The organism is Aureimonas endophytica, from assembly GCF_014642635.1.
Lineage (GTDB): Bacteria > Pseudomonadota > Alphaproteobacteria > Rhizobiales > Rhizobiaceae > Plantimonas > Plantimonas endophytica.
On record NZ_BMIQ01000003.1, the window covers coordinates 292,778 to 406,232 of the forward strand.

General features: G+C 68.3%; 102 protein-coding genes and 1 pseudogene (2 of these 103 cut by a window edge). 62 read left to right on the plus strand and 41 right to left on the minus strand.

The features are described from left to right. The 3 genes in view from IEY14_RS11530 to IEY14_RS11540 are tightly spaced (at most 15 nt apart) and all read left to right on the plus strand, a layout consistent with a single transcriptional unit that may run on beyond the window. A protein-coding gene (locus tag IEY14_RS11530) for a glycosyltransferase (RefSeq protein WP_188908550.1) crosses the window boundary here: on the plus strand, positions 1-628 show its 3' portion. The gene continues 2,597 nt to the left of window position 1, outside the view; only the last 628 of its 3,225 coding nucleotides appear in the window; its start codon lies beyond the left edge, outside the window; it ends in the stop codon at positions 626-628. Next, positions 628-2,883 (plus strand): glycosyltransferase, encoded by a 2,256-nt coding sequence (locus tag IEY14_RS11535; RefSeq protein WP_188908552.1) that lies wholly within the window; start codon positions 628-630, stop codon positions 2,881-2,883. The genes IEY14_RS11530 and IEY14_RS11535 overlap by 1 nt, the downstream gene beginning before the upstream one ends. Positions 2,884-2,898: 15 nt before the next feature. Next, complete coding sequence (locus IEY14_RS11540; protein WP_188908554.1) at positions 2,899-3,774, plus strand: glycoside hydrolase family 26 protein; 876 nt, start codon at positions 2,899-2,901, stop codon at positions 3,772-3,774. A 121-nt stretch (positions 3,775-3,895) separates the two neighbouring features. Here the strand turns inward: IEY14_RS11540 and IEY14_RS11545 are convergent, their stop codons facing one another. Both IEY14_RS11545 and IEY14_RS11550 read right to left on the minus strand, forming a co-directional pair. Continuing rightward, positions 3,896-4,459 carry a cytochrome b gene (locus IEY14_RS11545; protein ID WP_188908556.1) on the minus strand — a complete coding sequence of 188 codons (564 nt, stop codon included), beginning with the start codon at positions 4,457-4,459 and terminating at the stop codon, positions 3,896-3,898. Then, positions 4,456-5,508, minus strand: a complete 1,053-nt coding sequence (locus IEY14_RS11550; RefSeq protein WP_188908558.1) for a catalase family peroxidase — start codon at positions 5,506-5,508, stop codon at positions 4,456-4,458. The genes IEY14_RS11545 and IEY14_RS11550 overlap by 4 nt, the downstream gene beginning before the upstream one ends. Positions 5,509-5,855: 347 nt before the next feature. On the opposite strand from IEY14_RS11550, the gene IEY14_RS11555 reads away from it, so the two are divergent. Together IEY14_RS11555 and IEY14_RS11560 are read left to right on the plus strand one after the other, a co-directional pair. Beyond that, positions 5,856-6,662, plus strand: coding sequence for a bestrophin-like domain (locus IEY14_RS11555; protein ID WP_188908560.1), 807 nt, complete (start codon positions 5,856-5,858; stop codon positions 6,660-6,662). Between the two features lie 139 nt (positions 6,663-6,801). Further along, complete coding sequence (locus tag IEY14_RS11560; protein ID WP_188908562.1) at positions 6,802-7,236, plus strand: pyridoxamine 5'-phosphate oxidase family protein; 435 nt, start codon at positions 6,802-6,804, stop codon at positions 7,234-7,236. Positions 7,237-7,393: 157 nt separating this feature from the next. On the opposite strand, the gene IEY14_RS11565 is transcribed toward IEY14_RS11560, so the two are convergent. Beyond that, positions 7,394-8,134 carry an SDR family NAD(P)-dependent oxidoreductase gene (locus IEY14_RS11565; RefSeq protein ID WP_188908564.1) on the minus strand — a complete coding sequence of 247 codons (741 nt, stop codon included), beginning with the start codon at positions 8,132-8,134 and terminating at the stop codon, positions 7,394-7,396. 81 nt (positions 8,135-8,215) lie between these two features. On the opposite strand from IEY14_RS11565, the gene IEY14_RS11570 reads away from it, so the two are divergent. Next, positions 8,216-8,884 carry a TetR/AcrR family transcriptional regulator gene (locus IEY14_RS11570; protein WP_188908566.1) on the plus strand — a complete coding sequence of 223 codons (669 nt, stop codon included), beginning with the start codon at positions 8,216-8,218 and terminating at the stop codon, positions 8,882-8,884. A gap of 166 nt (positions 8,885-9,050) precedes the next feature. Here IEY14_RS11570 and repC read toward each other — a convergent pair whose 3' ends face one another. The 6 genes and pseudogenes from repC to IEY14_RS11600 all read right to left on the minus strand — a co-directional run bounded on the left by repC (position 9,051) and on the right by IEY14_RS11600 (position 15,859). Further along, positions 9,051-10,301: a plasmid replication protein RepC gene (gene repC / locus IEY14_RS11575; RefSeq protein WP_188908568.1), complete on the minus strand. Its 1,251-nt coding sequence runs from the start codon at positions 10,299-10,301 to the stop codon at positions 9,051-9,053. Positions 10,302-10,500: 199 nt separating this feature from the next. Next, entirely contained in the window at positions 10,501-11,517 is a 1,017-nt protein-coding gene (gene repB, locus IEY14_RS11580; protein ID WP_188908570.1) for a plasmid partitioning protein RepB, read from the minus strand. Positions 11,518-11,519: 2 nt separating this feature from the next. Continuing rightward, a pseudogene (gene repA, locus IEY14_RS11585) lies at positions 11,520-12,645 on the minus strand (plasmid partitioning protein RepA). 341 nt (positions 12,646-12,986) lie between these two features. Beyond that, positions 12,987-13,781 carry an SDR family NAD(P)-dependent oxidoreductase gene (locus IEY14_RS11590; protein WP_188908572.1) on the minus strand — a complete coding sequence of 265 codons (795 nt, stop codon included), beginning with the start codon at positions 13,779-13,781 and terminating at the stop codon, positions 12,987-12,989. Between the two features lie 793 nt (positions 13,782-14,574). After that, complete coding sequence (locus IEY14_RS11595) at positions 14,575-15,237, minus strand: SLAC1 family transporter (RefSeq protein WP_308422023.1); 663 nt, start codon at positions 15,235-15,237, stop codon at positions 14,575-14,577. A 208-nt stretch (positions 15,238-15,445) separates the two neighbouring features. Beyond that, positions 15,446-15,859, minus strand: coding sequence for a DUF983 domain-containing protein (locus tag IEY14_RS11600; protein WP_244639447.1), 414 nt, complete (start codon positions 15,857-15,859; stop codon positions 15,446-15,448). A 147-nt stretch (positions 15,860-16,006) separates the two neighbouring features. Between IEY14_RS11600 and IEY14_RS11605 the strand changes: the two genes are divergently transcribed. Continuing rightward, entirely contained in the window at positions 16,007-17,359 is a 1,353-nt protein-coding gene (locus IEY14_RS11605) for an aminotransferase-like domain-containing protein (protein WP_244639448.1), read from the plus strand. 54 nt (positions 17,360-17,413) lie between these two features. On the opposite strand, the gene IEY14_RS11610 is transcribed toward IEY14_RS11605, so the two are convergent. Together IEY14_RS11610 and IEY14_RS11615 are read right to left on the minus strand one after the other, a co-directional pair. Next, entirely contained in the window at positions 17,414-18,319 is a 906-nt protein-coding gene (locus IEY14_RS11610; protein ID WP_188908578.1) for a sigma-70 family RNA polymerase sigma factor, read from the minus strand. 107 nt (positions 18,320-18,426) lie between these two features. Next, on the minus strand, positions 18,427-19,176 hold the full coding sequence (locus IEY14_RS11615) for an SDR family oxidoreductase (protein WP_188908580.1): 750 nt from the start codon (positions 19,174-19,176) through the stop codon (positions 18,427-18,429). 285 nt (positions 19,177-19,461) lie between these two features. Here IEY14_RS11615 and IEY14_RS11620 point away from each other — a divergent pair, with 285 nt between their 5' ends. Further along, a complete protein-coding gene (locus tag IEY14_RS11620; RefSeq protein WP_188908581.1) occupies positions 19,462-20,952 on the plus strand; it encodes an MDR family MFS transporter in 1,491 nt (496 codons plus the stop codon). A gap of 46 nt (positions 20,953-20,998) precedes the next feature. Here the strand turns inward: IEY14_RS11620 and IEY14_RS11625 are convergent, their stop codons facing one another. Both IEY14_RS11625 and IEY14_RS11630 read right to left on the minus strand, forming a co-directional pair. Further along, positions 20,999-22,009, minus strand: a complete 1,011-nt coding sequence (locus IEY14_RS11625; protein WP_244639449.1) for a substrate-binding domain-containing protein — start codon at positions 22,007-22,009, stop codon at positions 20,999-21,001. A gap of 88 nt (positions 22,010-22,097) precedes the next feature. Continuing rightward, positions 22,098-23,447, minus strand: a complete 1,350-nt coding sequence (locus tag IEY14_RS11630; RefSeq protein WP_188908585.1) for an ROK family protein — start codon at positions 23,445-23,447, stop codon at positions 22,098-22,100. A gap of 153 nt (positions 23,448-23,600) precedes the next feature. Between IEY14_RS11630 and IEY14_RS11635 the strand changes: the two genes are divergently transcribed. The 7 genes from IEY14_RS11635 (at position 23,601) to IEY14_RS11665 (ending at position 31,489) form a co-directional block, all read left to right on the plus strand. After that, positions 23,601-24,434, plus strand: coding sequence for a sugar phosphate isomerase/epimerase family protein (locus IEY14_RS11635; protein WP_188908587.1), 834 nt, complete (start codon positions 23,601-23,603; stop codon positions 24,432-24,434). Positions 24,435-24,482: 48 nt separating this feature from the next. Continuing rightward, complete coding sequence (locus IEY14_RS11640) at positions 24,483-25,604, plus strand: substrate-binding domain-containing protein (RefSeq protein ID WP_188908589.1); 1,122 nt, start codon at positions 24,483-24,485, stop codon at positions 25,602-25,604. 77 nt (positions 25,605-25,681) lie between these two features. Then, complete coding sequence (locus IEY14_RS26145; RefSeq protein ID WP_188908591.1) at positions 25,682-27,253, plus strand: sugar ABC transporter ATP-binding protein; 1,572 nt, start codon at positions 25,682-25,684, stop codon at positions 27,251-27,253. Then, a complete protein-coding gene (locus IEY14_RS11650) occupies positions 27,250-28,218 on the plus strand; it encodes an ABC transporter permease (protein ID WP_188908593.1) in 969 nt (322 codons plus the stop codon). Before IEY14_RS26145 ends, IEY14_RS11650 begins: the two co-directional genes overlap by 4 nt. A 79-nt stretch (positions 28,219-28,297) precedes the next feature. Then, the gene (locus tag IEY14_RS11655) at positions 28,298-28,957 is read left to right on the plus strand and encodes a gluconate 2-dehydrogenase subunit 3 family protein (protein ID WP_188908595.1); all 660 of its coding nucleotides are present in this window, start codon (positions 28,298-28,300) and stop codon (positions 28,955-28,957) included. Next, complete coding sequence (locus IEY14_RS11660) at positions 28,947-30,590, plus strand: GMC family oxidoreductase (RefSeq protein ID WP_188908597.1); 1,644 nt, start codon at positions 28,947-28,949, stop codon at positions 30,588-30,590. The genes IEY14_RS11655 and IEY14_RS11660 overlap by 11 nt, the downstream gene beginning before the upstream one ends. 152 nt (positions 30,591-30,742) lie before the next feature. Beyond that, the gene (locus tag IEY14_RS11665; RefSeq protein ID WP_210318367.1) at positions 30,743-31,489 is read left to right on the plus strand and encodes an alpha/beta fold hydrolase; all 747 of its coding nucleotides are present in this window, start codon (positions 30,743-30,745) and stop codon (positions 31,487-31,489) included. Here the strand turns inward: IEY14_RS11665 and IEY14_RS11670 are convergent. The 6 genes from IEY14_RS11670 to IEY14_RS11695 all read right to left on the minus strand — a co-directional run bounded on the left by IEY14_RS11670 (position 31,486) and on the right by IEY14_RS11695 (position 36,469). Then, on the minus strand, positions 31,486-32,199 hold the full coding sequence (locus IEY14_RS11670; protein WP_244639450.1) for a GntR family transcriptional regulator: 714 nt from the start codon (positions 32,197-32,199) through the stop codon (positions 31,486-31,488). The two genes, IEY14_RS11665 and IEY14_RS11670, sit on opposite strands and share 4 nt — an antisense overlap. A 101-nt stretch (positions 32,200-32,300) precedes the next feature. Next, positions 32,301-33,077 (minus strand): class II aldolase/adducin family protein, encoded by a 777-nt coding sequence (locus tag IEY14_RS11675; RefSeq protein ID WP_188908604.1) that lies wholly within the window; start codon positions 33,075-33,077, stop codon positions 32,301-32,303. A gap of 5 nt (positions 33,078-33,082) precedes the next feature. Further along, a complete protein-coding gene (locus IEY14_RS11680; RefSeq protein ID WP_244639451.1) occupies positions 33,083-33,853 on the minus strand; it encodes an ABC transporter permease in 771 nt (256 codons plus the stop codon). Continuing rightward, the gene (locus IEY14_RS11685) at positions 33,838-34,587 is read right to left on the minus strand and encodes an ABC transporter permease (RefSeq protein ID WP_188908606.1); all 750 of its coding nucleotides are present in this window, start codon (positions 34,585-34,587) and stop codon (positions 33,838-33,840) included. Before IEY14_RS11685 ends, IEY14_RS11680 begins: the two co-directional genes overlap by 16 nt. Continuing rightward, entirely contained in the window at positions 34,584-35,447 is an 864-nt protein-coding gene (locus IEY14_RS11690) for an ABC transporter ATP-binding protein (RefSeq protein WP_188908609.1), read from the minus strand. The genes IEY14_RS11685 and IEY14_RS11690 overlap by 4 nt, the downstream gene beginning before the upstream one ends. A gap of 8 nt (positions 35,448-35,455) precedes the next feature. After that, entirely contained in the window at positions 35,456-36,469 is a 1,014-nt protein-coding gene (locus IEY14_RS11695) for an ABC transporter substrate-binding protein (RefSeq protein WP_188908610.1), read from the minus strand. A gap of 262 nt (positions 36,470-36,731) precedes the next feature. On the opposite strand from IEY14_RS11695, the gene IEY14_RS11700 reads away from it, so the two are divergent. The 6 genes from IEY14_RS11700 to IEY14_RS11725 all read left to right on the plus strand — a co-directional run bounded on the left by IEY14_RS11700 (position 36,732) and on the right by IEY14_RS11725 (position 42,534). After that, complete coding sequence (locus tag IEY14_RS11700) at positions 36,732-38,132, plus strand: amidase (RefSeq protein ID WP_188908612.1); 1,401 nt, start codon at positions 36,732-36,734, stop codon at positions 38,130-38,132. A gap of 32 nt (positions 38,133-38,164) precedes the next feature. After that, positions 38,165-39,121, plus strand: a complete 957-nt coding sequence (locus tag IEY14_RS11705; RefSeq protein WP_188908614.1) for a cupin domain-containing protein — start codon at positions 38,165-38,167, stop codon at positions 39,119-39,121. Continuing rightward, complete coding sequence (locus IEY14_RS11710) at positions 39,121-40,452, plus strand: LLM class flavin-dependent oxidoreductase (protein WP_188908616.1); 1,332 nt, start codon at positions 39,121-39,123, stop codon at positions 40,450-40,452. Before IEY14_RS11705 ends, IEY14_RS11710 begins: the two co-directional genes overlap by 1 nt. 62 nt (positions 40,453-40,514) lie before the next feature. Continuing rightward, positions 40,515-41,300 carry an SDR family oxidoreductase gene (locus IEY14_RS11715; protein ID WP_188908618.1) on the plus strand — a complete coding sequence of 262 codons (786 nt, stop codon included), beginning with the start codon at positions 40,515-40,517 and terminating at the stop codon, positions 41,298-41,300. Between the two features lie 8 nt (positions 41,301-41,308). Beyond that, on the plus strand, positions 41,309-42,013 hold the full coding sequence (locus IEY14_RS11720; RefSeq protein ID WP_188908620.1) for a maleate cis-trans isomerase family protein: 705 nt from the start codon (positions 41,309-41,311) through the stop codon (positions 42,011-42,013). Beyond that, positions 42,010-42,534, plus strand: a complete 525-nt coding sequence (locus IEY14_RS11725; protein WP_188908621.1) for a flavin reductase — start codon at positions 42,010-42,012, stop codon at positions 42,532-42,534. The genes IEY14_RS11720 and IEY14_RS11725 overlap by 4 nt, the downstream gene beginning before the upstream one ends. Positions 42,535-42,582: 48 nt before the next feature. On the opposite strand, the gene IEY14_RS11730 is transcribed toward IEY14_RS11725, so the two are convergent. The 3 genes from IEY14_RS11730 to IEY14_RS11740 are packed head-to-tail and all read right to left on the minus strand — an operon-like array spanning position 42,583 to position 44,829. Continuing rightward, positions 42,583-43,938, minus strand: a complete 1,356-nt coding sequence (locus IEY14_RS11730) for a sensor histidine kinase (protein ID WP_188908622.1) — start codon at positions 43,936-43,938, stop codon at positions 42,583-42,585. Continuing rightward, the gene (locus IEY14_RS11735) at positions 43,935-44,600 is read right to left on the minus strand and encodes a response regulator transcription factor (protein WP_188908623.1); all 666 of its coding nucleotides are present in this window, start codon (positions 44,598-44,600) and stop codon (positions 43,935-43,937) included. The genes IEY14_RS11730 and IEY14_RS11735 overlap by 4 nt, the downstream gene beginning before the upstream one ends. A gap of 1 nt (position 44,601) precedes the next feature. Continuing rightward, positions 44,602-44,829: a PepSY domain-containing protein gene (locus IEY14_RS11740; protein ID WP_188908624.1), complete on the minus strand. Its 228-nt coding sequence runs from the start codon at positions 44,827-44,829 to the stop codon at positions 44,602-44,604. A 409-nt stretch (positions 44,830-45,238) separates the two neighbouring features. On the opposite strand from IEY14_RS11740, the gene IEY14_RS11745 reads away from it, so the two are divergent. From IEY14_RS11745 to IEY14_RS11805, 13 genes are all read left to right on the plus strand, one after another. Next, positions 45,239-45,883, plus strand: a complete 645-nt coding sequence (locus IEY14_RS11745) for a hypothetical protein (RefSeq protein ID WP_188908625.1) — start codon at positions 45,239-45,241, stop codon at positions 45,881-45,883. A gap of 69 nt (positions 45,884-45,952) precedes the next feature. Beyond that, complete coding sequence (locus IEY14_RS11750; RefSeq protein ID WP_188908626.1) at positions 45,953-46,126, plus strand: hypothetical protein; 174 nt, start codon at positions 45,953-45,955, stop codon at positions 46,124-46,126. 194 nt (positions 46,127-46,320) lie between these two features. Then, complete coding sequence (locus IEY14_RS11755) at positions 46,321-47,295, plus strand: ABC transporter permease (protein WP_373288974.1); 975 nt, start codon at positions 46,321-46,323, stop codon at positions 47,293-47,295. Positions 47,296-47,346: 51 nt separating this feature from the next. Further along, positions 47,347-48,372, plus strand: coding sequence for a sugar ABC transporter substrate-binding protein (locus IEY14_RS11760; RefSeq protein ID WP_244639452.1), 1,026 nt, complete (start codon positions 47,347-47,349; stop codon positions 48,370-48,372). Positions 48,373-48,461: 89 nt separating this feature from the next. Then, the gene (locus tag IEY14_RS11765) at positions 48,462-50,585 is read left to right on the plus strand and encodes an ABC transporter permease (protein WP_188908630.1); all 2,124 of its coding nucleotides are present in this window, start codon (positions 48,462-48,464) and stop codon (positions 50,583-50,585) included. Continuing rightward, positions 50,582-51,667, plus strand: coding sequence for an SMP-30/gluconolactonase/LRE family protein (locus IEY14_RS11770; RefSeq protein WP_188908632.1), 1,086 nt, complete (start codon positions 50,582-50,584; stop codon positions 51,665-51,667). Before IEY14_RS11765 ends, IEY14_RS11770 begins: the two co-directional genes overlap by 4 nt. Beyond that, positions 51,664-53,178 carry a sugar ABC transporter ATP-binding protein gene (locus IEY14_RS11775; protein WP_188908634.1) on the plus strand — a complete coding sequence of 505 codons (1,515 nt, stop codon included), beginning with the start codon at positions 51,664-51,666 and terminating at the stop codon, positions 53,176-53,178. Before IEY14_RS11770 ends, IEY14_RS11775 begins: the two co-directional genes overlap by 4 nt. 21 nt (positions 53,179-53,199) lie before the next feature. Then, positions 53,200-53,607, plus strand: coding sequence for a carboxymuconolactone decarboxylase family protein (locus IEY14_RS11780; RefSeq protein ID WP_188908636.1), 408 nt, complete (start codon positions 53,200-53,202; stop codon positions 53,605-53,607). An 87-nt stretch (positions 53,608-53,694) separates the two neighbouring features. Further along, on the plus strand, positions 53,695-54,636 hold the full coding sequence (locus IEY14_RS11785; protein ID WP_188908638.1) for a MurR/RpiR family transcriptional regulator: 942 nt from the start codon (positions 53,695-53,697) through the stop codon (positions 54,634-54,636). Further along, positions 54,626-55,279 (plus strand): cysteine hydrolase family protein, encoded by a 654-nt coding sequence (locus tag IEY14_RS11790; RefSeq protein WP_188908640.1) that lies wholly within the window; start codon positions 54,626-54,628, stop codon positions 55,277-55,279. Before IEY14_RS11785 ends, IEY14_RS11790 begins: the two co-directional genes overlap by 11 nt. After that, positions 55,276-56,598, plus strand: a complete 1,323-nt coding sequence (locus IEY14_RS11795; RefSeq protein ID WP_188908642.1) for a type I glutamate--ammonia ligase — start codon at positions 55,276-55,278, stop codon at positions 56,596-56,598. The genes IEY14_RS11790 and IEY14_RS11795 overlap by 4 nt, the downstream gene beginning before the upstream one ends. Next, positions 56,598-57,380 (plus strand): N-formylglutamate amidohydrolase, encoded by a 783-nt coding sequence (locus tag IEY14_RS11800; protein ID WP_188908644.1) that lies wholly within the window; start codon positions 56,598-56,600, stop codon positions 57,378-57,380. The genes IEY14_RS11795 and IEY14_RS11800 overlap by 1 nt, the downstream gene beginning before the upstream one ends. Then, positions 57,367-58,692, plus strand: a complete 1,326-nt coding sequence (locus IEY14_RS11805; RefSeq protein WP_188908645.1) for a M20 family metallopeptidase — start codon at positions 57,367-57,369, stop codon at positions 58,690-58,692. The genes IEY14_RS11800 and IEY14_RS11805 overlap by 14 nt, the downstream gene beginning before the upstream one ends. Here IEY14_RS11805 and IEY14_RS11810 read toward each other — a convergent pair. From IEY14_RS11810 to IEY14_RS11830, 5 genes are read right to left on the minus strand one after another with little or no spacing between them, the layout of a single operon-like run. Next, positions 58,685-59,713 (minus strand): branched-chain amino acid ABC transporter permease, encoded by a 1,029-nt coding sequence (locus tag IEY14_RS11810; RefSeq protein WP_188908647.1) that lies wholly within the window; start codon positions 59,711-59,713, stop codon positions 58,685-58,687. The two genes, IEY14_RS11805 and IEY14_RS11810, sit on opposite strands and share 8 nt — an antisense overlap. Then, positions 59,710-60,585: a branched-chain amino acid ABC transporter permease gene (locus IEY14_RS11815; RefSeq protein ID WP_188908650.1), complete on the minus strand. Its 876-nt coding sequence runs from the start codon at positions 60,583-60,585 to the stop codon at positions 59,710-59,712. Before IEY14_RS11815 ends, IEY14_RS11810 begins: the two co-directional genes overlap by 4 nt. An 8-nt stretch (positions 60,586-60,593) precedes the next feature. After that, entirely contained in the window at positions 60,594-61,310 is a 717-nt protein-coding gene (locus IEY14_RS11820) for an ABC transporter ATP-binding protein (protein ID WP_188908653.1), read from the minus strand. Continuing rightward, a complete protein-coding gene (locus IEY14_RS11825) occupies positions 61,307-62,044 on the minus strand; it encodes an ABC transporter ATP-binding protein (protein WP_188908655.1) in 738 nt (245 codons plus the stop codon). The genes IEY14_RS11820 and IEY14_RS11825 overlap by 4 nt, the downstream gene beginning before the upstream one ends. A gap of 4 nt (positions 62,045-62,048) precedes the next feature. Next, positions 62,049-63,278, minus strand: a complete 1,230-nt coding sequence (locus IEY14_RS11830; protein WP_188908656.1) for an ABC transporter substrate-binding protein — start codon at positions 63,276-63,278, stop codon at positions 62,049-62,051. Positions 63,279-63,422: 144 nt separating this feature from the next. Here IEY14_RS11830 and IEY14_RS11835 point away from each other — a divergent pair, with 144 nt between their 5' ends. Then, positions 63,423-64,238, plus strand: coding sequence for an alpha/beta fold hydrolase (locus IEY14_RS11835; RefSeq protein WP_188908658.1), 816 nt, complete (start codon positions 63,423-63,425; stop codon positions 64,236-64,238). Between the two features lie 35 nt (positions 64,239-64,273). On the opposite strand, the gene IEY14_RS11840 is transcribed toward IEY14_RS11835, so the two are convergent. The 6 genes from IEY14_RS11840 to IEY14_RS11865 form a co-directional block, all read right to left on the minus strand. Beyond that, complete coding sequence (locus tag IEY14_RS11840; RefSeq protein ID WP_188908661.1) at positions 64,274-64,549, minus strand: TOBE domain-containing protein; 276 nt, start codon at positions 64,547-64,549, stop codon at positions 64,274-64,276. A gap of 394 nt (positions 64,550-64,943) precedes the next feature. Then, the gene (locus IEY14_RS11845; RefSeq protein WP_188908663.1) at positions 64,944-67,634 is read right to left on the minus strand and encodes a carbohydrate-binding protein; all 2,691 of its coding nucleotides are present in this window, start codon (positions 67,632-67,634) and stop codon (positions 64,944-64,946) included. Further along, the gene (locus tag IEY14_RS11850; RefSeq protein WP_188908665.1) at positions 67,631-69,865 is read right to left on the minus strand and encodes an MGH1-like glycoside hydrolase domain-containing protein; all 2,235 of its coding nucleotides are present in this window, start codon (positions 69,863-69,865) and stop codon (positions 67,631-67,633) included. The genes IEY14_RS11845 and IEY14_RS11850 overlap by 4 nt, the downstream gene beginning before the upstream one ends. Before the next feature lie 27 nt (positions 69,866-69,892). Next, the gene (locus IEY14_RS11855) at positions 69,893-73,411 is read right to left on the minus strand and encodes a molybdopterin cofactor-binding domain-containing protein (RefSeq protein WP_188908667.1); all 3,519 of its coding nucleotides are present in this window, start codon (positions 73,409-73,411) and stop codon (positions 69,893-69,895) included. Next, positions 73,408-73,896 carry a (2Fe-2S)-binding protein gene (locus IEY14_RS11860; protein WP_188908669.1) on the minus strand — a complete coding sequence of 163 codons (489 nt, stop codon included), beginning with the start codon at positions 73,894-73,896 and terminating at the stop codon, positions 73,408-73,410. The genes IEY14_RS11855 and IEY14_RS11860 overlap by 4 nt, the downstream gene beginning before the upstream one ends. 30 nt (positions 73,897-73,926) lie before the next feature. After that, positions 73,927-74,397 carry a MarR family winged helix-turn-helix transcriptional regulator gene (locus IEY14_RS11865; protein ID WP_188908671.1) on the minus strand — a complete coding sequence of 157 codons (471 nt, stop codon included), beginning with the start codon at positions 74,395-74,397 and terminating at the stop codon, positions 73,927-73,929. 385 nt (positions 74,398-74,782) lie between these two features. On the opposite strand from IEY14_RS11865, the gene IEY14_RS11870 reads away from it, so the two are divergent. The 11 genes from IEY14_RS11870 (at position 74,783) to IEY14_RS11920 (ending at position 83,972) form a co-directional block, all read left to right on the plus strand. Then, positions 74,783-75,934, plus strand: a complete 1,152-nt coding sequence (locus IEY14_RS11870; protein ID WP_188908673.1) for an FAD-dependent monooxygenase — start codon at positions 74,783-74,785, stop codon at positions 75,932-75,934. After that, positions 75,931-76,746: an alpha/beta fold hydrolase gene (locus IEY14_RS11875; RefSeq protein ID WP_188908675.1), complete on the plus strand. Its 816-nt coding sequence runs from the start codon at positions 75,931-75,933 to the stop codon at positions 76,744-76,746. The genes IEY14_RS11870 and IEY14_RS11875 overlap by 4 nt, the downstream gene beginning before the upstream one ends. 3 nt (positions 76,747-76,749) lie before the next feature. Further along, the gene (locus IEY14_RS11880; RefSeq protein ID WP_280515040.1) at positions 76,750-77,505 is read left to right on the plus strand and encodes a maleate cis-trans isomerase family protein; all 756 of its coding nucleotides are present in this window, start codon (positions 76,750-76,752) and stop codon (positions 77,503-77,505) included. A gap of 11 nt (positions 77,506-77,516) precedes the next feature. Beyond that, positions 77,517-78,167, plus strand: coding sequence for an N-carbamoylsarcosine amidohydrolase (locus IEY14_RS11885; protein ID WP_188908677.1), 651 nt, complete (start codon positions 77,517-77,519; stop codon positions 78,165-78,167). Positions 78,168-78,216: 49 nt separating this feature from the next. Further along, positions 78,217-79,245 (plus strand): 2,5-dihydroxypyridine 5,6-dioxygenase, encoded by a 1,029-nt coding sequence (gene ndpE, locus IEY14_RS11890; protein WP_188908679.1) that lies wholly within the window; start codon positions 78,217-78,219, stop codon positions 79,243-79,245. Between the two features lie 176 nt (positions 79,246-79,421). Continuing rightward, positions 79,422-80,462 (plus strand): ABC transporter substrate-binding protein, encoded by a 1,041-nt coding sequence (locus IEY14_RS11895; RefSeq protein WP_188909239.1) that lies wholly within the window; start codon positions 79,422-79,424, stop codon positions 80,460-80,462. Next, entirely contained in the window at positions 80,452-81,378 is a 927-nt protein-coding gene (locus IEY14_RS11900) for an ABC transporter permease (RefSeq protein WP_373288969.1), read from the plus strand. The genes IEY14_RS11895 and IEY14_RS11900 overlap by 11 nt, the downstream gene beginning before the upstream one ends. A gap of 12 nt (positions 81,379-81,390) precedes the next feature. Beyond that, positions 81,391-82,170, plus strand: a complete 780-nt coding sequence (locus tag IEY14_RS11905; protein ID WP_188908682.1) for an ABC transporter permease — start codon at positions 81,391-81,393, stop codon at positions 82,168-82,170. After that, positions 82,157-83,224, plus strand: a complete 1,068-nt coding sequence (locus IEY14_RS11910; RefSeq protein WP_188908684.1) for an ABC transporter ATP-binding protein — start codon at positions 82,157-82,159, stop codon at positions 83,222-83,224. Before IEY14_RS11905 ends, IEY14_RS11910 begins: the two co-directional genes overlap by 14 nt. Positions 83,225-83,238: 14 nt before the next feature. Next, positions 83,239-83,829: a cysteine hydrolase family protein gene (locus tag IEY14_RS11915; protein WP_188908686.1), complete on the plus strand. Its 591-nt coding sequence runs from the start codon at positions 83,239-83,241 to the stop codon at positions 83,827-83,829. Continuing rightward, on the plus strand, positions 83,826-83,972 hold the full coding sequence (locus IEY14_RS11920) for a hypothetical protein (RefSeq protein ID WP_188908689.1): 147 nt from the start codon (positions 83,826-83,828) through the stop codon (positions 83,970-83,972). The genes IEY14_RS11915 and IEY14_RS11920 overlap by 4 nt, the downstream gene beginning before the upstream one ends. A 120-nt stretch (positions 83,973-84,092) precedes the next feature. On the opposite strand, the gene IEY14_RS11925 is transcribed toward IEY14_RS11920, so the two are convergent. Then, positions 84,093-85,034, minus strand: a complete 942-nt coding sequence (locus IEY14_RS11925; RefSeq protein WP_188908691.1) for a threonine ammonia-lyase — start codon at positions 85,032-85,034, stop codon at positions 84,093-84,095. Positions 85,035-85,134: 100 nt separating this feature from the next. Between IEY14_RS11925 and IEY14_RS11930 the strand changes: the two genes are divergently transcribed. Next, complete coding sequence (locus tag IEY14_RS11930; RefSeq protein WP_188908693.1) at positions 85,135-85,596, plus strand: NADAR family protein; 462 nt, start codon at positions 85,135-85,137, stop codon at positions 85,594-85,596. Here IEY14_RS11930 and IEY14_RS11935 read toward each other — a convergent pair. Together IEY14_RS11935 and IEY14_RS11940 are read right to left on the minus strand one after the other, a co-directional pair. After that, positions 85,575-86,435: an amidohydrolase family protein gene (locus tag IEY14_RS11935; RefSeq protein ID WP_188908695.1), complete on the minus strand. Its 861-nt coding sequence runs from the start codon at positions 86,433-86,435 to the stop codon at positions 85,575-85,577. The genes IEY14_RS11930 and IEY14_RS11935 overlap by 22 nt on opposite strands. A 13-nt stretch (positions 86,436-86,448) precedes the next feature. Next, positions 86,449-87,474, minus strand: a complete 1,026-nt coding sequence (locus IEY14_RS11940; RefSeq protein WP_188908697.1) for a LacI family DNA-binding transcriptional regulator — start codon at positions 87,472-87,474, stop codon at positions 86,449-86,451. A gap of 339 nt (positions 87,475-87,813) precedes the next feature. Between IEY14_RS11940 and IEY14_RS11945 the strand changes: the two genes are divergently transcribed. The 4 genes from IEY14_RS11945 to IEY14_RS11960 all read left to right on the plus strand — a co-directional run bounded on the left by IEY14_RS11945 (position 87,814) and on the right by IEY14_RS11960 (position 91,536). Then, positions 87,814-88,605: an ATP-binding cassette domain-containing protein gene (locus tag IEY14_RS11945; protein WP_210318371.1), complete on the plus strand. Its 792-nt coding sequence runs from the start codon at positions 87,814-87,816 to the stop codon at positions 88,603-88,605. Further along, a complete protein-coding gene (locus IEY14_RS11950; RefSeq protein ID WP_188908701.1) occupies positions 88,606-89,646 on the plus strand; it encodes an ABC transporter permease in 1,041 nt (346 codons plus the stop codon). Between the two features lie 62 nt (positions 89,647-89,708). Then, the gene (locus IEY14_RS11955) at positions 89,709-90,677 is read left to right on the plus strand and encodes an ABC transporter substrate-binding protein (RefSeq protein ID WP_188908702.1); all 969 of its coding nucleotides are present in this window, start codon (positions 89,709-89,711) and stop codon (positions 90,675-90,677) included. Between the two features lie 85 nt (positions 90,678-90,762). Beyond that, positions 90,763-91,536 carry an SDR family NAD(P)-dependent oxidoreductase gene (locus IEY14_RS11960; protein ID WP_188908703.1) on the plus strand — a complete coding sequence of 258 codons (774 nt, stop codon included), beginning with the start codon at positions 90,763-90,765 and terminating at the stop codon, positions 91,534-91,536. A 437-nt stretch (positions 91,537-91,973) separates the two neighbouring features. Here IEY14_RS11960 and IEY14_RS11965 read toward each other — a convergent pair whose 3' ends face one another. The 3 genes from IEY14_RS11965 to hutH all read right to left on the minus strand — a co-directional run bounded on the left by IEY14_RS11965 (position 91,974) and on the right by hutH (position 99,749). Next, a complete protein-coding gene (locus IEY14_RS11965; RefSeq protein ID WP_188908704.1) occupies positions 91,974-93,920 on the minus strand; it encodes a CHASE2 domain-containing protein in 1,947 nt (648 codons plus the stop codon). Between the two features lie 11 nt (positions 93,921-93,931). Next, a complete protein-coding gene (locus IEY14_RS11970) occupies positions 93,932-97,690 on the minus strand; it encodes a FecR domain-containing protein (RefSeq protein ID WP_188908705.1) in 3,759 nt (1,252 codons plus the stop codon). Positions 97,691-98,213: 523 nt separating this feature from the next. Further along, complete coding sequence (gene hutH / locus IEY14_RS11975; protein WP_373288970.1) at positions 98,214-99,749, minus strand: histidine ammonia-lyase; 1,536 nt, start codon at positions 99,747-99,749, stop codon at positions 98,214-98,216. 274 nt (positions 99,750-100,023) lie between these two features. Between hutH and hutC (IEY14_RS11980) the strand changes: the two genes are divergently transcribed. Beyond that, positions 100,024-100,755, plus strand: coding sequence for a histidine utilization transcriptional repressor HutC (hutC, locus tag IEY14_RS11980; protein ID WP_244639470.1), 732 nt, complete (start codon positions 100,024-100,026; stop codon positions 100,753-100,755). A gap of 22 nt (positions 100,756-100,777) precedes the next feature. Here hutC (IEY14_RS11980) and IEY14_RS11985 read toward each other — a convergent pair whose 3' ends face one another. Next, on the minus strand, positions 100,778-101,887 hold the full coding sequence (locus IEY14_RS11985) for a histidinol-phosphate transaminase (protein WP_188908707.1): 1,110 nt from the start codon (positions 101,885-101,887) through the stop codon (positions 100,778-100,780). Between the two features lie 195 nt (positions 101,888-102,082). Here IEY14_RS11985 and IEY14_RS11990 point away from each other — a divergent pair, with 195 nt between their 5' ends. The 9 genes from IEY14_RS11990 (at position 102,083) to IEY14_RS12030 (ending at position 112,527) form a co-directional block, all read left to right on the plus strand. Then, positions 102,083-102,850, plus strand: coding sequence for an SDR family NAD(P)-dependent oxidoreductase (locus tag IEY14_RS11990; protein ID WP_188908708.1), 768 nt, complete (start codon positions 102,083-102,085; stop codon positions 102,848-102,850). Between the two features lie 375 nt (positions 102,851-103,225). Next, positions 103,226-104,359, plus strand: coding sequence for an ABC transporter ATP-binding protein (locus IEY14_RS11995; RefSeq protein WP_188908710.1), 1,134 nt, complete (start codon positions 103,226-103,228; stop codon positions 104,357-104,359). Positions 104,360-104,433: 74 nt separating this feature from the next. Next, the gene (locus tag IEY14_RS12000; RefSeq protein ID WP_188908712.1) at positions 104,434-105,549 is read left to right on the plus strand and encodes an ABC transporter substrate-binding protein; all 1,116 of its coding nucleotides are present in this window, start codon (positions 104,434-104,436) and stop codon (positions 105,547-105,549) included. Positions 105,550-105,767: 218 nt separating this feature from the next. Next, a complete protein-coding gene (locus IEY14_RS12005) occupies positions 105,768-106,712 on the plus strand; it encodes an ABC transporter permease (protein ID WP_188908714.1) in 945 nt (314 codons plus the stop codon). Next, positions 106,709-107,509 (plus strand): ABC transporter permease, encoded by an 801-nt coding sequence (locus tag IEY14_RS12010; protein ID WP_188908716.1) that lies wholly within the window; start codon positions 106,709-106,711, stop codon positions 107,507-107,509. Before IEY14_RS12005 ends, IEY14_RS12010 begins: the two co-directional genes overlap by 4 nt. A gap of 60 nt (positions 107,510-107,569) precedes the next feature. After that, positions 107,570-108,898, plus strand: a complete 1,329-nt coding sequence (hisD, locus tag IEY14_RS12015; RefSeq protein WP_188908718.1) for a histidinol dehydrogenase — start codon at positions 107,570-107,572, stop codon at positions 108,896-108,898. A 3-nt stretch (positions 108,899-108,901) separates the two neighbouring features. Next, a complete protein-coding gene (locus tag IEY14_RS12020) occupies positions 108,902-109,915 on the plus strand; it encodes a zinc-dependent alcohol dehydrogenase (protein ID WP_188908720.1) in 1,014 nt (337 codons plus the stop codon). A gap of 121 nt (positions 109,916-110,036) precedes the next feature. Beyond that, the gene (locus tag IEY14_RS12025; RefSeq protein ID WP_244639454.1) at positions 110,037-111,377 is read left to right on the plus strand and encodes a hypothetical protein; all 1,341 of its coding nucleotides are present in this window, start codon (positions 110,037-110,039) and stop codon (positions 111,375-111,377) included. Position 111,378: 1 nt separating this feature from the next. Further along, positions 111,379-112,527, plus strand: a complete 1,149-nt coding sequence (locus IEY14_RS12030; protein ID WP_188908721.1) for an alpha-hydroxy acid oxidase — start codon at positions 111,379-111,381, stop codon at positions 112,525-112,527. 24 nt (positions 112,528-112,551) lie between these two features. On the opposite strand, the gene hutC (IEY14_RS12035) is transcribed toward IEY14_RS12030, so the two are convergent. Next, entirely contained in the window at positions 112,552-113,283 is a 732-nt protein-coding gene (hutC, locus tag IEY14_RS12035) for a histidine utilization transcriptional repressor HutC (RefSeq protein WP_244639471.1), read from the minus strand. Positions 113,284-113,416: 133 nt separating this feature from the next. Here hutC (IEY14_RS12035) and hutF point away from each other — a divergent pair, with 133 nt between their 5' ends. Beyond that, a protein-coding gene (gene hutF, locus IEY14_RS12040) for a formimidoylglutamate deiminase (RefSeq protein WP_188908725.1) crosses the window boundary here: on the plus strand, positions 113,417-113,455 show its 5' end (the start). 1,341 nt of this gene lie beyond the right edge of the window; the window shows 39 of its 1,380 coding nt (coding positions 1-39); it begins with the start codon at positions 113,417-113,419; its stop codon lies off the right edge, out of view.

Here is a 113,455-nt window from a genome sequence, read left to right on the forward strand (position 1 = left end):
CGGCCCCCGTGTCGAACGGCTGGGACAGAGCGTCGCCGGGCGACCGGTCCTCGTGATCGGCGGCGGTGTCGTCGGTCTCCTGACCGCCCTCTTCGCGGCGAAGGCCGGCGCGTCCGAGATCGTCGTCGCCGATCCCTCGTCCTTCCGTCGCGGGCGTATCGAGGCGCTGGGCTTCACCGCGATGGACGAAGACCAGGCCTGGAACCATGCCAAGGCGACCTGGCACCATGGCGGCGGCGATCGGGGCGCGGACTTCGTGTTCCAGACGCGGGCCGACGCCCGAAGCCTCCATGCGGCGCTTCGCGCGCTGCGCCCGCAGGGCACGGTGATCGACCTCGCCTTCTACCAGGGCGGCGCGGATGCCGTGCGCCTCGGTGAGGAGTTCCACCATAACGGCCTCGCGATCCGCTGCGCGCAGATCGGCCGCGTGCCGCGGGGTTTGGGCTTCGAGTGGAACCGCCGCCGGCTGGCGGCCGAGACGATCGAGCTTCTCGCCGCGCGCGGGCCCGACATCATCGACCACATGATCACGCATGTCGTCGATTTCGAGGAAGCCCCCGCCTTCCTCCGCCATCTCGTGGAAGAGCGGCCGGACTTCCTCCAGGTCGTGTTCAAGGTCCGCGACTGATGCGGGACGGTGCCGATAGCGGCGGGGAGCCGGTCCGCATTCTCTTCGTCTTCGCCTGGCTCGTGGTGGGCGGCGAGGAAACCGAGGTGCGGCTGCTCGCCCGGCACCTCGATCCGCGCCGTTACCGCATCGATGTCGTCGCCTGCTTTCGCAAGGAGGGAATGCCGGAGCAGACGCACCAGCAGCTCGAAGCCATGGGCGTCCATGTCGATCGCACGCCCTATACGCTCTCCTTCGAGGACACGGTCAGCTATCTCGCGGGCAAGCTCGCGGCCTACGATCTCGTCGTCTCCTGCCAGAACGTCGCCGACATCTATCCCGCGCTGGAGCGGCTGCGGCTGCGGCCGCCTTTGATCGAACATGGCGGGCTCGTGTCGGAAGCGCTCGGCGGTCCCAAGCACTTCACCAGCCGCTATGTCGGCGTCTGCCGCTCGATCCGCGACGCGGCAGCCTCGCGCATGCCGGGGCGCGAGCACCATGCGGTGGAAATCCCTTCCACGGTGGATCTCGGCGCTTTCGACCCCGCCGCGCGGGCGCCGATGCGTCTGGCGCTGGGCGTCTCGCCGGACACGCCGGTCATCGGCTGGGTCGGTCGGCTGGATCCGAAGAAGCGCGTCGAGGATTTCCTCGACGCCGCCGCCATCGTTCTGAGGACACGCCCCGATGCGCGCTTCCTGGTGATCGGCGGCCCCGACGCCTTTCTGCCGGACTATGCGACGGCGTTGCACAAGCGCGCGGTCTCGCTCGGTCTCGCCAATGCCGTCCGCTTCCTCGGCGACCGCGCCGATATTCCCGAACTCCTCTCGGCGCTCGACATCTTCGTCTGGCTGTCGCGCGGGGAAGGAATGCCGCATGTGGTCGCGGAAGCCGGCGCCGCGCGCCTGGCCGTGATCGCCACCGCCGACAACGGCACGACCGAGCAGATCGAGGATGGAGTCAGCGGCCTCTTCGTGCCGCACGAAAGCCCGTCTTCCGTCGCGCGGGCGATGCTCACGCTGATCGACGATCCCGCACGGCGCGCGAGCCTCGGCGCCGCGCTGCGGGCCAAGGTCGAGCGGGACTATGCGGTTCCGGTGGTCATCGCGCAATGGCAGGCGCTGATCGACGAGGTGCTGGCCGAGAGCGCGCCGCCGGTGCATGTTCCGGGTCTTTTCCGCTCCTTCTTTCAAGGGGGCTTCGAGTCGTCATCCCACCGGCGCGCGCATGATCGCCAGCGCATCGACATGATCGCGGCGAGCTACCACGACCGCTTCGCGCGGGAGGATTACGCGGAACTCGCCCATCATGGCATCCGCACCGTGCGCGACGGCTTGCGCTGGCACCTTATCGAGCCCGAGCCCGGCCGCTACGACTGGTCGAGCCTGAAGGCGCAGCTCGAAGCCGCCGAAGCGACGGGAACACAGGTCGTCTGGGACATCCTCCATTACGGCTGGCCCGACGATCTCGACATCTGGCGCCCCGAATTCGTCGAGCGCTTCACGCGCTTCGCGGTCGAAGCCGCCCGGGTCATCGCTGCGAAAACCAACGGCGCGCCCTTCTACGCGCCGGTCAACGAAATCTCCTTCTTCGCCTGGGGCGGCGGGGATGCCGGCTATCTCAACCCCTTCGCCCATGGCCGGGGGCACGAATTGAAGGTGCAGCTCTCGCGCGCCGCGATTTCGGCGATGGAGGCGATCTGGCGGGTCGATCCGCGTGCCCGCTTCGTGCATGCCGATCCGGTCATCAACGTCATCACCGATCCCTCCCGCCCGCACGACGCCGCCCATGCCGAAGGGCACCGGCAGGCGCAGTTCCAGGCCTGGGACATGATCGCGGGCCGCGCCTGGCCCCAGATCGGGGGGCGCGAGGCGCTGCTCGACATCGTCGGGGTCAATTACTACTTCAACAACCAGTGGATCCACGGCGGCCCGCCGATCGACATCGGCCACCCGCTCTACAAGCCCTTCCGCACGCTCCTCACCGAAACCTATGCACGCTACGGCCGCCCGATCTTCATCGCCGAAACCGGCATCGAAAGCGACAGGCGGGCGGAGTGGCTGGCTTATGTCGGCGCCGAGACGCGCGCCGCCATGCGCCAGGGCGTGCCCGTCGAGGGCCTCTGTCTCTATCCCGTTCTCGACCATCCCGGCTGGGACGACGGGCGCTACTGCCCCAACGGTCTCCTGCGCTTCTCCGAGGAGCCGCGCGAGCGGGTCGCCGATCCGCGCCTTGCGGCGGAGCTGAAGCGCCAGCGGGCGCTGATGCAGGGTGCCTGACTAGGGGCGCTCGGGATGTTCCGCTCCTTTCTGCAGGCCGGCTTCGAGTGCGGACGTCTGGAATGGCAGGGAAACTTCTGCCTTCTGACCGGCACCGGCCATCTGCCGGATGCGAAGATGCGGGCGCATTACGACATCGCGCTGGCGCACGGCATCCGAACCGTGCGCGACGGCCTGCCCCCATGGCTGCCGATCGAGCCTCGCCTTCGGGTCGCGCGGGAAAAGGAGATGGAGGTCATCTGGGACCTCAACCATTATTGGCGCCATTCCGATCCGGAAGGCTATGCGAACCGAGTGGCCGAGGCCGTCCTCGCGGTGGCGCCGGACGAAGACTTCTGGTGCTGCTTCAACGAAACGAGCTTCCACCCGCGCATGGTGCCGGGCGAAAGCACCGCCTTCGTGGTCGATCAGGCGCGTGCCATCTTCGCGATTCTGAAGCGCCGGCTTCACCGGCTGCGGCTCATCACCTCGGAGCCGGCGCACCGCCCGCACGAGATCGGCGCTCATGCCTTGGCGGACTTGGCCGACGTCGTCGGTATCAACGTCTACCCCCACAACCTGAAGCGCAGCATCGCGCGTTCGCTGCGCGACGCGGCGAAGCGCTACGGGAAGCCCGTGATGATCGCGGAGACCGGCCTGCACAAAGGCCATCACCGTCGATGGAAGGACATCGACGACAAGGGGGACTGGCTTCGACACGTGACGAGCGAAGTGGAGCGCTCGCGCGTCCGCGTCGTCGGCCTTTGCCTCTATCCGATCGTGAACTCGCCCGCCTGGAACGCGCCATATCGCCATCGCTGGGACCATGGCCTCATCCGCGAAGACCTGACCGTCGATCCGAGCTTGTCCGCGGCCATTCGGCAAGCGACGCCGATCGCGGCGACGCGATAGGCGCTTGCCCGAGGCGCTGGCCACGATATCGACGGGCGCACCGGCTGGAGCCTGAACCCGATCCCGGGCGGCTCCGTCGGCGAATGCGCGGCAGCCGCTTCGATCGATGCTTCCGGTCGGTTCAGTCGGCCGTTGCCGCGCGCCGGGGTGGCGAACCGCCGGCCATGGCCTGGAACACGCCGTCGCGCCGGACCAGCGCGTGGAACAGCGCCGCCGCGATATGGGCGAGGATCAGCGCGAAGAATGCGAAGGCGAGCGCGCGGTGGGCGTTCCAGAGCAGGCTATGCAGCGCGGGACTCGGCGGCAGGATGGCGGGCAGGTGGTAGCCGCCGAACAGCTCGATCGGAAAGCTGGCGGCCGACAGCATGCCCCAGCCGAGAAGTGGCATGGCGATCATGCAGGCATAGAGGAGGACGTGGCTCAGCTTCGCGGCGAGCTTCATCGGCTCCGGCAGATCGCGCGGCAGCTCCGGCGCGCCGGCCTTGAACCGCAAACCCAGGCGAAGCACCGCGAGAACGAGGATCGCGATGCCGAGCGGCTTATGGAGGGAGACCAAGGTCAAGTACCTCTCCGTCACCGTCGAGACCATACCGACGCCGATGAACAGCATGGCGAGGATCGCGGCGGCCATCAGCCAGTGCAGGAGGCGTTGCATCGGCGTGAAACGCGTGCGGGCGATGCTCATTTCGCAGCCTCCGTGGGATGGCGCGGATAGTCGGCGGCTTCGGCGGTGCGTCGGTTGTAGGAGACCGAATAGGCGGCCGAGCGTGCGGCCGGAAACGGATCGTCCGAGGTCCGCATCCCTGCCGGCAACACGGTCGGGTCGAAATTGAGGTCGCGGCACGGCCCGTCCGGCTCGGCGATGATGCGGTCGACGACGAGCGTGCCTGCCGCGACGGCGCGGCGACCGTCCGGCCACGCCTTGCTCGGATCGGCGGTCACATCGCCCGGCTCGGCCACGGTGACCTCCAATGTCCAGCGCTGCGGCTCGCTGGCGACGCGGGTCGTGATCTCCTGTGCGAGAAAGTCAGGCCCCTTGGCTTTCAGGTCTTCGGCCGAGACGGGCGCCGGCTGGGCCGCCGGCACGAGCGACCAGCGCACGGCATGATCGGCGCCCGATGCGTCCGTGAAGACGAAGCTGTTGATGCCGTTGTAGCGCTCCTCGGCATAGCTCGCCGTGAAGGGGGCGTCCTTCGCCCAGGCGCCGAAGGCGGCGATTTCGGGATGGGCGGCGGCGAAGGTCTTCATCGCGTCGGGATCATCCTTCTTCGCCGACGCCATCTGCAGATCGTAAAAGGCCTGCGGCGTCGCCACGGGAAAGAACGGCACATCGATCATGGCGCTGCGCCATTCCTGCCCGTCTGGCGTCCTGATGGCCAAACCGATGCCGCGCACCCGAACCGTGGCATCCACGACCGTCGGGTCGGGCGTGCCGAGATTGAACCGGCCGATGGCGGGATAGCGGCCCGACGCGAAGACCTGCGCCTTCGAGAGCGCCGTGCCGGCGCCGTTCGCCTCGAACGTCCCGGTGAAGCAGACGCCCTTCGCATGATTGCGCCGATGGCCGGGCGCGGGGCCGCCCGGCGGCGCGAGAGCATCCACCAGCTTGGCGGGCGTCAGTCGCCCCGGCGAAAGCCAGCCCGCGGTATAGGCGAAGGCCGCCGCCCCGCTGCCGACCACCGCCGCGATGAGAACCAATGATCCGAGGGTGGAGCGTGTCACGGGCAGCGGCATGGAGCGATCCTCAATCGGCCGAAATGCGATCGTCGGGAAGCATCCTAGCTAGGGCTCCGCCGCTCGACGGCCACGGGACGCCGCTGCGTCAGATTCCGAAGCGGTCGATGAGATGATCTTCCGAGGAATGCTTTGCGCTCGCCCGACACGGCAAGAAAGTCTTCCCCCCATGACCCCTTGCGTTTCTTATGCTTGAAGCAGACAAGTAATGCGAGCGGCTTGGACGGCGTCAGGCGCTCGAGGGCGCCGGCTTCGGCGCCGTCTTCTTTTCCAGCCCTCGCGCCTCTCGCATCCTTGCCAGGTGGAGAGCGACGAGATCGTTGACCGATGGCCACGGGAGAGCGCGGATGTCGGACTTCGTGATTTCGCTGGCGATCGGCATCGTCTTCACGACGGTATCGATCGCATTGGTGCTCGGGGTCTATTTCGCGTCCCGAGCGGCCTTCGGGTCGCCGCAGGAGGGTGACCGCACGCACGAAGCGGCCATCAACGTGGCGACGGGAATCGCGGCCTTGCACGGGTTGATCCTTGCCCTCGTCTATGCCCAGGAGCTCGACGACTACAAAGGCATTCGCAGCGACCTCAGCAAGGAAGCCATCGCGATCTCGGACGTCTTCAACGACATGCGGCGCTATGGGGGTTCGGATGTCGCCGCCGTGCAGCAGGGACTGGCGGACTACATCGCCACGGTGGTCGATGGCGAATGGGCCTCGCTCGGTCGCGGCGAAGGATTGTCGACGCGAGGCTGGCTGCAGTGGAACGGCGTCTACGAACGGATTCTCGATCTCGAACCGATTACCGAGCGGCAGCGCTTTCTGGCGGAGCGGATGCGCGAGCGGATCGCGGTCGTGGCCGAGTTGCGCCAGACCCGCGAAGCGACCGCGACCGGTCGCTTCAGCAGCCTGTTCTGGGGTCCGGCCATTATCGGGCTCGTGCTTCTCTCGGTACCGCTCTACGTCTACCGGCCGAACCGAACGTACCTCATGCTGTTCGCCCTGTTCGGCGCCTATTCCGGCGTGATCCTGTTCTTCATCTACGGCTTCGCCAATCCCTTCTCGAACCCCGGCAAGCTTGAGCCGAAGCCGTTCCTGCATCTCCTCGAAGGCGATATCGGCAAGAGCCTTGCACCCCCGAACCCTGTCGGCAGCGACTGACGCTCGATATGGCGAAGGGCCGCCTCGGATCGGGGCGGCGGGAACTGAAGGTCCGTGATCGCACTTCGGCGAGAGCTGGCTCGGACGTTCGACAAGGGTCGGCCTCTTGAAGCCCCATATCCGAAGGGAGACCCTATTGATGGCCGATCTGACGCTGCACGATCTGTCCAAGCGCATGCAGGGCATCGATTTCGCGATGTTCTCGACCAAGACCGAGGGCGGCGAGATCGCCAGTCGGCCGATGAGCAACAACGGCGATGTCGAATATGACGGCGACTCCTGGTTCTTCACCTACGAATCCTATCGTACCGTTTCCGATATCGAGCGCGATCCGAAGGTCTCCCTGTCGATGACCGGGTCGAAAGGCCTTCTCGGCAGACCGCCCTTGTTTCTGTCGATCGAAGGCCATGCCGAACTGATCCGGGACAAGGGCCAGTTCGAAGCGCATTGGACGAAGGAGCTCGACTACTGGTTCGAGAATGGCGTCGACACGCCCGGCATCGTCTTGATCAAGGTGCATGCCAAGCGCATCCACTACTGGGATGGCCGGGACGAAGGCGAGATCGTGGTCTGAGATCCGGCAAGCGCCGAACCTCTCTCGCCTTTCGCGTTCGGCACAATTCGGGCCGGACCATCGCGGCGACGCCGTCAGGTCGACGGGAGCCGCGAGGCTCGCAGTCGCCGGATCGGGCCGCCGCGACATGCGAGCGAAGTCCTTCGACTGATCCGTGTCAGGTCAGCTGTCCGCCGTCGACATTGAGGATCGCGCCGCTGATGTGCCGGGCGGCGGGGCTCGCGAGAAAGGCGACGGCGGCGGCGACATCCTCCGGCGTGCCGTAGCGCCCGAGAGGGATGAGGCTGCGCTGGAAGTCGGAGAAGGGCCCGTCGGCGGGGTTCATCTCCGTGTCGGTCGAACCCGGCTGAACGAGATTGACCGTGACATCCCGGGGACCGAGCTCCCGGGCGAGCCCCCGCGTGAAGGACTGGAGAGCCGATTTCGTCATGAAATAGATGGTTCCGGTGTCGCCGACGATGCGGTCGGCGCCGCCCGAGCCGATCGTGACGATGCGGCCACCCTTCGGCAGGTATCGCATGGCGGCCTGCGATGCGAGGATGGGACCGCGCACGTTGATCGCGAACAATTCGTCGATCGTCTCCGCGCTGACCTCGGCGATCGTCGCATAGGTCGCGATGGCGGCATTGTTGACGAGAATTTCCAGCCCACCCAGCGCCTCGACCGCCGTCTCGATCGATTGCCGGATCGCCGCCGGATCACCCGCATCGGCCTCGATCGCCACCGCCTTGCGCCCCTTCGCTTCGATCGCTCGGACGATGCCGGCGGCACGCTCGGCGGACCGCCCATAGGTGATCGCGACATCGGCGCCCCCGTCGGCGAGGGCAAGGGCGATCGCCGCGCCGATGCCGCGCGAACCGCCGGTCACGAGGGCCCTTCGGCCTTGCAGTTGCGTCATGGGTTCGTCTTTCTGTAGTGATCGATATACAATCAACTAGGCAACTTGCCGGAGCGCGTCAACGAAATTAAATAGCGGTCGATGCAGAAATCGGACGACTCTGGACATCACGCCGATCCCGAACCGCGCCGACGGGGGCGGCCTCGCGCCTTCGATCGCGATGCCGCGCTTGCCAAGGCAGTGCGGCTGTTCTGGACGCGCGGTTTCGAAGCGACCTCGATCACGGACCTGACCGCGGAACTCGGCATCGGCGCGCCGAGCCTCTATGCCGCCTTCGGTTCGAAGGAGGCGCTCTATGCCGAGGCGCTGCAACGGTATGCGAGAGACAACGAGGCCTATGTCTGGGCCGAGTTCGGCGCGGCGGCGACGGCGCGCGAGGCGGTGCGCTCGCTTCTGTCGAACTCGGCCGCCGCGCTGACCGGCTGCGTCGCCGACCTGCCGCGCGGCTGCATGGTGACGCTGTCGCAGGTCGGGAGCGAGGGGCACGAGGCGCTCGGCGAACTCGTGCGCGCGGCACGCGCCGTGACGCTGGAGCGCTTGCTCGCACGCCTGGAGACGGCGAGTGCTGCCGGCGAGATCCCGGCCGCCGCGGATCGTCGCGCCCTCGCCCGCTACGTCCAGACCATTCAGGTTGGCATGTCCATTCTCGCCCGTGACGGCGCCACCGGTGACGAGCTGCAAGCTGTCGCCGATGTCGCCATTGAGGGATGGGACGCCAGACTGGCATCCTGCGAGAGCACGCCGGACTGATGGCGGGGGCGCCCCCTGCCCTTCCGACTGCCTCAGAAGCGCTTGCGGAAGATCCGAATCCGGCCGCCAGAATGAGTCCGGGCCGTCGATGCCGTCTTCGCGGAATCGAGGCTTGGAACGCCTTCGCCTCGTCATCGCCGCACCAAAGCCCCTCGGGTTCGGATCATCATGGCCCGAAGCCGGACGATCGTCGGTCATTCGTCGCGCCTTCCCGCCGACCGATCAGCGCCATCAGCACCGGTCCCAGAGAGAATTCGCCTGTCTTCGCTTTGCGTGTGAGCGCGCGTAGATAGCCGCCCGGTGAGGAGATCGCCTCCGACCGCTGCAGGATGGCCGCGAGAACGACCGCTGCCTCGCTGTCTCCCATCGTGGCGCGGGCATCGTCCCAGGCGTCCGGACTGACTCCCAGCATGGGTCGGATCAGGGCGGCCGTCGCCAGCAGGTCGCGCCAGCTGGCGATTCCGTCTCTGGCATAGTCGGCAATGTCGGGGCAGGCCTGCATCACCAGTCCCAAGGGGTAGTTCTTCAGCGGCACGCTCGGCCTTGCCGGTTCGGGCACGCCCGGTCCCCCCGCGCTTTCTCGAAAGCCAGGTTCAAGATCAGGACAGGTTTCGGTATTTGAATTCTGTATGTGACGCTCATCCCGGGACTCATTGCCGCTCAGATTCTGGCTTTTCGCATGCGCTTCCAACAGCTTGGCGATGCGATCGGCGAGATCGGTCAATTGCCCGGCGATCGGCTCCATCTGGGAAAGACGCGCGGAGCGTGGCAGTCGGGCGAGCACTGCCCGATAAAGGCTCTCGACATCCGACCAAGAGCGAAGGTCATGGCCGAGCCCATGGACCGGGATGTTCTCGCTCGATCCAACCATGATCATCTTTGCGATGTCCCGTCGGCAGAGCGTGATGCGTTCGCGGACGAGCTTGTGAGCCCGCGCCTCGTCGGCGACCTCGGCCGCGAGGCCCTCGAGTTCCTCGGCGCGCACGACCAGCGGCGCGAGGTCGAAGCCGAATGCAAGGGCGATCTCACCCCCCCTCCCCTTCCGCACGTAGCGTTTGCCGTTCGGGCTGTCGCGCCGGATGATGATGCCGGCATCGACGAGCGCGGCGAGACTCCGCCGCAAGGTGGCCGGGGCCATCCCATGCGCGCGCAGCGCCAGCTGCTGGTTGGATGGCCAGACGACGAGTCCCTCGCCGCCGAGATCGGATTCGGGATGGAAGGTCAGAAGTGCGTCGAGAACAGCGAGCGGCCGCTCCGACAGGCCAAGGCGCGTCTTTGCTGCGCACACGAAGCGGAACACCGTCCACTTGTTCACGGTCTTATCGAGTGGGCGCGCCTTCGCGGCCGCGTGACTCGCCATCTGGGCAAGCGACGACGTTCGCCGCCCGAAGGGCGTCGTTGACTGGTACGGCTGCATATCCTTGCCTTTCGTCAGGCAAAGGAAATCCGCTCGCCGGAACGGCGCAAAAATCGCGTCGAGACTCTTGACGGCGATTCGCGGAAGTGGGATTCTCCAAGTCGCCAAACCATAGAGAAGGGCTTCCGAGACGTCGGATCTCTCTCCTGTTGCGTTTCGGTTCAGTCCCGGCCGGCCGCGTCGCGACCGGCCAAGCTCGTCAGGCCGCGGAATCCCCGGCCTTGAATTCATCGTAGAGCTGCTGCAATCGGCTCTTCACGAAGTCGCCGAATTGCGGCGCCGTCCGATCGTCGAAGGTCAGCGTCAGCCGCCGTCCGGACCGTGCGATACGAGCGGCCTGCGTTCCGTCGGCCGCGTTCCACGCCTCGGCCTTTTCCCGCGTCTGGCCGCTGCGCAGTCGGCGCAGCACCTCCTCGAACCGCCTGTCGGAGTCGAGATCGGCGAAGCCGGCTTCCGCGACGATTTCGCTGGCTCGGCGCCGGTTCTCGGCTTGATCGACAAGGTCGATGAGTTCCTGCCACCGGACGCGACCGAATTTCGGGGCCGGTCCGATCGCCTCGATGACATCCGGCGGCAATCGTCGCGCGGCGGCGATTAGCCGCGACAGAGCGGCCTTGTCGACATTCAGCGCCGCCATGATGGTTTCGCGGGTGAAGTCGTGGTCCTCCAGTCGGGCGGCGAAGCGTGCCCGTTCGATGAAGGTCAGATCGGTTCGGCCGCTATTCTCCTGGCCCTGCGCGATGACGAGCTCGTCATCCGTCAGGGGGCGCACGACGGCGCGGACCTTGATGCCGAGCTCGCGCGCCGCCCGGAGGCGGCGATGGCCGAAGGCCACCTCGAACCGCCCCTCGGTCGATTTCGGCCGGACGAGAATGGGCACGTTCTGTCCGTGCTGACGGATCAGTTCGCGGAACGCGGCATTCTGCTCCGGCGACGCCTCCATGCGATCCGACACGAAGGAATTGTCGATCAGCGCCGGATCGATCTCGATGATGACCTGCCCTTCGATCAGCTTCTGCTCGATCTCGTCGGCCCGCTTCGCCCGGTCGGACAGGCCGCCGAGCGATTTGGAGATCGTACCGAGCGCGCCGGACGGCCGCGCCAGGCGTTCGAGCCCCTTCAGCGGCCGGGAGGCGGACGCGGATTTCACGGGAACGTCCGCCGCGGATGGCGTCGTCGCGGCGGCATCGGGTTCGAAATTGATCTTACGCGCCATGATCAGCCTCTCCCCCAGACCTGCTTGATCAGCGTCTCGATCTCCGCATTGACCAGATCGAGGGATTCGATCGCCCGATCGTAGGTTCCCCGAGTGAACTGGCTCCGCTCGACTTCGTAGAGCGTCTGCTTGGTCAAGCCGGCATCCGAGATCGCCGTGCTCTTTAACATGGGATTGGTCAGGACACGGGATTCGAAGATCGACCGCATCAGACCGACCATGGTCGTCTGCGGTCCGTCGCTCGGCTCGTAGCGTGTCACGAGATAGCGCATCCAATCGTAGTTGGTGGCGCCGCCGGCATTCGCGACGACATCGAGAAGACTGCCGGTCATGTTCAGGAACTGACTGAGCACCGCCGTGGCGGCACAGAGCGCCGACAGGGTCAGGAAGCCGAGTTGAGGCGGACAGTCGATGACGACGACATCGTAGATATCCCGGACTTCGGCGAGCGCGTCGCCGATCCGGGTGAAGAAGAGCGGATCGCCGTCCTGCCGAGACATCAGCGCCTTCGGAGTCTCGTGCTCGAACTCCATCAGCTCCAGTTGGCCGGGGATCAGATGCAGGTTCGGGATATACGTGCCCCGAACCACGTCCGCCATGTCCCGACGTTCCTCGTCGTAGCGGATGACGCCATAGATCGTCTCGTTGACTGGCCTGCGGATCGAGGTCGATGGCCAGCACCCGATAGCCGCGGAATGCGAGATATTCGGCAAGATGGGCGGTCGTGGTCGTCTTGCCGCTGCCGCCCTTGAAGTTCATCACCGCGATGATCTGCAAGGCTTCGCCTTCCCGACGATGCGGCAGGTAGCGGCGACCGCCCTTGCCCGTCAGGTCCAGATCGGCGCGCAGCGCTTCGATGTCGTCGATCGAATAGGTCCGGCGATTGTTGGCCTGCACCGGCGGGCCCTTCCCTTCGGCGGCAAGCTGGCGAAGATAACCTTCGGCGATGCCGATGAAGCGAGCGGCTTCCGAAGCGGAAAACCGGCGAAGCGATTTCTCGGCGGAGGGCGGAAAATCGCGCCTTTGCTGGGCTTGCAGCCGCATCGACAATTCCGCCGCGTCCGCGGTAATCAGCGAACGAAGATCCGTGATCGAAGGGCTATCCTTGCGGGCCGTCTGCGTGATCATTCGCCATCTCTGATTCAGCGCGCAGAGCGGCTGGATCGCCCAATATGCGCTGATTGCATTAAGGCGCGATTCTTTCGGCGAATGCAAGTCGCTGTTAACAAGTCTTCAAGGTTGGGGATAGGCCGGGAACCAAGGAGAAAGATCGGCCGTTGGAAGCTTCGGGCGTTGTACGCGTACAACGCGGCGAGCGGTGGATAGGCATTCGGTGCTCGGCAACGGCGGATCGACGTGACCCCAATCGATCACGCCTGCTCCGATCTGCGTTGTACGCGTACAACTCGATCCTGGGCGTAGACGGCGAAGCCGTTCCGCCAAACTCGATGTCGCTTACGAAGTCAGGCTTAAGCGATCGTATCGACAACGCCGCCGTCGATGCGCAGGGCAGCGCCCGTCGTGGCAGATGCTTGCGGCGAGGCGACGTAAACGCAGAGATTGGCGACCTCCTCGACGCTCGCCGCACGCTGAATGATCGAGGCTGATCGATGCGCCTTCACAAAGTCGGCGGCGACATCCTCGATCGACTTGCCGGTCTTCTCGACCTCGCCCGCCAGCATCTCGGCAACGCCTTCGGAAAGGGTCGGACCGGGCAGGATCGAGTTCACGGTTACGCCGGTTCCGGCCATGCGCTTCGCGAGGCCGCGCGACAGGGCGATGTCGGCCGTCTTGGTGACGCCGTAATGGATCATCTCGACGGGAATGTTGAGGCCGGACTCCGAGGAGAGGAAAAGGACGCGTCCCCATCCCTTGTCCCGCATGCCGGGGAGATAGGCGCGGGACAGACGCATGCCCGACATGACGTTCACCGCGAAGAAGCGCTCCCACTCCTCATCCGGCGTCTCGAAGAAGTCGCGCGGGCCGAAGATGCCGGCATTGTTGACGAGGATGTCGACGAGAGGAAGCGCGGCGGTAATCGCGTCGCATCCGCCCGCCGTGCCGACATCGCCCGCGATGCCACGCACATCCGCTCCGATCGCTTCGCCTTTCAGCTTCGCGACGGCGGCCTCCGTGCGCGCGGCGTCGCGGCCGTTGACGACGGTGGTGGCGCCCGCTTTCGCGAGCCCGCGCGCGATGGCGAAGCCGATGCCGGCGGTGGAGCCGGTGACGAGAGCGGTCTTGCCGGTGAGGTCGATCTTCATCGCATGTCTCCGAAAGGGCGCCGGGATCGGGAGCCACGGCTCGCCGGCTCGCCGCGGTCCATTTAGAGGCGAACATCGCCAAGGTAAGGCAATCGAACCCGATCCCGCGCCAGCTGTCCGACAAAGAAGCCGCGAGCTTTACCGCGCGCTTCCCGGTGTATCGGACATGATTACGAACCGACGAGGCGGACAGCCGAGCTCGCTGTGCAACGTGGTCGGCGGCTCAGAACGGCGCCTCCGGACGGCGCAGGATGAAAAAGTCGGTCTCGCATCGGTGATCTGCATGCGCCAGAGGCGGCGCGTTCGGCGATCGTATCTTGCGTGGCGGCGAGCGACTCGACGTTCAGCCAAGGCTTGCCGCGCGCAAGAACCAAGGGTCTGCTCGTGCCGTCAGCGTTCGGCGCCAGCGGGCTCCCGCGAGATTGCGTTTGGAGATGATTGAAGGATAGACCGGAAGTCGCTGGATGAGCCCGGACCAGGCTGGCGCGACGCCGAGCGCCAGCCGTCGTCCGTGCGCCGTCGTAATCGGACGGCTTGCTCGGCCGGTCGTCGTCGGGTTCGGAACCGTGACACTCGGCGAGGGCAGTGACAGCAGCTTTCCCATGATGGCCAGTCGGAGGGTGCCGATCGCAATGGCGGCGACCACCAGATTGGCGGCGGCGAAGAGCCAGGATGCGAGCAGCGCGACGGCGCCATGGTCGCGATGCTCGATCAGACGGATCGCGGCGGCGGCGAGGGCGGTCGCGCCGAAGGTGAAGGCCCAGTAGGATGGCGCAAAGCCGGCCTCGGCGATTTAGGGCAGCATTCGTGCCAAGAGCAGCGCTTGGAGCCGGGCATAGCCGAACAGGGCATGCGCGAGGATGCCCGGCGCTCCGCCAGTCACCGAAAGATAGGCGACGGCGCCGACGGCGGGCGGCGCCAGTTGGATGCCGAGCACGGGGCGCAGCGGCGGCGGCAGAACCGGTCCGGTATAGAGCCGGTGCAGCAGCACGGACTCGATGGCGAGCCAGGAGAAGAGGGCGGCACCGAAGGCGAGCTCGCTCCAGTCCGGCGCGCCGAACAGCGCGGCCGTCGTGCCGGTGACGAAGCCGCCGGCGATGGTCGGCAGGTAGAGAACGGGCGTCGTGGACCCGGCCTCGCGCCCGCCGCGCCAAGGAAACCCGGTCCGCCAGAGGGCGAAGGTGAGGGTGAAGCTCGCGCCGAGGCCGAAGAGGAGGAAAGCCAGAGGACGCCGATAGGGGAGGAGTCCTTGCGCGACGAGAAGCGTCGCGACGCCGGCAAGGCCGATGAAGCAGCATTGGACAGCATGCTCCGCCTCGGCTCTGGCCTCGTTCGCGGCAACGACCCATTTGGCCGCATAGAGGACCGTGACGGCGAACCAGACGACAAAGCCGAGCAAGGTCAGCGCCTCGCCGACGGCCGCCGGCAGGCCCAGACGACATGAGAGGCGCGCCACGCATTGGCCAATCCGGCGATGCCGAGGATGATGCCGAAGAAGGACGCGGGCAGGGAAGGCAGGCGACGGAAAAGCGGAGAGCGCGCTGTCATGTGCGTCTCGTGAAGAATCTCTGACCGACGGTCCGGGTGATGCGGCGCCGATGGGGACCGGAAGCAGGCGCATCGGCGAGTCACGCCGCGAAGGTGAAACAGGTCGCCGTATCCGACTAGCGAGTGCCGTCCGCCGAGCCGTTTCGTTCGCCCGGCGCTGCGAGGCGACCTTCCTCCGCCTTATGATAATATTGGCTGGCGACGAGCCATCCCTTCAGCGGACGCAGCGGAAGGATGCAGGTGAGCACGATCAGCGGAACGGAAATGAAGGCGTGGAACCAGAACGACGGCTCGTAGGCGACCTCCGCATAGACGGCGAAAAGGACGGACGGGATGCACGCGAAGCAGATGACGAAGAAGGCCGGCCCGTCGGCCGGATCGGCAAAGGAATAGTCGAGCCCGCAGTGATCGCATCGGGGCGCCAGGGTCAGGAAGCCGCTGAAGAGCCGCCCTTCGCCGCAGCGAGGACAGCGCCCGCGCAAACCCACCCGTGCCGGCTCGAGCGGCGGCCAATCTCTGCGGTCGTCCACGATGTCTCTCCATGGCTCGATCGGCCGTCGCTTTGGCGGACAGCCCATCCTGTATCGTCATCTCCTAGCATATGAGCTATGTGTATGCATGCAATATCGCAAATTGTATGGGTTAGGTGACTGATGGTCGAGATGGCTAAGCCATGGATGCCGATGCTCAGCGGCACTGGACCGATCTATCAGCAGATCGTCGAGGCGATGGTGGAAGCGCGCGCGGCGGGTGTGCTGAGACCCGGCGATCGCCTTCCGCCTCAGCGCGTGCTGGCCGAACGACTGGGGGTCGACCTCACCACCGTGACGAGGGCGCTGTCGGAGGCTCGCCGCCGGCATCTCGTGGATGCGGCGGCCGGGCGCGGCACCTTCGTGTCCGCCCGGGGCATGGAGGAACCCATCCTCGACCTCGGCATGAATATTCCGCCGTCGCCGGCCGGTCTCGCCTTGCCAGCATTGATCCGGTCCGGGATCGACGCGCTCCTCAAGCGCTCCAGCGCCGAGGCGCTCCTCTCGTACCATCCCGGGCCCGGCTCGCCCGCCGAACGGGCGGCGGCCGCCCTCTGGCTGGAACCGGCGGCCGGAGGCCGGATCGCCTCGGATCGCATCGCCGTCGGTGCCGGCGCCCAATCGCTGCTCGGCGCGGCACTGGCCACCCTGGTGCGGGAGGGCGAGGCCGTTCTCGCCGACGACCTCACCTATCCCGGCATCATCGGCTTGGCGCGGACGCTGCGGCTGCGTCTCGCGAGTGTCGAGGCGGATGCAGAGGGTCTGTTGCCCGACCGGCTGGAGGCATCGGCCGTCCGGCACGGCGCACGGCTTCTCTATCTCAACCCGACGCTCCACAACCCGACGACGCTGGTGATGCCCGAGGCGCGACGGCGCGACCTCGTCGCCGTCGCCCGGCGCATCGGCCTCACGATCCTGGAGGACGATCCGTATCGGGCGCTTCTGGGGGAGGGGGCTCCGGCTTCCTTTCTCGCCCTCGCGCCCGAACTCACCTTCCACGTCGCGACCCTGTCCAAGAGCCTGTCGCCGTTTCTTCGCACGGCGTTCCTCGCGGCGCCGAATGGCGAGGCGCTGACCGAGATCGCCGGAAATCTCCGAAGCCTGACCCTGATGGCCCCGCCCTTGATGACGAGCCTCGCCGCCGACTGGATCCGGAGCGGTACCGCCGCCGAAATCGTGGCGGGCGTGCGGGTGGAAGTGGCCGCGCGGCATGCGCTCGCCCGCCGCCTCCTGCCGGACCACGTGAAGATGCATCCCGCCGGCCTCCATGCATGGCTGGAACTGAAGGGCGGACGCCGGACCGCCGACGTTGTCGAGGCGGCGCGAAGCCGGGGCCTTGCCGTCAGCCCGGCGATCGACTTCGCGATCGGAGGGCAGGCCCCCGACGCGATCCGCATCGCCCTCGGGGCCGTCGAGAACCGTGACAAGCTGACGGATGCGCTGACGCGGCTGGCAGCCATGATCCGCGAGCCGGAAGCGCGGCGGGCGGCGCTCGTGTGAGGAAGAGGCCCCCCGCCGTCGCAGGCGGGCCGCCGGTCATCCCTGCCGCCGCGATCAATGGGCCCGCGAGCTCGCCTCCGGCCCTGTCGCGACCGCCCTCGCGACGTGCCGCAGCTTGTCGGGATTGCGGGTGATGTAGATCGCGGTGATCCGGCCGTCCTCGACCGCGAGCGCGGTCGTCTGGAGGATCTCGCCCCGCTCGCGGCTGACATAGCCGGGCAATCCGTCGATCCAGACAGGCTCGACCATCACGGCCCAGCCGTCTCCCCACTTTCGGCGCACGCCCTCGAACATGCGCAGCAGGCGGTCCAGGCCGGCGATCGGGTTGATGAAGGCGAAGACCTTGCCGCCGCCGTCGGAGCGCAGCACGGCATTCTCCGCGAGAAGCGTGCGCAGGGTCGCGGTGTCGCCGCTGGTGGAGGCGGCGAAGAAAGCCCGCGCGATCCGCTCGCCCTCCTCGCGCGCCACCGGAAAGCGCGGGCGCGCGGCCTGGACATTCCGGCGCGCGCGAGCCGCGAGCTGGCGCACGGCCGCAGATTCCCGGCCCAGCGTATCAGCCACCTCGCCGAGCGGCACGCCGAAGACGTCATGAAGAAGGAAGGCCGCCCGCTCGAGCGGCGACAGGCGCTCGAGCGCCATCATCAGCGTGAGCGTCAAACCGTCTTCGTCCACACCCTCCTCCTCCGTCTCCATCAGCGGCTCGGGCAGCCAGGCGCCGACATAGGTCTCGCGACGGGCGCGGGCCGACTTCATCTCGTCGAGGCAGAGGCGCGTCACGATGCGCGCGAGAAACGGATAGGGAGCGGAAACGCCGTCCCGCTCCGTCGCGGCCCAGCGCAGCCACGCGTTCTGGACGACGTCCTCCGCCTCGCTGCGCGAGCCCAGCATGCGATAGGCGATGCGCAGGAGGCGGGGCCGATGCGTCTCGAACGTGGCCGTGGCGGTTTTAGCGGGAGGCATGGACCCATCCATCGGACCGAAATCCGTCGCGCGACTGTCTGACACCATCGAGGATCCTCGCCGCGATGGACAGGCCTGCCGTCCCGACCGATCGCCTTGAGCAGCACTCAGGCATCGGCGATCCAGGTGTCGAACCTCGTCGATCCGAGGCGGGCGGCGGCGGATAGATCCGGAACGAGCGAGCCCTTCTCCAGCTTCGCGCCGAAATAGCGCGCCTGCCGGTCGGCGAAGACCTGCCGCTCGTCGCCGGCTTTCGCGGCGCGCCGGGCAATGAAATCGCGGAAGGGCCCGCGCTCCGGCCCGGCGATTTCGACCGTCGCGTTGCGCGGCGGAGCGACCGCGACCTCGGCGAGGGCTGCGGCGACATCGGCGGCTGCGATCGGCTGAAGATCGGCATCGGGCACCACCAGCCGATCGCCGGCAGCGGCGGCTTCGGCGATAGCGCCGAGGAATTCGAAGAACTGCATCGCCCGCACGATCGTGTAGGGAAGGCCAGAGGACTGGATCAAGCTTTCCTGCGCGAGCTTGGCCCGGAAATAGCCGTTCTCCTCCAGGCGGTCGGTGCCGACGACGGACAGCGCGACGTGGTGCTGCACCCCGGCCTTGCGTTCGGCGGCAAGGAGGTTGCGGCCGGAGCGTTCGAAGAAGTCGAGCACGGCGGCCGCCTCGAAGGAGGGCGAGTTCGACACGTCGACAACGACGTCGCTCCCGGCGAGAATATCGGGAAGGCCTTCGCCCGTCAGGGTGTTCACCCCGGTGCTGGGCGAGGCGGCGACGGCCTCGTGTCCCGCGCGGGCGAGTGCGGCCGTCAATTGCCGACCGATCAGTCCGCTTCCCCCTATGATCACGATCCTCATGGCATCCATCTCCTCGTCCGGGAACGGGCGGGGCGGCCCCATGCCGCTGGTGCGCGCCCGTTCGAAGACAGGACGAGGGGGCGAGCCCGGATGTGACATGGGAGATGAAAGAATTCGTCGTGACGCGGACCTTCGCCCGGGCGGCGGCGCCACGTCATCCGACCGAGACCGGCCCCGCTCGGCATGGACCGATCCGTCCGCGCATATTCCGTCAGACGGGCATCCCATGGCCGGCTAGTGGTTCCGGGACTTGCTCTCGTCGCGTCGGAAGCCTAGCCCGTCGGCATGCTCGACAGTTCCCAAGTCCGACGGCCGCTCGTTCTCGGCACCGTCATGGCGTCCATGGCGATGATCGCGATCGAGGCGACCATCGTCTCCACCGCGATGCCGCAGATCGCCAGCCAGCTCGGCGACCTCCATCTCTATTCCTGGGTCTTCTCCTCCTTCCTCCTGACCCAGACCGCGCTGACGGTGGTGTTCGGCAAGCTCGCCGACCTCTATGGCCGCAAGCCGGTCCTGATGTTCGGCTGCGGCATCTTCGTCGTCGCCTCGATCCTGTGCGGACTGGCCTGGTCGATGCCGTCGCTGATCGTCTTCCGGCTCCTGCAAGGGATCGGCGCCGGCGCGATCCAGCCGGTCGGCATGACCGTCGTCGGCGATCTTTATTCGGTCGAGGAGCGCGGCAAGATCCAAGGCTATCTCGCCAGCGTCTGGGGCATCTCCTCCGTCGTCGGTCCCTTCGCCGGCGGTCTCATCGTGCAGCATCTGAGCTGGGCCTGGGTGTTCTGGATCAACGTCCCGATCGGGCTCCTCGCCATGGCGGGCTTCCAGCTCTTCCTCCGAGAGACGATCGCGCCGGCGCAGCGGAGCGTCGATTATGGCGGAGCGATGCTCTTCACGCTGGCGATCGCCGCGCTGATGATCGCGCTGACGGAAGCGGGCACCGCCGGCGGGGCAGGCGTCGCGCTGGCCGGCGCGCTCGTCTTCCTTCTCGCCGCCGGCGCCTTCGTCGTTCAGGAGCGGCGGGCCCGCGACCCGATGGTGAGCTTCGCCTTGTGGTCGCAGCCCGCCATCGCCGCCGTGAATGCGGCGACGCTCTTCAGCGGCATGTCGGTAATCGGCCTCACGACGTTCCTGCCGATGTATGTGCAGGGCGTCCTCGGTCAGACTGCGCTGATCGCCGGCTTCACGCTGACGGTGATGGTGCTCGGCTGGCCGATCGGCGCCACCATCGCGGCGAAGGTGTTTCCGCGCTTCGGCCTCCGCCGGACGCTGATCTTCGGCGCGAGTTTACTGCCGGTCGGCGCCATACCCTTCGTCCTTCTCCATCCCGGCATCTCGCCAGCCGTCGCGGCGCTCGGATCGGTCGTCATGGGCCTCGGAATGGGCTTCCTGTCGGTGAGCGCCCTGGTGATCGTTCAAAGCGCGGTGGAGTGGCGCGAACGCGGCGCGGTCACGGCCTCGAACATCTTCGCGCGCAATCTCGGCAGCACGCTCGGGGCGGCGGCGTTCGGAGCCGTCGTGAATTTCGGCTTGTCGCGGGCCAGCGCCGGCGGCGCGCCGGTCGACTTCGACCGGGTACGGCAATTGCTCGACCGGGCGGATACGGCCGTCGTCGATCAGATGACGAGAGACGTCCTCGCATCCTCCCTCCATCTGACCTTCTGGGCGATGTTCGCGATCGCCGTTCTCACCCTGGTGCTCGCCTTCTTCGTTCCGGCGATCCGCCAGGGGGCATCGAGCAAGCCGGCCGAAGCGATGGCCGAGGCGCTGTAGCCGCCTCGAAAGTCGGCCGGGCCACCGACCGCCCCTCAGCTCCGCCTCAGATCAGCTTGGCCGCATCCGAGCCCCCGCCAACGGTGGAATAAGCGGACGAGACGTTCTCCGCCGTCACCGCCAGTCCTGGAACGACGATCCATGACGGCACGTCGAGACCCGCGAGGGCAAGGACGGCGGCGGCAGCGGCGGCCAAGCCTTGGGCGAAGGGCTGCTGCGCCGCAACGCCGCGCAGGATCCGGTTCTCGCCGAGGGCCGCAGCAGCGGCGGCCCCCAGATCGACCGTCGTCAGCGCCGGCGGCTTCTCGCAGGCGGCGAGAACGGGAAGGGCCGCGACGGCGGGCTCGTCCCAAACGATGAAGATGCCGTCGAGATCCGGTTCGCGGGCGAGATAGGCCGCAACCGCCTCGCCCGCGCGGCCCGGCGCCTCGAACTTCAGATGATCGAGCCGGATGTCGGGCCGTTCGCGGCGCATCCATTTGTCGAAGGCGATCTCGCGCTGGGCCGTGGCGAAGAAGTCGACCGTATAGGCCGCGACGCAGACACGCCCGCCGGTCCGCACATGCGGCGACAGCAGCTCGGCCGCGATCTGGCCGAGGCGGAAATTGTCGCAGGAGACCGCGCTCGCATAATCGCGCTCCGGCAGAAGGCCGGGCGGAACATTGTCGAGAAGGACAAGGCGGATGCCGGCCGCCGCGAGGCGTCTGAAGGCCTCGGCGACGGCGCTGCCGCCGACCGGAATGGCGATCACCGCATCCGGCCGCGCCGCGATCAGCCGATCGATCGCCTGTGTCTGGGCGAGCGGACTGAAGTTGCAGTCGACGATCTCCGAGATCCTGGCGCCCGCCTCCGCGAGCCCGGCCTCGATGCCGGCAATCTGCCGTCGCGACCAGTCGGACGAGCAGGTGTGGAGCAGAACGGCGACCTCGAAGCCGCGCGCCCGCGCCGCCCGCCGGGTCTCCGCCGGCATCATTACCAGATCGGACCCGACGGCGCGTTCGCCATGCGGGCCGAGGCCGGCCGTGCAAGCGGCCGGTCTTCCTTCCGCCATCGTCATCGCCGTGCAGCCTCCCGCATCGCCGTCCGCCGCCCCCGCCAGCGAAGGCCGAGACTAGAGGAGCGACCGGCCGCTGGAAACAGCCCGCTCATGCCGCGCTCGCGGCGGTCTGGAGGAAGGCGAGGGTGGCGGGATGGGCCAGGGGCGTTCCGGCGGTGATCCAGCCTTCCAGGAAGGCGGGCCTGAACAACTCCTCCACCGCCACGGCCGCCGCGCCGACAAGGCCGGCGGAGCGGCCCATTCGCGAGCGCAGGATGCCGAGATCGCGACTGGCCAGCGGCTGGGCATGGCGATAGACGCCCTCGCGGATCGCGGCGAGGCAGATGTCGCCGGTCTGGGCAAGCTCGCCGCCGACGACGAGCGTCGCGGGATTGAGCAGATTGACGAAGCCGGCGAGCGCTGTGCCGATCAGCTGCCCGGCCTGCGCCAGGATGTCCGCCGAGAACAGGTCGCCGAGGCGCGAGGCGGTGCCGATATCGGCGACGGTCACGGTGCCGGTCCGCTCCAGGACGGCGGCGAGGGCGGGGCTGCGCCCGTCTTCGGCCGCGCGCCGGCCTTCGCGCGCGATGGCGGCGCAGCCGACGATCGTCTGGAGACAGCCGACATTGCCGCAGCCGCACACGAGCATATGACCCTCGCCGGCATGGATATGGCCGATCTGACCCGCGATGCCCTGGGCGCCGCGGAGCAGCCTGCCGCCGGAAACGATGCCGGCCGAGAGGCTGGTGCCGAGGTCGACGAAGAGCATCTCCGCGCCGCGCTCGGGCGCCAGAACGGTGATCTCGCCCATGGTCGCCGTCTGCACGGCGCTGCGCACGAAGGCCGGGGCGCGGAAGCGGGCGGCGAGGCGCTCGACCACCCGTGCCGCGTTCCATTCGGGAAGGGCGGGAAAGCGCGGCACCGACAGCGGCGCCTCCGGCTCGACATCGACCGCGCCCGGCACGCCGAGCGCCAGTCCCCAGAGCGGCATCACGCCATCGCCCAGCGCCCAGCCGAACAGCGCTTCCAAACGTTCGAACAGAATATCGCCGGCAAGGTCCGGCTCCACGTCTTCGTAATGTTCGAGCAGCAGCTGGCCGTTGAGATCGGCAAGGCCGACGCCGATGGTGCTGCCGTCCATATTGGCGACCAGCAAGCGCCCGGCCTCGGCGCGAAAGCGCAGGAGGCGCGGGGCGCGCCCGCCGATCGAACGCCCGACGCCGCCCTCCTCGACGAGGCCGAAAGCCGCCAACGTCGCGAGCCGGTCGGCGACGACCGCGCGCCCGAGATGGGCCTCGCGCTCCAGATCGAGCCGTGTCGCCGGACCTTTCGTCCGCAACGCACCGAGGATCGCGACGAGACTCTGGCGCTCGGCCTCAAGGGCGCGGATGCGCTCGGCCCCGAGCGCGACGGGCTCGGCGCCGGTGAATGGCTCGGATCCTGCGCGGCGGCTCGACAAACGGGTCTCCTTCGCCCGGGACCATGCCTCAGTCCATCAAGGCGGGCAACGACTTTTGCTGATCGGATGGCATATCGCGTTGACTTCTGCATTTTAGCAGCATAACTCTTAGCTCATCAGACGAAAGCGTCGGCCAGCGTCGGGGAGGACGAGTTGACCGCTTGGAAGATGGCGTATCACGCCAATTGCTGGGGTGCGCTCGGCGGTGATGCCGTCGGCGTCACCTCGATCGGACGTCTCGCCTATCGCACCTTCGGCGACATGGACCGCGCGGCGCGCGAGATCGCGGCGGCCGGCTACGAGGGCATCGAGTTCTTCGACGGCAATGTGCTGGATGCCGAAGCGGAAGACTTCGCCTCGCTGCGCCGCCTGCTCGACGAGACCGGCCTTGCCCTCGTCGCCGTCTATAGCGGCGGCAATTTCATCTTCGCCGACATCCTGGAGGAGGAGCTGGCGCGGATCGAGAGGGCGGCCGACGCGGCCAGGGCGCTCGGCGCCGAACATCTCGTCGTCGGCGGCGGCGCGACGCGCCTTTCGGGCGTCAGGGCGGGCGATCACGACGCGCTCGCGGCGGCGCTCGAGAAGGTAGTCGGCCTCGCCGAGCGGCGCGGGCTGAAGGCGCAGTACCATCCGCATCTCTCGACCATCGTCGAGCGGCCGGAAGAGATCGCCCGCGTCTTCGCCAAGACGTCGATCGGCTTCTGCCCGGACACGGCCCATCTCGCCGCGGCCGGCGGCGATCCGGCGGCTTTGGTCGCCGAACATGCCGGACGCATTTCCTATGTCCATCTGAAGGGTTGGCAGCGCGAGCCCTTCGCCTTCGTGCCGGTGGGCCAGGGCGATTGCGACAACGGCGCGGTGATCCGCGCCCTGCGGACGATCGGCTACGAGGGCTGGGTCTGCAACGAGCTGGATGCCTGGCCCGATCCCGCGGCGGGAGCGCGGGAAAGCCTCGCCTTCGTGAAGGCCGAGGTCGGCAAGGGCTGAACGGGTGGCGCCATCGGCGCCGGATATGACTCTGGGAGGAGAACAAGCATGCGCACCACCAAGCTTCTGCGCCCGGCGGCGCTCGCCGCCGTCCTGGCGCTTTCGGTCTCGCCGGCCGCGCTGGCGGCCGATCCGGCACAGGCGCTGGCCGAGATCGGCAAGTCCGTCATGAGCCTCGGCCCGAACGGCGAAAAGCCCGAAGCGGCCTCCGTCGTGGAGCTCAGCGCCGACGAGCTCGCCAAGATCAAGGCGATGAACGCCAAGGCCGCCATCGTCATGCACTATGCCGGCAACGACTGGAGCCAGGCGCAGATCGAGGGCCTGAAAGCCGAGTTCGAAAAGATGGGCATTTCCGTCGTCGCCGTGACCGATGCCGGCTTCAAGCCCGACAAACAGGTCGCCGACATCGAGACGGTGCTCGCCCAGAAGCCGAACGTCATCGTCTCGATCCCGACCGATCCGACCGCGACCGCCGCCGCCTACAAGGCCGCCGCGGCCGCCGGCGCGAAGCTCGTCTTCATGGACAACGTGCCCGCCGGCTTCAAGGCCGGGGCCGATTACGTCGCCTCGGTTTCGGCCGACAATTACGGCAATGGCGTCGCGACCGCTCATCTCCTCGCCCAGGCGCTCGGCGGCAAGGGCGATGTCGGGCTCGTCTTCCACGCCGCCGACTTCTTCGTGACCAAGCAGCGCTACGACGCGGTGAAGAAGACGCTGGCCGAGAACTACCCGGACATCAGGATCGTCGCCGAACAGGGCATCGGCGGTCCCGACTTCGCGGGCGACGCGGAAAAGGTGGCCGGCGCGATGCTGGTCTCCAACCCCACGATCAAGGGCATCTGGGCGGTCTGGGACGTGCCGGCCGAGGGCGTGATCAATGCCGCGCTCAACAACGGCCGCGACGATCTCGTGGTCGTCAATTGCGATCTCGGCGAGAATGTCGCCATCAACATGGCGAGCGGCGGTCCGGTGAAGGGACTGTCCGCCCAGCGGCCCTATGACCAGGGCGTGACGGAAGCGAAGCTCGCCGGCTACGGCCTTCTGGACAAGAAGGCTCCCGCCTATGTCGCGCTGCCGGCCCTGCCGGTGACCAAGGCCAATCTCGCCGAGGCCTGGGAGCAGGTCTATCACAAGCCCGTCACGGACAAGATCAAGCAGAGCATGGAATAGGGCCCGGCCCTGCCGCCCTCCCTGGAAGAGGAGGGCGGCATCCTCCGCCCTTTCTCGTCCCGCGCGCCGAGGCTCCCATGAACACCGCAACGCCCGACGCCGTCCGCATGCGCGGCGTCTCCAAGCATTTCGGCGGCGTGCGCGCCCTGGAAGGCGTCGATCTCGACATCCGTCCCGGCGAGGTCCACGCGCTGCTCGGCGAGAACGGCGCGGGCAAGTCGACCATCCTCAAGATCCTGCGCGGCGTGCAGTCGCCGAGCGCCGGCTCGGTCGAGATCGGCGGCGTGGCCATGACCACCTTCACCGCCGAGACCGCGCGGCGGCTCGGCGTCGCCATGGCCTTCCAGGAAATGAGCCTCGTGCCGACGCTCACCGTCGCGCAGAACGTCTTCCTCAACCGCGAGATCAGGTCCGGCGGCTTCATCGACGACCGCGCCGCCGCCGAGGAAGCGCGGCGGCTCTTCGCCCGCATGGGTGTCGCGGTCGATCCCCTTGCCAAGGCGGCCGACATTCCGGCCGGCCATCGCCAGCTGACCGAGATCGTCAAGGCGACCTCGCAGCCCTGCAAGGTTCTCGTCCTCGACGAGCCGACGACGGCGCTGTCCGGCAATGAAGTCGAGCGGCTCTTCGACTATGTCCGGCAATTGAAGTCGGAAGGCGTCGCCGTCGTCTATGTCTCGCATCGCATGGACGAGATCTTCCGCATCGCGACCCATGCGACGGTCCTGCGCGACGGACGCCATGTCGTCACCGGCCGGATGGCGGATTTCACGCTCGACAGTCTGATCGCCCATATCATCGGCCGCCGTTCGCGCGGCTTCTCCGATGTCGTGCGTGAGCCGGCGGTGATCGGCGAGGCGCTTCTGGAAGCGCGCGGCCTTGTCGGCGCCGAGAAGCCGTCGGGCGTCGACCTGACGCTTCGGCGCGGCGAGGTGGTCGGCATTGCCGGCCTCCTCGGCAGCGGGCGCTCGTCGCTCGCCCGGATCCTTGCCGGCATCGCGCCGCTTCAGGCCGGCGAGATCCGGGTGAAGGGCAGGGCGGTCGCGATCGCAAAACCCGCCGATGCGATCGCCGCCGGCATCGCCCTCGTGCCGGAGGACCGCGCGCGCCAGGGCTTCGTCGCCTTCCACAGCGTTGAGAGCAACATCGCCCTGCCCAATCTCGGCGCCCTCTCGCGGGGCGGCTTCGTCGACCGCGCGAAGGCGGCGGGGCTGGCCGACGCCTCGATCGGGCGCCTGCGGATCAAGACCGACGGGCGGCGCGCGCCGGTGCGCTCGCTGTCCGGCGGCAATGCGCAGAAGGTCGTCATCGCCAAGTGGCTGGCGACGGAGCCGGACATTCTCATCCTGGACGAGCCGACCGCCGGCATCGACATCGGCTCGAAATCGGAGATCGTCACGCTGATCCGCCAGCTCGCCAAGGCCGGCAAGGCCATTCTCGTCCTCTCCTCCGAACTTCAGGAGCTGCTCGCCGCCTGCGACCGCATCCTCGTGATGTCGGACGGACGGATCGTGCGGGACGTCGAGCGCGCGGCGCTCGATCCCGGCGACGGGCGCGCCGAGGCGGAGGCGCTCGGCCATGCCGAGCAGACGCTCAACACCCTCATGCAGCAAGCCCGTACCGAAACGCCGACAACGAGGGCCCGATGAGCGACCCGACGACATCCTCGCCGCGCAGCACGCCGGCCTTCCTCGCCAATTGGCGCGACTCCATCATCTATATCGGCTTCGTCGCCATCTTCCTGATCTTCGCCGCGACGCTCGGCGACCGTGGCTTCCTCGATCCGAACAATCTTCTCAACATCATCCGCCAGACGGCGATCATTGCGATCGTCGCCGTTTCGATGACCTTCGTGCTCGGCGCGGCGGAGATCGATCTCTCGGTCGGCGCGGTGGCGGGCCTCGCCTCCGTCGCCACGGCCATGGGCATCGACCAGTTCGGCATTCCGGGCGGCATTCTCTACGGCCTCGGCACGGGCTTCGCCTGCGGCGTGGTGAACGGCTGGCTGACGACCATGGTCGGCATCCCGTCCTTCCTGACGACCCTCGCCATGATGGGCATCGCGCGCGGCGTCGCGATGTGGATCTCGGGCACGGCCGCGATCCCGATCCTCTCCAAGCCCTATGCCGCCGTCTTCGGCGCCGGCAATCTGGGGCCGGTGCCGAGCCTCCTTCTCTGGGTCGTGGCCGTGGGCATTCTCGGCCATGTCGTCCTGCGCCGCACAACCTTCGGACGGCGGGTGCTGGCGACGGGCGGCAACGAGACCTCGGCGCGCTATTCCGGCATCGACACCGCCTCGGTCAAGTTCAAGGTCCTGCTCTTCTCCGCGCTCGCGGCCTCGCTCGCCGGCATGCTCTATGCCGGGCGCCTGCGCTCCGGCCGCTTCCAGTTCGGCGAGGGCGACGAGCTTTCGGTGATCGCGGCGGCCGTTCTCGGCGGCACCAGCCTCTTCGGCGGCGCCGGCACCGTGGTCGGCTCGATCATGGGCGCCCTGATGATCGGCCTCATCAACAACGGCCTCGTGCTGATGGGCCTCGAATTCTCCCAGCAGCTCATCGCGCGCGGCGCGATCATCATTCTCGCCGTCGCCATCAGCCAGGCGCGGCGGCGCTAGCGACCGCGACAAAAGGGGCGGCTTCCCGCCTTTCGAGAAAGACGATGCGCGAACAGGGACTTCTCCAGGGACGGAACCGATGACCAACACCTTCTTCGACGCGCATGGCCGCGCGACGATCGAGGCCGCGATGGCCCGCATCATCCCCTCCGACGACGGCACGCCCGGCGCGCGCGAGGCCGGCTGCATCGACTTCGTCGAGCGCTACCTTTCCGGCCTCGACCACATCTTCGCCAAGCCCGACGGCTCCGGCTTCGAGGTGCTGGAAGGCCGCGTGGCGGAAGCCTGGATGCGGCGGATCGAAATCATGCGCGGCAAATATGCCGACGGCATCCGCGATCTCGACGCCCGGTCCCGCAAGCACTTCGCCGCGCCCTTCAAGGACCTGTCCTCCGCCGAGCAGGACGAGATCCTGCGGGCCGTCGAGTCCGGCGCCTCGGGCGAGCCGACGACCCTGACGGTCTCCGATGGCCTCGCCGGGCCGCTGGGCGAACCCGCCCTGCAGCAGACCTCGACCGAGATCGAGCTCGATTTCTTTCCGCTCCTCGTCGCCCATACACGCCAAGGCTTCTACGCGGACCCGATCTACGGCGGAAACCGGGGTCAGGTCGGCTGGCAGGTCATCGGCTTTCCCGGACCCGCCTCGCTGAAGGACGTACACGAGGGGCGCTACACGACGCTGCAATGGTTCGCCGAAGGCGAGGCCGAGAAGGTCAGGGAGTTCCACGATGGTCTCTAACGGCAAGCCGGCGCGCTGCGACGCCGTGATCATCGGCGCCGGCGCCTCGGGCGCCGCCGCCGCGAAGGTGCTGTGCGAGGCGGGAGTGAAGGTCGTCGCGCTCGAAAAGGGGCCGTGGCGGAAGAAGGAAAGCTTCGGCGGCGACGAGCTCGCCAATATCAACCGCTACAATCTCTGGCCCGACCCGCTCCTCAATCCCCGCACCTGGCGCGAAACGGCGGAGGACGATGCGCGTGTCGACCTCTTCTGCCCCGTGCCGCAGATGGTGGGCGGCGGCACGGTGCACTGGCAGGGCTGGCTGCCGCGCTTCACGCCGAACGATTTCCGCATGCGCACGGTCGCCGGCGATCTCAAGGGCGCCTCGCTCGCCGACTGGCCCATCACCTATGACGAGCTGGAACCCTATTACCAGAAGGTCGAATGGGCCTTCGGCGTTTCGGGCGAGGCCGGCGCCAACCGTTTCGAAGGGCCGCGCTCCGGCAGCTATCCCTGCCCGCCGATGCCGATGTCGCGCTACGCGCAGAAATTCCACGAGGGCTGCGCGGCGCTCGGCTGGAATTCCTTCCCGACGCCGCAGGCGGCCCTGTCGCGGCCCTTCAACGGACGCAGGGCCACCGTCGTCAGCGCCTTCGCGCAGCAGCATGGCGATCCGACGGGCACCCGCTCCTCCGCCCTCAACGTCTTCGTGCCGGACGCGGTGGCGACGGGCAATTACGAGCTGCGCGCCGATTCCTATGTGCGCGAACTTGTGCTCGACGGGGCGGGGAAGATCCGTGCTGCCGTCTACGAGGACGCGGCGGGAGAACTCTTCGAGCAGGAGGCCGATCTCTTCATCCTCGCCTGCGGCGCGGTGGAGACGGCGCGGCTGATGCTGCTCTCGAAATCCGGGCGCTTCCCGAACGGGCTCGCCAACGGCTCCGACCTCGTCGGGCGCAACGTCACTTTCCACGAATATTCGGCCGCCGTCGGCACCTATGCCGATCCCGTCTATGCCTGGGCCGGAGGCGGCTATGTCAGCGCCTCGACCTTCGAGCATTACGAACATGACGAAAGCCGTGGCTTCGTCTCCGGCGGACATATCGCGGTCGCCGGCGTCGGCATCCCGCTGCCGATCAACTGGCGCCTGCCCGGCGCGCCCTCCTGGGGCGCGGAGGCCAAGCGCGTCGACCGCGAGCAGTTCAGCCACAGCCTCGCCATCGCGATGGTGCTGCACGACATGCCCCAGCACGACAACCGCATCGATCTCGACGATAAGGTGACGGATGCCTGGGGCCTGCCCGTCGCGCGCGTCACGCTGAAGCCGCACGAGAACGACCTCGCGCAGGGGCGCTATCTGATCGATCGCGGCGGCGACATCCTGGAGGCGAGCGGCGCGAGCTCGATCACCAAGGTCTATGCCGACCGCATTACCGGCAACTGCTCGCACCAGCACGGCACCGCGCGCATGGGCGACGATCCGGACAGCTCCGTCCTCGACCGCTGGTGCCGCGCCCACGAGGTCGAGAATCTCTACGCCGTGGACGGCTCGCCCTTCCCGACTGGCACCGGCGCCAATCCGACGCTGACCATCATGGCCAATGCCTGGCGTGTCGCCGACCGCATCATCGCCGAAAGGGGACGCGCGAGGCCGTAGGCTCTCGTCTCCATCGCCTGTCCAGGATCGATGATCGTCGGCGGCATCGGATCGGCTCGCCCTGGGCCATGCTCGACATCCGCCTTTTCCTGTGGCCTCGTCGCCAAGGATATGCGGCGCCCGCCGATGAAACGCGCCATGATGGGCGACGGATGTCGAGGGAATCGCCGGACGTGCCGACGCTCGTTTTGGTTCATGGCTGGTGCGGGGAGCCGCTCGGATGGCGCTTCCAGATGGCGGCCCTGGCGAAGTGGCGGCCGGTGGCGGTCGCGCTCGTGCCGGAGGCAGGGGCTTGCGAGCCGCGCGACGCGGCGCCGTCCATCGCGTCCTGCGCCCGGCATGTGGCGGACCATGTCCGAAGACATATCGCGGGGCCGGTCGTGCTGGCCGGGCATTCCCTCGGCGGTCCCGTCGCCCTGGAGGCGGCGCTTCGCCTCGAAGGGCGGTGCTCGGCTCTGATCGGCGTCGACAGCTTCACCGACCGGCGCTTCTATGGCGGTCACGGCGAAGCGGAAATCGCGCGCCGCCTCGCCGCTTTCGAGGGGGATTTCGAAGGCGAGATCCGGCGGATGCTCGCGAGGATCGTCGCTCCCGGCGTTTCTCCGGAACTGGCGAGCGAGATCGCGGACTCCATGCTGCGCGCCGACCGGCGCCAGGCGCTCGCTCTTCTCCGCTCGCTCCTGGCCTACGACATCCGGCCGCGCTGGCCGAGGCTCGCGGTGCCGGCCTATGCGATCAATTCGGCTTGGCTGGCCTCGCCGCAGGACGATCTCGTCCTGCCGAACCTCGAACTGCACGCCATCGAGACGGCCGGCCATTTCCCGATGATGGAAGCGCCCGAGCGCTTCAATGCCATGTTGGCGGGGCTCCTGACGCGGATCGCCCTGCGTAGCGCCTAATCGCCCACCGCCTGCGGCAGGCCGGCGATGAAGTCGGCCATGTCGTCGCCCAGAAGGTTGACATGGTCGAGCGCCGCCTTGAAAGCCGCTTCCGCGTCCGCCCGCTCAATGGCGTCCAGAATACGGTCATGTTCGCCGATCGTCGCCGCCATGCGGCCGGGCTGATGGGTGACGGAGCGGCGATAGGCGGCGACGCGCCGCCGTAGATTACGGGTCTGCGAGGCGATGAACTGCGCATGGGCCGCGTCGTAGAGCAGCTCGTGAAATTCGAGATTCACGGCGTAGAAGCGATCGGGATCGTTGTTCGACAGGGACTGAATCAACCGCTCGTGGATCTCGCGCAGCGCGCGGCGCTCCGCGATCGTCGCCCGGCGGGCGGCGAGCTTGGCGCAGAGGCCTTCCAGCGCCGCCATCATCTGGAACATTTCGAGAAGGACGGGGATTGAGATCGTCGCCACCGTGACGCCCTGCCGGGGGCGCACTTCCAGAAGCCCGGTCGCGACAAGGGCCTTCACCGCCTCGCGGACGGGCGTGCGCGAGACCTTGAAGCGCGCGGCGAGTTCCGCCTCGTCCAGGCGCTCGCCGGGCTGGAGCGCACCCGAGACGATCATCTCTTCCAGCGCGACGCGCAACTCCTCCGATAAGGTGCCGCCCGAAAGAGGGCGAGGGCGCACGTCCTCGGCGGCCAGCGCCGGGGCGTGCCCTGTCATGATGCTCATCCGTCCGTCCGTCTCAAAAAGGCGGCGCCTTCATGGGTCTCCAGTTTAGAGACCCGGCAAGCGCCGGCAATCGTGATTTCAACCCGAAATTGTCAGCCGCGCCAAGCGGGATCGACCCGGTCGAGCAGGCGGATGAAGGCCGGCCATTCGCGCGAGCCGGGCGCGCGGATATCGCCGTGATGATCGTTGAACTGGCGCGCCGTCAGCTCGGTCACGGCCGCGTCCGGCAGGGTGACGCGCGCCCCGCCGGCGCCGGCGGCCTGGGCGAGCAGCTGCACTCGCGCCGCCTTCTCGAAATAGTACATGAGGATGAAAGCCTCCTGGATGGTTCGGCCCACCGTCAGCACGCCGTGATGGCGCAGGACCAGGGTGTTGTGCGGCCCGATATCGGCCACCAGACGTTCGCGCTCCCCCATGTCCATGGCGACGCCCTCGTAGCCGTGGAAGCCCATATGGCCCTGGTAGCGCATGGCGAACTGGCTGATCGGCAGGAGGCCTTCGGCGAGCGCCGAGACGGCGGTCGCGGCCTCCGAATGCGTGTGAAGCACGCAGAGCGCATCGTCCCGTCCGGCATGGATGGCGCTGTGAATGACGAAGCCGGCGCGGTTGACCGTGAAGTCCGAGGGCTCCACCAGAGCACCATCGAGGTCGATCTTCACGAAACAGTCGGGCGTGATCTCGGAAAAGAGGAGCCCGTAGGGATTGATCAGGAAGTGGTGGTCCGGGCCGGGCAGGCGCATCGAGATGTGGTTGTAGATCAGGTCGTCCAGCCCGTAATGCGCGACGAGCCGGTAGCAGGCTGCGAGTTGCAGGCGCAGCGCCGCCTCGTCGCTCGCGCCGATGAGAAGGGCGGGATCTTCGGTCGACATCCTGTTCATCTCCACCAGACGAGTTTGCGGTCGAGCGCGACGAGCAGGCCATAGAGGACGAGGCTCGTCAGGGAGGCGACGAGAACGCCGGCCCAGACCGTGAGGGAATCCATCATCGCGGTCGCCTGATAGATGACCTGGCCGATGCCGGCATAGGCGCCCATCATCTCCGCCACGATGACCGCGATCGTGCTGCGCGCCAGACCGACGCGCAGGCCCGTGACGGTGAGCGGCAGGGCGGCCGGCCAGCGCAGGCGCAGGAGGATGCCGACCCGCGAGGCGCCGAAGGAGCGCAGGAGGTTGATCGCGTCGGCCTCCGGCCGCTTCAGTCCCTGCAGCGTGTTGAGAAGCACCGCGACGGCGACCGCGAAGGCGGCAAGCGCGATCTTCGACGCCATGCCGAGGCCGAACCAGAGGAGGACGAGCGGCACGAAGGCGACCGACGGCACCGAGTTGAAGGCGATGACGAGAGGCACGAGCAGGGTCTCCAGCGGCGGGATCAGCACCATCAGGAGGGCAAGGGCGATGCCGATCAGGGCTCCGAGGAGAAAGCCCGCCACCGCCTCGAGCGCCGTCACGCCGACGGCGGCGGACAGGAGGTCGGCCTTGGCGACCATGGTCGAAAGAATGCCGCCGGGGCGCGGCAGGACATAGGCCGGAATCGCGAAGACGAGCGCCGCGATCTCCCAGACGAGCAGCAGGGCCGTGAGCGCCGCGAGGACGGGAAGCGCGCGGCCGAGCGCGCCGGCAAGGGCGGGGGTCAGTCGGCGCGCCACCAGACGAATCTCCGTTCGAGAAGGGACAAGGTGCCGTAGAGCAGGGCGCCCAGCAGGCCGCAGGCGACGATGAGCACCCAGACGCGGGTCGCCTGCTCGAAATAGAGCGCCTGAAGCAGCAGCACCCCGAGCCCCACCGTGTCGCCGAACCATTCGCCGACGATGGCGCCCGCGAGGCTCAGCGAGACGCCGAGCTTCAGCCCCGTCATGATGACGGGCGCGGCCGAGGGAAGGGCCAGGGTCAGGAACAGGCGCCATTTCCCGGCGCCGAAGGAGCGCAGCAGCGCAACGCGCTGCGGATCGACGCCGGACAGGCCGCGCAGCGTGTTCACCGCGACGGGGAAGAAGGCGAGATAGAGGGCGATCACGACCTTGGAGAGGATCGTGTTGCCGAACCAGATCACCACGATCGCGCCGAAGGCGATGACGGGGACGCTCTGAAGCGCCACGAAGAGCGGGAAGACCGAGCGCTCCAGCAGCCGGACCGTGGCGAAGGCCGTGCCGCAGGCGATGCCGAGGACGGCGCCCGCGAGAAAGCCGAGCAGGGTCTCATAGGCCGTGCGCAGGAAGCCGGCGGACAGGTCCGGCCAGAGGCGCGCGGCTTCGGCCGCGACGGCGCCGAGCGGCGGTAAGTAGCGCGGGCCGATGCCGAGCGCCGGCACGGCGGCGAGCCAGACGAGCGCCACGACGGCGAGCGTCGCGAAGGGGGAGGTGAGGGCGCCGCGCAGCGTCATGGCGCGGTCTCGCCGGCCGCGCCGAAGGTCTTGAGGCTCTCCTCCTCGACGCTCGCGAGAAGCCGGCGCTTAATCTCGATGAATTCGGGTGTCGTGACGACCGACGGATCGCGCGGGCGCGGCAGGTGGATCGGCTCGGCGAGCTTGATCGAGCCGGGTCGCGCCGACATCACCACCACCTTGTCGCCGAGGAAGATCGCCTCGTCGATATCATGGGTGATGAACAGCACCGTGCGCCGGTGGCGGGCCCAGATGTCGAGGAGCCAGCGCTGCATCATGGCGCGCGTCAGAGCGTCGAGCGCGCCGAAGGGCTCGTCGAGCAGGATCATGTCGCGCTCGAACAGGAAGGTGCGCATCAACGCCACGCGCTGGCGCATGCCGCCGGAGAGCTGGTGCGGATAGTGCGTTTCGAAGCCCTTCAGGCCGAATTCTGGAAAGAGCGCCATGGCCTTTTCGCGCGCCCGGCGGCGCGGCACCCCCTCGACTTCCAGCGCCAGCGTGGCGTTGTCGAGCACGGTGCGCCAGGGAAAGAGGAGATCCTTCTGCGGCATGAAGGCGATCTTGCCGAGAAGCTCGCCATCCCGCTGCGGCTTGCCCGACAGGAGAATGGAGCCGTCGGGATCGGGGGGCAGGAGCCCCGCGATCATATTGAAGAGGGTCGACTTGCCGCAGCCCGAGGGGCCGATCAAGGTGACGAACTCGCCCGGCTCGATCGAGAGATCGACCTTCGACACGGCGACCGTCTGCCGGGACGCCTCGCCGAAGCGCTTCCACACGTTGACGAGCTGGAGATGGGGCAGAGGCGGATGGGTGTCAAGGCGCGTCGCGGGCGCGCCTCCGTGAGGAAGCCGGGCGTGCATCATCGACCTCAGAGCGTCTTGTCGCCGGCGGGAACCTTCTCCCAGAAGCTCGGATCGAAGGTCGCCTTGAGGTCGACCGGACCCTTCAGCCCCTTGAATTCGACAAGGCTCTTCTGGACCTTCTCGATCGAGTCCATGTCGATGGCGCCGAGGCCCTTCTCCTTGGCGATTCCCGCCACCATCAGCTTCTCGATCTCGTCCAGCATCAGCTCCTGGTGCCGGCGCTCGAGGCCGGACCCGGCCGCGAGAACGATATCCACCGCCTCGGCCTTATGCTCGAAGGCGTATTTCCAGCCCTTGAGCGTGGCGTTCAGGAAGGCCTGAACGACTTCGGGCTTCTCCTTGATGACCTTCTCGGACGTGACGATCGCGTCCTGCTGGGTGGTGACGCCGGAATCGTCCGGGCGGAAGAGCTTGATGTTCTCGATGCCCTGCTCGCGCAGCGTGTTCAGCTCGTTGTAGAGCGTGACGGTCGCGACCTGAAACTGCTTGTCGATGAAGGGCTGCATGGAAAAGGGCTGCGAGACGATCTGCACGTCCGACTGCGCGATGCCCTCATGCGCGAGGACCGAGAAAAGCGTGTACTGGGTGCCGGTAAACCAGGTGGCGACCGACTTGCCCTTGAAGTCATTCACCGACTGGATGCCGCTGTCGTCGTAGGCGACATAGGCATAGGGGGTCATCTGCTGGGACATGGCGATGCAGACGAGGGGCAGGCCGCCCTCGCGCGCGTTCAGCATGCCCTCCGTGCCGCTGACGACGCCGAACGTGTCGCTGCCGGAGGCGACGAGCGTCGCCGCGTTGAGGTTCGGGCCGCCCGGATTGATCGTCACGTCGAGTCCGCCTTCCGCGTAGAAGCCCTTGGCCTTCGCGACGTAGAGACCGGCGAACTGCGCCTGAGCCACCCATTTCAGGCGCACGGAGACCGGTTCCGCGGCAAGGGCGGACGGAGCGGTCGCCAAGGCGGCGATGGCGAGGGAGAAGGCCGCGGCCATTCCCGTCTTCACATGCTTCATCATCATGGGAGCCTCTCGTTCGTATGCGAGAACGGCCTTGCAATATACGTGCCAAGCCAGCTGCGGATGCAGAAAGCCGAGAGTATGGAAGGTTTTTGTAGGAGGTGATCGTCTCATCTCTCCACCGATTTCGCCGAAACCACGTTTTAACCCGCCAATTCCGTCTGATTAATATGCACTCAAGCCTAACATTTGGGCATTGAATATGCAGGAATCCGTGTCATGTATAACGGAACGCATGACGGGGATTTTCGGAAGGCCGCGCAGCATGTCGGACAATCTCGCCTTCTCTTCCTTCACTGGCCTCGCCGACGCCCTGTCCTCCGGCGCCGTTTCGCCGGTGCGGCTCGTCGAGACGATGCTCGACCGCATCGGCCGCCATGACGGTCGGCTCCATGCCTATGCCCATGTGGCCGCTGAGGGCGCGCTCGCCGCCGCGAGGCGCGCGGAAGCCGAGATCCGATCGGGCGGGTGGCGCGGGCCGCTCCACGGCGTTCCGCTCGCGGTGAAGGACGTCTTCTATACCGAGGACATGCCGACCCGCTTCGGCAGTCCGGTCCACGCCGATTTCGAGGCCCCTCACGAATCCACGGCGACGGCGCGGCTGCGGGCCGCCGGCGCGATCCTGCTCGGCAAGCTGACGCTGACCGAGGGCGTCTATGCCGATCATCATCCGAGTGTCGTTCCGCCGGTCAATCCGTTCGGCGCGGCGCACTGGACGGGAACCTCCTCCAGCGGCTCGGGCGTCGCCGTCACCGCCGGTCTCGCCTATGGCACGCTCGGCACCGACACCGGCGGCTCGATCCGCCTCCCGTCCTCCTGCTGCGGTCTCGTCGGCATCAAGCCGACCTGGGGGCGAGTCAGCCGCCACGGCGTCTTTCCGCTGGCCGAATCCCTCGACCATGTCGGCCCGATGGCGAGGAGCGTCGCAGACGCCGCGGCGCTCCTTTCCGCCATTGCGGGCGCGGATCCGGCCGATCCGACCAGCGCGCCGGTGCCGGTGCCGGACTATGCGGCAGCGGCACGCGAGGCGCGCGTCGCGGGTCTGACCATCGGCATCGACTGGCGCTATCTGCGCTCGCGCGCCGACGACGCGGTTCTCGCCTCGATCGAGGCGGTGCTGGACACGCTCGCGCGGCTCGGCGCGACGATCGTCGAGGTGTCATTCCCCGATCCCGACGCGATCCTGCGCGGCTGGGCGGTGCAATGCGCGGTCGAGGCGGCGCTGGCCCATCGCGCGACCTATCCGAGCCGGCGCGCCGAATACGGTCCGCGTCTCTCGGCGCTTCTCGATCGGGGCGCCGCCTTCTCGGCGGCCGATCTCGCCGAGGCGCTGCAGGACAGGCGCGAGTTCAACGGCCGTGTCGCCACCGTCTTCGCCGGCATCGACCTCCTTCTCGTGCCAGGCCTGCCGGTCGCCGGCCCGTCGCTCGCCCATATGGCCTCGCTCGGCGAAGACCCGGAGGCGATCCTCGCCATCGGTCCGTTCACCGCCCCCTTCGACGTCTGCGGCTATCCGACGATCACGCTGCCCTGCGGCGCGAGCGGGGAGGGGATCCCGATCGGCTGCCAGCTCGTCGCCCGGCCATTTGCCGAGGATGTCCTGTGCGGGGCCGGCGCCGCCTATCAGCGCGTCACCGACTGGCACGAGCGCCGCCCCGCCCTTTGACGACAACGCCCCTCCGCCGGGAAGGAGAGATCATGAGCCAAGCCGCCGATCCGATCCGTACAGCGCCGGCCGACATGGCCGACATGCCGGTGCAGCATCCTTCCGCGCCGACGAGCCCGGCCGAGGGCCGCGCCCGCTTCTTCAATTCCGGCAATGCCTTCAATCTCAAGCTGCCGCCCGTGCCGGCGCGGATCTTCGCCGACGAGGCGGATCGCGCCCTGGCGCTGGAGGCGACGGGCTTTCTCGCCTGCGACCAGGCCGGCGCGATCGCCAGCGCCTTTCCCGCGACGACGCCCCTCATGCTGGCGCGCTATGCCGCGATCCGCCCCGGCGAGCGGCTGGACGCCGACTTCGCCGCCACAGGTGTGATCTGGTACGTGATGGCCGGTTCGGGCGAGGCGCGGCTCGCCGGCGAAAGCCTCGCCTTCGCGCAAGGCGACGTGATGCTGGCGCCGGGCGGCCCCGCGGCGCTTTCCGCCGGGCCCGAGGGGGCGGTTCTCTGGCTGGTGACGAACGAGCCGCTTCTCGCCTTCGACGCCGCCCGGCCCGATCCGGCCCAGCTTCCGCCCCCCGTCCACTATCCCGCCGCCGAGATCGAGCGGCAGCTCGCCCGCGTGACCGAGGCCAGCCGGAACGAGACGACCTCCGGCATCGCGCTGATCTTCTCGACCGAGCGCCAGGAGGGCAGCCGCAACATCCTGCCGAGCCTGACGCTGTCGCTCAACACCGTTCCCACCGGCGAGCAGCAGCGCGCCCATCGGCACAATTCGGCGGCGATCACGCTGATCCTGCAAGGGGAGGCGGCCTATTCGCGCGTCGCGGGCCAGCGTTGCGACTGGTCGCGCTTCGCCACGCTCGTGACCCCGGCGGGCGATCCGCATTCGCATCACAATGACGGCTCGGCGCGGGCCGCCTTCCTGATCGTCCAGGATGGCGGGCTCCACTATCACGCCCGCACCATGGGCTTCTCGTTTCTGGAGACCGCCTGATGAGCGCCCCGCGCCCTCGGCAGATGCATCTCGGCCTTTTCATCCTCGGCACCGGCAGCCATGTCGCCGGCTGGCGCCAGCCGGGCGCGGTGACGAGCTTCGAGGACATGGCCGCGATCCGTGAGATCGGCGCCACGGCCGAGCGCGGTCTGTTCGACCTGATCTTCATGGGCGACAATCTCTATGCCGATCCGGCCGCCCATCCCTCCTACACCTCGCGGCTGGAACCGCTGACCATGCTTTCGGCGCTCGCCATGTCGACGAGCCGGATCGGACTCGGCGCCACGGCCTCCACCACCTATGGCGACCCGTTCAGCGTGGCGCGCGCCTTTGCTTCGCTCGACCATATCAGCGCGGGCCGCGCCGCCTGGAACGCGGTGACGACGGCCAACGCCGTCTCCGCCGCCAATTTCGGGCGCGACCATCCCGACCATAGCCAGCGCTACGCCATCGCGGAGGAATTCGTCTCGGTCGTGCGCGGGCTCTGGGACTGCTGGGACGACGATGCCCTCGTCGCGGACGCGGCGAGCGGCCTCTATATCGATCCGGCCAAGGTCCGCTCCCTCGATCACGACGGCGCCTTCTTCCAGGTGAAGGGGCCGCTCAACATCTCGCGCGCGCCGCAGGGCCAGCCGGTCATCCTCCAGGCCGGCGGCTCGGCCCCCGGCCAGCGGCTCGCCGCGCGCACGGCCGATGTCGTCTTCTCCGTCGTGCAGGATCTCGGCGAGGCGCAGGCGCAATATGCCGCGTTCAAGGCGCAGCTCCCCGCCTTCGGCCGGCGTGCAGAGGACGTGACCATGCTGCCCGGCGTCATGCCCGTCGTCGGACGCACGGAACGCGAGGCCTTTGACAGGCTCGCCGCGCTGCAAGGCTTCCTGTCCGACAGCAACGCCCTCCAGCTTCTTTCCGATCGCTTCGGCACGGATATGAGCGTCTACGATCTCGATGGTCCCGTGCCCGACATCGCCCTGCCGGACAGCTATCATTCCTTCGCCGGCGTCATGCTCGCCAAGGCACGTCGCGAAGGCCTCAGCCTGCGCGACGTCTATAATCTCATGGGCGCGGCGCGCGGCCATTGGGTGCTTTGCGGCTCGGCCGAGCAGGTGGCCGACACGCTCCAGCACTGGTTCGAGAGCGGCGCGGCGGACGGATTCAACGTCATGCCCCCCTTCTTCCACGAGGGCTTTTCCGACTTCGTGGATCTCGTCGTGCCGATCCTGCAGGAACGCGGCCTGTTCCGCGCGGCCTACGAGGGCGCGACGCTGCGCGACCATCTCGGCCTCGACCGCCCGGCGCGCGGCGTCTGGCCGGCGCGTCTTGCCGCGTCCTGATCTCCGATCCCGGCGCCCTCCGGGGCGCCCCGCTTTCTTTCCCTTTCTGACAGGAGACTTCCATGGATCTTCGCCTCGGCGGCAAGACCGTGCTCATCACCGGCGCCTCGCAGGGCATCGGCGCGGGTCTGGCCCGCGCCTTCGCCGAGGAAGGCTGCCACTTGATCCTCACCGCGCGCAGCATCGACAAGCTGGAAGCGCTGCGGGCCGAGATCGCGGCGAGCCATCCGGCCTCCGAGATCCGCCTCGTACCCTGCGACCTGACAGAGACCGGCGCGGCCGAGAGGCTCTGCGAGATGGCCGGCGACATCGACATTCTCGTCAACAATGCCGGCGTCATCCCCTCCGGCTCGCTGTTCGACGTGGACGAGGCGAAATGGCGGGCCGGCTGGGAGTTGAAGGTCTACGGCTACATCAATCTCTGCCGCCTCTACTATCCGCGCATGAAGGCGGCGGGCGGCGGCGTCATCATCAACAATATCGGCAATGGCGGCGAAATCTCCGACCCGCGCTACATCGCCGGCGCCGTCGGCAATGCCAGCCTGATGGCTTTCACGCGGGCGCTCGGCGGCTCCAGCCTCGACGACGGGATCCGCGTCGTCGGCGTCAATCCCGGTCCCGTCGACACCGACCGCATCTACAACATGCTCAAGAAACGCGCGGTCGATCTCTATGGCGACGAGGCCCGGTTCGGCGAACTCGCCAAGACCTATCCGCTCGGCCGGCCCGCGCATGTCCACGAGATCACCGATCTCATCGTGTTCCTCGCCTCGTTCCGCTCGGGCTATACGAGCGGCACGATCATGACCGTGGATGGCGGCATCGCCTCCCGCCGCTCCATCGTGTGAGCCGGGCCATGGCGAGGACGCGCCCCTTTCGTCTCGGCATGCTCGCACCCTCCTCCAACACGGTGCTGGAACCCGAGACGCAGAAGCTTCTGCCCCCGGACGGGTCGGTGACGACCCATGTCTCCCGCCTTCGCGTGCGGGAGATCTCGGCCGACGCCGCCTCGCGGCGCCAGTTCGACCTTTCGGGCATGGTCGAAGCGGCCGAACTTCTCGCCGATGCCGAGGTCGATCTCATCCTCTGGAACGGCACGGCCGCGAGCTGGCTCGGCTTCGACCGCGACCGGGCGGTGATCGAAGCGATCGAGGCGGCGACGGGGATCGCCACGACCACGGCCGTCGTCGCGATCAATGCCGAGCTTGCCCGGCTTGGCGCCCGCCGCATCGGTCTGGTGACGCCCTATGTCGGGGCGCTCGAAGCCAGTATCGTCGAGAACTATGCCGGGATCGGGATCGAGGTGGGCGCCGCCCGGCGGCTCGACCTCACGGTGAACACCGACTATGCCGCCATCGCGCCGGAACGGCTGGCCGCGATGACGCGCGAGGTCGCGGCAGCCGGCGTTGAGGCTGTGCTGATCCTCTGCACCAATCTCGCCGGAGCCTCCATCGCGCCCACCCTGTCGCGCGAGCTCGGTCTGCCCGTGCTCGATTCCGTCCGCGTCGCGGTGGAACACAGTCTGGCCCGCCTTCCCGCCGGACCGAGGGCGCGGGCATGATGAGCACGGCCGTTTCGGCGGTCGCCGATCCGAGATCGCCCGTCGACCCGTCGCAGTTCCGCGAGGGCATGTCGCGCCTCGCCGCCGCCGTTAGCATCGTCACGACACGGACGGCGGAGGGATGCTTCGGTTTCACCGCGACGGCGATCTGCAGCGTCACCGATACGCCGCCGACCCTTCTCGTCTGCCTCAATCGCGCGGCGTCGGTGTTTCCGATGTTCGAGACGGCCGAGCGGCTCTGCGTCAACACCCTCTCCGCCGGTCAGGGCGAGCTGGCCGCGCTGTTCGGCGGCCGGACGCCGATGGCCGAGCGCTTCGCTGGGGGAGGCTGGACCACGCTCCTCACCGGCGCGCCGGTGCTCGATGAGGCGGCCGTCAGCTTCGACGGTTGGATCGCCGACCGCCGATCCATCGGCACGCATGACGTGCTCTTCTGCGAGATCGCGGCGATGCGCTGGAGCGACGCGCCCTCGGGCCTCGCCTATTTCCGCCGTGCCATGCGGCCGCTGACGGACGGCTGAAGGCAGCGCACCGCCCCCGTCGGAGTGTCGATCGCGAGGAGTCCGCGTTCAGGGTGCCTTCGGCAAGCGGATCGCGACCGCCAGACCGCCCGGCTCGGCCTGTCCGAAGGTGATCGTCCCCTGGTTCAGCGTGACGATCTCCCGGGCGATCGCTAGACTGAGACCGGTGCCCGGCATCGTCTCGTCCAGCCGGCGGCCGCGCTCGCCGATCGACGCGAGGTCGTCCGGCGCGATGCCCGGCCCGTCGTCCTCGATCCGCAGCTCGACCGTCATGCCATCGACCCGCGCCTCGATCGAGATCCGCGAGCGGGCCCATTGCGCGGCGTTCTCCAGGATCACGCCGACGAGCTCGACGAGGTCGTCGGCGTCCATGTCGACGTCGAGCGCCTCGGCGACATCGACCCGCCACTCGCACCGCTCACCCTGCTGCGTCCGTTGCAGCACGGCGACCGCGCGGCACACGATCCGGCTGAGCGGCGCGGTGAAGGAATGCAGGCGCGTCCGCTGGCGCAGCCGGGCAAGGCGCATCTGGTAGTCGATGCGCTCGCTCATCTCGCGCGTCAGTTCGGCGATCTGCGCCGCGATCGCGTCTTCGCCCTTCTCGCCAAGTTCGTATTCCAGCGTTCCGAGGACGGCGAGCGGCGTCTTCAGGCCATGCGCCAGATCGGCGGCGCGCGCCCGCGCGAATTCCATCGACTTGCCTTGGGAGACGAGCAGTTCGTTGACTTCGCCGACCAGCGGCAGGACTTCGGACGGATAGGCGGCGCCGACCGAGACGGCCGCCCCCTTGCGGATCGCCTCCACGTCCTGGCGGAGCCGGCGGAGCGGCGCGAGCCCGAGCTGCACCTGTAGGAGGGCCGCCAGGGCGAGCACGAGGCCGAGAAGGAGGAGGGCGACCGCGAGCTCGAAGCCGAAGCGGCGGATCGCCCCGTCGAGGCTCGCGCGGTCCTGCGCCACGACGACCTCGTAGCGCCGCTCGCCGTTCGCGGCCGGGAAGCGGGCGAGGAGCGACAGGGACAGGAGCGACTGCCCGAGCGGACCGTCCACCGTCGCGAAACGCCGACCCTCGTCCTCCGGCCCCGTTGCGAGAACATGGTCCCAGAGCGAGCGGGATCGCGTCCTCGCGCCGCTGCCCAGATCCGTCACCTGCCAATAGATGCCGCTCGCCGGCGTCTCGTAGCGCGCATCCGGCAGGGCACCCGTCAGGACGGGGGCGCCGGCGGGCGCGTCGGGATCGATCAGCGCGACGAGGCGGGACATCGTCGCCGAAATGTCGGCCCGGACGTTGCGTTCGAGGCTGTCGGTGAAAAGATAGGCGATGGCGGCGCCCGCGAGGACCAGCGCCGCCGCGATCCAGACGGCGGCGCCGAGCACCAGCCGGAAGCGAAGCGAGCGGAACCTCAAGCCTCGCTGCCTCCAAGCATGTAGCCGAAGCCGCGACGCGTGACGATGATGTTGGCGCCCAGCCGCTTGCGCAATCGTCCGATCAGCACCTCGACGGCGTTCGAAGCCCGCTCGAAGTCCTGGGCATAGAGGTGCTCGGTGATCTCGATCTGCGACACGACGCGGCCGCGCTGATGCGCCATGAAGACCAGAAGCCGGTATTCCTGGGGCGTCAGCGCCACCGGCAAGCCGTCGCGCATCACCTGCATGGTCCGGGTGTCCAAGAGGAGATCGCCGATCTCGATCTGCGAGGAGGCGAAGCCGGCGGCGCGGCGGACGATCGCGCGCATCCTCGCCACCACTTCCTCCATGCGGAAGGGCTTCACCACATAATCGTCGGCGCCCGCCTCGATCCCCTCGACGCGCTCGTCCCATTGGCCGCGCGCGGTGAGGATGAGGACGGGGGCGCGGCGGTTCGCGCGGCGCCAGCGCTTGAGGATCGTCAGCCCGTCCAGCACCGGCAGACCGAGATCGAGGATGATCGCGTCGAACGGCTCCGTGTCGCCGCGAAACCAGGCATCCTCGCCGTCCGTGGCATATTCCGGCACGAAGCCGGCCGCCGACAGGGCCAGCCCGAGCGCCGCCGCGATCCGCCGGTCGTCCTCGGCGATCAGGATCCGCATGTCAGCGCACTCCCATCAGCTGCCCGGTGCGGGCATCGAAGGAATAGCGGCGCACGTCGCCATTCGCCTCCAGCACCTTCAGCTCGTATTCGAGCATCTTGTCGACGAGTTCGAGCCTGGCATCGATGATCTCGCCTTCGGTCAGGTGGCGGGCGGCGGTAACGATCTGGTCGAGCGGCAGCGCCTCGTTCGCCTGGACGGCTTCGAGCGCGCCTTCGGGTCCCCGCACATAGCGTCCGATATCGGCGGAGGGCGAGGGGCTCGGCGAGGCCGCCGGCGCGCCGCTATCGGGCCCGGACGGCGCTTGCCCCCCAGCCGAGTCGCGGCCGGGTGCCGAGGCTCCCGTGCCCGGACCGCTGGAACCGCCGCCCTGGCCGCCGCCCGGATCTCCGCCGGGACCCCCACCGCTCGCTCCCCCGCCCCCGCCGGGCGACTGCGCCTGTGCGATCCCCGTCAGCGGCAGCAGTAGGACCGCGACACAGAAAACGACCTTGAGGGGAACGAGGCTTCTCACGCGTTCTCCTTATGCGGACGAAGCTGATAAATCGCTGACATCGGCCTCACGGGCCTGTCAGCCGCGATTGGATAGACCCCTCGTCATCGGGCCGAACACGCTCGATGAGAGAAAGGAACGATCCATGACGAAGCAGAAGCTTCTCACGACATTGGCCGCCGGTCTCCTGATGGCGAGCGCGGTGGCGGCGAATGCCCAGGGTCCCGGCGGGGGCGGTGCCGGCGGCAGCCATGATGGCGGGAGCCATGACGGCGGCGGCGCCGGCAGCCATGGCGGCGGCTCGAACGGCGCCTCGTCGGCGAGCGGCTCCACCGGCCGGAACGGCGGCATGGCCGAGACCGGCACGAGCGGGAACGCCGGGGCGCCGAGCACCGGAAACGCGGCGAACGCCGCCCGCCCGGATGCCGGAGGCGTCGCGGCCCCGTCCTCCGGCTCGAACGGCAACGGCGGTCAGGGCGGAACCCGCACCGAGGGCTCGCCCGGCTCGCTCGGCGCGGATCTCCAGTTCGACACGTCCCACGAGGCGGCGACGACGCGGCCGAGCGGAACGACGGCGACCGGGACGGCCGCGACGATGACGGCGACGGACGGCGAAGCCTCGCAATCCGCCGACGGCGCTCCCGGCGAATACGGGGAGCCGGGTCAGTACGGCGCCCCGGGCCAGTACGGCGCGCCGGGTCAGTATGGCAAGCCCGGCGAATATGGCGAGCCCGGACAGTATGGCGCGCCGAGCGACACCACGACGACGTCGTCGACTACGACCGAGTGACCGGTTGGCGCGCCCCGCGATCCCCCGGGGCGCGCCGCCTCCCGATGCCATCGAAGGACGAACGCCATCATGGGCACTCATGCCGAACCGACCGAACTCGACACCATCGCGCTGGACGCCATCGCCGCGATGGAACGCGCGCTCCAGCAGGCGATGATCGAACTGACGCAGGACAATTGGTCCTTCGTTCCGATCGACGAGGTCACCGTTCTTCGGTCGCGCACCCAACCCCCGAGGAATTGAAGGCGATCGACCAAGGCGAGCGCATCCCGAGAATTATGTCGATTCATTGACAGATCGCTTGACGACGCCCGGCTTTTTGCTTCGTCATGGGAAGGCGGAGTCGCGGTGGCCATGTCGGCACCCGACGACCAGGAGCATCGCGGAACACCGTGGAGGCTCGATCCGCTCTCGTGAGGTCGAACGGAATGAAAGCCTTGCGCCATCGCGGTTGGTTCACGCAGGAACGCATCGTTCTCGCCTTCGCGGTCGTGCTCTTCGTCGCGTTCAGCGTCACGCTGAACGGCTTTCTCGCCCCGAACAATCTCGTCGGAATTCTGCGCTCGATCGCCATCCTCGGCATTCTCGTCGTCGGCATGGGCATCGTCGTCATCGGGCGCGGCATCGACCTGTCGATGGTGGCCGTGATGGCGATGGGCACCGCCTGGCAGCTCGAACTGATGAATTCCGGCCTTGGGGCGCTGAGCGCGACGCTCGTCGTCCTTGCAGGGGTCATCCTCGTCGGCGCGGCCAACGGCTTCCTCATCGCCTATGCCGACGTGCCGCCGGTCTTCGCGACGCTCGCCTCGGCGAGCTTCGTCTTCGGCGTGGTGCGCTCGCAGCTGATCGGGCAGGACGCCGTCGCCGTGCCGCGCGACGCGAGCTTTCTTCTGGAGCTCGGACAGATCCGGCTGGCCGGCCTTCCCATCGAGGTGGTGATCTTCGCCGCGCTCGCCTTCGTGGCGGCGCTCGTGCTGCGCTTCACGCGCTACGGGCGCTATGTCTATCTTATCGGCGACAATGTCGAGACGGCCCGCACCATGGGCATCCCGCTCCGCCCGATGATCGTCGGGCAATATGTCGTCAGCGCGCTGCTCGCCTGGTCGGCCGGGCTCGTCACCGCCGCCGGGCTGCAGAGCATCAACACGCGCGTCGTCAACTCGACGCTTCTCTACGACGTGATCCTCGTCGTCGTGATCGGCGGCATCAGCCTGTCCGGCGGCAAGGGCGGCATGAAGAATGTCGTGGTCGGCGCGCTGCTGATCGGCATCATGCTGAACGGCATGACCATCCTCAACCTGCCGAACATCTACCAGAACCTCATCAAGGCCTCGATCCTGCTGCTCGCCCTGATCCTCGACAGCCGGCTGAACCCGCGCGACGAACAGACGGGCCAGCAGGGCGACATCTGAACCCTTCGAAGACGACTGTCCGGGCGAAGCCCGCGACGATGGGAGACGGACGTGAAAAAGCTTCTGACCTTCGTGCTCGGCACCTGCGCCGCCCTTTGCCTCGCGGCCGCCGCCCCGGCGCAGGAAACCGGCGATCCCGGCCCCGCGGCCTACAAGTCCGCGCTCGATGGCAAGCGCGTCGTCCTCGTGCCGATGGCCATGGGCTTCGATCTCGCGCAGGGCTGGGCGCATTACATCGGCAGCGAGGTGAAGGCCTTCGGCGGCACCTTCGAGACGCGCGACCCGAACTGGGACATCGCCGCGGGCGCGCAGGCGATCACCGACCTCATCTCCTCGGCCGAGAAGCCGGACGTGATGATCGTCCACGCCCCCGACCTCCAGTCCTATACGCGCTTGTTCAAGCGGGCGCAGGAGGCCGGCATCTACGTCTTCCAGATCGACAACCGCACGAACTACCCGACCGACGCCTTCTTCGGCTCCGACTGGTACCGGCTCGGCCAGCTGGAGGCGGAGGCCGTCGTGAAGGGCTGCGGCGCGAAATCCACGAAGAAGATCGGCCTCATCCAGGGCGATCAGGTGAATTCCTCCAGCCTCGACCAATATGCCGGCATCCAAAGCGTTCTGAAGGATCATCCCGACTTCAAGGTCGTCGGCCAGCCCGATTCCAACTGGGACACGAACACGGCCCGCAGCGTCGCGACGACGCTCCTCCAGCAGAATCCGGATGTCTGCGGCGTGATCGACTTCTGGGACGGCACGGCGACGGGCACTGCGGCGGCGATCCGCGACGCCGGGCTCTTCGGCAAGGTCTTCCTCGTCACCACCGGCGGCGGCGAGGCGGCCTCCTGCAAGGCGATCGAGGACGGCACCTATGGCGCGGTCGTCATGACGGAGGTGAAGAACCAGTCGCGCGACGTCGTCGCGACGCTGAAATACATGCTTCAGAGCGGCGTGAAGCCGGGCGCCGCCAAGACCTGGGTCTATACGCTGGAAAAGGCGACGACGAAGGCGGACCTCAAGCCGGACAGCTGCTGGAGCCTCAAGGACATCCAGGCCGAGCAGGCCGCCGCCAAGTAAGGGCGCTTCTTCCGTCCGAGGCCGGCGGGGCGCGCTCCGCCGGCCTCGGCTCTGTCCGCATGGCTCCTCCCGCCGCGAGTTTCCGATCGATGCGAGTTCCCGAGGCCCTGTCGCGCCTTCGCTACAATGCCGTGCCCGATCATCTGATCGGCGAGGTCTTGACCAAGCGCTGGACCGACAACCTCGTCCCCTTTCTCTTCCTCCTCGTGGTGCTCGCCGTCTTCGGCAGCGCCATCAACGGCTTCTTCTCGCCGGGCAGCCTTCTCGACACGGTGCGCCAGCTCGGCGAGTTTCTGATCGTCGTCGTCGGACTGACCGTCGTCATGCTCGGCGGCGGCATCGATCTGTCCGTCGGCTCGATCTACGCGCTCTCCGTCTTCGCCTCCGTCATGACGATCTATGTCGGGGAGGCGCCGGCCTGGGCGGCCTGCCTCGCCTCGCTCGCCGTCGGCACGGCCTTCGGCGCGGTGAACGGCTTTCTCGTCGGATACCTGCGCCTGCGCGCCTTCCTGACGACGCTGGTGACGCTGATCATCGGCCGCTCGCTCTTCGACATCCTGATCGTCGCCCATGGCCGGTCCATGCAGATGTCGTCCGTGATGAACGACGGCTTCGACTGGATCGGCACCGGCTCCTTCGCCGGCCTGCCCGTCAGCGCGCTCTTCGCCGCCCTCTTCGCGGCGCTCGCCCATGTGATGATCAGCCGCTCGCGCATCGGCTGGCACATCTCGGCGGTCGGCGGCTCGCGCCGCTCGGCCTACAATGCCGGCATCCATTTGCGCCGCACGGTCTTCCTCACCTATGTCTTTTCCGGCTTCTGCTGCGGGCTCGCCGGCTTCCTCCTCGCCGCGCGCCTGTCCGGCGTCGGGCCGGGCACGGGGGCGGGGCTGGAGCTGATGGCGATCACCGCCGCCGTCGTCGGCGGCAACAGCCTCGGCGGCGGGCGCGGCTCGATCGCCAAGGGCCTGATCGGGGCGGTCGCCGTGCTGGTCACGGTGAACGGCCTCATCCGTCTCGGCTTCGGCACCGGCTCCAACCAGATGATCCTCGGCCTGATGCTGGGCCTTGCCGTCGTGCTCGACATCCGCTGGCTGAAGAACCGCCACAAGGTGTTGGCGGAGGTCTATGTGGCGCCCGTCCACCACCGCATGGGCGCCGCGCCCTCGGCCGAGCCGGGCTCCGGCACGCCCTATGCGCTGGACGACCGGCTGGCCGGCGCCGAGGCCATCGCGCTCGGCACGGTGGAGGGACCGGAAGACGTCATTCTCGACGCCGAGGACAATCTCTATGCCGGCACGCGCCATGGCGAGATCCTGCGCTGGCTGGCGCCCGACTATACGCGGCAGGAGGTCTTCGCCCATATCGGCGGCTTCCCGCTCGGCCTCGCCATGGACAGGGACGGCTCGATCAAGACCTGCGTCGGGGCGATGGGCCTTTATTCCATCGCGCCCGACCGCACGGTGACGCAGCTTTCCACCGAGACGAAGCGCTCGCTCCTCTCGGTCGTCGACGACGCGCGGTTGCGCGATCCGAACGACTGCGACATCGGGCCGGACGGGCGGATCTGGTTCACCGATTCCACCACGCGCTACGACGCGCATGACTGGGCGCTGGATTCGGTGGAAAGCCGCCCGACCGGCCGCCTCCTCGTCTACGATCCGAGGTCGGGGCGCACCCGCACGGTGCTGAAGGGCCTGCGCTATGCCAATGGCGTCTGCCTCGCCCATGACGGGCGCTCGATCCTCATCGCCGAATCCTGGGCCTGCTCCATCCATCGCTACTGGCTGGAGGGGCCGAAGGCGGGCCGGCTCGAATGCGTCATCCGCGACATGCCGGGCTATCCCGACAATATCAACCGCGCCTCGGACGGCACCTATTGGATGGCCTGGCTCGGCCTGCGCACGCCGAGCTTCGACCTGTCGCTGCGCCATCCCGCCTTCCGCAAGCGCATGACGCGCCGCCTGCCGCCGGACGACTGGCTCTTCCCGAACATCAACACCGGCGGCGTCGTGAAGTTCGACGAGAGCGGGCGGATCGTCGACACGCTGGCCGATCTCACCGGCCAGAGCCACCCGATGGTCACCTCGATGCGCGAGCACAAGGGCTATCTCTATATCGGCGGCATCCTCAACAACCGGATCGGACGGCTGAAGCTGCCGGGCGCCGACCCGGCCTGGACCGGCATGGCCTCCTACTGGAAGGGCGCGGCATGAGGGCGCTCGACCGGGTTCTCGATCTCTTTCGCGGCCGCACCGTCACGATCCCGCCGCTCGACGGCGCCTTCAAGCCGAACCGGGCGCTGGACGAGGCGGCGCTCCTCGCCGAACTGAAGGAGCCCGACAGCCTCGCCGTCACGGCGGAGGGCACGCTCCTCGTCGCCTCGGGACCGGAGGTGGTCGCGCTCGGCGGTGGCGCGCCGGTGCCGGTCGCGCGGTTCGCCGCGCCCGTGACCGCGCTCGCCGCGCTGCCCGAGGGCGGCTTCGTCGCGGGGCTCGCCGATGGCACGATCCGCTGCGAGGGCGGGCCTCGTCACGGCTGGCATCTCTCCGCGCTCGGCGAGGAGGCTTGGCGTTGCCCGACCGCGATCGTCGCCGGGGCCCCGGGCGTGATCTTCGTCGCCGAGGGCTCGCGCCGGCACGGGCCCGGCGACTGGGCGGTCGATCTCATGGAAGGGCGCGCCGGGGGCTCGGTCTGGCGGGTGGAGCTTTCCGGCGGCGCGCCGTCCCGTCTCGCCGAGGGCCTCGCCTGGCCCGCCGGCCTGCTTCTCGATCGCGACGGGAGCCTGATCGTCTCGGAGGCCTGGCGGCATCGCCTTCTGCGCCTGCCCGCGACGGGCGGGGCGGCGGCGCGGCCGGTGCTGGAGCGCCTGCCCGGCTATCCCGGCCGGCTCGCGCCGGCGGCGGGCGGCGGCGCCTGGCTCGCGCTCTTCGCCCCGCGCAACCGGCTGGTGGAGCTCGTCCTCACCGAGCCCGCCTATCGCGACGACATGCTGGCCAGCATCGATCGCCGCCACTGGATCGTGCCGGCGCTGCGCTCGGGCGCGAGCTTTCTCGAACCGCTGCAGAGCGGCGGCGTCGTCACCATGGGCGTGAAGAAGCCCTGGGCGCCGAGCCGCTCCTACGGCCTCGTCGCACGGCTCGGATCCGATCTCCAGCCGGTGGCGAGCCTCCACAGCCGCGCCGACGGCACGCGCCACGGCGTCACAGCGGCGGTGGAGGCCGGCGGGCGGCTCGTCGCCGCCGCCAAGGGCGGCGACGCCGTCCTCGATCTCGGGCCTGTGGGAGACGCGCCATGAGCGCCCTCGTCGAGATGCGCCGCATATCGAAGAGCTATCGCGGCAATGCCGCCGTGAAGGACGTGGATTTCGATCTTCGCGAGGGCGAGGTCCATGCGCTGCTCGGCGAGAACGGGGCGGGCAAGTCGACGCTGACGAAGATGCTGGCGGGCGTGGTCGAGCCGAGTTCGGGCGAGATGCTGATCAGCGGCGAGCCGGTGCGCTTCGCCGGCCCGGCCGACGCGCTGCGCCGGGGCATCGCCATGGTCTTCCAGGAAACGAGCCTCGTGCCGTCCATGACGGTCGCGCAGAACCTCTATCTCGGCGACGAGCGCTTCCTGAACCGCCTGCGCGGCGTCACCATCGCCGCGCAGCAGTTTCTGCAATCCTTGAACTTCACCGTCGATCCTTCCGCCACGGTCGCGACGCTCGGCGCCGCCAAGCGCCAGATGGTGGAGATCGCCCGCGCCGTGCGCCTGAAGGCGCGCGTCATCATCTTCGATGAGCCGACCGCGACACTGACACCGGAGGAGAAGCGGCATTTCTTCGCGCTCGTCCGCCGGCTGAAGACACGCGGCGTCGCGGTCGTCTTCATCAGCCACGCGCTGGAGGAGGCGCTGCACCTCTCCGACCGCATCACCGTGATGCGCGACGGCGAGACGGTCATGACCGGGCCGACCGCCGGCTTCACCCGCCAGTCGATCGTGCAGGCCATGGTCGGCCGCACCCTGTCCGAAAAAGGCGGGGCGGAGAATACCGGTGCCAAGCGCGGGCCTGACGGGCATGTGCGCCCGCCCGGCCGCAAGATCCTCTCCGTCCAGGACGTGTCCATGGGCGCGATGGTGAAGAACACGTCCTTCTCCGTCTTTGAGGGACAGGTGACGGGCATCTTCGGCCTCGTCGGCTCCGGCCGCACGGAAACGGCGAAGATCGTCGCGGGCGTCCTAAAGCGCGATTTCCTGCGCGGCGGCGAGATCGAGTTCGACGGGCGGCCCGTGCGCTATTCGACGCCGCGTCCGGCCATGCGCGACGGCATCGTCTACGTCACCGAGGACCGGAAGCTCGAAGGCTTCTTCGAGACCATGTCGATCGCCGAGAACCTCTATTCCGGCCTGATGGCGGCGGGCCTGAAACGCTCGACCTTCGTCAGCCGCGCCGAGATGGCGGCGCTCGCCGAGGACTGGGGCAAGCGCCTCGCCATCCGCTCCATTAACGCCGATGCGCGGGTGGTGGAACTGTCCGGCGGCAATCAGCAGAAGGTGGTGATCGGCAAGGGCTTGGTGCAGCGGCCGCGCCTCGTGATCTTCGACGAGCCGACGCGCGGCGTCGACGTCGCGGCCATCGCCGAGATCCACGCGCTGATCGAGAAGCTCGCCGATGACGGGCTCGCCGTCGTCGTGATCTCCTCCTACCTGCCGGAGATCATGACCCTCTCCGACCGCATCCTCGTCGCCCGGCAGGGACGCGTCGTCGAGGAGTTCTCGCCGCAGGAGGCGAGCGAGGAGCGGATCATGTATGCCTCCGTCCATTGAGACGATGAAGGGAAGACGCCGATGGCGACCGCCAAGCTCTGGACCGATGCCGAGGTGGAGGCCTCGCCGCGCGTGAAGGCCGTGTTCGACGACATCCGCGCGACGCGGAACTCGAATTTCGTCAATAATTTCTGGCGGGCGCTGGCCGGCCAGCCCGAGGTGCTGGAGCGGACCTGGGCCTCGCTGAAGGCGGTGATGATTGCGCCCGGCGAACTCGATCCCCTGACCAAGGAGCTCGTCTATATCGCCGTTTCCACGATCAATTCCTGCCCCTATTGCGTCCATTCCCACACCGCCGCCGCGAGGGCCAAAGGCCTGACGGACGGCCAGCACGGCGAGTTCCTGGCCGTGCTGGCGATGGCTTCGCAGACGAATGCTCTCGTCACCGCTCTTCAGGTGCCGGTCGATCCCGAATTCCAGGTCGGCTGAACGCCGGAAGCCGCGACGAAACATGAGGCCTGCATCATGCATCGCTGATTGTTTGAAATTCGACAGATCGGCTGTATGGATGCGAGAATGAAAAGCCCGCTTCACGAGGGACAGGCGGCGGACCCGGCCGCTCCGTCATCGCTCCGCGATCTGCTGACGCACTCGGACCTGCGCTTCACGCCGTCGGAGGAGAAGGTCGTGCAGGCGGTGCTCGCCGACTATCCCGTCGCCGGGCTCGGCACCGCGACCAGCCTCGCCCGCCGCGCGGGGGTGAGCGACCCGACCGTCGTCCGTCTCGTCGCCAAGCTCGGCTTCGACGGGTTTTCGGCCTTTCAGGCACGGCTTCTGGCGGAGGTGGAAGCGCGCCTCCAGTCGCCCCTGCTAATGATGGAGGCGAAGCGCGACAGCCTGAGCGGCGACAGCGGCGTCACACGCTATCTGCGCTCCGTCGGAGCCGCGCTGGAGCGGACGGAAAGCCTGGTGCCGATCCAGCTTTATGACCGCGCCTGCCGGCTGCTCTTCGAGGCGAAGGGCGAAGTCTTCGTGCTCGGCGGGCGCTTCAGCCGCAATGTCGCCGGCATGCTGGCGAGCTATCTCGTGCAGCTTCGCCCCCGCGTCGTCGATCTCGGGCGGCTGACGGGCGACGAATTCGACCGGCTCGTCGATCTCGGGCGGCGCGACCTTCTGATCGTCTTCGACTATCGCCGCTATCAGTCGGACGTCGTCGCCTTCGCCCGGCAGGCGGCCGGCCGGGGCGTGCCGGTAATCCTCTTCACCGATCCCTGGCGCTCGCCGATCGCCGAGGTCGCGGAGGTGACGCTGATCGCCGAAGGGGAGGCAGGCTCGCCCTTCGACACATTGGCGCCGGCGGTCGCCCAGATGGAGGCGCTGGTCGCCCAGGCCCTCGGCCATACCAAGGGTCAGGAGCGGCGGCGCATGGAGGCGCTGGAGCGCGTGCGCACCGAGAACGGGGTGACGATCGGCGCCGGCCCGCAGAACGAAAGAATGGAACGGGACGATGGCATTTGAGGCGACGCGACGCGACGCACCCTTCGCGAAAGGCGCGACGGCGCTGCTTCTCGTCGACATGCAGCGGGTCTGGCTGGAGCCGGGCCTGGACCCGGACCATGCCGACTGGGGACCGGACCATTACTTCTACCGCGAAACGCGCGAGCGCGCTGTGCCGAACGCGCGGCGCCTGCTCGACGCGGCCCGTGCCTCCGGCGTCGAAGTGCTGCACACGATCATCCGCAGCCTCACCCGCGACGGGCGCGATCGCTCGCTCGACCACAAGCTGACACCGATCCATCTCGGCCCGGACGCGCCGGAAGCCCTGCCGGTGGCCGAACTCGCGCCGGTCGGAGACGAGATCCTCCTGCCGAAGACCTCCTCCGGGGTCTTCAACTCGACCAATCTCGACTACCTTCTGAAGAATCTCGGCATCCGCCACCTGGTCGTTGCGGGCGTCCTCACCGACCAGTGCGTCGACATGGCGGTGCGCGACGGGGCGGACCGCGGCTATCTTGTCACCTGCGTCGCCGATGCCTGCGCCGCGCCCTCGCCGGAGCGGCATGCGCACGCGTTGAAGGCCTTCGGCGGCTATTGCTGGCTCGCCGGCACCGACGAGGTCGAGAAACGGTTCCACCGCCTGGCGGACGAGGTCGCGGCATGAGCGACGTGCCGGGTCTGGCGACGCTCGTCACCACCGATCTCGCCGCGATCACGCGCGGCCGTCCGGTTTCCGAGGCGCGGCTGGCGCGCGGGGGCGGCACCGGCATCGGCTGGGTGCCGGCCAATCTCTGTCTCACCGCCTTCAACACGATCGCCGATCCCAATCCCTTCGGCTCGATCGGCGATCTGCGCATCCTACCCGATCTCGCCGCACGCTATGCGACCGATAAGACGTCGAGCCCGACGCGCTTCGACCTCGTGATGGGCGATATCGTCACTCTCGACGGCAAGCCCTGGGACTGCTGCCCAAGGCAGTTCCTGCGCGAGGCGCTGGCCCTCCTGAAGGCCGAGACCGGGTTGTCGCTCCTCGCCGCCTTCGAGCACGAGTTCCAGCTCGACGGCGCGCAGTCCGGCGCGGCGAACCACGCCTTCTCCTTCGCGGCCCTGCGCGAGGCCGATCCCTTCGTGCCGCGTCTCCTTGCCGGCTTGGAGGAGGCGGGCGTCGAACCCGAACTCGCCTTCGCCGAATATGGCGCCAATCAGTTCGAGGCGGTGCTCGCCCCGGCGGACGGGCTCGCGGCGGCGGACCGGGCCGTGGTCCTGCGCGAGATGGTGCGCGAGCTTGCCCGCAACCTCGGCCGCCGCGCGAGCTTCACGCCGAAGCCGGGGCTGGACGGCGTCGGCAACGGCGTCCACATCCATATAAGCCTCGTCGATGCGGAGGGCCGGCCCGCCGGCTTCGATCCGGCGGGACCCGGCCGCCTGTCGGCCCGGGGCGGTGCCTTCTTCGCCGGAATCCTCGCCCATCTGCCGGCGCTGACCGCCGTCACCGCGCCGGCCGAGCCGTCCTACTACCGGCTGAAGCCGCATAACTGGAGCGCGTCCTATACCTGGCTCGGCGAGCGCGACCGGGAAGCGACGCTGCGCATCTGCCCGACCGTTTCCTTCGGCGGCCGGGACCCCGCCGGCCAGTTCAATGTCGAGTACCGGGCGGCCGATGCGCTCGCCAACCCCTATCTCGCGCTCGGCGCCCTCGTGCGGGCGGGGCTGGAAGGGCTGCGGGCGGGCCTTCCGGCCCCGCCCGTCGTCGCCGGCGATCCCGCCGAGATGAGCGAGGCCGAGCGCGCGGAGAAGGGGCTCGCCCGCCTGCCGGAGAGCTGCGCCGCCGCGCTCGCCGCGCTGGAAGCGGACGAGGTGGCGCGCGGCTGGTTCTCGCCCGATCTCCTGGCGAGCTTCCTTGCCGTCCGCCACGCGGAACGCGCCGCCGTCGCCGGGCTCGATCAGGCCGCCGTCTGCGAGACCTATCGGATGCTCTACTGATGGCGGCACCGGGCGCCGGAGACGCGATCGCGCCGGTGGAGAGCCTGAACGAAGGCGGCTCCAGCGACATCGTGCTCGTCTGCGAACATGCCGGCAACCGCCTGCCGCCCGGCTACGGCACGCTCGGCCTGCCGGCGGCGGAGTTCGAGCGCCACATCGCCTACGACATTGGCGCCGGCGCGCTGACGGAAGCCCTGTCGCGGCGCCTGGACGCACCGGCCTTCTTCGGCACGCTGTCGCGCCTCCTCGTCGATCTCAACCGTCCCTTCGGCGTGCCGTCCTCGATGCCCGTCCTGTCGGAGGCGACCGAGATTCCCGGCAATCGCGACCTTGACGCCGAGGAGCGGGAGCGCCGCCGCCGTCTCGTCTTCGCGCCGTTCCACGATCGGCTCGCCCGCTTTCTCGACGCGCGCGACGCCGCCGGGCGCAGAACGCGGCTCGCCGCGATCCATTCCTTCACGCCCGTCTTTCTCGGGCGATCGCGGCCTTGGCATGCGGGCGTCCTGTTCGAGCCGCCCGAAGCCTATGGCCGTACCGTCCTCGACGCCCTGCGGGCCGAACCAGACCTCGAGATCGGCGAGAACGAGCCCTACCGGATCGATCGCGACGAGGACTACGCCATTCCCGTCCACGGCACGGATCGCGGCTATCCGGCCGTTCTCGTGGAGGTGCGCAACGATCTTCTCGGCTCGCCCGACGCGATCGCGCGCTGGGCGGAGCGTCTGGCCCACGCCCTCACCCTTCCCCTGACCACCGACGAGGTGTCCCATGTCCGCGCCTGAAGCATCCCCCGAGATCCTGGCCGCCGTCATCGCCGAGATCGACCGGGAGCCGGATTTCGTCACCGGCCTGACCGCCGAACTCGTCCGCATCCCGACCGTCAATCCGAAGTTCCAGGCCGATCCCGCCATCAATCGCGAGGCGGAGCTGCAGGCGCATCTGGCGCGCGTGCTCGACGCCGAGACCTTCTCGACGCGGCTGTCCGAGGCGCTGCCCGGCCGGCCGAACCTCATCGCGGACCGGCCGGGCTCGGAGGAGCGCAGCCTCATCCTCTGCGGCCATGTCGACGTGGTGCCGGTCGGCGAACGTAAGCGCTGGACCGTCGATCCCTTCGGCGGCGAGATCCGGGACGGGCGTCTCTATGGTCGCGGTTCGATCGACATGAAGGGGGGACTTGCCGCCTGCGTCGCCGCGGCCCGCGCCATCCGCAAGGCGGGCGTCGAACTCGATGGCCGCCTCGCCATCCATGCCGTGGTGGACGAGGAAGCCGGCGGTTTCGGCGCGATGGCGGCCGTGCGCGAGGGGCATCTCGCCAAGGCCGTGCTCGTCGCCGAGCCGACCTGGGGCGACGTCCTGCCGGCCGAGGGCGGGCTGGAATGGGCGCGCGTCACGATCCGCGGCCGCGCCGCCCATTCTGCCTGGCGCTACAACGAGATTTATCCGCAGGCGGCGACGCCGGGCCGGCTCGACCCCGGCACCAACGCGATCGAACTCGCGTCCCGCTTCATCGAGGCCTTGCGCCATTACGAAGCCGGTCGCACGCGGGCTCGCTCGCATCCGCTGCTGCCCCCCGGCATGAACACGATCAATGTCGGCGTGATGCGCGCCGGCGCGGGCCTCGGCGAGGACGGGCTGCCGCTGGTGATGACCAATCCGGCGATCATCCCCGACATCGCGGTTCTCGATCTCGACATGAAGTTCCTGCCCGACGAGACCTCCGCCGAGTATCGGCGCGACTTCGAGGCCTTCGTGCACCATTTCGCGCAGACGGATGCCTGGCTGCGCGCCCATCCGCCGACGATCCAGTGGGAGCTCGGCGGGTTGCATTTCCCGCCGCTCGACACCCCGCCTGACCATCCGCTCGTCGCCTCGCTGGTCAAGCGGAAGTCCGCCTTCGGCAAGGCGCCGGAGATCCGGGGCTTCGTCGCCGTCTGCGACGCCGCGCATTATGCGGGAGCCGGCGTCGACGGCGTCATCTTCGGACCCTCCGGAGACGGCTTCCACGGGGACGACGAATATGTCGACATCGCTTCGCTCCGGGAGACGGCGAAGGTGATCGCTGCCAGCGTTCTCGACTGGTGCGGGGTCAGGTAGGTCGCATCAGGCGGCCGGCGCGCCCGGCCGCCGCCTTGACGAGGCCGGCGAGGCCCGCCGGATAGGCCAGCATCACGCCGATGATGAGAAGGGCGACGATCATCGGCCGCCATGCGCCGAAATCCGCCATCGCTTCCGAAAACAGCGTCAGCAGGAACGAGGCGAGGATTGCGCCGTAGATCGTTCCGGTGCCGCCGAGCAGCACCATCGACAGGATCACGGTCGACAGGCTCATGCCGAAGACGTCGATCGAGGCGTTGCGCTGATAGGCGGCGTAGAAGGCACCGGCCGCGCCGGTGAAGAAGGCGCTCGAGGCCATCGTGACGAGGCGCAGCCGCGCGACGGAGAGGCCGCGCGCCACGGCATAGTCCTCGTTGTCGCGCAGCGCGACGATCGCCGCGCCGAAGCGCGAGCGCACGACGAGGCGCAAGACCGCCGTCGAGGCGGCAAGGAGCCCGAGCGCCAGATAGAAATAGGCGAATTTGTTGTCGCGGATCATGTTGTGATCGCCGAGCGTCAGCGAGGGGATGCGCACGATGCCTTGCGTGCCGCCGGTGAGGTCCGACTGGCTGAGGATCACCTGCATCGCGAGCTGAGCGAAGCCGAAGGTGACGAGAATGATGAAGATGCCCTTCAGCCGCAGGATGGGCACCGTCACGAGCACGGCGGCGAGTGTCGACAGGACCCCCGACAGGGCCAGCGCCGCCCAGGGCTCGATCCCGGCGAGCTTGGTCAGGAGGGCATAGGCATAGACGCCGATGCCGAAGAGCGCGAGATGGGCGAAGTTGAAGATGCCGCCATAGCCGAGGCTCAGATCCCAGTTCGAGGCGACGACGGCATAGATGAACGCCATGATCAGGACATGCCGTCCGTAGGATCCGCCGACGACGAGCGGCAGGAGGGCCAGGAGCGCGAAGCCGGCGGCGAAGGCCAGCGCTTCGAGATGGGCGGGAAATCGTCCGGGCGCGCGCGGCAGCGACGTGGCCGACGCCGGAGGCGAGACGAGACCGAGGGCGCTCATGCGAACCTTCCGATGCGCGGCGCGAAGAGCCCTTCGGGGCGCACCATGAGGGTTGCGATCAAGACGGCGAAGAGGATGGCCGGCGTCCAGTAGAGGCCGAAGGCGTAGTTGGAGAAGGCTTCGAGGAAGCCGATCAGATAGGCCGCGAAGATCGGCCCGGAAATCGAGGAGATGCCGCCGAAGACGACGACGATGAGCGCCTTCAGGAGCGGATCGCCACCCATGGCCGGCGACATGAAGCGATAGCCGCCGATGAAGATGCCCGCGAGCCCGGCAAGGCCCGCCGAAAGGGCGAAGGCGAGGCCGTAGAGCGCCGTGACGTTGAGGCCGACCAGCCGCGCCGAGTCCTCGTTCTGCGCGACCGCGCGCAAGGCGAGCCCGAGCCGCGTGCGCGTCAGGAACAGCCAGAGGGCGAGGAGGATCAGCGGCGTGGCGACGATGATCGCGAGCTGATGCAGCGAGACGCCGATCGGGCCGATCGTCATGCCGCCCTCGATCAGCGGCGGCAGCTGTTTGGATCGCGGCCCGAAGGCTTGGAGCACGCCGTTCTCGACGAGCGATCCGGCCGCGAGCGTCGTGATCACCACGACGAGGACGAGGTTCGGCCGCCCGATCAGCGGGCGCACCACGCCGGCCTGAAGCAGCCAGCCGGCCCCGCCCATCAGGACGATCGCGCCCGGGAGCGCGAGGACGAGCGGCGGCCCGGCCGCCGTCAGCGCCCAGGCGAGATAGGCGCCCAGCATCATCAGCGCGCCATGGGCGAAGTTGAAGACCCCGATCGTCGTCCAGACGAGGGCGAGGCCGACCGCCATCATGGCATAGAGCGAACCCTGGAAGAGCCCGCCGAATACGATCTCCGCAAGCGGCTGCATGGCGTCCCCTAATGCCCGAAATACATGGCCATGATCGCGTCATGGCCGATCGTCTCGCCGGGCCGGATCTCCGCCCCGACCGCGCCGTGATTGATCAGGAAGAGATGGCTGGCGAGACCGAGCAGCAGCTCGACATCCTCGTCCACGACGATCAGCGGCACGCCGGCCTCCGAGATCGCGCGCACCGCCGCCGCCAGTTCCTCCTTGAGCTTCGGCGAGAGGCCGAGCGTCGGCTCGTCTAGGAGGAGAAGGCGCGGCGCCCCCATCAGGCCGGTCGCGATCGAGACCATCTGCCGCTCGCCGCCGGAGAGCGTGCGCACCGGCTGGCGCCAGCGCTCGGCAAGGCGCGGGAAGATCGCCGCCGCCCGTTCGCGGTTCTCCTTCTCGCCCGCCCGCGCGCGCTTCGTCCAGGCGCCGAGCGCCAGGCATTCGGCGATGGAGAGATCGGGGAAGAGCCGGTTGCCCTGCGGCACATGGATCAGCCCACGCTCCACGATCGCCCGGGGCGAGAGCGGCGTGATGTCCTCGCCGAAGAAGCGGATGCGGCCGGCGCGCGGGCGCACGAGGCCGGACACCGTGCGCAGAAGCGTCGTCTTGCCGTGACCATTCGGGCCGAACAGGCCGACATTGCCGTCAGGGCCGGCTTTCATCGACAGGCCGTTGAGAACGCTGACACGCCCGTAACCGGCGACGAGGTCCTCGATCTCGAGCGGCGCGGCGCTCATGCCGCGGGCCTGCGCGTGCCGAGATAGGCCTCGACGACCTTGGGATCGGCGATGACGCTGCGCGGGCTGCCGCTCGCCAGCACCCGCCCGCCGTTCAGGATCACGAGATGGTCGGAAAGGCTCATGAGGAAGGTGAGGACGTGCTCGATGAGGACGATGGTGACGCCGCTGGCTGCGATACCCTGGATGAGGCCGATCGAGGCCTCGATCTCGGGCCGCGTCAGGCCGGAAGCCGGCTCGTCCAGAAGAAGGAGCTTCGGCCTCATGGCGCAGGCCGTCGCGAGCATCAGGCATTTGCGTTCGAAGACCGAGAGCTCGCCCGCCAGGCGCGGGAAGGTCGCGGGCGCGAGGCCGACGAGCCCGAGCGCGTTCGCGGCTGCCTCGCGCGCCGGGGCCGAAGCCTTCCGCCGGCCGCCGAATGTCGCGCCGACAAGGGCGTTCTCGAAGACCGTCAGACCGTCGAAGCTCGTCTCGCGCTGAAAGGTGCGGGCGATGCCGGCCTGCGCGATCTCATGCGCCGGCAGGCGCTCGATCGGCCGGCCCTCCAGCCGCACCGTCCCGCGATCTGGCCCGAAGGGAATGCCGGTGACGAGGTTGAACAGCGTGCTCTTGCCGCTGCCGTTCGGCCCGGCGATGCCCTGGACCCGCCCCGCCTCGACGGCAAGCGTGACGCCGTCGACGGCCTTCAGTGAGCCGAAGGCCTTCGCGGCGTCCTCGATCTCCAACAGCGCCACGCGTCTATTTCGTCCAGGGCTGGGGCTGGAACGCGTCCGTCGCATAGGCGGGCGGCGAGATCAGCCGACGCTGTCCGTCGAAGATCTGGAAGAAGGTGAGGGGGATGTAGTCGTCGCCCTGCATGGCGAGATGCGTCGCCGGATCGAACTTGAGGCGGCCGGCGACGGTCTGCTTGTCGGTCTCGGCGATCGCCTTCATCACGGCCGCGTGGTCGGCCGGGTCGCCGGCCTTCTTCAGCGCGTCGAAATAGACGTTGACGATCTCGTAGAGCGCGACGCCGTAGGTGCCGCTCTCGACGCCGTAGGCCGCCTTGAACTTCTCGGCGACCTCGGCCGCGCGCGGGTTCTTCGGCGTCGTCAGAGGACCGCCGAGCAGATTGTAGATCACCCCGTCCGACTTCTTGCCGGTCAGCTGGACGAATTCCGGCACGCTCGGGGCATATTGGAGGAAGACGAGGCTCTTCGTCGGCTGTTCCAGGAACTGGTTGAGGAAGGAGGCCGAATTGCCCGGCAGATAGTCGGTGTTGATCACGATATCGGGCACGTCGGCCCGGATCTTCGCCAGGATCGCGCGCCAGTCGGTCACCTCGCCGAAAGGAACGAGCTCGTCCACGGTCAGAGTCCAGCCCTTCTCGGCGAAGGTCTTCTTCATGCCTTCGGAGATGGTCTTCGAATAGGCGTTGTCGGAGGAGACGATCGCCACTTTCTTGGTCGGCAGCTGGACCTTGCCCTCCGCCGCCAGCGTCTCGACGAAACCGGGAACATCCGTGTTGTAGGCGTCGAAGGACGGGGTCCAGGACCAGCAGCAGGCATAGTCGTCGGGTTTGGGCGCGATGATGTCGCGCGTCTGCTGCGACGTGGCCGCGAGGATGTAGGGCATCTCCGCCTCGGCCATGTTGTCGATCTCGAAATTGGTGAGGCTCGCATAGCCCGTCAGCATGAAATGCACGGCGGGGTCGCCGAGCAGACGCTCGACGGCGCTCGTGACGTTGCCGGCCGACTGATCCTTCACGTCGCCGACGGCGAGTTCGAACGTGTTGCCGTTCAGACCGCCGGCCTTGTTCATCTCGTCGATGGCGAGCTGCGCGCCGCGCTGGAATTCCTGGCCGTCGGCGCTTGCCGGGCCGGTGAGCGGCGCAAGGAGGCCGATCTTCACCACGGCGGCGCCCGCCGGCGCCGCCAAGGCCGCGAGGAGCGCGGTGGTGGCGAGGAGGCGGTTGACGAAGCTTGGCATGGCGGTCTCTTCTCCTCGTTGAACGGCGCCGCGCTTCGTCGGCATATCGACAAGCTAACCTCATTGCATACGATCTGAAAAGATTATTTCATAAGCACGCCTGCCGGATCGGCAGGTTTCGAAGCACGATGAGGGACAAGCGGAATGGGCCAAACTCGGATGGTGGACACGAGCCACGGGGCGATCGCTCTGCGCGACACGGAGTCGGACGGCCTGCCGGTGCTGATGATCCATGGCAATTCATCGTCCGGCGCGATCTTCCGCAACCAGCTGAAAGGACCGCTCGGCCGGCGTTTCCGGCTCATCGCCCCGGACCTTCCGGGTCATGGCGATTCGGCGGATGCCATGGCGCCGGAGCGGACCTACCGCATGGAGGGCTATGCCGAAGCGATGGTGGAGCTTCTCTCCCTGCTCGGGATCGAGCGGGCGGGCGTCTTCGGCTGGTCGCTCGGCGGCCATATCGGCCTGGAGATGATCTCGCGCTATCCCGGCCTGCTCGGCCTGATGATCACCGGCACGCCGCCGGTAAACACGGCGACGGTCGGGCAGGGCTTCATCCCGAGCCCGCATATGGGCCTCGCCGGCCAGGAGGTCTTCACGCCGGAGGATGTCGAGACCTATGCCCGCCATACCTGCGGCGAGCCCTTCGAGCCTTTCCTGCTCGATGTCGTCGCGCGCACCGACGGGCGCGCCCGGCGCATGATGTTCGAGGCCTTCGTGGCGGGAACCGGCGACGACCAGGAGGCGATCGTCGCGACGTCCGGCCTGCCCTTGGCGGTCGTGAACGGAAAGGACGAGCCTTTCGTCGATCTCGCGCATGTCGCGAGCCGGCCCTATGCCAATCTATGGGAAGGCCGCACGATCGCGATCGATCATTCCGGTCATGCGCCCTTCTGGGACCGGGCGGACGCCTTCGACCCGATCTTCGAGCGCTTCTTCGCAAGTCTTTCGGCACGCTGAACGGACGGGCTCCGTCACGCCGGCGCCCGCCCGCCTCAGGCGGCGAGACGCAGGCCCGTCTCGGCCGCAAAGATCCGGGCATCGGCAGGATCGAAGCCGAGATGCACCGGCTGGCCGGGCGCGAGCGAGCCGAGGCGGTCGACCTTCAGCACCAGCGTTTCGCTGGCCGGCGTCGCGACATGGATATGGGCGTTCTCTCCCATATACTCGACCGCCGCGACCGTGCCGGCGACGATGGCCGCCTCCGGCGCGGCAAGCCGCAGTTTTTCCGGGCGTATGCCGAGCTTCAGCGGCGCCCCGACACCGCCCATCCGGCCGAGCGGACGCGGCAGGGCGAGACCGAAGCCGCCGGCGAGCGTCAGCCAATCCCGCGATACGCTGCTGAAGGTAGTAATGCGCCATGATCAACGCGTCCCTGATGGCATGGCATAAGAACGGCAGCGAATAGCGAGGGCCGAGATACTCGTCGGCATGGGGCATACGCACGCGGTGCAGCGTGGATCGCAACTGGTCGTCGCTCCAGCGCAAAGGCTCGAGGGCACTCCCGCGCGGCTTCTCATTCCGACGCGGCCGGAGGCGAGAGGACGAGGTCGCAGATCAGCGGAAATCCGAAGCGCCCCGTCGAACTGCTATGCCGTGTCGGCAACCACCGTGTTGCGGTCATCGACCATGTTTTCCGAGAGCGGAAACTGGGATGCAATCGTCCTAACGGCGCCGTCCATGACTGCGCGCATCAGGCGTCGAGGCGATCAGGCGTGGCGGGGCGGCGAGGCCGGAGGGGAAGGAGGCAGGGCCTCCGAAGGCTGTGTCGGAATAATAGCGGTTGGCCGCCGTATTCCGGACCCGCAATTCGATCTCGAATTCCGAGCCCAAGTCGAGCGGCAGGGCGAACGAAGCGTCGCCCGCGATGTGGCGGCCGAGCGGAACGCCGTCGACGCGTAGATCCGCTGTTTCATGCACCTTGGGAAGAGAGAGGCGCCAAGCCAGAGGCCTCGCCGTTTGCGGCAGCAGGACGCTCCTCCGATAAAGACCGGTGCCCGAAAAGCCTGAGAAGCCCTGCTGTTCCCAGCCTCGATCGACCATAATCGGCACCGGATCGCCGCCGGCGATCTGGAGCGTCCATCCATCGGCGAGAACGAGTGAGACAAGCTCCGCGGGAACCGTCACGGGGCTCGTCGGTGTTTTTCGCCCCTTTTCGTGGCGCACGCCCTCGCGGATCGTGAGGCAGAATGCGCGCTGAGCGCCGATGGGAAGCGAGAACCCGGTGCCGTCGATCGCCGGCTCGACCGCCGCGAGACCCTCTGCCGCATCCGGCGCCCAGATGGAAACTTCGAAAGACGCAACGCCGGTTTCCACGAACACATGACGGAGCGTCGCCGCATCGTTGAAGATTGCGATCCGCCAGGCGTCGCCGCAGAGGGCGACCGAGCACCGCGTCGTATCCCCGTCTTCGAAGCGGACCTCCGGCCGGACGCGCGGCAAGGCGGCGATGCAGGCGGTGATCGCCTCCACCGAGCTGTCGGGGTAGCGGATGAGGCCCTCCCGATCCGAGGCGAGCCAGGAAGCGGGCTCCGATGGTTCGGCCACGGCATCCCGTCCCGCCCGCGCGCAGGTCCGGCCGGAGGCGAGGATGCGGCCGCCCCGCTTCGCGAAGCCGGACATCGATTTGATGGCCGCCGACGACGCGAGCGATGTGACGGCCGGCAGGATCAGCGTCTCGTAGCGGCGCTCCGGTTCGAGGGCGGCGGCAAGCGTCGCTTCGTCGACGATGTCGTAGCCGATCCCCGCATTCGCGAGCGCCTGCGCCCAGCGCCCAAACACCTCGCCGCAAGGATGCGCCGGGCCTTCTGCGCGGATGGTGTCCAGCGGATAGAGCAGCGCCACGGGTCGGAGTGGTTCGCCCTCCTCCAGGAAGGCCGAGAGCCGGGCGAGCTCGGCGAAGATCGCCGGGCAGTCCTCCCACCAGGGCTCGAAATTGAAGGCCGGAGGAAAATCGAAGCGCGGATTGGCGAGGAGGCGGTCGTCGTCGTCGAAGCCGTCGGTGACGTTCACCGCGTGAAGCACGATGCGGCGGGCGCCGGTCAGGATGTGCCGGATCGCCTGCGCCCGGAAACGCTCCGGCGTCAGTCCCCATTGGCCGGCCAACGCCGGCATGCCGGTGTCGCGCCCGGTCGAATATTGCTCGACCGTGCAGCGCTTGCGGCCGTTCGCCCGCGCCACGCTGTCGCCGAGCCTGGCGCTGAGTTGCGGCGCGTAGTCGGCGGCGTCTGCCGCGGTTTCCGTGCGGTAGGCGTCGATGCCGAAATAGTCGACCCCCGGCATCGCGCGGGGATCGAACCCTTTCAGGCCGCCATGCAACGTCCAGCCGCCGACATGGGTCAGGAGTTCGTGGCCCGTGAAGCCGACGCCGCGCTCTCCGGTCCAGCGCGACAGGGTGCCGAAGAAGGCGTCGTGCATCCGTCGCGAATAAGTTTCGAGGAGGCCCGCCCGCAGCGATGCCGTGCGCGGACCGACATCGCGTGCGAGCGACAGAAGAGCGGCGGCATCGTCAAAGGCGGCAGGCAGTCCGTCCGACAGGAGGCTGTTGCCGAGATTCCCCGCGTGCTCGTTCCAGACGTAGAAGCCGGCATGGGGATGGTCGAAGAAGACGCTTTCGGCGGCTCCCCCAGCGGCATCGAGGAGGGGCGCATAGACCGTTTCGGCGAAGCGGGTCGCGGCGTCCGGGAGAAGATAGTTGACGAGGCGCGACGTCCGGCAACGGGCGGAGGCGAAGACGGTGACCAGCCAGTCGTCGGGAACCTGCGCCGGCTCGACGGCGATGCGGCAGGACGCGGGCCCGATCGTCTCGATGCGGACGACATTGCCGAGGACGCGGATGTCGCCTTCGTCGGCGATCGTCCTCGGATGCGCGACGGCGAGCACCGATCGCCAGTCGTCCCATCGGGGCATACCGCCGTCATAGAGCCAATCCCGGCCGAGGTCGCCGAGAAACTCGAAGAAGGGCGCACGGATGTCGGTGATCGTCAGGTCGGTGGCGGGATGACCGCTCGTCCAGAACAGATGGCGCTCCCGCAGATGGTCGGCGCCTTCCACCGTTCGCCCGCCGCCATGGCCCGACATCCAGCCATACTCGTCGTAGATCGTGATGCCGAGACCCTGCCGGCCTGCCTCGACGCAGGCTCGTCGGTAGGCGGCGAGATAGGAGTCCGACAGGTAGGCGCGGCGGTCGAGCGCGGGCCGCGCCTGGATCATGATCGCGCCGATACCCTTGTCGCGCATGTCCGCGAGTTGCCCGACGATCTCGCTCTCCGTCGGAATGCGATGCCAGAACCAGAAGGCGGCGGTGCGGAACGGCCGGGCGGGCTCGCGGAACCAGCGTGCCGGTCGATCCGTCATGACGCGGCTTCGGGCGCGAGATGCCAGTCGAGGCGCGATCCGGCCGCGATGCCGGCGAGATCGACGATGCGGCAGTCGTTCTCGATCCGCGTTTCGATCTCGCGTCCGGCAAGGCGGGCGGCGATGAAGCGGCTCGACGGCTCCGGGCCCAGCCGGAAGAGGGCGCCGGCCTCCTGGCTGTCCGCCAGAGTCACCGAGACGATCGAGCGCTCGACGAGGACGCGGCGCAACCGTCCCCTGGCCCCTGTCGCGAACAGGAGCCCGGCCTCCGTCGACAGCGTCAGAAGGCCGCCATCCACCGTTGCGGTCACCGGCCCGACAGGGCTCTCGACAGGCCCCAGCCGGGCGGGCACGCCGTCGTTCACGAGTTCCCAGCCGTTCCAGGGGCTGATGTCCATGACCTGCGCCACCGCCATCAGCGGCAGCATCGCGCCCCAGATGTAGAACGGATCGTTGCCCGGCCGATCGTCGATCTCGCCGGTTTCCGCGCCGTAGTTCTCGCCGCAGAGCCGGCGCTCGTCCCAGGACTGCCGGAACAGCGCGAAGCTCTTCGCGGCGAGATCCGCCGCCTCGGCCTCGAAGCCGTAGCGGCGCAAGCCCTGCCAAACGAGAAAGTTCACGTTCGGCCAGATGCGGCCGCGCCAGTAGATCTGCTCGCCATAGGCCGGATCGACCCGCGCCACGTTTGGCAGCGGCAGGGCGCCCCCGAACATCGCCGGATCGGCGAGATGATCGAGAAGACGTCGCGCCTGGGCGGCGTCGGCCGCACCGCAGAGAAGCGGAAAGAAGCTCGTCGGCGAGACGCTGCGCACGAAGCCGCCGCCCCGCTGGCGGTTGGCGAACAGGCCGCGCGTCTCGTCCCAGAGCTCGGTTCGTATGCGGGTGCGCGTGTCCTGGCCGAGCGCCGCGAACCTCGCAGCCTCCGTCTTTCGCCCGAGTTCGTCGGCGATGAGCCCGAGCATTTCCGCATCGAGCGCCAGCGCCGAGTTCAGCCCGACGTCGAATGTGGAAAGACTGCGCGATGCGGGATCGTAGACGGCCTCGTCATGGGTCGGCGAATTGTCCATGCCGGTCTCGTTCCGCGCCCCGAACGCCGTGCCCTTGTACATGGCGTCGCCGACATCGGAGGTTCCACAAGAGACGAGCCCTCTGCCGTCGGGATCGCGGGCCTCGCGCCACCAGAGCTGGTTGCGGGCGAGCGGATCGAACATTTCGGCGAGAAAGGACCGGTCGCGGCTGCGCAGGTACATGGTCCAGGCGATGAAGGCGCCGTGCGGGGCCTGGCTACGGTCGACCCAGGCATCCTTCGGATTGACGAGGCAGGCGATATTGCCCTGCGGCGTCGCGCTGCCCATCGCGACCGAAAAGTTCCGGCGGCCGAGGGCGGGGTCGAGCATGCCCGCCATCAGGGCCGCGAAGCATTGGTCGTTGTACCAGACGGCGTCGCCGAGGTTCCAGATGCGGCTCGCCGCCGTGGTGACGCGGCGGCCCGCGCGGTCGTAGACCGTGTTCCAGCCGAGGACGTCGCGCACGGCGTCGAGCGCGCCGGCGAAACGGCCCGCCTGCAGGGGCGCCGCCTCGGTCGCCGGCGGCGCGGCGAGCGCGGCCCGCGCCTTGGCGACGGCGAGTTCGCGGCTGTCGGCGACGGCCGCCGCGAAGCGCTGGTTCGGCATCATCTCCAGATTGAAGCGGAGCGCGAGAGTTTTCGCCGCCTCGCTGCGGCTCGACTTGTCGAAATAGCCGTTGGCGTCCATGTCGGCCACGAGATCCGCGACGCTGTCGTGGCCGGTCACCAGCGCCGGCGCATCCGCCGAGGCCAAGGCGACGAAGCGGCCCCCGACCTCCACCACCGCCGCGCCGGCCGCCGCGTTGTAGCGGATCGTCGCGCCGTCTTCCGCGCTCATGCAGAGTACGACCCAGTAGCGCAGGCCCCATTCCCCGGCCTCGCGACGCTCCCAGCCGCCGCGAAGCACGAAGGCTTCGGGCCGCTCGCAGGCGAAGGCGAGGCGGGTATCCGCATGAACCGTCTCGAACTCGATCCGCCCGCCGCCGAGATCGTGCTGTCCGAAGCGGATCTCGCTCGGCGGACAGATGGTGGTCGCATGTTTCGCCTTCGCCGAATAAAGCACCGGGGCGATCCTCACTCCGAGCGGCAGGAACACCATCTCGGCCGGCCGGTCGGACCATGTGTTCCAGGCGCTCGCGAGGGGAACGTTCTTGTCGAGGAGCATGCGCGTCGGTCCGAAAGGGGCGGGAAATCAGGAATGCGGAGCGGTTCTCGCGGCCGCTACAGCCGCGGGCAGCCCGCGCCAGGACGGCTTGTCCGGGGCGAAGCGCGCCCGCAGATAGTCGATGAGATCGGCGATCGCGCGATCGTCGAGAGCGGCCCCGAAGGCCGGCATCGCCTCGCCCGGCGTTCCGGAATGGGCCGGCACGCCGCCGAGGATCGCGCGGATCGCGTTGTCCGGGCTGTCCGAATGGAGGGCGGTGTTGAGGGCGAGCGAGGCGATCGGCGCTCCGGAGGTGTGGCAGGCGGCGCAGGCGCCTTCGAACGTCCGTGCGCCGCTCGGTGCCGCGAGCATCGCGCCGCTCTTCGCCGCTTCGGACGCCGCCACGGTTCGAGCGGCAGCGGCCGAGGCCTCGTCGGCGCTCGCGGGGGCCTCGGAGAGGGTCGCGAGATAGCGGGCCATGGCCCGGATGTCCTCGTCGGGAACGGCTTTCAAGGATTCCACCACATGCGCCATCGGGCCCGCCGCCGATCCGTGCTCGGCGGAGTGGCCGGTGCGCAGGTAGTCGTACAACGCCTGGCCGGTCCAGGCGACGGGCGCGGGGCCACCGCGCAGCGAATGCGCCTGCCAGCCGTCCACGACGCCTCCGGTCAGATGCGCCGCGCCCTTCACCTCCGCGCCGAGCGCGTTGCGGGGAGAATGGCAGGCGGAGCAGTGGCCGAGCCCTTCCACGAGTTCGGCGCCCCGGTGCCATTCGGCATCCCGGCCGGGCGCGGCGGGCACGGGCGCGGACGACAGGAAGAGGGCGTTCCAGCCTGCCATCAGCGGGCGGATGTTGAAGGGGAAGCGCAGATTCGTTCGCGGCACCTCCGCGCCGACCGCCGGCTGCGCCATGAGATAGGCATAGAGCGCCTGGAGATCGCGCTCGCTCGCCTTGGCGAAGGACGTATAGGGATGGGCCGGATAGAGATGGTGCCCGTCGCGCGACACGCCCTGGCGCATCGCTCGCTCGAAGGCGGGGTAGCTCCAGGCGCCGATGCCGCTTCCGACATCGGGCGTGATGTTCGATGCATAGACCGTGCCGAAGGGAGTAGCGAGCGACCGGCCGCCCGCGAAGGGCTGGCCGTCCGTTCCGGCATGGCAGATGTTGCAGGCCCCCGCCGCCGCCGCGATCCGCCCTTCTTCGATGGTCGCGGGCGAAAAGACGCCGGCGGCCGGGCGCTCCACCGGCGGAATGGCCGAACGAAACGGCAGGACCGCCGCGCCGGCGGCGAGCGCCCCCGCGAGGGCGCCGGCCATCGGCCGGAACCAACGCCTCTTCGCCGGCCTCGGCGATTCCTGATGTCGCATCGGCGCGGGGAGGGGGTTCAGCGCGGCCCGCACCTTTTCCGGCGTCAGCGGCAATTCGCGGAAGCGGATGCCGGTCGCGTCGAAGACGGCGTTGCAGATCGCGGCCGCGCTCGGAACCGAGGCGGATTCGCCGGCGCCGAGCGGCGGCTCGTCGGGGCGCGGGACCATCAGGACGTCGATCTCGGGGACGTCCGGGAATTGGAGGATCGGATAGGCGCCCCATTCGAGCGCGGCGACGCCCGTTTCTGAAAACCGCACTTCCTCCTTCAGGACGCGGCTGGTCGACTGGATGACGTTGCCGTGGATCTGGTGGCGCACGCCGTCGGGATTGACGACCTGACCCGTGTCCTGCCCGCAGACGACGCGCGTGACGGCAATCTCGCCCGTCGCCCGGTTCACCGCGACATCGGCGACCCAGGCGGCCCAGGCGGCGGCCGTGCCGGGGAACTTGCCGTGGACGTAGACGGCGTAGGCGAAGCCGCGCCCGTAAAGGATGTCGCCGTCCCCTCCATGCGTGCAGGGTTCGGCATGCGGCCGCCATTCGGCCCGCGCGGCGACGGCGCGCACGAGATCGATCGCGCGCGGATCGGTGAGGTAGCGCAGTCGGTATTCGATCGGATCGACCTTCGCCGCGGCGGCGAGTTCGTCGATGAAGGATTCGTGCGCGAAGGTGTTCGGCATCGCCGAAACGCCGCGGAACCATGACGCGCGGGCGATCGGCGGCATGTCGTGGACGGTGACGCGAAGGTTCGGGAAGCTGTAGGGCGGGATCGCGGTGCGGTCGCCCATCTGCGCCACCTCGGCCACCGGCGGCACCTTGCCGGTGAGGATCAGCGGCAGCGTCGGGGCGAGATTGGACGGATAGCGCGTCTCGAAATCGTAGAATGCCGGGCCGCCCTCCTGATCGAGGCCGCCGCGCACGTCCACCACCTGACCCGCGCCCTTCGGTTCCCAGCCGTGCTCCTGCTCGCGCGTCAGCTGCACGCGCACCGGCCGGCGAACCGCGCGCGACAGGAGCGCCGCATCGGCCGTCACGTCGTCGGCGCAATTGCGCCCGTAGCAGCCCGCCGCTTCCAGCCGCTCCACCACGATCCGCTCCTCGGCCAAGTCGAGAAGGCGGGAAAGGTCGGCGCGCATCGGGTAGGGGTTCTGCGTGCCGGACCAGACGGTGAGGCCGTCCTCCCGCCAATCGGCGACGGCGCAGGACGGGCCGATCGAGCCGTGCATCTGGTAGGGCCAGACATAGGTCCGGTCCATCGCCTGCGTCGCGCCGGCGAGCGCCCGCTCGACGTCGCCCTCCTCGGCCAGCCGGCGGGCCGCCGCCGGATTGTCGCGCAGCGCCGCTTCCGGGCGGTTGAGGTCGGGAATGCGCGGCGGCTCGCGCCAAGTGACGTCGAGACGCCGCATCGCCTCGATCGCCTGTTCCTCGCGCGTCGCCACGACGCCGACGAAGTCGCCGACGACGACCACCGCGACGAGGCCCGGCAGTCCGGCGACGGAAGCGTCGTTCACCGCGACGAGGCTGGCGCCGACATGCGGCCCGACATCGAAACCCGCATGGGGCGGGCGCACCACCCGGCCGTGCAGCATGCCGGGCAGGCGGACGTCGTGAACATAGGTGAAGGTTCCGGTCGCCTTGGCGGGGATGTCCGTGCGCGCCTGCGACCGGCCGACGATCCGGTGGGCGGAGCTCGGCTTCAGCGGCACGTCCGGATCGATCGCGATGCGCGTCGCCGCGCCACCCGCGACGAGGTCGCCGTAGGCGACGAACAGATTGCTACCCTCTCCCACCGAGACGACGCCGTCCTCGACGGCAAGGCTTTCCGGCGGAACGCCGAGCCGCGCCCCCGCGAGGCGCAGGAGATGAGCCCGCGCGGTGGCCGCCGCCCGGCGCAGCGGCTCGGCAGTCACCTGGATGGTCTCGCTGGCGATCGTCGCGCCCTGGTTCGGGGCGGCCGCGGTGGAGCCCAGCACCATCCGCACCCGCCCGAACGGCACGTCGAGTTCTTCGGCGACGATCTGCGCGAGCGCCGTGCGGATGCCGGTGCCGAGGTCGACATGGCCGTTGAAGGCCGTGACGCCGCCATCCGCGGCGACGGCGAGAAACAGTTCGTCACGGCCGGCGAGCGGCCGGACCACGGTCAGCGTATCCGGCGCCGCGAGCCAGTCCGCCGCCGTTCGATCGCACGGCACCGTCATCGCACCGCCTCCGTGTGCACGGTCGCGGCGGCGCGCACGGCCGCGAGGATCTCGACATGCGTCCCGCATCGGCAGAGATGGTGGCGCAACGCCTGCCGGATGGCGCTCTCGCTTGGGCGGGGATCGCGGCGCAGCAATGCGACGGTGGCGATGATCATCCCGTTCAGGCAGTAACCGCACTGGGCGGCCTGGGCGGCGATGAAGGCGGCCTGGACGGGATGCGGCGCCTCCGGCGTGCCGAGCCCTTCCAGGGTCGTCACTTCGCGGGCGCCGAGCGCCGACAGCGGCAGGACGCAGGAGCGCACCGACCGGTCGCCGACGAGAACCGCGCAGGCGCCGCACTCGCCGAGGCCGCAGCCGTATTTCGGACCGTTCAAGGCGAGATCGTTGCGCAGCACGTAGAGGAGCGGCGTATCCCGCGCTGCTTCCACCTCGACGCTGCGACCGTTGACGCGGATCGCGACCGAAGCGCGAGGATCAGCCAACCGACGCCTCCCCGCTGGCCTGCGCCGCGATCAGGGAGAGGGATCGAGCGCCGCGACGATGCGCAGCGTATGGAGAAGCGCCATGCGCTCGGCCGGGTTGAGATTCTCCATGGTCAGTTCGGTGATGCGCCGGGCACGCGGGATCATCTCGGAAAGAAGGTCCAGTCCCGTCGGCGTGATCGCGGTGATGACCTTGCGCGCGTCGGCGGGATCCTTCGAGAGGGCGATCAGTCCGCGTGCCTTCAAACGGTCGACGATGCCGCGAATGGTGGCCTGGTCGATTCCCGTCACCTTCACGAGATCGCCTTGCGACTGGGGACCGTTGTCCTTCAAGGCGCAGAGCGTCGAGAACTGCACCGAGGTGATCTGTGCCTCGCCGCTTTCGGCCTGAAAGATCGAGAGATGGCGTTGATAGGCACGGCGCAGCAGATAGCCGACCTGCGACGTGAGATCGTAGGCATCGTCCGCCTCGGTCGCACCCTCGCGCGCGGCATCCCGCATGTCCCGTCTCCGTCGGCGCTGCAGGCTGAGGCCCCGCCGCACCGAAGACAGGGCAGAACCGGTCTAGGCCGCGCGGCCGGGCGACCGCAAGGGCCAAGGGGAATCGCGACCGGACCGGCTCCGTCCGATGCGGCAGAGAGGAAGAGAGATCCGGATCCTTCATCGGCGCGGTCCGCGTTTCTAGCGTATGCACTATGTTCGAGAGAAAGACTTTGGTGTCAAGAGCCAGCTTCAAGGCACAAAAGCTGTATATTTGTGCATTGCGGCAATAATTTTTGCAGCGATCGGCGAAAGATTCCACTTGCATTTATAGCGTACGCGCTCAATCATCCTTCTCGTCCGATCGAACGGTCATAGCGGTCTCCTTCGCAGGAAGCTTCGAACAATGCCCAACGCATCTCGTATCGCGATCGTGGGAGCGGGCCTTGGCGGCGTCGCGGCGGGCGCATTGCTGCAGCAGGCGGGCTTCGTCGTCGACATCTTCGAGCAGGCTCCCGCTTTCGCGCGGCTCGGCGCCGGCATCCACATGGGCCCCAACGTTCTCAAGATCTTCCGCCGCATCGGCATCGAGGACGCGGTGACCGCGATCAGCTCGAAGCCGGACTTCTGGTTCTCGCGCGACGGCGCCACCGGCGAGTATCTGTCCCGAATTCCGCTCGGCGACTACGCCTTAAAGACCTATGGCGCGCCCTATCTCACGGTGCATCGCGGCGATCTCCATGCCTTGCAGGTGGAGGCGCTCCAGCGCGGAACCCTCCATTTCGACAAGCGCCTGACGAGCGTCGAGGACGACGGCTCCGGCGTCGACCTGACCTTCGCCGACGGCACGCGTCACCGCGCGGACATCGTGGTCGGGGCGGACGGCATCAATTCGCGGATCCGCGAAACGCTGCTCGGGGAAGAAAAGCCGAACTACAGCGGGTGGGTCGGCCATCGGGCTCTCATCGATCGCGACCGTCTCGCCCGGACGGGCTTCACCTTCGAGCCTTGCGTCAAGTGGTGGTCGCGGGATCGGCACATGATGGCCTACGACACGATGGGGAACGGGCGCGAATACTACTACGTCACCGGCGTGCCGCACCCGGCCTGGGACTTCGACGGCGCGTCCGTGCCGTCGAGCCGCGACGAGATGCGCGAAGCCTTCGCCGGCTACCATCCGACCGTCCAGGCGCTGATCGAGGCGACGACCGAAGTCTCGAAATGGCCGCTCCTCAACCGCAACCCGCTGCCGCTCTGGAGCCGGGGGCGCATGGTGCTTCTCGGCGATGCCTGCCATCCGATGAAGCCGCACATGGCGCAAGGGGCCGCGATGGCGATCGAGGACGGCGCCATGCTGGCGCGCTGTCTCGGCGAGACCGGCCTGTCGGACTTCGCCACGGGTTTCCGCCTGTACGAAGCCAATCGTCGCGAGCGGGCCTCGCGGGTCCAGGCCGTATCCAACGCCAATACCTGGCTGCGCACGCAGGAGGACCCGGCCTGGGTCTTCGGCTATGACATATTCGAGGCGCCGCTGCGCGGCGAAGGCGAGGCGGCATGAGCGGCACCTTTCCCCACGGCTTGAACGTCCGCGCGAACGGCATTCGCCAGCACGTCCTGCACTATCCCGGCAAAGGCGGGCCGCTGGTGCTCGTGCCGGGCATCACAAGCCCGGCGATCACCTGGGGCTTCGTCGCCGAGCGGCTGGCGGAGGCCTTCGACACCTATGTGGTCGATGTGCGCGGTCGGGGCCTGTCCTCGACCGGACCCGGCCTCGACTACGGACTGGACGCGATGGCCGCCGACCTGTCGGCGCTCCTCCCGGCCCTCGGCCTGCGGAACGTCACCGTGCTCGGCCATTCGATGGGCGCGCGCATCGCGATCCGCGCCGCCTCCGGCGAGGCCGCCGGCATGGAGCGGCTCGTGCTGGTGGATCCGCCCGTTTCGGGTCCCGGTCGCCGGCCCTATCCCTCGAAGCTGCCCTGGTATGTCGATTCGATCCGGCTCGCGACGGAAGGCATGGACGCGGAGGCCATGCGCGCCTTCTGCCCGACCTGGACGGACGAGCAGCGGGGCTTGCGCGCCGAGTGGCTGCACACCTGCTTCGAGCCCGCGATCGTCACGGCCTTCGAGGGCTTCCACGCCGACGACATCCACCGGGATCTGCCGGGCCTTTCCGTGCCCGCCGTCCTGATGATCGCCGGGCGCGGCGGCGTGATCGAGCCGGACGACGAGGCGGAGATCCTGCGCCTCAACCCCTCGATCCGCACCGCCCGCGTGCCGGAGGCCGGCCACATGATTCCCTGGGACGACTTCGAGGGCTTCTTCCGCGCCCTCGACGCGCTTCTCGGCACCTCTCTCGCGCGGGGCTGATCCATGAGCACCCGGACCTTCCGCATCGGCCAGATCGTGCCGAGCTCCAACATCACGATGGAGACCGAGATCCCGGCGATGCTGGCCGCGCGTCAGCTGATCAGGCCCGAGCGCTTCACCTTCCATTCGGCGCGGATGCGCATGAAGCATGTGACGAAGGAAGAACTCGCCGCGATGGACGCGCAGTCCGACCGCTGCGCGCTCGAATTGTCCGACGCGCGCGTCGATGTTCTCGGCTATGCCTGCCTCGTCGCCATCATGGCGATGGGCCATGGCTACCACCGCGAAAGCCAGGCGCGCCTCGCGAAGGTGACGGAGGAGAACGGCGCTCCGGCGCCCGTCGTCACGAGCGCGGGCGCGCTGGTCGAGGCTCTCGGCATCCTCAAGGCGAAGCGGATCGCCCTCGTCGCGCCCTACATGAAGCCGCTGACGAAGCTCGTCATCGACTATATCGAGGCGGAAGGGATCGAGGTCGTCACCCATCGCGCCCTCGAAATCTCCGACAACCTGAAGGTCGCCGCGCACGATTCCGCGAACCTGCCGGCCATCGTCGCCGGGCTCGATACGAGCGGCGTCGATGCCATCGTGCTCTCCGCCTGCGTCCAGATGCCGTCCCTTCCCAGCATCGCCAGGGTCGAGGCGCTGACGGGCAAGCCAACGCTCTCGGCCGCCGTGGCCACAACCCATCGGATGCTGGACGCGCTGGGACTGGAGCGCGTCGTGCCGGGTGCCGGCGCGCTTCTCTCCGGCGCCTATTGAGGAGCGAAGCCATGGAACAGGCCGCATCCGAGAACTACAAGGGCGTCTGGGGGCACCGCATCGGCTTCGGCACGAGGCCGGCGCTTCTGGTGATCGATTTCATGAAGGCCTATACCGTTCCCGGCGCGCCGCTCTTTGCGCCGGGCGTCGTGAAGGCGGTCGCCGAAACGCCGCGCCTGCTGGCGGCGGCGCGCGGGCTCGGCGTGCCGGTGATCCACACCAACATCCTCTATCACGCGCCCGGATGCGCCGACGGCGGGGTGTGGGTGCGCAAGGCGCCGGTGATGACGGCGATGGTGGCCGGCAATCCGCTGGCCGAATTCTGCGAAGGGGTGGAGCCGCTGCCCGGCGAGCCTGTCTTCACCAAGCAATATGCCAGCGCCTTCTTCGGCACGAGTCTGGCCCCCATGCTGCATGCGCAAGGGATCGACACCGTGATCCTCGCCGGCTGCTCCACCTCGGGCTGCATCCGCGCGAGCGCCGTCGACGCCGTGCAGCACGGGTTCCGCACCATCGTGGTCAGGGACTGCGTCGGCGACCGGCACGAGGCGCCGCACGAAGCCAATCTCTTCGACATCGATTCGAAATATGGCGACGTCGTTTCGCTGGACGAGACGATCGCCGAACTCGGGCGCGCGACGTCCCTACCGGCGACGGCGTGACCCTGTCCGAGCCGCGACCGGCGAGATCCCGACTGCAAGGAGAACGGCCATGGATCATGCGAGCTTCACCGAAATCTGCCTGCATCAGTTGAAGATGTCGGGCGTCCACGAGGGCGAGAAGCTCGTCGTGCTGACGCAAGGCAGCGATCGTCTCGACTATGCCGACGCCTTCATGGCCGCCGGCCAGCGCCTCGGCGCGAAGATGTACCACATGCGCCTGCCCGCGCCCCCGCCGGTCGGCGCCTGGGCGGTCGGCCAGACGGGCCTTGCCGCGATGCCGGACGCGGTGGAGGCGCTGAAAGCCGCCGACATGCTGATCGACTGCATCTTCCTCCTCTTCAGCCCCGAGCAGATGGCGATCCAGGCGGCCGGCACGCGGGTGCTGACGGCGGTGGAGCCGCCGGAACTCCTCGCCCGGATGCTGCCGACCAGGGAACTGCGCGAGAAGGTCGAGATCGCCGGCGAGATCCTGGCGAAAGCCAAGTCCATGCGCATCACCTCGCCGCACGGGACGGACGTGACCTACAAGCTGAACACCTATCCGACCGTCACCGAATATGCCTGCACCGACGAGCCCGGCCGCTGGGACCACTGGCCGTCCGGCTTCGTCTTCACGGGCGGCGACGACGATGGCGTGGACGGGCGGATCGTGGTGGCGCCCGGCGACATCCTTCTGCCGCAGAACATCTATGTGCGCGAGCCGATCACCTACACGATCGAGAAGGGCTGGGTGACCGACATCCGCGGGGGTCTCGAGGCCGAACTCGTGAAATCCTACATGAGCGGCTTCAACGATCCGCGCGGCATGGGCATGAGCCATGTCGGCTGGGGCATGAACCCCGACGCGAAATGGCACGGGCTGGTGCCAGGCGAATTCCCGGGCGGCATGGGCATGGAGCCGCGCTCCTTCTGGGGCAACGTCATGTTCTCGACCGGCCCGAACAACGAGCTCGGCGGCCCGAACGACACGGCCTGCCATCTCGACATCCCGATGCGCGGCTGCTCCCTGTTCCTCGACGACGAGCCGGTCGTGATCGACGGCGACGTCGTGGTGAAGGAACTGCGCCGCCCGGCCTGACGGGTCGGATCGAAGGGAAGGGACGGCGATCCGCTGCCAGCTTCCCGCCGAATGGGGCCGGAGGCCGAAAGGCCTCCGCATCGCAGGTCGAAATGGATCAAGCCAGCGCATACAACCTCACGACATCCAGAGGGAGAACGACCATGCACAGTTCGAGACGCGAATTCCTGACGATCATGGGCGTGGGGGCGCTCGCCGCGAGCGGTCTCGGCACGCTCGTCCGCCCGGCGCGAGCCGCCGGCACCGTGACGGTCCTCAACTGGCAGGGCTACGGCACGGACGAGAAATGGGCGATCGAGGCCTTCACGAAGAAGACCGGCATCGAGGTCATCAACGACTATTACAACGCCGAGTCCGAGATGCTCACGAAGATCCGGACCAATCCCGGCACCTACGACGTCGTGGTGGTGAACAGCGCGCGCACCCAGCAGGCGCTGGCCGAGGACCTCCTCGAAGCGGTGGACTTCTCGACCATTCCGAACGCCGACGGGCTGCTGGCGAAGCTGAAGGACCACCCGAACTTCACCGTCGACGGCAAGCACTACGGCGTGCCCTGGGTCTGGGGCATGAACGCGCTGGCCATCCGCGACGGCAAGCCGAAGCCCGACAGCTACGCCGCGCTGGCGGACGCGGCGTACAAGGGCAAGGTGGGCCTGTTCGACGACGCCGTGACGGCGGTCGCCATCGGGGCGCTGATGACCGGGCAGAACATGAACGACCCGAAGGACCTGAAGCCGATCGGCGACTGGCTGAAGGCCCTGAAGCCGAACGTGAAGACCATCTGGACCAGCGAGGACCAGTGGAACAAGGCGTTCTCGGCGAACGAGTTCGACCTGTCGGTCTACTGGTCCGGGGCGTCGGTCCGCTCGCAGCGCAACTTCAAGCTTCCCCTCGAATTCGTGGTGCCGAAGGAAGGCGCCGTCGGCTGGCTCGACACCCTCGCGATCCCCGCCTCCAGCGAGAACAAGGAGAACGCGGCGGCCTTCATCGGCTACATGATCGACCCCGAGTTCTATTTCGAGTGGGCGACCAAGGTCGGCGCGCCGGCCTCCGCGAACGCCGCCGCGATGGACAAGCTGCCCGCCGATGACCTGAACCGCAAGGTCCACGATCCGAAGTACCTCGACTCGATGACGCTCATGGCGCCGCTGCCGGACGACCGCCGCGAGGCGTTCAACAATCTGTGGCAGGAAGTGAAGGCGTCCTATGCCGGCTGAGGCCGCGAAGATCGCCACGACCGCATCGGGCCGCGCGACCAGCGCGGCCCCTGCCGGGGGGCGCCGGCTGCCGCCATGGATGGCGACCGTCGCCATGCTGCTGCCGACCTACGGCTGGCTGACGCTGGCCGTGCTTCTGCCGCTTCTCGCGATGCTGTGGTTCAGCTTCCTGACCGCGACGCCGCTCGGCAAGAAGGAAGTCGCCTTCACGCTGAAGAACTACCGCGCCTTCGTCGACCAGCCCTATCTCGTCGGCGTCGCCTGGACCTCGCTGCTGATCGGCCTCTGGACGACGGCGATCTGCGCCGTGCTCGGCTTCCTCGCCGCTCTGGCGCTCATCCGCGCCACCGCCGGCCGCGTCCGTGAGACGCTCCTTGTCCTAGTCATCCTGCCGTTCTGGACGAACGGTCTCGTGCGCGTCTTTTCCTGGACGATGGTGATCCGCGATGGCGGCTTCCTCGACAGCGCCATCCGCACCTTCTGGGCCGACGCGCCGTCGGCGGGTTTCCTTTATTCGCTGCCGGCGATCGTGCTCGGCCTCGTCCACGGCTATCTGCCCTACATGGTGCTGACCTGCTACGTCGCGCTGGTGACGATCGACGAATCCATCGTCGAGGCGGCGGCCAGTCTCGGCGCCCGCTGGTGGACGATCCTCTTCAAGATCCTCGTGCCGATGGCCGCGCCCGGCCTCGTCTCCGGCTCGATCCTCATCTTCGTGCCGGTGATCGGCGCCTTCATGGAACCGCGCATCCTCGGCGGCACGCGCGGCGTGACGCTCGGCACGGTGATCGAGGAGCAGTTCACGGCGGCCTTTAACTGGCCGCTCGGCGCCGCCCTGTCCTTCACCATCCTCGCCGTGGTGCTGGCGATCTTCGCGACCTTTTCCGGCGTCCTGCGCCGCAACATGGCCAGTTGAGGAGCACGCCGGATGAAATTCGCCGCACGCACCTATCTCGTCGCGATCCTCGCCTTCCTCTACCTTCCCATCGCGGTGCTCGTCGCGATGGGCTTCAACGAGTCGCCGCTCTACGCGCTGCCGTTCCACTTCACGACGCATTGGTACGAAGCGCTCGGCGAGAACACGCGCCTCCTCAGGGCGAGTTGGAACAGCGTTCTCATCGCGGCGGTCACCGCGGTGATCGCGACCACGCTCGGGACGCTCGCCGCCGTCGCCCTGTCGCGGCGCGAGTTCCACGGCAAGACGTTGCTGCGCATTCTCCTTCTGCCGCCGATCGCGATCCCCTGGCTCATCACCGGCACGGCGATGCTCGTCTTCTTCTTCTGGACGGGCATCGGGCGGGGCACGCACGCGATCCTCATCGGCCACGTCGCGCTGGCGATCCCCTATGTGGTGCTCGTGGTCGGCACGGGCCTCACGACCGTACGGACCGATCTGGAGGAAGCGGCGATGAGCCTCGGCGCCAGGCCGGCGGGCGCCTTCTTCCTCGTCACGCTGCCGCTGCTCCTGCCGAGCATCGTCGGAGCGGCGCTCTTCGCCTTTGCCGTTTCGCTCGACCAGTTCGTGGTGTCCTACTTCCTCGCCACGCCCGGCTCCTCGACGCTGCCGGTCGAGATCTATTCCGCCATCCGCAAGGGCTTCACGCCCGAGATCAACGCGATCTGCACGATCCTTCTCGGCGGGTCGATGTCGCTCTTCCTTCTCTTCGCCGTGTTCAGCAGACCAGGAGCGCCCCGTGACCGCCGTTGACGTCTCCGCCGTTGCCAAGAGCTATGGCAAGATCGAGGTCCTGTCGGACATCACCACCCATTTCGCGGAAGGATCCTTCACCAGCCTGCTCGGGCCGTCCGGCTCCGGCAAGACGACGCTGCTGAGGATCATCGCCGGCTTCGTCATCCCCGATCGAGGCCAGGTGATGCTCGGCAGCCGCGACGTGACGCAGGTTCCGGTCTGGGCGCGCAATATCGGCATGGTGTTCCAGTCCTATGCGCTGTTTCCGCATATGAGCATCGCGGACAACGTCGCCTTCGGCCTCGCGCGGCGCGGCATCAAGGGGGCAGAAGCGCGCCGCGAGATCGACCGCGCGCTCGAACTCGTCCGTTTGCCGGGCTTCGCCGATCGCAAGCCGAAGCAACTGTCCGGCGGCCAGCAGCAGCGGGTGGCGCTGGCCCGTGCCATCGTCACGCGGCCGAGCGTGCTCCTTCTCGACGAGCCGCTTTCGGCGCTCGACCGGCGGCTGCGCCAGGAGATGCAGGTCGAGCTCGTGCGCATCCAGCGCGAAAGCGGGCTGACGACGATCTTCGTCACCCACGACCAGGAGGAAGCGCTGACCTTGTCCGACAAGGTGGCGATCCTCGATCGCGGCCGCATCGTCCAGATCGGCGCGCCGACGGAGGTCTACGAGCGGCCGAGAACGCGCTTCGCCGCGGAATTTCTCGGCGACACCAACTTTCTCGACGGCACCGTCACGCCGGACGGCGTGAGGATCGCGAACGGCATGACGATCGCCAGCGCCGCCGCGCTCCCGCCGGTGGGCGACGCCGTGACGCTCGCGGTCCGGCCGGAAAAGATCGAGATCGAGACCGCCGATGCCGGCCGTGCGGACGACCGGGCGAACCGCATCCCGGCCACGATCACGACCTCCGTCTATGCCGGAACGGCGCTGACCTACGAGGCGGAAGCGGCGGGCCAGCGCTTCAAGGTCTTCGCGCAGAACCGTGACGCGCGACCGCTCGCGCCGGGCGCGGCCGTAACACTGTCCTGGTCGCCGGCGCATAGCGTGCTTCTGCAGGGCGGGCCGTGAGGAGCGCCGGGTCGATGATCGGTCCGGACGCCGTCCATCTCTGCATCGACATGCAGCGCATGTTCGCGGAGGAAACCAAATGGCACGCGCCGGCGCTGGCCGGCATCGTTCCGAACGTCGCGCGGATCGCGCGGGCCATGCCGGAGCGCACGCTTTTCGCCCGGATGAGCGTTCCGGCGAATGCCGGGGAGGCACAAGGGAGCTGGCGCGACTATTACCGCCGCTGGGCGAGCATGACGGGCGATCGCATGCCGGCGGGCCTCGTCGAGGTCATCGCCGAGCTCGCGGAATTCGCCGCGCCCGCGCGAACCTTCGACAAACCGACCTATTCGCTGTTCGGAAATGCGCGGTTCGCCGATCGTCTCGCCGCCCTGTCACCGGGCGCGCTCGTCTTCACCGGCGTCGAAACGGACGTCTGCGTGCTCGCGACCGTCTTCGACGCGATCGATCGAGGCTACCATGCGATCGTCGTCGCCGACGCGGTGACGAGCGCCTCGCTCGCCTCGCACGAAGCCGTTCTCTCGCTGCTGCTGCCTCGCCTGCCGGAACAGGCCACGGTCACCGACACCGCCGGCCTGCTCGCGAGCCTCGAAGGCCGCGCGTGATCGTCGGTTTCGGCTCCGTCGATCCGGATCTCGCAACCGCAGCCGCTTGCATTCCGCAGCCGGGGAAGACCCTCATCGGACGCGGATCATCGACGGTGCCCGGCGGCAAGGAAAGCCTCTCGGGCGCGCGCCGGCCGCGCTGATCGCGGAGGACACCGCCGAACCGCTGCACGCGAAACGACAGTGGGCCCGCCGCGAGGGCCGGCGACTGGAGGGACGCATTCGTCAGCGGGCGGACGCGCGAGCGGGCGGATGCGAAGCCGTCAGGCCTGGATCCCTTCCGAGCCGGCGCCGCAGACGAGCGCGCAGACCTTGGCGCCGGGCGGCAGGTCGAGCCGTCCGGAGCGGATCGCGGCGAGTGCGGCGGCGCCGCTGAGATCGGCCGCGAGCCCCATTTCCCGCCACAGCCAGCGCGCGGCCTCTAGCATCTCCTCGTCTTCGACCAGGACGATCTCCGAGATCGCCCCGCGCGCGATCTCGAAGACGATTTCCTCGGTCTTGCCGCAGGCCATGGTGGCGACGCGCGTCGTCACCGCGTCGAGCCGCGTCACCGCGCCCTTCTCCAGGCTGGCGCGGAGTGTCGGCGAGCCGACGGGCTCGATGCCGACGATCCGCACCGCCGGCTTCAGCGCCTTCAGCACGGAAGCGATGCCGGCGACGAGACCGCCGCCGCCGATGGCGACGAGGATCACGTCGAGATCCGGCAGCGCCTCCAGAATCTCCAGCGCCACCGTGCCCTGGCCCGCGATCACGGAGGTATCGCCGAAGGGATGGATGTAGACCGCGCCGGTCTCGGCCGCGAAGGCCCGCGCCGCGACATTCGCCTCGTCCCAGACCGCGCCCTCGAGCCGCACCGTCGCACCCCAGTCGCGCAGCTTGGCGAGCTTCTCGGCCGAGATCGTCCGGGGGACGAAGATCGTCGCCGGAACCCCGGCGAGCGCCCCCGACCGCGCGACGGCCAGGCCATGATTGCCGCCAGACGCCGTGGCGAGGCCACGCGGCAGGTCCTCGGCGGGCGTCAGGAGCAGGCGGTTCGTCGCGCCGCGCACCTTAAAGGAGCCGGTCGGCTGGAGGCATTCGAGCTTCAGGAAGAGTTCGGCCGTGGAGACCGGCTCGCGCAGCGCCGTCGCCGCCAGGAGCGGCGTGCGGCGGATATGGGGAGCGATGCGCCGGGCGGCGGCCTCAATGTCCGAAAGGGCGATCATCCCGCGCGAACTCCTTGCCGATACCCTGTCGAAAGGGCTACGTAATCGATTGCGTTTCTGCCTAGCGCCGTCCATCCCGCCGCACAAGCCCGCCTTTCAGATGTCGACCATCACCTTCTACGATCCGCGTCTCGGACCCCATGCCTGGTTGAGCAACCTCCATCCGCGCCCGCTCGAGTTCGAGGGGCGCGTTTACGCAAGCGCGGAACATGCCTTCGTCTCCCTCAAGGCGAGGGATGCCGCGACGGCCAATTGGCTCGCCGCCGCCCCGACGCCGGAACTCGCTGCCGCCGCCGGCCATGCGCTGCCCGGCGAGGACACCCGGCCCGACTGGGCCGAGATCCAGCTCGCGACGATGCGAGCGGTGCTGAAGGCGAAGTTCAACGGCGCGTCCGACCTGCGTGAGCGGTTGATCGGCACGGGCACGGCCCGCCTCGTCGAGGACTCGCCGGAGGACGGGCCGATCGCCCGCTTCTGGGGCGAATGGCGCGGCGAGGGCGAGAACTGGCTCGGCCGGCTGCTCGCCGACCTCCGCGCGGCCTATGCCGCGCCGATGGAATAAGTGCGGATGGCGTTGTCGCGATAGAAGCGGCGCAGCTCGGCCTCCGGCACGCCGGCAAGGCATTCGTCCAGGACCTCGATCCAGCGCGTATAGGAGGCGGCGAGGTTGACGACCGGCCAGTCGCTGCCGAAGAGGCAGCGAGCGAAGCCGAAACAGTCGAGGCTGTGCTCGACATAGGGGCGGATGTCCTCGACCGTCCAGGCCTCGGGGTCCGCCTCCGTCACGACGCCGCTGACCTTCAGCACGACGTTCGGCAGTTCGGCGATCGCCCGCATCTCGGTTCTCCAGGGCTCGCGCCCGCCCTCCGCGATCGGCGGCTTGGCGATATGGTCGAGCACGAAGGACACGTCCGGGCAGCGGCGCACGAGCTCGGTGGCGCTCGCCAGCTGCCAATGGCGGATGCAGAGATCGAAGGTGAAGCCGGCGCGCCCGACCTCGCGCACACCAGCGACGAAGTCCGGCGCGAGGCAATAAGCCGGATCGGCATGGCCCTGGATCAGGCGGCGCACCCCCGTGACGCGGGGCAGCGTCCGCAGGCGCTCCAGGTCCTCGGCGACGGCCGCGCCGCGCTCCACCGGCGCCGAGGCGACGATCGCCCCGATCCGCGCGTCTTCTTCCGCGAGTTCGGCGACAAAACGCGCCTCGTCGAGCTCGCGGCCCGGCGCGGCGTCGACCTCCACGAAGACGAGGCTCTCGACCGCGACCGGCCCCCGCGCCGCGTCGAAATCCGCCGGCAGGAAGGCGCCGTCGATGGCCGGAACCGAAGCCAGCCAGGGATAGGCGATCCGCGCCGGGTCGTAGAGATGCACATGCGCGTCGACGATCGGAAAATTCGGCACGGGAAAAGTTCCTTCAGGCAGGAGGACAGGATGCGGTGCTGGCGCGCAGGATCAGCGTGGTCTCGAGAACGGCGCGGCGCGGCGCGGCGCCGGGCCCGTCCGCTTCCAGCACCTCCAGGAGCCGTTCGGCCGCCGCGACGCCCAGTTCGAAGACCGGTTGCGCGACGGCGCTGATCGCCGGCCGGAAGATCGGAAACCAGTCCATGTCGTCGAAGCCGAGCACGGAGATGTCCTCCGGAATCCGCAGCCCCGCGTCGAGGAGAGCGGTGATCGCGCCGGCGCACATCAGATTGTTCGTGGCGAAGACGGCCGTCGGTGCCGCCGCGAGCAGCGTCCGCGTCGCCCGCTTTCCCGCCTCGAAGGTCGAATCGCCCCGCGCGACGAGGCTCGGGTCGAGCGCCAGCCCCCGCTTCGCGAAGGCGCGCCCGACGCCCGCGAGGCGCTCGCGATCGAAGGAGGCTTCGAGCGGACCGGTCAGCACCGCGAGGCGGCGATGGCCGAGATCGAGGAGATGGCCGGCGGCCTCCTCGGCGGCGGCGGCATTGTCGATGACCACCGCGTCGAGGGGAAGGTCGGGATATTCCGTGTCGGCCAGCACGATCCGCGAGCCCTTGGCGAGTGCCTCGCGGATATGGGCGCCCGACCCGCCGGCGCTGGCGAGGATGATCGCGTCGACCTGCTTCTCGCGCATGACGCGCAGCAATTGCGCCTCGGTCTCGACCGAATTGCCGGAATTGGCGAGGAGGAGGCTGTAGCCGGCGCGGCTGAGCACGCTTTCGACGCCGCTCGCCAGACGCCCGAAGAACGGATTGGCGACATCGGCGAGAATCAGCCCGATGGTCGAGGTCTGCCGGCTGCGCAGGCTGGAGGCGACGGCATTCACCACATAGCCGAGATGGCTGGCGGTCCGGCGCACGCGCTCGGCCGTCGCCTCGGAGGTCGCGCCCGGCACGCCGGCGAGAACGCGCGACACCGTCGCGGTGGAAACGCCGGCCAGTTCGGCGACGCGCTGCATCGTGGGCGGCTTGGTGCGGGACATCGAGGGCGGTCTGAGCGGCGGTTCGGGACGGCTCGTCACGAAGACCGGCGGGCTTCCAAGCCATCCGCTCCGTCGCGCTCGTCGCCGATGCCGTCGGCACCGGGCGCATTGCGTCTCGCAGCGGGACGAAGATCCCTCGCCAGCCCTCGAACGAGGACTCCCGAACAGTCTCTAAGCACGGGCAAGGGGTGGGCGCAATCGATTGCATGGCCGTTCCGCACCCTTTTGGATTGTGATCACCGGATAGGCACGAGCTGCCGAAACTATGGTCTTGCTCCCGGAGAAAAAACGGAGTTGCATTACGCAATCGATTTCGTAAATCGTTTACGGATGGACGCGATGGCCGAAACAGACTCTCCGTCGCTCGCCGACGTCGCCGCCCCGCCGGCGCTCGAAGCGCGTGCCGTCACCAAGCGCTTCGGCGCCGTCGAGGTGCTGAAAGGGGTTTCCATGACCTTCCGGCGCGGCGAGATCACGGCGATCGTCGGCGACAACGGCGCCGGCAAGTCCACCTTCATGAAGGTCCTGGCAGGGGAATACCGCCCGGACGGGGGCGAGCTTCTCGTCGACGGCCGGCCGGCCACCTTACTCTCGACCAAGGACGCGCAGCGCTTCGGCATCGAGACGGTCTATCAGGACCTCGCGCTGGCGCCGGATCTGACGGTGGCCGAGAATGTCTATCTCGGACGCGAACTGGTCGCGCCGGGCCTCGCGGGCCGGCTCGGCGTGCTCGACCGGCCGCGGATGACCGCCCGCTCGCGCGAGATCATGCTGGGTCTCGGGGCGCGGTTGAAATCCTATGCCGTGCCGGCGCAGAGCCTGTCCGGCGGCCAGCGCCAATGCGTCGCCATCGCCCGCGCCCTCAACTGGGCGCGGAACGCGGTGATGCTGGACGAGCCGACCGCCGCGCTCGGCGCCCGGCAGCGCGAGATGGTCTATGGGGCGATCCGCGGCGCGGCGGCCCGCGATCTCGCCGTTCTCCTCATTTCCCACGATCTGCCCCAGGTCCTCGAGCTCGCCGACCGGGTAATCGTCCTGCGCCAGGGCCTCGCCGTCGCCGATCTCGCCCCGCGCGACGTCGGCGTGCGCGACGTGGTCGACATCATGCTCGGTGCCGGAAAGGCCGCCTGAATGACCCCCTCCACCCTCGACGACGGCGCCCTCGCGGCCGCGACCGACGAACGCGAACCCGGCCTTCTCGGCCGGCTCGGCGGCGCCACCGCCTTCTGGATGGCGCTCGTGCTCTTCGGCCTCGTCGCGCTCTTCTCCGCGATCTCGCCGCAGAACGCCTTTCTGAACGTCGGCAATTTCTTCACGATCGCGCTGAACGCCTCGCAGCTGACGCTGCTCGCCCTCGGCATGACCTATCTCCTCGGCGCCCGGCAGCTCGACCTGTCCATCGCGGCCAATGTGGTGCTCGCCTCGATCCTGTCGGCGAAGACGATCACCGCGCTGATGCCGGCGCCGGGCGGCAACGCGCTCGGCGCCATCCTCTGCGGCATGGTCGTCGCCCTCGTCGCCGGCACGCTCTTCGGCCTCGTCAACGGCCTTCTGGTCACGCGGCTGAAGCTCAGCTCCTTTCTCGCCACGCTCGCGACCTCGACGATCGGTCTCGGCGCCGCCCTCGTCATCACCAGCGGCGCGAACGTGCCGGGTCTGCCGCGCGTGCTCCAGACCTCCTTCGGCATCTATCGCATCGGCGGCGTCGTGCCGGTGCCGGTGGTGATCGCGCTCGCCGCAGCCGCCGTCCTCTGGTTCTTCCTCGCGAAGACGCGGTTCGGCGTGCGCACCCTCGCCATCGGCTCGGCGCCGGAAGCGGCGCGCCGGGCCGGCATCGCCGTCGACCGTCAGCTCATGACGCTCTTCGGCATGATGGGCTTCCTCTGCGGCCTCACCGCCATCCTCGACATCTCCCGCTTCGCCACGACCAATATAGGCGGCCACCAGACCGACGCGATGCAGGCCATCGCGGCGGCGGTGATCGGCGGCACCAGCCTCTTCGGCGGCTCGGCCTCCGTCGTGGGCGCGGTGATCGGCGCGCTGATCCCGGTGGTGCTGGGCACGGGCCTCGTGATCATGCGCGTCGACTCCTTCTATCAGCTGATCGCCGTCGGCCTGATCGTCATCGTCGCCGTCGCGATCGACCAGCGCCGGCGCGCCGGCCAGGCCTGATGCGCGATCCGTCCCCGTTCCGCGCCTTCCCGCAAACCCCACCCGTCACCAGAGGAAAAGCCATGCCCGCGTCCCCCCGCATCACCGCCGTCGCCCTTCTTTTCCTCGCGCTTTCGGCGGGCTCGGCGCTCGCCCGCGATAAGGTGGAGATCGCCTTCCTGCCGGGGCAGGTCGGCATTCCCTTCTATTCCACGATGCAATGCGGGGCGCAGAAGGCCGCCGCCGAGTTCGACGTCACCATGAGCTGGGCCGGCCCGGCGGACTGGGACGTGGCGTTGCAGCAGCCTTTCATCGATGCCGCCGTGCAGCTGAAGCCGCAGGGCATCGTGCTCGCGCCGACGGATGGCGGCGCGCTGATCACCCAGGTGCAGGAGCTGGAGGCGAAGGGGACGCCGGTCATCACCGTCGACGCGCCGCTGAACGAGCCGGTGGAGACGCAGAACATCCAGTCGAACCACCGGCTGGGCGGCGAAGCGGCGGCCGGGGCGATGGCCGAGGTCGCGGGCGACGAGGGCTCCTTCCTCGCCATCGGCATGCGGCCGGGCCTGCCGGACATCGACGCGCGCGTCGAAGGCTTCGTCGAGACCTTCAAGCGGGCGCATCCGAAGGCGAAGCTCCTGCCGATCGCCTATCCCGAGACGAGCTCGACCAAGGCGGCCCAGCAGGTGGCCGCCGCGATCCAGTCGACGCCGGATCTGAAGGGCGTCTACGTCACGCATTCCGCCGCCGCGACGGGCGCGGCGGCCGCCATCCTCGAAGCCGGCAAGCGCGGCGACATCAAGCTCGTCTCCTTCGATGCCGATCCGCAGCAGGTGAACGACCTGCGCGACGGCGTCTACGACGCGCTGATCGTCCAGCAGCCCTATCAGATGGGCTATGACGCGATCCGGACCCTCGCCGGGCTGATCCGCAAGGAGATCCCGCGCGCCTCCGTCGAGCACGATCACTTCCTGCCCTTCGTCGTCGTCACCCAGCGGAACATGGACGATCCGGCAGTGGCCAGATCCTTCTATACGACGACCTGCAACTGAGCGGACGAGACGGACGCGGCCGAGCGGATCGCCCCGCCCGGCGCCGCGAGCGGTGCGAAGGCACCAGGCATATTCGGAGCATTCCATGGCAAGGCAGTTGAACGGCCGCATCGCGCTGGTCGTCGGGGCGGCGCAGGGCATCGGCGCGGGGATCGCGCGATGTTTCGCGGCCGAGGGCGCGCAGGTCGTCCTCGCCGATCTCGATGCGCGGAAAGGCCGGGCCGTCGCGGCCGAACTCGGCGAGGCCGGGCTCTTCGTCGAGGCCGATCTCGCCGATCCGGCCTCGCTGGAGGCGCTCGCCGCCATCGTCCTCGAACGCTTCGGCCACCTCGACATCCTCGTGCAGAATGCCGGCATCTATCCCGAGGCGCCGCTCGAGACCATGTCGCTCGCCCACTGGGAGCGTGTGCTGCGCGTCAATCTCACCGGCAGCTTCCTCGCCGTCCAGGCCTGCCTGCCGGCCTTGAAACGGTCGTCGGCGGGGCGGATCGTCCTCACCTCCTCGATCACCGGCCCGCGCGTCGCTGCGCCGGGCACCTCCGCCTATGCCGCATCGAAGGGCGGGATCAACGGCTTCATCCGCGCCGCCGCGCTGGAACTCGCGCCGCACCGGATCACGGTGAACGGCATCGAGCCCGGCAATATCATGACGGAGGGGCTGGCGAGCGGCCGGAGCCCCGAATTCATCGAAGGCATGCGGCGCGCCGTGCCGCTCGGACGCCTCGGCCTCGCCGAGGACGTCGCGGCCGCCGCGCTCTATCTCGCCTCGACCGGCGCCTCCTATGTGACGGGCACGACGATCGTCGTCGACGGCGGCCAGATCCTGCCTGAGAGCGCCGACTGCATCCCGACGACCTGAGGTTCGCGACACGGCGGTTCCGGCGCATGCAAGACGGTGCGGGAAGAACTGGACGATTCGGAAAGTCTCCCACCCGACCAACCGCTGGAGCCGAGCGGCTCGGGCGGCTGACCGTAAAAGGTCAAACCAAGTGGCGCACGGCTATGCCGAACGTGTCGCCGAAGTCGTGTCTCCAACTGTCGTCATTGCTATAACGGGTTTAACATCCGTTTGAACGAGGTGCTGGGTGAGGTCGAATACACGCTGACCCGTCAGCGAGAGGCGGAGATCTTCGCAGGACTCGGTCCTGCCGGGGCGCTCGATGTGACTCATCTACGGCGATCCATCGCCACATCTTCCCAAACGCTCACGAATGGATAGATATATCTGCAAAGAGCGACCCGTCGTCGACAGCCAGCGGGTCGACCCAAGCGGCATGCTTGGCCAGGGCAGTTGCGTCAGCCCTCTTTCTTAGACGCCTGCGGTGCTTGACGCGCCATTTCCCGTGCCTGGATTCTTTCGTAAAATGGCCGCAACCTTGGGTCAGTGAAACTCACCTCCACGGTCGTCGCACCGTCTAGAAGGGCTCTGACGAGCCTGTCGAGCGCTGCCCGCTCACAGGGGTGGACTGGCGGACCCGGCAACACCGTGTAGACCAGTTCAGGCTCGCTCCGGCCCTTGACGGCGATCCGGTCGACGAGGACGGGGCCCAACTCGGTTTCGGTCTCCCGGGCCGTTTCAGCGCCGAGGAGAAGCGGCACGCCGCAGAGTTTCGAAGCGCCTTCCAGGCGCGACGCGTAGTTGACGGCATCACCGAGCACCGAATAGTCGAACCGCTTCTCCGAGCCGAAATTCCCGACGACGCAAAGCCCGGTATTGATCCCGACGCCGATCGTGAGACGCGGCACTTCCGCCGGGTTCGCCACCTCGGCGCGCAATTCTTCGTTGAGCCGCTCCACCGCCGCCAGCATCGCCAAGCCGGCGCGGACCGCGTGAACGGCGTGCTGTTCATCTTCGATCGGCGCGTTCCAGAAGGCCATGATGCAATCGCCGATGAACTTGTCGATCGTTCCGCCTTGCGCGAAGACGGCTTCCGACAGCGGCGTCAGCAGCCGGTTCATCAGAAGCGTGAGCTTTTCCGGCTCGTCCTTCAGACCTTCGGCCAGAGGCGTGAAGTTGCGCACGTCGCTGAACAGAATGGTGAGCCGCCGCGTCTCGCCCCCCAGTTTCAGCGCCTGCGGCTCTGCGACGAGCCGCTTCACCTGTTCCGGCGCCAGATAAAGCGAGAAGGCCTTGACGATCTCCCGCCGCCGCCGCCGCTCCTCGGCGAGGTCGCGCGCGCCGATGGCGACCGTCGCCAGTCCTCCCGCGAGAGCCGGGGCGAGCGGTGGCAGATAGAAGCGCGTCGTCTTGAGAAGAGCGAAGGAGACCGCAAATAGGCCGATGAAGAGGACCAGCGCCAGAACACCCGTCCATCGATCGGTGGGGCGCCAGGCGCAGGCGAAGCCGAGAAGCGCGGCGAAGGCGATGGTCGCAGCGGCGAGCGCCGGCGAGGCGGCTGCGATCACGAGATCACGGCGCAGCGTCTCGATGATCGTCGCATGCACTTCGACACCCGGCACGAGCGCACCGGATCGCAACGTGAACGGCGTCGCGAAGCTGTCCGGACCGCCGCTTTCGGCCGAGACGGCGCTTTGCAGGCTGCGTCCCACCAGAACCAGCTTATCCTTGAACATGTCGGGCGGCAGGAAGGCCGCAGGGTCGAGGGCTTGGTAATAGGATACGGTCGGGATCGTGCGGGCGGGACCGAGCGCCTGAACGAGAAGGGTCTCGGCCCGCGCCGGTCGATCGGCGGCGCTCTGATCGATGATCCGGAGCAGCGCGCGAGCGAAGGCGTCAGATTCTGCCGGCAGACGGCGCAGCGTCCCATCGGCGTCGAGGGGCAGCGTCGCAAAGCCTACGCGTGCTCCGCCGGTCAGCAGCGCCGCGAGGGGCTCCGTTCGAACGAGCTGGCTCATTTGCGGCGTTTCGATGAGGCTGCGGTCGGCGGCCAGGACCACGTCCGGTCCGAGACTCGCCGCGAGGGCAAAATCCTCGTCCGCCTCGGAGGGTTCGGCGAAGATAAGGTCGAGCCCGATCGCCTTCGCGCCAGCGGCGCGCAAGGAACGGACGAGGTCCGCATGCAGGCTTCGCGGCCAGGGCCAGCGCATTCCGATCTCGGAAAAGGACGGCTCGTCGATCGCGACGATGACGGTATCGTTCGGGCCGCCGCTCGCGACGGCCGGCGGCCAGGAGGTCGACAGGACGTCGAAAATCCGGCTCTCGATCTCCCGGAATGGCGGCCACAGCGAGAGAGCGAGCGCGAGAGCGGCCGCCAGAAGCGCCGCCGCCCCGCCGTCGATCATGCGGCGACGGTTCAAAAGCGCGCCTTGAGGGTCGCCGACACCGTGCGTCCGGCAGCGGGAACGCTCGGCGCCACTTCGATCGCCTCGCCGAAGATATTGAAGACACCGGCTTCGATCGCCAAGTGCCGGTCCGGCGTTTCCCAGCTCGCGCTGACATCCGTCACGAAGGCGTCATCGAGCATTCGCCCGGCGACGTTCGACGTCCGCTCGCCGATATAGGTCTCCGCCACCGTCAGGCGCAGCCGCTCGGGACTGACGAAAGTCAGGCCGACCTTGGCCAGATCGTCGGGCAGAAACGGCAGACGGTCGTCGGTGCCGGCCAGATCGCCTCGCGACCAAGCATGCGAATAGCTGGCGAAACCGCCGAAGCCCCCGCCGATCCAGAGATTACCGGTGACGGTCAGCCGATCGATCGTCGCATTGGGCACGGTGACAGATTGGAGGTAGACGGGAACTGACAGATCCAGCCCGTCGATGCTCTGGTGCTGGTATTCCGTCGCGGTGAAGAAGCGGCTCGTCCATTGCGAGTCCCAGCGCAGGATCGCGGTGTCGACCTTGCCTGATGCACTGGGCACGGCATCCGGCCGCAAGCCGAGAACGTCGACCGGTGCCAACGTGTTCAGTTCGGCCGTCGGCTCGGTGCGCAGGAAGCCAGCGCGCAGATATTGCCCTTCGATCGGCGCCCAGGCCATGGCGATGCGCGGGGACAGACGGGTTTCGTCATCCTCCTCCTCGAAGTCGCCGGAAACGGCACGCTCGGCGAACAGCGCGCCTTCGACGTCGAGACCCGGCGCGAGGCTGGCCCGCGCATCTAGCCAGACCCGGCCGACGCCTCCGTCCTTCTCGCTGTCGGTCGGACAGTTGTTCGGCTGCGAGGCCGGATCGAAGAGGGACAGAAAGGCGAAGAGATCACTGAGGCTCTGGCTGGCGCCGAGCGCGGCTAGCCTTTGCGTGACGGCGGCGAAGCAGGCGCGGGCCCGAAGCGCGGTGGTGGGATCGGTCAATGCCAGGTCGCCGAGCGACTCGCTCGTCGCGCGTTCGAAGCCGAACTCGCCGCCATAGCGTAGCACGATGTCGTCGCCGATCCCAAGAAGATGCGACAGGCCGGCCTGGATCCGGCGATCCTTAGTGCCGCCGTCGAGATCGTAACGAAGATTCGTATCGGGGAAGAGATCGGGAAAGAACGGCGCATCGATCAGCGACGCGTCGAAATTCGACCGATCGACGACCGTGCCGAGAACGGCGGCGTTGAGGACGTTCCGATAGCCGAACGTATGGCTCCAGCCGAGAAGCCCGGTAAAGGTATCGGAGTTCTGCGTATCGAACCGCGTCGTCGCGATCCCTGGAAAGGCCGCGCCGCCCTCGCCATGGGCTCCGACGAAGGAACCGATGACGCGGTCGTAAGGGCCGGCCTGGACACCGAAGAGCGCGGCGCCCGCGACGTTCTCCACCCCTTGGGAGGCGAAGGTTCGGTCGAGCGAGCTGTAATTGGCCGACAGGCTCAGCGAGTAGGGCAGAGGATCGTAGCCCAGCGATTGGAAGCTGGCGCTGCCATTCCCGCCGATATCGCCGCCGACGGCGGTGACGCCGCCGCCGATTTCGAACTCGTTTAAAGGGGAGCGGATGAAGCTCGGGCGGAAATTCGAGCTCGCAAGGGACAGAGGATCGAGCAGGAAGCCCTGAATGGCGGAGGCGAAGCCGGACGCTCCATCCGGAACAGGATCCGGCCCGACCGGACTCGGCGACGTGAAGAAGGGGACGAGTCCGCCGGACAGCGCCTGATCGAAATAGCTCGACGCCGAGAAGGGATCGAAGACGCGGTCGCCATAGTAGCGTGCCCAGGCATCCAGCGACAGGAAGCGATAGGCGGCTCCAAGCGTCGTGCCGGCGTCGCGCGTCGATTCGATCGGGGTGTAGTCGCCACCTCGCGTCCGCGTCCGCTCGATCGAGTCCTGCGCGAAACGGATGGCGTCGTCGGCTTCGTACTGGTCGAGGGCAAGGGCCGAACGGAATTGCGCGATTGTCGGGTTGCGCGGGTCGAAGCGGTCGGCGAGTTCCAGCGACTGCCGTCCGGCGATCACGTCGCCGGATGACACATAGGCGCCGCCGAGAACCGCCAGGCCGTCGCCATAGGTCGGATTGGCAGTCGTCGCGCGCAGGAGGCTATTAATCCCGGCCTCGGTTTCTCCGGCCTGGAACTGCTGCGTGCCCTTGGCGAGATAGCCGATGTCGAACGCGGGATCGAGCGCCAAGGCCTTATCGCTTTCCGCTTTCGCCTCGGCATTGCGGTTCTCCCCCAGAAGGAAGATTGCGTAGTTCGCGTGACCGACCGGGTCTTCGGGATCAAGCGCGATGGCCTTACGATAGGCTGTCTCTGCCTCGCGCTTGGCGCCGCGCTCGGCTTCGAGACTGGCCAGCGCCGCCCAGGCATTGGCGCTTCCGGGCGTCTGCCGGACCACCTCGCGGGCATCGGCGAGCGCGCCGCGGATATCTCCCTTGAATCGCGCCCGATAGTGGGCACGCGTCGCGAGAACGTCCGGCGATGCCGGATCGAGGGCTTCGGCCTTCGCCAGGGCCGCTTCGCCGGTCGCGTCGTCATCGACAAGAAAGGCGATGTCGGCCAGGCTGGCCTGGAACTCCGGATTGTCGCCGAAACGCGGCTCAGCGGCCTTCAACAGCGCCAACGCATCGCGCGGCGACCGCAAGAAGGCCACTGTCACCGCTTCGCCGATCAGCGCCGTGAGGGAACCTGGATCGGAGGCGGGTGGCGTCGCAGCACGGCTCGGGTCGGCGAGCGATCGGGCATAATAGGCAAGATAGCGTGCTTTGACGCGCCGCTCGCCGGTGAGCTTCGGCTCGGCTCGCTCGAACAGCCTCACCGCCTCGCGGTAGCGTCGCCCATAGGCTGCGAACTGGCCATCGAGAAGGAGAAGACGGGCCTCCTGCGCCGCCGTCAGCCGACTTCGGCGCGCCTCGGCGATGGCGGCGCGGGCGGCTTCGCGCCCGTCGCGCTCATACGCGATCTCGGCGGCCGAGACGCGATCCTCGGCCGTGCGCCGATCGAGGGGAACGTCGGCGAGCCGCGCCGCTTCCTGCGCCGTCGCGCGCTGATCCAGTGAGGAGGAGGGAAAGAGCTCGAACGCATTGCGCAAGGACAGGTGGAAGAGCGTCTGCTCGCGGATGTCGCCGCCTGAAATCACGACCTTGGTCGGGGCCGAGCCGAGCGTCGCCGCCGCAGACTCGCCTTCTCGCACCGTCACAGCCCCTTGCGGATTGCGGAGTTCGACGACGCCTTCGATCACCGACAACGTCGTGCGGCTGCCGGCGACGCTCATCGTCCAATCCGTGCCACGGATCGCGGCCGTGGCGGCGGCAGTTTCGATCGAGACGCCTGTACCCCCACGCGTTGCACGCGCGAAGATCTGTCCGCCCTCCAGGCCGAGCGTCACGCCGCCGTCCGCGCGGACGTCCTTAACGACAAGCACCGAATTGCGCGCGACGCGCACCTGCGTTCGATCGGCAAAGAGAAGAGCGATCTGGCCATAGGCGTTGGTGCGAATGACGTCACCCGCCTTCACGTCCTGTCGGATCTCGACCACCCGCGAAGCCGGTGATTCGACCAGCTCGATCTCTTCGCCGCTGCGGATCTGCACGACTTGGCCGGAGATGGTCGGCGTCCGTGGAATAGGATCGGCATCCGCACTCTCGTCCGCCAGCACGATCGTCGAAGCAAGGAGGGCGGCGAGCGCTTTGGATCTTGGCCGGAACATGGGCATACCACAAGGGAAGGTGATGCCGATTTCTGTTGAAGCCTCGTCGTCCTGTCAAACCGAAAGCAGTTTCGCGGAGCGATGCTGCTTTGTTTCCTATCGACGGTGGCGAACAAGCTACAGAGAGGCTGGTCGCTCCGCCGCCGTAATGTTCCGTCCACGGGGAACTATCGTGCAGGTAGTGTTCTATATCGTAAAGGGGCCGAAGACACGGGAAGCAGGTTAAGGTCTCCCGTTTTCAAGCGGCTGCCTCGCGGATACCGGAGCCGGGCTCCTCGGGCTCCGAGACCTCTGGCTTTTACACGCTGCGCGTTTCCTTCCAGTCGACCGGGTTGGCTGGGGCGCGAGCCTCTAGGAGATCGCGCGACAGCGCGGCGCCGGACATGCGTCCCGACCCGGGCGGGACGATCGACGGCGGAAGCCATCGAACCGTTCTCAAGTCGAGCGGGGTGGAAGGGCGTCCGTGTGTGGCGGTCACCGATGGACGAGCAAACCGCCCGCCGGATCTCGGCAGGCATCGTCGTCAGCCCTCCAGCGCCGGCAGGATGTCCGGCGAGATGGCCTCGTCCAACGCCCCGGAGGCGATGAGATCGCACGCCCTGCCCAAGTCCTCGGCCATGTAGCGGTCTTCCTCCAGCGACGGCACGACGGCGCGCAGCGCCGCGGCGGCGCGGCTCAGCTCCGGGCTGGTGGAAAGCGGCGCGCGTAGTTCCACGCCCTGCACGCTTGTCAAGGCCTCGATCCCCAGGATGAAGAAGAGATTGTCGGTCATTGCGGTCAACCGGCGAGCGCCGTGGCAGGCCATGGAGACGTGATCTTCCTGATTGGCCGAGGTGGGAGTGGAGTCCACCGAGGCCGGATGGGCCATCTGCTTGTTCTCCGACATCAGCGCCGCCGAGGTCACCTCGGCGATCATCAGGCCGGAATTCAGCCCGGGCTTCTTCGCCAGGAAGGCCGGCAGACCGTAGGACAGAGCGGGATCGACGAGGAGCGCGACGCGGCGCTGGGCGATGGCCCCGATCTCGCAGATGGCGAGGGCGATCTGGTCGGCGGCGAAGGCCACCGGCTCGGCATGGAAATTGCCGCCCGAAACGACGCTGTCGTCGCTGAGCACAAGCGGATTGTCGGTCACCGCATTGGCCTCGATCCGCAGCGTGCGGGCGGCCTGGCGCAGAATGTCGAGACAGGCGCCGTCGACCTGCGGCTGGCAGCGGATGCAATAGGGGTCCTGCACTCTCTCGTCGCCCTCCACATGGCTCGCGCGGATGGCGGACCCGTCCAGAAGCCGGCGCAGCGCCGCGCCGGCATCGATCTGGCCCTGATGGCCGCGCAGCGCGTGGATCTCGGGATGGAATGGGGCGGAGGAGCCCATGGCCGCGTCGGTCGACAGAGCGCCGGTGACGATCGCGGCGCGGGCGGCGCGATGGGCGCGGAAGAGACCGGCCAGCGCCAGCGCGGTGGAGGCCTGCGTGCCGTTGATCAGCGCCAGCCCTTCCTTGGCCGCCAGCACCACCGGCGTCAGCCCGGCGGCCCGCAGCGCCTCGGCGCCGGGCAGGCGCGCGCCGCCATGGAATGCCTCGCCATGCCCCATCATCACGGCCGCGAGATGCGCAAGCGGCGCGAGATCGCCAGAAGCGCCGACGGAGCCCTTTTCCGGGATCACCGGCGTCACGCCGCGCTCCATCATCGCCTCGATCAGGCGCACCACCTCCAGCCGCACGCCGGAGGCGCCGCGGCCGAGCGAGACGAGCTTCAGCGCCATGATCAGCCGCACGACGTTTTCGGCCAGCGGCGCGCCGACGCCGCAGCAATGCGACAGGATGAGGTTGCGCTGGAGTGTCGCGACATCGGCGGCGTCGATCTTGATCGAGGCCAGTTTGCCGAAGCCGGTATTGATCCCATAGACCGGTTCGTTGCCGGCGGCGATCGCGGCGATGCGTTGGGCGGCGCGCGCGATGCCCGCGTCGAAGGCGGGATCGAGCCGGACGCTCTCGCCGTCCCAATAGATGCGGGCGAGATCGGTCAGCGAGACCTGGCCGGGATGGAGGATCAGGGTCATGGCGCGGATCTTATCCCTTGACGATGCGCAGATGGAGCGGCCGGGCGCTCGACGGTCCGAAACGTAAGAGTCACCTGACGTCTTAACATTCGACGGTGAAATGTATATACATAACACGCGGTTGAGCAAGGCTGCATTCGGTCGAACGAGCCGGACCCGCGCCGGGCGACGTCCGGAGCGCGACGTCTGGAGCGCGGCATCCGCTTCCGCCGAAATCCGAAACATTCTAGATCAGAGCGAGGCCCCGCGGCGCGGCGGTGGGAAAGGGCAGTCGATCGTGGCGGAAGACAGCGGCAGGGACCGGACCCTGCACCAGCGCATCCTGGGCGACATCGAAAGCCGCATCGTCTCGGGCGCCTGGCCGCCGGGGCACCGCCTGCCCTTCGAAGTGGATCTGGCGACGCAATATGGCTGCTCGCGCATGACCGTGAATAAGGTGATGACGCAGCTCGCCAAGTCCGGTCTGATCGAGCGGCGGCGCAAGTCCGGCAGTTTCGTCACCCAGCCGCAGGCGCAGTCCGCCGTGCTGGAGATCAACGATATCGAGGCGGAGGTGCGCTCGCTCAATCTCGCTTATGGCTTCCGGCTGACGGAGCGTGTCCTGCGCAAGGCGGGCGAGGAGGATCTGCGGCTGATCGACGTGCCGCCAGGCGCGCCGCTCCTAGTCTTGTCCTGCGTGCATATGGGCGGCCCGCGCCCCTTCTGCCGGGAAGAGCGGCTGATCAGCCTCGCCACCGTGCCGGAGGCGGACAGGGCGGATTTCTCCGCCACGCCGCCCGGGCAATGGCTGATCGGACAGGTGCCCTGGAGCGCGGCCGAGCATAGGATCCGCGCCGTCAATGCCAGCGCCGACATGGCGGCCACGCTCGCCATCGCGAAAGGCACCGCCTGTCTGGTCGTGGAGCGGCGGACCTGGAGCGGGCAGGGCGCCGTCACCCATGTCTGCCTGACCTATCCCGGAGACAGCCACACACTGATGGCCCGCTTCACCCCGGCCTCGCAATAGGCGGCGGCGCGAAGAGACGCTCTCAGCGGCCGGTCACCGCCTTCAGCGCGCCGAGGAACTGGTCGTTCTCCCGCGGTGCGCCGATGCTGACGCGCAGGAAGCGCTCGAAGCCGGGCTGCTTCCACGGCTTGACGATCACGCCCTTCGCCAGGAGCCGCTCCGCCAGCGCTCCGCTCTCCTCTTCGCCGCCGAAGAAGAGGAAGTTGCCGAGCGAGGGCGCGATCCTAAAGCCGAGCACCGCAAGGGCCGCGCGCAGCCGTTCGCGCTCGCCGACCGCCAGCTCGACCGAGCGGCGGAGATGATCCCGATCTTCCAGCGCGACGAGCGCGGCGGCCTGGGCGATGGCATTGGTGTTGAAGGGCGTGCGGGAGCGGTCGAGGAAACCGGTCAGCGCGGCATCGCTGACGATCCCATAGCCGATCCGCAGTCCCGCCAGACCATAGGCCTTGGAGAAGGTGCGCAGCACCGCCCAGGAAAGGTCGCTGCCTTCGAGCAGCGCAACGGCGGAGGGACAATCCGCGCCGTCGGCATATTCGGCATAGGCCTCGTCCACGACGAGAACGGTCTCGGGATCGATCGCCGAAAGCAGCGCGGCGAGACGCGACGACGTCAGCCAGGCGCCGACCGGGTTCATCGGATTGGAAAGCATCAGCAGGCGCGGCTTGCGGCGGGCCGCGGCGATAAGGGCTTCCATGTCCACGTCGAGATCGGCGGTAACGGCGACGCGCTCCACCCGGCCGCCCATCAGCACCGCATAGTCCTCGTGCAGCGGGAAGGAGGGGTAGAGCGTCGCCATGACGTCGCCCGGCCGCAAGATCGTCCGGCAGAGCACGGCGATCAGATCTTCCGATCCATTGCCCAGGACGACGCGATCAGCGGAAACGGCGAAGTCCAGCGCCAGCCGGACACGGAGCGCGCGGCCCTCCGGATCGGGATAGAGCCGGGCGAGCTCGCCGATATCGGAAAACAGGTGGCGCAGCGCCGGCGCCGGCCCCAGCGGATTCTCGTTGGAGCCAAGCTTAGCGATCTCCGTCACCGCATATCGGCGCCGGACCTCCTCGATCGTCAGGCCCGCATTATAGGGCGCGATCGCGCGGATTTCGTCGCGGACGGGGCTTGAAGGCAGGGACATCTTGCATCTCCATGCGGCTCTTCGCGCGGCTGGCGGGGCGATCCGCGTCGCCGGCACCATACGCCGATTATGTATAGACATGAAAGCGCGAAGATGATGGTGTCACTTTCGGGGTGACGTTTGGGGGCGAGCGACGCATCCGCGGTCTCGCGCGTCGGCCGCAACGAAGAGGGGAAGTCCATGGAAGAGAGAGGCGTGAGCCGCCCGATTTTCGACCTCGACGGCCGCAAGGCGCTGGTCACCGGCGCCAGCCGTGGCCTCGGCCGCTCGATCGCTTTGGCGCTCGCCGAAGCGGGCGCGGATGTGGCGATCACCGCCCGGCGGATCGGCGGCCTGGACGAGACGCGGGATCGTCTGGCGGAGACCGGCCGGCGCGTCGTCTGCCTGGAACAGGACGTGCGCCTGGTGGAGACGGCGCGCGGGGTGGTCGATCAGGCCGCCAACGCCCTCGGCGGACTGGATATCCTGATCAACAATGCCGGTTTCGAGGAGGTGCGGCCCTCGCTCGACGTCGACGAGGTGCTTTGGACGCAAGTCCTCGACACCAATCTGAAGGGCGCCTTCTTCTGCGCCCAGGCGGCGGGCCGGCGCATGGCGGCGGAGGGCGGCGGCGCCATCGTCAATCTCTGCTCGCTGACCTCCTATGTTGGCATTCCCACGGCCGCGCCCTATGGCGCCTCGAAATCCGGTCTGCTCGGCATCACCCGGGCGCTCGCCACCGAATGGGCGCCGCATGGCATCCGCGTCAATGCGCTGGCACCGGGCTATTTCCGCACGGCGATGACGGAGGTGTTCTACGAGGATGCCGACTGGCAGACCCGCATGCTGGACAAGATCCCGCAGCGGCGCTTCGGCCGGGACGAGGAGATCGGCGGGGCCGCCGTCTTCCTCTGCAGTCCGGCCGCCGCCTATATCACCGGCCACTGCCTGCCGGTCGATGGCGGCTATCTCGCCTCCATCTAGAACCCGCATAGTCGAAGCGCGCCGATTCCGCCGGCGAGTGAGTTACACCCGCATGTCGGGTGTTCCGCTTCAAATTCGGCTTATGCCGCATGCCATTGCGACGATGCGAAGCGGAATGCGTGGGCGTCTGCGGCAAATGCCTTGCGCAAGAAGCGGGGGAACGCCAGAAACGGAAAGCGCTGATCGATCGCTGTTCAGTTGCGCAAAGTTTGATCGTTTTCGCAATGCGACGCGAAAATAACCAAACTCCATTGACCACCTTGGTGGCGATATGTATAGACAAAATCCCGCAGGGATGTCTGCTCCATGCGGAGCGGGATAAGAAGGGCTTCGCCGTATCCACGGATCGGTCGGGGCTTGGGGAAGGGGAATGTCATGGAGCTCGCTGTCGCCGACCGCCGTCCGCAGGAAGTCGCCGGCGAAATCGCCGTCTCCGTCCAGAATGTCGGCATGGTGTTCGGCGAGGTCCATGCCGTCGACAACGCGTCCTTCGACCTGCCGAAGGGTCGGTTCCTGACCATTCTCGGCCCCTCCGGTTCCGGCAAGACGACGCTTCTGCGCATGATCGCCGGCTTCGAGCGCCCCACCACCGGCGAGATCGTCATCAACGGCCAGCGGGTCAGCGCCGTGCCGGCCCATCGCCGCTCCATCGGCATGGTGTTCCAGAAGCTGGCGCTGTTTCCGCATATGACGGCCGCCGAGAATGTCGCCTTTCCCCTGAAGATGCGTCGCCACGATGCGCGCACCATTCCGGATAAGGTCGAGCGCTATCTCAACCTCGTGCGGCTCGGCGGCTATGGCGATCGCCGCATCAACGAGCTTTCGGGGGGCCAGCAGCAGCGCGTGGCCATCGCCCGCGCTCTGGTGTTCGAGCCGGATCTCCTCCTTCTCGACGAGCCGCTGGCCGCGCTCGATCGCAAGCTGCGCGAGGAGATGCAGCTGGAATTCCGCCGCATCCAGAAGGAACTCGGCGTCACCACCATCAATGTGACGCATGACCAGCGCGAGGCGCTGGTGGTCTCGGACGAGATCATCGTCATGAATGGCGGCCGCATCCAGCAGAAGGCGAGACCGGTCGAGGCCTATCGCGCGCCGTCCAATGCCTTCGTCGCCCATTTCATTGGCGTCACCAACTTCCTGGAGGGGCGCGTGAGCGAGGCGGCGGGCGGTCGCGTGACCGTGGACGTGCGCGGGCAGCGGCTTCCGGGTCACATGGGCGGCAGCGGGCTTGCGGCCGGCGGCGCCTGCGAGGCCGCCTTGCGCGCCGAGCAGATCCGCATCGCGCCCGAGGCGGCCCGGCTTGACGGGCTGGAGACCTGTGTGAACGGCCGCGTCACCGATTGCATCTTCGAGGGCGAGCGCGTCGTCTACGAGATCGCCGTGCCGAGCCTGTCCGACGCGCCGCTGCGCGTGTTCGACCACGATGCGGAATCCCATCAGCAATTTTCGCCGGGCGAGGCGGTCCGCCTCGGCTGGAACGCGCGCGACATGCTGGTCTTCGCGCGATGAACCGCTATCCGACCCCCTTTATCCTGCCATGATCCGGCAGATTCCGAGACGGTCCAGCCAGAGGAGAATGCCCGATGTCGCATGAAAAGATCCTGTCCGCTCCGATCCGCCGCCGGACGCTTCTGACCTCGATGGCCGCCATGGGCGCGGCCGCCGGCCTGCCGGCGCTCGGCGTGCGCGGCGCCTTCGCGCAGGAGCCGGAGAAGCCGGCGGAAATCATCGTCCGCGCCTGGGGCGGCAGCTGGGTGGAGGCCCTGAAGGCCGGCGTATCCGACAGCTTCACCAAGGCCACCGGCATCGCCGTGCGCCACGATCTGACGGAGGACAACGAGATCCAGCCCAAGCTCTGGGCCGCCGTCGCGCAGAAGCGCGTGCCGCCGATCCATGTGAACTGGGACACGACCACCAACGCCACCAAATCGGCGCTGCGTGGCGTGACGGAAGACCTGTCCGACCTGCCGAACCTGAAGAACGCCACGGATCTGGCCAAGCCCGTCGGCCTGGACGGCTATCCGATCGTCAACACCTACGGCTATGTCTATGTGCTGGCCTACCGGCCCTCGGCCTTCCCCGATGGCGCGCCGAAGAGCTGGAAGGACCTGCTCGATCCGAAGCTGAAGGGCCGCATCGCGCTCTATAACGACGGCATCGGCTTCCACTTCCCGGCCCAGGTCGCCGGCGGCGGCAAGCTCGAGGACATCCCGGCCAACATGCAGCCGGCCTGGGACTTCATCTCCAAGATCAAGGCGCAGCAGCCGTTGCTCGGCGAGGACCCGGATTTCACCACCTGGTTCCAGAAGGGCGAGATCGACGCGGCCTGCACCATCTCGACGAATGCCCGCGAAGCCAAGAAGAACGGCATCGACATCGCCTGGGTCGTGCCGGAGGAGGGCGCCAAGTTCGACACGGACGGGCTGTGGATTCCCAAGGGTCTGCCGGAAAACGAACTCTACTGGGCGAAGCAATATATCAATCACGCGCTGACCAAGGACGCCCAGCAGATCTGGCTGGACGGTCTGGGCCTGCCCGGCGTCGTGCCCGGCATCACGCCGCCGGCCGATCTCGTCGGCAATCCGGCCTATCCGACGAAACCCGAGGATTTCTCGCATCTGATCCGCGTCTCCTCGAAGGTGCAGGTCGAGAACGAGAGCAAGTGGTTCGCCAAGTTCAAGGAAATCATGCAGGGCTGATCGGCGCCCGCGAACGGCGCGGGACGGGCCGGCCGATTGGCCGGTTCGAACCGTCCCGTCCGCCGCCCCAGGCTCGAAGCGCGTCCCGATCTTCCGGACCCGCGCGCACTTCGAGCGTCCCGTCCGACAGGGTCTGTCGTCGCGAGGCCGCCTTGCGGCTTCCGACGATCGATGTCGGGGCGGCGCTCCGCTTTTCTTGCTGAAACAGGATCGGTCTCATGCGCACCCCCCGTGCCGCCTATCCCCTGACGTGGCGCGTCATGGATGGGCTTGAGCGCCTTGCCGCCTGGGCCTGGCCCGCCCGGTTCGATAGGGGCCTGCCCTATCTCATGCTCCTGCCGGCGCTGGTTCTGGTCGGGCTTCTGGTGCTCGGCCTGATCGAGATCGGCGATGCGAGCCTGCGCACGCTCGATACCGAGACCTTCCTGATGTCGGAGAGCTATACGCTCGCCAATTATCACCGCGCCGTCGCCGAGAACTTCTTCGCCGTCGTCGCCGGCCGCAGCCTGATGGGCGCGGTGATCGTCACGGCGATCACGCTGCTCTTTGCCTTTCCCTATGCCTATCTGATGGTGCGCACGCCGTCATCCGCGTTGCGCAAGCTGCTGCTCGTCGCGCTGTTCCTGCCCTTCTTCATCGGGCAGGTGGTGCGCGCCTATGGCTGGCTGATCATTCTCGGCAACCAGGGCATGGTCAACGAGGCCTTGGGCCTGGTCGGCGTGCCGCCGGTGCGGCTGCTCTACAACTATCCCGCCGTGCTGTTCGGTCTCGTCCAGTACATGCTGCCTTTCGCGGTGCTGATGCTGGCCCCGGCGCTGACCGCGATCCCCGGCGAGCTGGAAGCCGCCGCAGCCTCGCTCGGCGCCGGCTGGATGCGCACCTTCCGCCATGTGGTGCTGCCGCTGGCGCGCCCGGGCCTCGTCGGCGCGGGTCTCGTCGTGGTCACGCTGTCGCTCACCGACTTCGCCATTCCCGCCATCCTGGGCGGCGGCACGCAGGATTTCATCGCCAACGCCATCTATGACCAGTTCTTCCGCACCTCGGACCAAGGCATGGGCGCGACGCTCACCTTACTGCTCGTCGCGGTCGGCTCCATGCTGGTCGGCGTCGTCTTCCTCCTCTTCGGCGCCGGCACGCTGGCCATGTCGGGAGAGCGCAAATGAACGGCAGCCGCACCAAGAGCGTGATCCTCTGGGCCTTCGTCGGCGCGGCCCTTCTCATGCTCTCGGCGCCGACCGTCGTCGTGCTCGGCGCCTCCTTCACCGCCGGCAACATCATCACCTTTCCGCCCGAAGGCCTGTCGCTGAAATGGTACGGCGCGATCGCCCAAGCGAGCGGGCTGAAACAGGCCTTCGGCCGCTCGCTGATCGTCGCCGCCATCTGCACGCTTGTGGCGATCCCCGTGGGCACGCTGGCCGGGCTGGCCCTCGCCAAGTACCGCGTGCGCTTCGCCCGCTCGATCCAGATCTATCTGCTCCTGCCCTTCACCATTCCGCTGATCGGCTCGGGGATCGGCATGATGCTTGTCTTCGGCAGGCTCGGCGCGCTCGGCCAACTCTGGCCGGTCGGCATCGCCTGTTGCGTCATCAACCTGCCCTTCATGATCTGGGCGGTGACGGCGAGCGCCAGCAATCTGTCGCCCGATCTCGAACTCGCCGCCGCCAATTGCGGCGCGCCGCCGTTGCAGCGCTTCCTCTACATCACCCTGCCGGCCGTGCTGCCGGGCGTCATCACCGGCTCGCTGCTGATGTTCATCCTGGCGCTCAACGAATTCCTGGTCAGCCTGCTTCTGGTGGATGCGCGCAGCGTCACGCTGCCGGTGCAGATCTACAATTCGATCCGCTCGATCATCACGCCCGATCTCGCCGCGATCTCCGTGGTCTTCATCGCCTGCGCCGCGCTCGCCATCGCGCTGCTCGACCGCCTCGTCGGCCTCGACATCTTCCTGAAATCCAAATGATCCCGCGCCGGGCCTGACCCCGCGCCGGTGCCCATGCGCCAAGCCTCGAAGGACGAGACCATGACCGACGTGTCTTTCCACGACTATGCCACGCTCGACGCCGAGGCGAAGGCCGCCCTCCTGCGCCGCTCCGAGACCGATCTTTCCGGTTTCATGGACAAGGTCGCCCCCATTCTGGAGGCCGTGCGCACGGAAGGCGACGAAGCGCTGGCCCGTTTCGGCCGGACGCTCGACAAGGCGGATGTGACTGCGGCCGGTCTGAAGGTGACGGAGGCCGAGTTCGACGCCGCCTTCGCGCTGGTGGACGACAGCGTCAAGGAGTCGATCCGCTTCGGCATCGACAATATCCGCCGCTTCCACGAGGAACAGAAGCCGGAAGCGATGTGGCTGAAGGAGATCCGGCCCGGCGCCTTCGCCGGCGACCGGTTCACGCCGATCCAGTCGGTGGCGCTCTACGTGCCGCGCGGCAAGGGCTCCTTTCCGTCCGTGACGATGATGACCGCCGTGCCGGCCGTGGTCGCGGGCGTGCCCCATCTCGCCATCGTCACGCCGCCGGCACCCGACGGCTCGGTCGATGCCGCGACGCTCGTCGCGGCGCGGCTGGCGGGCGTCGAGACCGTCTACAAGGTCGGCGGCGCGCAGGCCGTGGCGGCGGTCGCCTATGGCACGCAGACGGTGAGGCCCGCCCTGAAGATCGTCGGACCCGGCAGCCCCTGGGTGGTGGCGGCCAAGCGGCTCCTGTCGGGCGTGATCGACACCGGCCTGCCGGCCGGGCCGTCCGAGGTGATGATCCTCGCCGACGACACCGTGCATGGCGGCCTCGCCGCGCTCGATCTCCTGATCGAGGCCGAGCACGGGCCGGATTCCTCGGCCTATCTCGTGACGCATAGCCGGCGCGTCGCCGAGGAGGCGCTGGCCGCCCTTCCGGACCATTGGGCAAAGATGAGCGAGCAGCGCGTCGCCTTCTCGAAAGCCGTTCTAACCGGCAGGACCGGCGGCATCGTGCTCACCTCCTCGATCGAGGAGAGCTATGCCTTCGTCAACGCCTATGCGCCGGAACATCTGGAACTGCTCTCCGAGGAGCCCTTCCTCCATCTCGGACATATCACCGAGGCGGCGGAAATCCTGATGGGGACGCACACGCCCGTCAGCATCGCCAATTTCTCGCTGGGCCCGAACGCCGTCTTGCCGACCAGCCGCTGGGCCCGCACCTTCGGCCCGCTCTCGGTCACCGATTTCGTCAAGCGCAGCTCGATCGGCTATGTCACGGCGCCGGCCTATCCCGAATTCGCCAGGCACTCCCACAATCTGGCGCTTTACGAGGGCTTCTCCTCGCATGCGCTCGCCGTCTCGCCCCTGCGCGCGCGCTACCTCAAGAAGGGCGCCTGAGCGATGCGGGCCGTGCGGCTCCACGATGTCGGCGATCTCCGGGCGGAGACGGTGGCGATGCCGCCGCCACCGCCGCCGGGGTTCGTCACCATCGCCGTGCGGGCCGCCGGCATCTGCGGCTCGGACCTGCATAATTTCCGCACCGGCCAATGGATCTCCCGCCGGCCGTCGACGGCCGGCCACGAGGTCTGCGGACGGATCGCGGCACTCGGCGAGGGCGTCGAGGATCTCGCGCCCGGCGACACGGTCGTGGCGGATTCGCGTGTCTGGTGCGGGAACTGCCCGGCCTGCCTCGGCGGCCGCCGGCATCTGTGCGAGAGCCTCGGCTTCGTCGGCGAGGTCTGCGACGGCGGCTTCGCGGAGGCCCTGCAACTGCCGGCCCGGCTGGTCCACCGGCACGATCCGGCTCTGGAGCCGGAGATCGCCGCGATGGCCGAGCCGCTCGCCGTGGCGCTCCATGCGGTGCGGCGGCTGCGTGCGGCGGCCGGCGAACCGGTGCTGGTCACCGGCTGCGGCACCATCGGCGGCCTCGCCGCCCTTCTCCTGTCGCGGCTGCATGACGGGCCGTTGCTGGTGGCCGATCTGAACGCCGAGAAGGCGGCGCTGGTCGGCGAGGTCACGGGCGGCCGGGCCGTTGCGCTGGACAGGGCGGCACTCGATGCGGCCCTGGCGGGCGGGCGGCTGCGGTACGCGCTGGATGCCACCGGCGCGATCGCCGCCATCGCCCGCACGCTCGACCTGATGGCCGGAGGCGGCACCCTGGCTCTGGTCGGCATCGGTCACGGCCGGCTGGATCTCGATCCCAACCTCCTGGTCGAGCGGGAAATCGCGCTGGCGGGCTGTCATGCCTTCGCCGGGGAACTGCCCGAGGCGATCGCGCATCTGCCGGAGCTTTCGGCATCGCTGACGCGCTTCGTCGAGATCCTGCCCGATCTCGATTCCGTGCCGGAGGCCTATCAAAGGCTTCTCAGGGGCGAAGGTCGGGCGCTGAAGACCATCATCCGCGTGGCGGGCTGACGCGGGCCGGCGGGTCCCGCCCGTAACGCCATGTTCCAGATCGCGGCCGGTCTTGCATCGGCAGCCGATCCCTCCCAGGCGGCTTGTGCCGCCGCCGCCCTCTTCGCCTCGGAAAAGACCGATGACTGACGCACCGAGCCTCCGTTCCGACCATCCCCTCGGCCCGCCGAAGAGCCAGACCACGAGCCGCACCGCCGAGATCCGCCGGCTTGCGAAGGCGCGCGACGGCCGCGCGGAAGCCGAGCTCGCCGCCCTTCTCGGCGACCTCTTCGCGATCGAGGCACGAAATCTCGTCATCAATCGTGATCAGTACAGCCTGAATTCGCTGAACGGCTTCTTCGAGACGGGCGACGGCGCCTTCTTCTTCAAGTTCCATCAGGAGGAGGGCGAGGAGGCGATGAGCGGCGAATATTACCGTGCCGATATCCTGGCCCGTGCCGGCCTGCCGGTCGATCAGCCGATCCTGATGTCGGTGCTGCCGGGCGAGCAGATCCTGGTCTATCGCCGCCGCAGCGATCCCCGGTTCTCCGACGTGCTGCGCGCGCTGGATCTGGAGGACGCGCCCGAAGCCCGCCGGGCGGCGGTGGCCGCCGAACGCGCGCTGAACGAAGCCGTCCTGAAGGTCATGCTCGACACGCTGCATCCGGTGACGGCCGAACAGGTGGCGGCCGAACCCGTCCACCGGCTGTTCACCGAGCGGCTGATCGATCCCGCCACCGGCGCCTATCCGGGCGGACGGCTGGCGAGCTTCTATGTCGGCGAGGAATTCGCCTTGCCCGGCCTCACCCTGTCCTGGGACCGGCTGTCGCGCTGCCGCTTCTCCGTCGACGGCATCGAATACCGGGAGACGCTGGCCGCGCTGTTCGACGCGGCCCATGACCGCTTGTCCCCCCGGCGGATGGCCGATGCCGGTGGCGTCACCGCGCATGGCGACGCTCACAATGCCAATGTCTGGTACGAGACGGCAGGGGAGGGCGCGCGGCTCGCCTTCTTCGATCCCGCCTTTGCCGGCGAGCATGTTCCGACGCTCCTCGCCGAGGTGAAGACCACCTTCCACAACATCCTTGCCCATCCGTTCTGGCTCTACGATCCGGCGATCGCGACCGAGCGCTTCGAGGCAAGCGTTGCGCTCGACGGCGATGTGCTGCGGGTCACGAGCGATTTCGCGCCGAGCCCGGTGCGCGAGGATCTTCTGCAGGTGAAGGCGGATGCCATGTGGCGTCCGCTGCTTCTCACGCTCAAGGAGCGCGGCCTTCTGCCGGCGGATTGGCGCCGCGTCCTTCGGCTCGGCCTGTTCCTCTGTCCGACGCTCGTCATGAATCTGCGCGCCGGGGCCACCGGCCACACGCCCGTCTCTTCGCTGATCGGCCTCTCCATGGCGGTCATGGTCGGGTCCGAGCCGGTGTCGGGAACGGACCGCGTCTCGGTCTTCCTCGACGGCATCGACCCGGAGCGAGGCTGAGATGGCGCCCGTCAATATCGAGGACCACCGCCTGCGGGCCCGCCGACGCCTGCCGAGAATCTTCTTCGACTATATCGACGGCGGCGCCTTCGAGGAGGAGACGATGCGCGCCAACCGGGCGGACTTCTCCCGCTACGCGTTGCGCCAGACCGTTCTCGTCGAGCCGCAGCCGCAGGATCTGTCGACGCATTATCTCGGCCTGCGGCACCCCTTGCCCTTCATGCTCGGCCCGGTCGGCTTTCTCGGCCTCTATGCCGGCCAAGGCGAGGCCAAGGCCGTCCGCGCCGCCCATGCCGCGCATATTCCCTTCTGCCTCTCGACCTTCTCCATCGCCTCGCTCGCCGATTTGAGGGCGATCACGCCGGGGCCGCTGCATTTCCAGCTCTACGTCCTGGAGGACCGGGCGCTCTGCGAGGAGTTCATCGCGCAGGCGGAGGCCGCCAAGGTCGAGACGCTGTTCGTGACCGTCGATACGGCGATCACAGGCATTCGCGAGCGCGACCTGCACAACGGCTTCCGCTCGTTGACGCGGGTGACGCCATCGCTCCTGGCCCGGTTCGCGCTGAAGCCGCACTGGCTCTACGACGTCGCCCGGCATGGCGTGCCCTCGGTGCGAGCCGTCGAGCAGCGGGCGGAGTTCGGGCGCGGCGCGCTGGAGCAGGCGGCCAATCTCTCGCGCCGCATCGACAAGACGCTGTCCTGGGCCGACATCGCCTGGCTGCGCGAGCGCTGGGCGGGCAGGCTGGTGATCAAGGGCATCCTGGCGCCGGGCGATGCGGTGCGGGCCCGCGACCTCGGCTGCGACGGCATCGTCATATCGAATCACGGCGGCCGGCAGCTCGACGGCGCGCCGAGCACCATTGCCGCGCTGCCGGCCATCCGAGCCGCCGTCGGGCCGGAATTCTGCCTGATGCTGGATGGCGGCATCCGGCGCGGCGCCGACATCGTCAAGGCGCTGGCGCTCGGTGCCGATGGTGTCATGCTCGGCCGCGCCTATGCCTATGGCCTCGCGGGGGGCGGGGAGGCCGGGGTCGCCGACGTGATCGCCATTCTCGCGCGCGAGCTGTCGATCAGCCTGACGCTGATGGGCATCGCCTCCATCGACGCGCTGAAGGAGGCGGGCCGTGACGCCGTCTTCCCGCGCGCCTGATCCTCCGCCGCGTCGACGAGGGGATCAGGAGCCGCTTTCCAGCCGGTAGCGCGTTCCGGGATAGAGCAGCCGGACGGTGGACACGAGCCCGGCGTCCGACCATGTGCGCCGGCGGACCAGGAGGCAGGGCTCCGTCTTTCCGATGCCGAGCAGCTTGCTCTCCCACAAGGCGGCCGTCACCGCCTCGATGAACTGCCGGGCCCCGACGATGGGTGCGACCATCGACAGGAAGCTGTTCGGCGTGATCGTCGTGAAGTCCTGCGCCATGTAGTCCGGCGCCAGACGCGGATTGACGAAGCGGTCCTCGATCTGGATCGGCAGGTCGTCCTCCCGGTGGACGATGACCGAGTGGACCACGCGCGACCCGATCTCGATTTCCAGATCCTCGGCCAGGTCCGGTCCGCAGATCTCCTCCTGCAGCAGAACGATCCGGGCGGAATGGGCACCGCCTCGCGCGCGGATCTCGTCGGCGATGTTCGGAACGCCTTGGAACAGCGAGCTGCGCTTCTTCGCGGCGACGAAGGAGCCCTTGCCCTGGATCCGCACGACGACGCCTTCGGCGGCGAGCTCCCGCAATGCTCGGTTCACGGTCATCCGGCTGACGCCCAGCATCTCGACGAATTCGTTCTCCGACGGCACGCGATGGTCCGTCTGCCATTCGCCCGTCTCGACGCGGTGGCGGACATAATCCTTCAGCGTCTCATAGAGAGGGCGCTGCGGTTCCGACCGGCTTTCGTCATTTCCCCTGGCCGACAGTTCGTGGTCCTCCGGCTGCGCGTCTTCTTTCGGGATATAGAGACGACTCGGCGTCGTTTCGCCAGCACCGGCTTGCGATCGGTGCCAAAGTCGGCAATGTTGTATAGGCAACTTCCGCCGCGCTGGAGTCTCCATGTCGTCGCCCGTTTCGCGCTTCTCCTGTCCGATGGCG

Excerpts from the sequence above, each read along its gene's own strand:
- IEY14_RS11535 (WP_188908552.1), top strand. The coding sequence starts at position 628 with ATGCGGGACGGTGCCGATAGCGGCGGGGAGCCGGTCCGCATTCTCTTC.
- IEY14_RS11540 (WP_188908554.1), top strand. The coding sequence starts at position 2,899 with ATGTTCCGCTCCTTTCTGCAGGCCGGCTTCGAGTGCGGACGTCTGGAA.
- IEY14_RS11545 (WP_188908556.1), bottom strand. The coding sequence starts at position 4,459 with ATGAGCATCGCCCGCACGCGTTTCACGCCGATGCAACGCCTCCTGCAC.
- IEY14_RS11550 (WP_188908558.1), bottom strand. The coding sequence starts at position 5,508 with ATGCCGCTGCCCGTGACACGCTCCACCCTCGGATCATTGGTTCTCATC.
- IEY14_RS11555 (WP_188908560.1), top strand. The coding sequence starts at position 5,856 with ATGTCGGACTTCGTGATTTCGCTGGCGATCGGCATCGTCTTCACGACG.
- IEY14_RS11560 (WP_188908562.1), top strand. The coding sequence starts at position 6,802 with ATGGCCGATCTGACGCTGCACGATCTGTCCAAGCGCATGCAGGGCATC.
- IEY14_RS11565 (WP_188908564.1), bottom strand. The coding sequence starts at position 8,134 with ATGACGCAACTGCAAGGCCGAAGGGCCCTCGTGACCGGCGGTTCGCGC.
- IEY14_RS11570 (WP_188908566.1), top strand. The coding sequence starts at position 8,216 with ATGCAGAAATCGGACGACTCTGGACATCACGCCGATCCCGAACCGCGC.
- repC (WP_188908568.1), bottom strand. The coding sequence starts at position 10,301 with ATGCAGCCGTACCAGTCAACGACGCCCTTCGGGCGGCGAACGTCGTCG.
- repB (WP_188908570.1), bottom strand. The coding sequence starts at position 11,517 with ATGGCGCGTAAGATCAATTTCGAACCCGATGCCGCCGCGACGACGCCA.
- IEY14_RS11590 (WP_188908572.1), bottom strand. The coding sequence starts at position 13,781 with ATGAAGATCGACCTCACCGGCAAGACCGCTCTCGTCACCGGCTCCACC.
- IEY14_RS11605 (WP_244639448.1), top strand. The coding sequence starts at position 16,007 with ATGCCGATGCTCAGCGGCACTGGACCGATCTATCAGCAGATCGTCGAG.
- IEY14_RS11610 (WP_188908578.1), bottom strand. The coding sequence starts at position 18,319 with ATGCCTCCCGCTAAAACCGCCACGGCCACGTTCGAGACGCATCGGCCC.
- IEY14_RS11615 (WP_188908580.1), bottom strand. The coding sequence starts at position 19,176 with ATGAGGATCGTGATCATAGGGGGAAGCGGACTGATCGGTCGGCAATTG.
- IEY14_RS11620 (WP_188908581.1), top strand. The coding sequence starts at position 19,462 with ATGCTCGACAGTTCCCAAGTCCGACGGCCGCTCGTTCTCGGCACCGTC.
- IEY14_RS11625 (WP_244639449.1), bottom strand. The coding sequence starts at position 22,009 with ATGACGATGGCGGAAGGAAGACCGGCCGCTTGCACGGCCGGCCTCGGC.
- IEY14_RS11640 (WP_188908589.1), top strand. The coding sequence starts at position 24,483 with ATGCGCACCACCAAGCTTCTGCGCCCGGCGGCGCTCGCCGCCGTCCTG.
- IEY14_RS26145 (WP_188908591.1), top strand. The coding sequence starts at position 25,682 with ATGAACACCGCAACGCCCGACGCCGTCCGCATGCGCGGCGTCTCCAAG.
- IEY14_RS11650 (WP_188908593.1), top strand. The coding sequence starts at position 27,250 with ATGAGCGACCCGACGACATCCTCGCCGCGCAGCACGCCGGCCTTCCTC.
- IEY14_RS11655 (WP_188908595.1), top strand. The coding sequence starts at position 28,298 with ATGACCAACACCTTCTTCGACGCGCATGGCCGCGCGACGATCGAGGCC.
- IEY14_RS11660 (WP_188908597.1), top strand. The coding sequence starts at position 28,947 with ATGGTCTCTAACGGCAAGCCGGCGCGCTGCGACGCCGTGATCATCGGC.
- IEY14_RS11665 (WP_210318367.1), top strand. The coding sequence starts at position 30,743 with ATGTCGAGGGAATCGCCGGACGTGCCGACGCTCGTTTTGGTTCATGGC.
- IEY14_RS11670 (WP_244639450.1), bottom strand. The coding sequence starts at position 32,199 with ATGACAGGGCACGCCCCGGCGCTGGCCGCCGAGGACGTGCGCCCTCGC.
- IEY14_RS11675 (WP_188908604.1), bottom strand. The coding sequence starts at position 33,077 with ATGTCGACCGAAGATCCCGCCCTTCTCATCGGCGCGAGCGACGAGGCG.
- IEY14_RS11685 (WP_188908606.1), bottom strand. The coding sequence starts at position 34,587 with ATGACGCTGCGCGGCGCCCTCACCTCCCCCTTCGCGACGCTCGCCGTC.
- IEY14_RS11690 (WP_188908609.1), bottom strand. The coding sequence starts at position 35,447 with ATGCACGCCCGGCTTCCTCACGGAGGCGCGCCCGCGACGCGCCTTGAC.
- IEY14_RS11695 (WP_188908610.1), bottom strand. The coding sequence starts at position 36,469 with ATGATGATGAAGCATGTGAAGACGGGAATGGCCGCGGCCTTCTCCCTC.
- IEY14_RS11700 (WP_188908612.1), top strand. The coding sequence starts at position 36,732 with ATGTCGGACAATCTCGCCTTCTCTTCCTTCACTGGCCTCGCCGACGCC.
- IEY14_RS11705 (WP_188908614.1), top strand. The coding sequence starts at position 38,165 with ATGAGCCAAGCCGCCGATCCGATCCGTACAGCGCCGGCCGACATGGCC.
- IEY14_RS11710 (WP_188908616.1), top strand. The coding sequence starts at position 39,121 with ATGAGCGCCCCGCGCCCTCGGCAGATGCATCTCGGCCTTTTCATCCTC.
- IEY14_RS11715 (WP_188908618.1), top strand. The coding sequence starts at position 40,515 with ATGGATCTTCGCCTCGGCGGCAAGACCGTGCTCATCACCGGCGCCTCG.
- IEY14_RS11720 (WP_188908620.1), top strand. The coding sequence starts at position 41,309 with ATGGCGAGGACGCGCCCCTTTCGTCTCGGCATGCTCGCACCCTCCTCC.
- IEY14_RS11725 (WP_188908621.1), top strand. The coding sequence starts at position 42,010 with ATGATGAGCACGGCCGTTTCGGCGGTCGCCGATCCGAGATCGCCCGTC.
- IEY14_RS11735 (WP_188908623.1), bottom strand. The coding sequence starts at position 44,600 with ATGCGGATCCTGATCGCCGAGGACGACCGGCGGATCGCGGCGGCGCTC.
- IEY14_RS11745 (WP_188908625.1), top strand. The coding sequence starts at position 45,239 with ATGACGAAGCAGAAGCTTCTCACGACATTGGCCGCCGGTCTCCTGATG.
- IEY14_RS11750 (WP_188908626.1), top strand. The coding sequence starts at position 45,953 with ATGGGCACTCATGCCGAACCGACCGAACTCGACACCATCGCGCTGGAC.
- IEY14_RS11765 (WP_188908630.1), top strand. The coding sequence starts at position 48,462 with ATGCGAGTTCCCGAGGCCCTGTCGCGCCTTCGCTACAATGCCGTGCCC.
- IEY14_RS11770 (WP_188908632.1), top strand. The coding sequence starts at position 50,582 with ATGAGGGCGCTCGACCGGGTTCTCGATCTCTTTCGCGGCCGCACCGTC.
- IEY14_RS11775 (WP_188908634.1), top strand. The coding sequence starts at position 51,664 with ATGAGCGCCCTCGTCGAGATGCGCCGCATATCGAAGAGCTATCGCGGC.
- IEY14_RS11780 (WP_188908636.1), top strand. The coding sequence starts at position 53,200 with ATGGCGACCGCCAAGCTCTGGACCGATGCCGAGGTGGAGGCCTCGCCG.
- IEY14_RS11785 (WP_188908638.1), top strand. The coding sequence starts at position 53,695 with ATGAAAAGCCCGCTTCACGAGGGACAGGCGGCGGACCCGGCCGCTCCG.
- IEY14_RS11790 (WP_188908640.1), top strand. The coding sequence starts at position 54,626 with ATGGCATTTGAGGCGACGCGACGCGACGCACCCTTCGCGAAAGGCGCG.
- IEY14_RS11795 (WP_188908642.1), top strand. The coding sequence starts at position 55,276 with ATGAGCGACGTGCCGGGTCTGGCGACGCTCGTCACCACCGATCTCGCC.
- IEY14_RS11800 (WP_188908644.1), top strand. The coding sequence starts at position 56,598 with ATGGCGGCACCGGGCGCCGGAGACGCGATCGCGCCGGTGGAGAGCCTG.
- IEY14_RS11805 (WP_188908645.1), top strand. The coding sequence starts at position 57,367 with ATGTCCGCGCCTGAAGCATCCCCCGAGATCCTGGCCGCCGTCATCGCC.
- IEY14_RS11810 (WP_188908647.1), bottom strand. The coding sequence starts at position 59,713 with ATGAGCGCCCTCGGTCTCGTCTCGCCTCCGGCGTCGGCCACGTCGCTG.
- IEY14_RS11815 (WP_188908650.1), bottom strand. The coding sequence starts at position 60,585 with ATGCAGCCGCTTGCGGAGATCGTATTCGGCGGGCTCTTCCAGGGTTCG.
- IEY14_RS11820 (WP_188908653.1), bottom strand. The coding sequence starts at position 61,310 with ATGAGCGCCGCGCCGCTCGAGATCGAGGACCTCGTCGCCGGTTACGGG.
- IEY14_RS11830 (WP_188908656.1), bottom strand. The coding sequence starts at position 63,278 with ATGCCAAGCTTCGTCAACCGCCTCCTCGCCACCACCGCGCTCCTCGCG.
- IEY14_RS11835 (WP_188908658.1), top strand. The coding sequence starts at position 63,423 with ATGGGCCAAACTCGGATGGTGGACACGAGCCACGGGGCGATCGCTCTG.
- IEY14_RS11840 (WP_188908661.1), bottom strand. The coding sequence starts at position 64,549 with ATGGGCGGTGTCGGGGCGCCGCTGAAGCTCGGCATACGCCCGGAAAAA.
- IEY14_RS11845 (WP_188908663.1), bottom strand. The coding sequence starts at position 67,634 with ATGACGGATCGACCGGCACGCTGGTTCCGCGAGCCCGCCCGGCCGTTC.
- IEY14_RS11850 (WP_188908665.1), bottom strand. The coding sequence starts at position 69,865 with ATGCTCCTCGACAAGAACGTTCCCCTCGCGAGCGCCTGGAACACATGG.
- IEY14_RS11855 (WP_188908667.1), bottom strand. The coding sequence starts at position 73,411 with ATGACGGTGCCGTGCGATCGAACGGCGGCGGACTGGCTCGCGGCGCCG.
- IEY14_RS11865 (WP_188908671.1), bottom strand. The coding sequence starts at position 74,397 with ATGCGGGATGCCGCGCGCGAGGGTGCGACCGAGGCGGACGATGCCTAC.
- IEY14_RS11870 (WP_188908673.1), top strand. The coding sequence starts at position 74,783 with ATGCCCAACGCATCTCGTATCGCGATCGTGGGAGCGGGCCTTGGCGGC.
- IEY14_RS11875 (WP_188908675.1), top strand. The coding sequence starts at position 75,931 with ATGAGCGGCACCTTTCCCCACGGCTTGAACGTCCGCGCGAACGGCATT.
- IEY14_RS11880 (WP_280515040.1), top strand. The coding sequence starts at position 76,750 with ATGAGCACCCGGACCTTCCGCATCGGCCAGATCGTGCCGAGCTCCAAC.
- IEY14_RS11885 (WP_188908677.1), top strand. The coding sequence starts at position 77,517 with ATGGAACAGGCCGCATCCGAGAACTACAAGGGCGTCTGGGGGCACCGC.
- ndpE (WP_188908679.1), top strand. The coding sequence starts at position 78,217 with ATGGATCATGCGAGCTTCACCGAAATCTGCCTGCATCAGTTGAAGATG.
- IEY14_RS11895 (WP_188909239.1), top strand. The coding sequence starts at position 79,422 with ATGGGCGTGGGGGCGCTCGCCGCGAGCGGTCTCGGCACGCTCGTCCGC.
- IEY14_RS11900 (WP_373288969.1), top strand. The coding sequence starts at position 80,452 with ATGCCGGCTGAGGCCGCGAAGATCGCCACGACCGCATCGGGCCGCGCG.
- IEY14_RS11905 (WP_188908682.1), top strand. The coding sequence starts at position 81,391 with ATGAAATTCGCCGCACGCACCTATCTCGTCGCGATCCTCGCCTTCCTC.
- IEY14_RS11915 (WP_188908686.1), top strand. The coding sequence starts at position 83,239 with ATGATCGGTCCGGACGCCGTCCATCTCTGCATCGACATGCAGCGCATG.
- IEY14_RS11925 (WP_188908691.1), bottom strand. The coding sequence starts at position 85,034 with ATGATCGCCCTTTCGGACATTGAGGCCGCCGCCCGGCGCATCGCTCCC.
- IEY14_RS11930 (WP_188908693.1), top strand. The coding sequence starts at position 85,135 with ATGTCGACCATCACCTTCTACGATCCGCGTCTCGGACCCCATGCCTGG.
- IEY14_RS11940 (WP_188908697.1), bottom strand. The coding sequence starts at position 87,474 with ATGTCCCGCACCAAGCCGCCCACGATGCAGCGCGTCGCCGAACTGGCC.
- IEY14_RS11945 (WP_210318371.1), top strand. The coding sequence starts at position 87,814 with ATGGCCGAAACAGACTCTCCGTCGCTCGCCGACGTCGCCGCCCCGCCG.
- IEY14_RS11950 (WP_188908701.1), top strand. The coding sequence starts at position 88,606 with ATGACCCCCTCCACCCTCGACGACGGCGCCCTCGCGGCCGCGACCGAC.
- IEY14_RS11955 (WP_188908702.1), top strand. The coding sequence starts at position 89,709 with ATGCCCGCGTCCCCCCGCATCACCGCCGTCGCCCTTCTTTTCCTCGCG.
- IEY14_RS11960 (WP_188908703.1), top strand. The coding sequence starts at position 90,763 with ATGGCAAGGCAGTTGAACGGCCGCATCGCGCTGGTCGTCGGGGCGGCG.
- IEY14_RS11965 (WP_188908704.1), bottom strand. The coding sequence starts at position 93,920 with ATGATCGACGGCGGGGCGGCGGCGCTTCTGGCGGCCGCTCTCGCGCTC.
- IEY14_RS11970 (WP_188908705.1), bottom strand. The coding sequence starts at position 97,690 with ATGTTCCGGCCAAGATCCAAAGCGCTCGCCGCCCTCCTTGCTTCGACG.
- hutH (WP_373288970.1), bottom strand. The coding sequence starts at position 99,749 with ATGACCCTGATCCTCCATCCCGGCCAGGTCTCGCTGACCGATCTCGCC.
- IEY14_RS11985 (WP_188908707.1), bottom strand. The coding sequence starts at position 101,887 with ATGTCCCTGCCTTCAAGCCCCGTCCGCGACGAAATCCGCGCGATCGCG.
- IEY14_RS11995 (WP_188908710.1), top strand. The coding sequence starts at position 103,226 with ATGGAGCTCGCTGTCGCCGACCGCCGTCCGCAGGAAGTCGCCGGCGAA.
- IEY14_RS12000 (WP_188908712.1), top strand. The coding sequence starts at position 104,434 with ATGTCGCATGAAAAGATCCTGTCCGCTCCGATCCGCCGCCGGACGCTT.
- IEY14_RS12005 (WP_188908714.1), top strand. The coding sequence starts at position 105,768 with ATGCGCACCCCCCGTGCCGCCTATCCCCTGACGTGGCGCGTCATGGAT.
- IEY14_RS12010 (WP_188908716.1), top strand. The coding sequence starts at position 106,709 with ATGAACGGCAGCCGCACCAAGAGCGTGATCCTCTGGGCCTTCGTCGGC.
- hisD (WP_188908718.1), top strand. The coding sequence starts at position 107,570 with ATGACCGACGTGTCTTTCCACGACTATGCCACGCTCGACGCCGAGGCG.
- IEY14_RS12020 (WP_188908720.1), top strand. The coding sequence starts at position 108,902 with ATGCGGGCCGTGCGGCTCCACGATGTCGGCGATCTCCGGGCGGAGACG.
- IEY14_RS12025 (WP_244639454.1), top strand. The coding sequence starts at position 110,037 with ATGACTGACGCACCGAGCCTCCGTTCCGACCATCCCCTCGGCCCGCCG.
- IEY14_RS12030 (WP_188908721.1), top strand. The coding sequence starts at position 111,379 with ATGGCGCCCGTCAATATCGAGGACCACCGCCTGCGGGCCCGCCGACGC.